This window comes from Streptomyces sp. NPDC041814 (assembly GCF_055590565.1).
The window spans coordinates 1-114969 of sequence record NZ_JBVJAM010000011.1 but is presented as its reverse complement, the minus strand read 5'-3'; the positions used below and the strand labels follow the sequence as shown (position 1 = coordinate 114969).

94 protein-coding genes, 11 tRNA genes, 1 other RNA gene and 1 riboswitch (1 of these 107 only partly in view) are annotated in these 114969 nt (G+C 71.9%); of the genes, 48 read left to right on the top strand and 58 right to left on the bottom strand.

Annotation, left to right across the window (positions count from 1 at the left end; all coding sequences use genetic code 11):
* Positions 1–190: the beginning of an FAD-binding oxidoreductase gene (locus tag ACZ6C6_RS26295; protein ID WP_469205879.1), read on the bottom strand. It extends 1208 nt beyond the left edge of the window; only the first 190 of its 1398 coding nucleotides appear in the window; its start codon is at positions 188–190; its stop codon lies beyond the left edge, outside the window.
* A gap of 132 nt (positions 191–322) precedes the next feature.
* On the opposite strand from ACZ6C6_RS26295, the gene ACZ6C6_RS26290 reads away from it, so the two are divergent.
* From ACZ6C6_RS26290 to ACZ6C6_RS26265, 6 genes are all read left to right on the top strand, one after another.
* On the top strand, positions 323–1207 hold the full coding sequence (locus ACZ6C6_RS26290; RefSeq protein ID WP_469205877.1) for a DUF2797 domain-containing protein: 885 nt from the start codon (positions 323–325) through the stop codon (positions 1205–1207).
* A 13-nt stretch (positions 1208–1220) separates the two neighbouring features.
* Positions 1221–2096, top strand: a complete 876-nt coding sequence (locus tag ACZ6C6_RS26285; RefSeq protein ID WP_469205875.1) for an amidohydrolase family protein — start codon at positions 1221–1223, stop codon at positions 2094–2096.
* A 78-nt stretch (positions 2097–2174) separates the two neighbouring features.
* Complete coding sequence (locus tag ACZ6C6_RS26280) at positions 2175–2918, top strand: response regulator transcription factor (RefSeq protein WP_469205873.1); 744 nt, start codon at positions 2175–2177, stop codon at positions 2916–2918.
* A gap of 4 nt (positions 2919–2922) precedes the next feature.
* Entirely contained in the window at positions 2923–4482 is a 1560-nt protein-coding gene (locus ACZ6C6_RS26275) for a sensor histidine kinase (protein ID WP_469206147.1), read from the top strand.
* Positions 4483–4508: 26 nt separating this feature from the next.
* A complete protein-coding gene (locus ACZ6C6_RS26270; protein WP_469205871.1) occupies positions 4509–5939 on the top strand; it encodes a bifunctional glycosyltransferase family 2/GtrA family protein in 1431 nt (476 codons plus the stop codon).
* Positions 5936–8071 carry an ArnT family glycosyltransferase gene (locus tag ACZ6C6_RS26265; RefSeq protein WP_469205869.1) on the top strand — a complete coding sequence of 712 codons (2136 nt, stop codon included), beginning with the start codon at positions 5936–5938 and terminating at the stop codon, positions 8069–8071. Before ACZ6C6_RS26270 ends, ACZ6C6_RS26265 begins: the two co-directional genes overlap by 4 nt.
* Positions 8072–8090: 19 nt before the next feature.
* Here the strand turns inward: ACZ6C6_RS26265 and ACZ6C6_RS26260 are convergent, their stop codons facing one another.
* On the bottom strand, positions 8091–8957 hold the full coding sequence (locus tag ACZ6C6_RS26260; protein ID WP_469205867.1) for an endonuclease/exonuclease/phosphatase family protein: 867 nt from the start codon (positions 8955–8957) through the stop codon (positions 8091–8093).
* Between the two features lie 208 nt (positions 8958–9165).
* On the opposite strand from ACZ6C6_RS26260, the gene ACZ6C6_RS26255 reads away from it, so the two are divergent.
* Positions 9166–9930 (top strand): TetR/AcrR family transcriptional regulator, encoded by a 765-nt coding sequence (locus tag ACZ6C6_RS26255; protein WP_469205865.1) that lies wholly within the window; start codon positions 9166–9168, stop codon positions 9928–9930.
* 6 nt (positions 9931–9936) lie between these two features.
* Here ACZ6C6_RS26255 and ACZ6C6_RS26250 read toward each other — a convergent pair whose 3' ends face one another.
* The 5 genes from ACZ6C6_RS26250 to ACZ6C6_RS26230 form a co-directional block, all read right to left on the bottom strand.
* The gene (locus ACZ6C6_RS26250) at positions 9937–10851 is read right to left on the bottom strand and encodes an NAD(P)-dependent oxidoreductase (protein WP_469205863.1); all 915 of its coding nucleotides are present in this window, start codon (positions 10849–10851) and stop codon (positions 9937–9939) included.
* Entirely contained in the window at positions 10848–11312 is a 465-nt protein-coding gene (locus tag ACZ6C6_RS26245; RefSeq protein WP_469205861.1) for a PPOX class F420-dependent oxidoreductase, read from the bottom strand. The genes ACZ6C6_RS26250 and ACZ6C6_RS26245 overlap by 4 nt, the downstream gene beginning before the upstream one ends.
* A 25-nt stretch (positions 11313–11337) precedes the next feature.
* On the bottom strand, positions 11338–12156 hold the full coding sequence (locus ACZ6C6_RS26240; protein WP_469205860.1) for a YceI family protein: 819 nt from the start codon (positions 12154–12156) through the stop codon (positions 11338–11340).
* A 210-nt stretch (positions 12157–12366) separates the two neighbouring features.
* Positions 12367–14790 carry an MFS transporter gene (locus ACZ6C6_RS26235; protein WP_469206145.1) on the bottom strand — a complete coding sequence of 808 codons (2424 nt, stop codon included), beginning with the start codon at positions 14788–14790 and terminating at the stop codon, positions 12367–12369.
* 101 nt (positions 14791–14891) lie between these two features.
* Complete coding sequence (locus tag ACZ6C6_RS26230) at positions 14892–15413, bottom strand: MarR family winged helix-turn-helix transcriptional regulator (protein ID WP_469205857.1); 522 nt, start codon at positions 15411–15413, stop codon at positions 14892–14894.
* A gap of 249 nt (positions 15414–15662) precedes the next feature.
* Between ACZ6C6_RS26230 and ACZ6C6_RS26225 the strand changes: the two genes are divergently transcribed.
* Positions 15663–15875, top strand: coding sequence for a hypothetical protein (locus tag ACZ6C6_RS26225; RefSeq protein ID WP_161208819.1), 213 nt, complete (start codon positions 15663–15665; stop codon positions 15873–15875).
* Positions 15876–16061: 186 nt separating this feature from the next.
* Here the strand turns inward: ACZ6C6_RS26225 and ACZ6C6_RS26220 are convergent, their stop codons facing one another.
* From ACZ6C6_RS26220 to ACZ6C6_RS26200, 5 genes are all read right to left on the bottom strand, one after another.
* On the bottom strand, positions 16062–16928 hold the full coding sequence (locus tag ACZ6C6_RS26220; protein ID WP_018101789.1) for an RNA polymerase sigma factor SigF: 867 nt from the start codon (positions 16926–16928) through the stop codon (positions 16062–16064).
* Between the two features lie 234 nt (positions 16929–17162).
* The gene (locus ACZ6C6_RS26215; RefSeq protein ID WP_469205855.1) at positions 17163–18038 is read right to left on the bottom strand and encodes an RNA polymerase sigma factor SigF; all 876 of its coding nucleotides are present in this window, start codon (positions 18036–18038) and stop codon (positions 17163–17165) included.
* A gap of 252 nt (positions 18039–18290) precedes the next feature.
* The gene (locus tag ACZ6C6_RS26210) at positions 18291–18584 is read right to left on the bottom strand and encodes a Dabb family protein (protein ID WP_018101787.1); all 294 of its coding nucleotides are present in this window, start codon (positions 18582–18584) and stop codon (positions 18291–18293) included.
* 9 nt (positions 18585–18593) lie between these two features.
* Complete coding sequence (locus ACZ6C6_RS26205) at positions 18594–18758, bottom strand: hypothetical protein (RefSeq protein WP_361028188.1); 165 nt, start codon at positions 18756–18758, stop codon at positions 18594–18596.
* Between the two features lie 335 nt (positions 18759–19093).
* Positions 19094–20233: a DUF371 domain-containing protein gene (locus ACZ6C6_RS26200; RefSeq protein ID WP_469205852.1), complete on the bottom strand. Its 1140-nt coding sequence runs from the start codon at positions 20231–20233 to the stop codon at positions 19094–19096.
* A 99-nt stretch (positions 20234–20332) separates the two neighbouring features.
* On the opposite strand from ACZ6C6_RS26200, the gene ACZ6C6_RS26195 reads away from it, so the two are divergent.
* Positions 20333–20827 carry a TrmH family RNA methyltransferase gene (locus ACZ6C6_RS26195; RefSeq protein ID WP_073966747.1) on the top strand — a complete coding sequence of 165 codons (495 nt, stop codon included), beginning with the start codon at positions 20333–20335 and terminating at the stop codon, positions 20825–20827.
* Positions 20828–20837: 10 nt separating this feature from the next.
* On the opposite strand, the gene ACZ6C6_RS26190 is transcribed toward ACZ6C6_RS26195, so the two are convergent.
* The 5 genes from ACZ6C6_RS26190 to ACZ6C6_RS26170 all read right to left on the bottom strand — a co-directional run bounded on the left by ACZ6C6_RS26190 (position 20838) and on the right by ACZ6C6_RS26170 (position 23334).
* Positions 20838–21500 (bottom strand): class I SAM-dependent methyltransferase, encoded by a 663-nt coding sequence (locus ACZ6C6_RS26190; protein ID WP_469206143.1) that lies wholly within the window; start codon positions 21498–21500, stop codon positions 20838–20840.
* 174 nt (positions 21501–21674) lie between these two features.
* Positions 21675–21762, bottom strand: a tRNA-Ser gene (locus ACZ6C6_RS26185).
* Between the two features lie 77 nt (positions 21763–21839).
* On the bottom strand, positions 21840–22337 hold the full coding sequence (gene tadA, locus ACZ6C6_RS26180) for a tRNA adenosine(34) deaminase TadA (protein ID WP_469205850.1): 498 nt from the start codon (positions 22335–22337) through the stop codon (positions 21840–21842).
* A gap of 10 nt (positions 22338–22347) precedes the next feature.
* Positions 22348–22896: a tRNA adenosine deaminase-associated protein gene (locus tag ACZ6C6_RS26175; RefSeq protein WP_469205848.1), complete on the bottom strand. Its 549-nt coding sequence runs from the start codon at positions 22894–22896 to the stop codon at positions 22348–22350.
* A 192-nt stretch (positions 22897–23088) separates the two neighbouring features.
* The gene (locus tag ACZ6C6_RS26170) at positions 23089–23334 is read right to left on the bottom strand and encodes a hypothetical protein (RefSeq protein ID WP_469205846.1); all 246 of its coding nucleotides are present in this window, start codon (positions 23332–23334) and stop codon (positions 23089–23091) included.
* A 116-nt stretch (positions 23335–23450) separates the two neighbouring features.
* Between ACZ6C6_RS26170 and upp the strand changes: the two genes are divergently transcribed.
* Complete coding sequence (upp, locus tag ACZ6C6_RS26165; protein ID WP_018521931.1) at positions 23451–24086, top strand: uracil phosphoribosyltransferase; 636 nt, start codon at positions 23451–23453, stop codon at positions 24084–24086.
* Between the two features lie 43 nt (positions 24087–24129).
* On the opposite strand, the gene ACZ6C6_RS26160 is transcribed toward upp, so the two are convergent.
* The 4 genes from ACZ6C6_RS26160 to ACZ6C6_RS26145 form a co-directional block, all read right to left on the bottom strand.
* Positions 24130–24726, bottom strand: coding sequence for a LytR C-terminal domain-containing protein (locus tag ACZ6C6_RS26160; protein ID WP_469206141.1), 597 nt, complete (start codon positions 24724–24726; stop codon positions 24130–24132).
* Between the two features lie 131 nt (positions 24727–24857).
* Positions 24858–25154: a type II toxin-antitoxin system VapB family antitoxin gene (locus ACZ6C6_RS26155; RefSeq protein WP_003955420.1), complete on the bottom strand. Its 297-nt coding sequence runs from the start codon at positions 25152–25154 to the stop codon at positions 24858–24860.
* A 69-nt stretch (positions 25155–25223) separates the two neighbouring features.
* Complete coding sequence (locus tag ACZ6C6_RS26150) at positions 25224–25844, bottom strand: HhH-GPD-type base excision DNA repair protein (protein ID WP_469205843.1); 621 nt, start codon at positions 25842–25844, stop codon at positions 25224–25226.
* A 92-nt stretch (positions 25845–25936) separates the two neighbouring features.
* Positions 25937–28036 carry a TerD family protein gene (locus tag ACZ6C6_RS26145; protein WP_469205841.1) on the bottom strand — a complete coding sequence of 700 codons (2100 nt, stop codon included), beginning with the start codon at positions 28034–28036 and terminating at the stop codon, positions 25937–25939.
* Positions 28037–28297: 261 nt separating this feature from the next.
* On the opposite strand from ACZ6C6_RS26145, the gene serS reads away from it, so the two are divergent.
* Entirely contained in the window at positions 28298–29590 is a 1293-nt protein-coding gene (gene serS / locus ACZ6C6_RS26140; protein ID WP_469205839.1) for a serine--tRNA ligase, read from the top strand.
* A 5-nt stretch (positions 29591–29595) separates the two neighbouring features.
* On the opposite strand, the gene ACZ6C6_RS26135 is transcribed toward serS, so the two are convergent.
* Positions 29596–30489: a phosphorothioated DNA-binding restriction endonuclease gene (locus ACZ6C6_RS26135; RefSeq protein ID WP_469205838.1), complete on the bottom strand. Its 894-nt coding sequence runs from the start codon at positions 30487–30489 to the stop codon at positions 29596–29598.
* A gap of 554 nt (positions 30490–31043) precedes the next feature.
* On the opposite strand from ACZ6C6_RS26135, the gene ACZ6C6_RS26130 reads away from it, so the two are divergent.
* Complete coding sequence (locus ACZ6C6_RS26130) at positions 31044–32489, top strand: hypothetical protein (RefSeq protein ID WP_469205836.1); 1446 nt, start codon at positions 31044–31046, stop codon at positions 32487–32489.
* 18 nt (positions 32490–32507) lie between these two features.
* On the opposite strand, the gene ACZ6C6_RS26125 is transcribed toward ACZ6C6_RS26130, so the two are convergent.
* The 5 genes from ACZ6C6_RS26125 to ACZ6C6_RS26105 form a co-directional block, all read right to left on the bottom strand.
* Positions 32508–32975: a Pycsar system effector family protein gene (locus ACZ6C6_RS26125; protein ID WP_469205834.1), complete on the bottom strand. Its 468-nt coding sequence runs from the start codon at positions 32973–32975 to the stop codon at positions 32508–32510.
* 50 nt (positions 32976–33025) lie between these two features.
* Positions 33026–33934, bottom strand: a complete 909-nt coding sequence (locus tag ACZ6C6_RS26120) for a hypothetical protein (RefSeq protein ID WP_469205832.1) — start codon at positions 33932–33934, stop codon at positions 33026–33028.
* Positions 33931–35979 (bottom strand): hypothetical protein, encoded by a 2049-nt coding sequence (locus ACZ6C6_RS26115; RefSeq protein WP_469205830.1) that lies wholly within the window; start codon positions 35977–35979, stop codon positions 33931–33933. The genes ACZ6C6_RS26120 and ACZ6C6_RS26115 overlap by 4 nt, the downstream gene beginning before the upstream one ends.
* Entirely contained in the window at positions 35976–36884 is a 909-nt protein-coding gene (locus ACZ6C6_RS26110) for a hypothetical protein (protein WP_469205829.1), read from the bottom strand. Before ACZ6C6_RS26110 ends, ACZ6C6_RS26115 begins: the two co-directional genes overlap by 4 nt.
* Positions 36885–36997: 113 nt before the next feature.
* A complete protein-coding gene (locus ACZ6C6_RS26105; protein ID WP_469206139.1) occupies positions 36998–37654 on the bottom strand; it encodes a Crp/Fnr family transcriptional regulator in 657 nt (218 codons plus the stop codon).
* A 277-nt stretch (positions 37655–37931) separates the two neighbouring features.
* On the opposite strand from ACZ6C6_RS26105, the gene ACZ6C6_RS26100 reads away from it, so the two are divergent.
* From ACZ6C6_RS26100 to ACZ6C6_RS26075, 6 genes are all read left to right on the top strand, one after another.
* Positions 37932–38558 carry a Crp/Fnr family transcriptional regulator gene (locus ACZ6C6_RS26100; RefSeq protein WP_469205827.1) on the top strand — a complete coding sequence of 209 codons (627 nt, stop codon included), beginning with the start codon at positions 37932–37934 and terminating at the stop codon, positions 38556–38558.
* Positions 38559–38672: 114 nt separating this feature from the next.
* A complete protein-coding gene (locus ACZ6C6_RS26095) occupies positions 38673–39503 on the top strand; it encodes a hypothetical protein (protein WP_469205825.1) in 831 nt (276 codons plus the stop codon).
* The gene (locus ACZ6C6_RS26090) at positions 39500–39868 is read left to right on the top strand and encodes a hypothetical protein (protein ID WP_469205823.1); all 369 of its coding nucleotides are present in this window, start codon (positions 39500–39502) and stop codon (positions 39866–39868) included. Before ACZ6C6_RS26095 ends, ACZ6C6_RS26090 begins: the two co-directional genes overlap by 4 nt.
* On the top strand, positions 39865–40599 hold the full coding sequence (locus tag ACZ6C6_RS26085) for a hypothetical protein (protein ID WP_469205821.1): 735 nt from the start codon (positions 39865–39867) through the stop codon (positions 40597–40599). Before ACZ6C6_RS26090 ends, ACZ6C6_RS26085 begins: the two co-directional genes overlap by 4 nt.
* A complete protein-coding gene (locus tag ACZ6C6_RS26080) occupies positions 40589–40894 on the top strand; it encodes a DNA-binding protein (RefSeq protein WP_469205820.1) in 306 nt (101 codons plus the stop codon). The genes ACZ6C6_RS26085 and ACZ6C6_RS26080 overlap by 11 nt, the downstream gene beginning before the upstream one ends.
* A complete protein-coding gene (locus ACZ6C6_RS26075) occupies positions 40891–42123 on the top strand; it encodes a hypothetical protein (protein ID WP_469205818.1) in 1233 nt (410 codons plus the stop codon). Before ACZ6C6_RS26080 ends, ACZ6C6_RS26075 begins: the two co-directional genes overlap by 4 nt.
* A gap of 72 nt (positions 42124–42195) precedes the next feature.
* Here ACZ6C6_RS26075 and ACZ6C6_RS26070 read toward each other — a convergent pair.
* Positions 42196–42283, bottom strand: a tRNA-Ser gene (locus ACZ6C6_RS26070).
* A gap of 111 nt (positions 42284–42394) precedes the next feature.
* On the opposite strand from ACZ6C6_RS26070, the gene ffs reads away from it, so the two are divergent.
* From ffs to ACZ6C6_RS26040, 6 genes are all read left to right on the top strand, one after another.
* An RNA gene (gene ffs, locus ACZ6C6_RS26065) (signal recognition particle sRNA small type) lies at positions 42395–42489 on the top strand.
* Positions 42490–42553: 64 nt separating this feature from the next.
* The gene (locus ACZ6C6_RS26060) at positions 42554–44713 is read left to right on the top strand and encodes a DNA polymerase III subunit gamma and tau (RefSeq protein ID WP_469205816.1); all 2160 of its coding nucleotides are present in this window, start codon (positions 42554–42556) and stop codon (positions 44711–44713) included.
* 71 nt (positions 44714–44784) lie between these two features.
* Complete coding sequence (gene purD, locus ACZ6C6_RS26055; protein WP_469205814.1) at positions 44785–46053, top strand: phosphoribosylamine--glycine ligase; 1269 nt, start codon at positions 44785–44787, stop codon at positions 46051–46053.
* A gap of 240 nt (positions 46054–46293) precedes the next feature.
* Positions 46294–47967, top strand: a complete 1674-nt coding sequence (locus ACZ6C6_RS26050) for a hypothetical protein (RefSeq protein ID WP_469205812.1) — start codon at positions 46294–46296, stop codon at positions 47965–47967.
* Positions 47968–48162: 195 nt separating this feature from the next.
* Positions 48163–49614: a N,N-dimethylformamidase beta subunit family domain-containing protein gene (locus ACZ6C6_RS26045; protein WP_469206136.1), complete on the top strand. Its 1452-nt coding sequence runs from the start codon at positions 48163–48165 to the stop codon at positions 49612–49614.
* A gap of 114 nt (positions 49615–49728) precedes the next feature.
* The gene (locus tag ACZ6C6_RS26040) at positions 49729–50643 is read left to right on the top strand and encodes a phosphoribosylaminoimidazolesuccinocarboxamide synthase (RefSeq protein ID WP_469205810.1); all 915 of its coding nucleotides are present in this window, start codon (positions 49729–49731) and stop codon (positions 50641–50643) included.
* Between the two features lie 51 nt (positions 50644–50694).
* Here the strand turns inward: ACZ6C6_RS26040 and ACZ6C6_RS26035 are convergent.
* From ACZ6C6_RS26035 to ACZ6C6_RS26000, 8 genes are all read right to left on the bottom strand, one after another.
* A tRNA-Gly gene (locus ACZ6C6_RS26035) sits at positions 50695–50767 on the bottom strand.
* Positions 50768–50789: 22 nt separating this feature from the next.
* Positions 50790–51401 carry a response regulator gene (locus tag ACZ6C6_RS26030; RefSeq protein ID WP_469205808.1) on the bottom strand — a complete coding sequence of 204 codons (612 nt, stop codon included), beginning with the start codon at positions 51399–51401 and terminating at the stop codon, positions 50790–50792.
* A gap of 1 nt (position 51402) precedes the next feature.
* Positions 51403–52734, bottom strand: a complete 1332-nt coding sequence (locus ACZ6C6_RS26025; protein ID WP_469206134.1) for a sensor histidine kinase — start codon at positions 52732–52734, stop codon at positions 51403–51405.
* Positions 52735–52752: 18 nt separating this feature from the next.
* Entirely contained in the window at positions 52753–53553 is an 801-nt protein-coding gene (locus tag ACZ6C6_RS26020; RefSeq protein ID WP_469205806.1) for an ABC transporter permease, read from the bottom strand.
* Positions 53550–54494: an ABC transporter ATP-binding protein gene (locus tag ACZ6C6_RS26015; RefSeq protein ID WP_469205804.1), complete on the bottom strand. Its 945-nt coding sequence runs from the start codon at positions 54492–54494 to the stop codon at positions 53550–53552. Before ACZ6C6_RS26015 ends, ACZ6C6_RS26020 begins: the two co-directional genes overlap by 4 nt.
* 172 nt (positions 54495–54666) lie before the next feature.
* Positions 54667–54739 (bottom strand) — tRNA-Gly (locus ACZ6C6_RS26010).
* A 79-nt stretch (positions 54740–54818) separates the two neighbouring features.
* Positions 54819–54890, bottom strand: a tRNA-Gly gene (locus ACZ6C6_RS26005).
* 133 nt (positions 54891–55023) lie between these two features.
* Positions 55024–55359, bottom strand: a complete 336-nt coding sequence (locus ACZ6C6_RS26000) for a histone-like nucleoid-structuring protein Lsr2 (protein ID WP_198957044.1) — start codon at positions 55357–55359, stop codon at positions 55024–55026.
* Positions 55360–55745: 386 nt separating this feature from the next.
* Here ACZ6C6_RS26000 and purS point away from each other — a divergent pair, with 386 nt between their 5' ends.
* From purS to purL, 3 genes are read left to right on the top strand one after another with little or no spacing between them, the layout of a single operon-like run.
* On the top strand, positions 55746–56006 hold the full coding sequence (purS, locus tag ACZ6C6_RS25995; protein WP_018101738.1) for a phosphoribosylformylglycinamidine synthase subunit PurS: 261 nt from the start codon (positions 55746–55748) through the stop codon (positions 56004–56006).
* Positions 56003–56683 (top strand): phosphoribosylformylglycinamidine synthase subunit PurQ, encoded by a 681-nt coding sequence (purQ, locus tag ACZ6C6_RS25990; protein WP_164402307.1) that lies wholly within the window; start codon positions 56003–56005, stop codon positions 56681–56683. The genes purS and purQ overlap by 4 nt, the downstream gene beginning before the upstream one ends.
* Complete coding sequence (gene purL / locus ACZ6C6_RS25985; RefSeq protein WP_265542848.1) at positions 56680–58929, top strand: phosphoribosylformylglycinamidine synthase subunit PurL; 2250 nt, start codon at positions 56680–56682, stop codon at positions 58927–58929. Before purQ ends, purL begins: the two co-directional genes overlap by 4 nt.
* Before the next feature lie 123 nt (positions 58930–59052).
* On the opposite strand, the gene ACZ6C6_RS25980 is transcribed toward purL, so the two are convergent.
* Positions 59053–60579 (bottom strand): MFS transporter, encoded by a 1527-nt coding sequence (locus ACZ6C6_RS25980; protein ID WP_469205801.1) that lies wholly within the window; start codon positions 60577–60579, stop codon positions 59053–59055.
* A 126-nt stretch (positions 60580–60705) separates the two neighbouring features.
* On the opposite strand from ACZ6C6_RS25980, the gene ACZ6C6_RS25975 reads away from it, so the two are divergent.
* From ACZ6C6_RS25975 to purM, 4 genes are all read left to right on the top strand, one after another.
* The gene (locus tag ACZ6C6_RS25975; RefSeq protein WP_469205799.1) at positions 60706–61344 is read left to right on the top strand and encodes a TetR/AcrR family transcriptional regulator; all 639 of its coding nucleotides are present in this window, start codon (positions 60706–60708) and stop codon (positions 61342–61344) included.
* An 83-nt stretch (positions 61345–61427) separates the two neighbouring features.
* Positions 61428–62228: a maleylpyruvate isomerase family mycothiol-dependent enzyme gene (locus ACZ6C6_RS25970; protein WP_469205797.1), complete on the top strand. Its 801-nt coding sequence runs from the start codon at positions 61428–61430 to the stop codon at positions 62226–62228.
* Between the two features lie 363 nt (positions 62229–62591).
* A complete protein-coding gene (gene purF, locus ACZ6C6_RS25965; protein WP_469205796.1) occupies positions 62592–64118 on the top strand; it encodes an amidophosphoribosyltransferase in 1527 nt (508 codons plus the stop codon).
* 60 nt (positions 64119–64178) lie between these two features.
* Positions 64179–65252, top strand: coding sequence for a phosphoribosylformylglycinamidine cyclo-ligase (gene purM / locus ACZ6C6_RS25960; RefSeq protein WP_469205794.1), 1074 nt, complete (start codon positions 64179–64181; stop codon positions 65250–65252).
* Positions 65253–65375: 123 nt separating this feature from the next.
* Here the strand turns inward: purM and ACZ6C6_RS25955 are convergent, their stop codons facing one another.
* Together ACZ6C6_RS25955 and ACZ6C6_RS25950 are read right to left on the bottom strand one after the other, a co-directional pair.
* The gene (locus tag ACZ6C6_RS25955; protein ID WP_073966783.1) at positions 65376–65633 is read right to left on the bottom strand and encodes a DUF3073 domain-containing protein; all 258 of its coding nucleotides are present in this window, start codon (positions 65631–65633) and stop codon (positions 65376–65378) included.
* A gap of 290 nt (positions 65634–65923) precedes the next feature.
* Entirely contained in the window at positions 65924–67015 is a 1092-nt protein-coding gene (locus ACZ6C6_RS25950; RefSeq protein ID WP_469205792.1) for a Leu/Phe/Val dehydrogenase, read from the bottom strand.
* A 177-nt stretch (positions 67016–67192) separates the two neighbouring features.
* Between ACZ6C6_RS25950 and ACZ6C6_RS25945 the strand changes: the two genes are divergently transcribed.
* Both ACZ6C6_RS25945 and bldC read left to right on the top strand, forming a co-directional pair.
* Positions 67193–68038: a DUF8083 family protein gene (locus ACZ6C6_RS25945; RefSeq protein WP_469205790.1), complete on the top strand. Its 846-nt coding sequence runs from the start codon at positions 67193–67195 to the stop codon at positions 68036–68038.
* A 534-nt stretch (positions 68039–68572) separates the two neighbouring features.
* Positions 68573–68779, top strand: a complete 207-nt coding sequence (gene bldC / locus ACZ6C6_RS25940; RefSeq protein WP_003949541.1) for a developmental transcriptional regulator BldC — start codon at positions 68573–68575, stop codon at positions 68777–68779.
* Between the two features lie 466 nt (positions 68780–69245).
* Here the strand turns inward: bldC and ACZ6C6_RS25935 are convergent, their stop codons facing one another.
* The 7 genes from ACZ6C6_RS25935 to ACZ6C6_RS25905 all read right to left on the bottom strand — a co-directional run bounded on the left by ACZ6C6_RS25935 (position 69246) and on the right by ACZ6C6_RS25905 (position 75829).
* Positions 69246–69545, bottom strand: coding sequence for a DUF6274 family protein (locus tag ACZ6C6_RS25935; protein ID WP_469205788.1), 300 nt, complete (start codon positions 69543–69545; stop codon positions 69246–69248).
* A 138-nt stretch (positions 69546–69683) separates the two neighbouring features.
* Positions 69684–69758, bottom strand: a tRNA-Asp gene (locus tag ACZ6C6_RS25930).
* 105 nt (positions 69759–69863) lie between these two features.
* Positions 69864–73784, bottom strand: a complete 3921-nt coding sequence (gene hrpA / locus ACZ6C6_RS25925; protein WP_469205786.1) for an ATP-dependent RNA helicase HrpA — start codon at positions 73782–73784, stop codon at positions 69864–69866.
* A gap of 148 nt (positions 73785–73932) precedes the next feature.
* Positions 73933–74009, bottom strand: a tRNA-Phe gene (locus ACZ6C6_RS25920).
* A gap of 24 nt (positions 74010–74033) precedes the next feature.
* A tRNA-Asp gene (locus tag ACZ6C6_RS25915) sits at positions 74034–74108 on the bottom strand.
* 38 nt (positions 74109–74146) lie between these two features.
* Positions 74147–74219: transfer RNA gene (locus tag ACZ6C6_RS25910), tRNA-Glu, on the bottom strand.
* An 80-nt stretch (positions 74220–74299) separates the two neighbouring features.
* A complete protein-coding gene (locus ACZ6C6_RS25905) occupies positions 74300–75829 on the bottom strand; it encodes a metallophosphoesterase family protein (RefSeq protein ID WP_469205784.1) in 1530 nt (509 codons plus the stop codon).
* 85 nt (positions 75830–75914) lie between these two features.
* On the opposite strand from ACZ6C6_RS25905, the gene ACZ6C6_RS25900 reads away from it, so the two are divergent.
* The 6 genes from ACZ6C6_RS25900 (at position 75915) to ACZ6C6_RS25875 (ending at position 84925) form a co-directional block, all read left to right on the top strand.
* Positions 75915–76265 carry a metallopeptidase family protein gene (locus ACZ6C6_RS25900; protein ID WP_469205782.1) on the top strand — a complete coding sequence of 117 codons (351 nt, stop codon included), beginning with the start codon at positions 75915–75917 and terminating at the stop codon, positions 76263–76265.
* 133 nt (positions 76266–76398) lie between these two features.
* Entirely contained in the window at positions 76399–76989 is a 591-nt protein-coding gene (locus tag ACZ6C6_RS25895; protein WP_469205780.1) for a hypothetical protein, read from the top strand.
* A 241-nt stretch (positions 76990–77230) separates the two neighbouring features.
* A complete protein-coding gene (locus ACZ6C6_RS25890; RefSeq protein ID WP_469205778.1) occupies positions 77231–79294 on the top strand; it encodes a DEAD/DEAH box helicase in 2064 nt (687 codons plus the stop codon).
* A 260-nt stretch (positions 79295–79554) separates the two neighbouring features.
* Positions 79555–82575, top strand: a complete 3021-nt coding sequence (locus ACZ6C6_RS25885) for an FG-GAP repeat domain-containing protein (RefSeq protein WP_469205776.1) — start codon at positions 79555–79557, stop codon at positions 82573–82575.
* Between the two features lie 48 nt (positions 82576–82623).
* On the top strand, positions 82624–84753 hold the full coding sequence (locus ACZ6C6_RS25880; protein ID WP_469206133.1) for an FG-GAP-like repeat-containing protein: 2130 nt from the start codon (positions 82624–82626) through the stop codon (positions 84751–84753).
* A gap of 98 nt (positions 84754–84851) precedes the next feature.
* Positions 84852–84925 (top strand) — tRNA-Lys (locus tag ACZ6C6_RS25875).
* Between the two features lie 208 nt (positions 84926–85133).
* Here ACZ6C6_RS25875 and ACZ6C6_RS25870 read toward each other — a convergent pair.
* The 5 genes from ACZ6C6_RS25870 to ACZ6C6_RS25850 form a co-directional block, all read right to left on the bottom strand.
* Entirely contained in the window at positions 85134–85688 is a 555-nt protein-coding gene (locus ACZ6C6_RS25870; protein ID WP_469205774.1) for a peptidoglycan-binding domain-containing protein, read from the bottom strand.
* Positions 85689–85797: 109 nt separating this feature from the next.
* A complete protein-coding gene (locus ACZ6C6_RS25865; RefSeq protein ID WP_469205772.1) occupies positions 85798–87186 on the bottom strand; it encodes a protein kinase domain-containing protein in 1389 nt (462 codons plus the stop codon).
* Complete coding sequence (locus tag ACZ6C6_RS25860; RefSeq protein WP_469205771.1) at positions 87183–87926, bottom strand: FHA domain-containing protein; 744 nt, start codon at positions 87924–87926, stop codon at positions 87183–87185. The genes ACZ6C6_RS25865 and ACZ6C6_RS25860 overlap by 4 nt, the downstream gene beginning before the upstream one ends.
* 158 nt (positions 87927–88084) lie before the next feature.
* Positions 88085–88495, bottom strand: coding sequence for an SHOCT domain-containing protein (locus ACZ6C6_RS25855; RefSeq protein WP_469205769.1), 411 nt, complete (start codon positions 88493–88495; stop codon positions 88085–88087).
* A 113-nt stretch (positions 88496–88608) separates the two neighbouring features.
* Positions 88609–88905: a hypothetical protein gene (locus ACZ6C6_RS25850; RefSeq protein WP_469205767.1), complete on the bottom strand. Its 297-nt coding sequence runs from the start codon at positions 88903–88905 to the stop codon at positions 88609–88611.
* 270 nt (positions 88906–89175) lie between these two features.
* Between ACZ6C6_RS25850 and ACZ6C6_RS25845 the strand changes: the two genes are divergently transcribed.
* The 4 genes from ACZ6C6_RS25845 to ACZ6C6_RS25830 all read left to right on the top strand — a co-directional run bounded on the left by ACZ6C6_RS25845 (position 89176) and on the right by ACZ6C6_RS25830 (position 93243).
* A tRNA-Met gene (locus ACZ6C6_RS25845) sits at positions 89176–89249 on the top strand.
* A gap of 166 nt (positions 89250–89415) precedes the next feature.
* Positions 89416–90579 carry a PP2C family protein-serine/threonine phosphatase gene (locus ACZ6C6_RS25840; RefSeq protein ID WP_469205765.1) on the top strand — a complete coding sequence of 388 codons (1164 nt, stop codon included), beginning with the start codon at positions 89416–89418 and terminating at the stop codon, positions 90577–90579.
* A gap of 209 nt (positions 90580–90788) precedes the next feature.
* A riboswitch (cyclic di-AMP (ydaO/yuaA leader) is annotated at positions 90789–90942 on the top strand.
* An 11-nt stretch (positions 90943–90953) separates the two neighbouring features.
* Entirely contained in the window at positions 90954–92117 is a 1164-nt protein-coding gene (locus ACZ6C6_RS25835; RefSeq protein WP_469205763.1) for a M23 family metallopeptidase, read from the top strand.
* 181 nt (positions 92118–92298) lie between these two features.
* Positions 92299–93243: an aldo/keto reductase gene (locus ACZ6C6_RS25830; RefSeq protein WP_469205761.1), complete on the top strand. Its 945-nt coding sequence runs from the start codon at positions 92299–92301 to the stop codon at positions 93241–93243.
* A 3-nt stretch (positions 93244–93246) separates the two neighbouring features.
* Here the strand turns inward: ACZ6C6_RS25830 and ACZ6C6_RS25825 are convergent, their stop codons facing one another.
* The 4 genes from ACZ6C6_RS25825 to ACZ6C6_RS25810 form a co-directional block, all read right to left on the bottom strand.
* A complete protein-coding gene (locus ACZ6C6_RS25825) occupies positions 93247–94818 on the bottom strand; it encodes a PrsW family intramembrane metalloprotease (protein WP_469205759.1) in 1572 nt (523 codons plus the stop codon).
* A 50-nt stretch (positions 94819–94868) separates the two neighbouring features.
* On the bottom strand, positions 94869–95705 hold the full coding sequence (gene trmB / locus ACZ6C6_RS25820; protein WP_469205757.1) for a tRNA (guanosine(46)-N7)-methyltransferase TrmB: 837 nt from the start codon (positions 95703–95705) through the stop codon (positions 94869–94871).
* Positions 95706–95785: 80 nt separating this feature from the next.
* On the bottom strand, positions 95786–97036 hold the full coding sequence (lhgO, locus tag ACZ6C6_RS25815; protein ID WP_469205755.1) for an L-2-hydroxyglutarate oxidase: 1251 nt from the start codon (positions 97034–97036) through the stop codon (positions 95786–95788).
* A 112-nt stretch (positions 97037–97148) separates the two neighbouring features.
* A complete protein-coding gene (locus ACZ6C6_RS25810; RefSeq protein ID WP_469205754.1) occupies positions 97149–98726 on the bottom strand; it encodes a sporulation protein in 1578 nt (525 codons plus the stop codon).
* A gap of 1254 nt (positions 98727–99980) precedes the next feature.
* On the opposite strand from ACZ6C6_RS25810, the gene ACZ6C6_RS25805 reads away from it, so the two are divergent.
* Both ACZ6C6_RS25805 and ACZ6C6_RS25800 read left to right on the top strand, forming a co-directional pair.
* Complete coding sequence (locus ACZ6C6_RS25805) at positions 99981–102092, top strand: asparagine synthase-related protein (RefSeq protein WP_469205752.1); 2112 nt, start codon at positions 99981–99983, stop codon at positions 102090–102092.
* 180 nt (positions 102093–102272) lie between these two features.
* Positions 102273–105803 (top strand): AfsR/SARP family transcriptional regulator, encoded by a 3531-nt coding sequence (locus ACZ6C6_RS25800; protein WP_469205750.1) that lies wholly within the window; start codon positions 102273–102275, stop codon positions 105801–105803.
* 109 nt (positions 105804–105912) lie between these two features.
* On the opposite strand, the gene ACZ6C6_RS25795 is transcribed toward ACZ6C6_RS25800, so the two are convergent.
* Together ACZ6C6_RS25795 and ACZ6C6_RS25790 are read right to left on the bottom strand one after the other, a co-directional pair.
* Positions 105913–107961, bottom strand: coding sequence for a sigma-70 family RNA polymerase sigma factor (locus ACZ6C6_RS25795; protein WP_469206131.1), 2049 nt, complete (start codon positions 107959–107961; stop codon positions 105913–105915).
* A 235-nt stretch (positions 107962–108196) separates the two neighbouring features.
* The gene (locus ACZ6C6_RS25790) at positions 108197–109072 is read right to left on the bottom strand and encodes a TetR/AcrR family transcriptional regulator (protein WP_469205748.1); all 876 of its coding nucleotides are present in this window, start codon (positions 109070–109072) and stop codon (positions 108197–108199) included.
* A gap of 418 nt (positions 109073–109490) precedes the next feature.
* Here ACZ6C6_RS25790 and ACZ6C6_RS25785 point away from each other — a divergent pair, with 418 nt between their 5' ends.
* Together ACZ6C6_RS25785 and ACZ6C6_RS25780 are read left to right on the top strand one after the other, a co-directional pair.
* Complete coding sequence (locus ACZ6C6_RS25785) at positions 109491–110807, top strand: NAD(P)/FAD-dependent oxidoreductase (protein WP_469206129.1); 1317 nt, start codon at positions 109491–109493, stop codon at positions 110805–110807.
* 179 nt (positions 110808–110986) lie between these two features.
* Complete coding sequence (locus ACZ6C6_RS25780; protein ID WP_469205747.1) at positions 110987–112633, top strand: ATP-binding SpoIIE family protein phosphatase; 1647 nt, start codon at positions 110987–110989, stop codon at positions 112631–112633.
* 10 nt (positions 112634–112643) lie between these two features.
* Here ACZ6C6_RS25780 and ACZ6C6_RS25775 read toward each other — a convergent pair whose 3' ends face one another.
* Positions 112644–113939, bottom strand: a complete 1296-nt coding sequence (locus tag ACZ6C6_RS25775) for an MFS transporter (protein ID WP_469206127.1) — start codon at positions 113937–113939, stop codon at positions 112644–112646.
* A 156-nt stretch (positions 113940–114095) separates the two neighbouring features.
* Here ACZ6C6_RS25775 and ACZ6C6_RS25770 point away from each other — a divergent pair, with 156 nt between their 5' ends.
* Positions 114096–114650, top strand: a complete 555-nt coding sequence (locus ACZ6C6_RS25770) for a MarR family winged helix-turn-helix transcriptional regulator (RefSeq protein ID WP_018101704.1) — start codon at positions 114096–114098, stop codon at positions 114648–114650.
* The last annotated feature ends 319 nt before the right edge of the window (positions 114651–114969 follow it).

Genomic DNA, 114969 nt, shown 5'->3' with positions numbered 1-114969 from the left:
CCTGGGCGAACGCGAGGGTGGCTCGTACGTCCGCCACGTCGGCGCACCGGGCGATGGCGGCGGGGCGGCGGTCGATCATGGCGTTGTACAGGCTGCGGCTCTCGTCGTAGTCCGCATCCGCCGGAGTGGTGACGGTACCGCGCAGAGTGGTGCGAAGGCCGTCGAAAGCAGTGCTGTCGATGCTGGTCATGGGGGAACACCTCTGAGGGGTGCAGGTCGCGCACCCGCTGCTTCAAGTGTGACCCAGATCACGCGCCACACCTATGTGTGGGACCGTTGCGGGGTTCGCAATCGTCCGTCCGCAGGAGCCCGGGAGTCCGTAATGGAATGGCAGTGCACCGGCCTCCGTTGGCCCGAGGGCTCCGACGGCCCCGCGCTGGGCTGGCGCAAGGGGACGCGAACGCGGGCGAGTGCCCTGGCCTACGGAGCGGAGTTCGGCTTCCGGGCGTCCGGTGAGCGGCGCTGTTCCGGGGCCCGGGGCAACGCGTGCCCGCTGGGTGCCGTCGTCCCGGCGGGTTCCACGGGTGGGCGCTGCCCGGAGTGCGGGCGGCTCGACCGGGCGCACTCGGTGGCCGCCGACACGATCCCGGACGACCCCCGCACGTACCGGGTGTACCTCGCGTGGTTCGGGCCCGGCATGGTGAAGGTCGGGATCACCGCGGAGGAGCGGGGCGCGGCGCGGCTGCGGGAGCAGGGCGCTGTGGTCTTCAGCTGGCTGGGCCGGGGGCCGCTCATGGCGGCGCGCCGGGCCGAGGAGGTGCTGCGGGCGGCCCTCGGGGTCCCGGACCGCATTCCGTACGCCCGCAAGCGGGAGGCACGCCGGGCCCTCCCGGACGCGGCGGACCGGGCCGCCGAGGTCGCCGGGCTGTACGGGAAGGCGGCGGCCCTGGAGGGTGCGGGCCTGCCGGAGGCACTGGAACCGCTGCCGTTCGCGGCCGTGGACCACGCGGAGGTGTTCGGGCTGGGGGAGGTGTCCGGTCCGGTCCGCGCGGTGACCGGACTGGTGGACGGGGGCGCGGTGGCGGGGAGGCTCGTCGCGGCGGCCGGTCCCGACCTGCATCTGGACGCGGGTCCGCAGGGCCTCGTGATCGTGGACACCCGGCTGATGACCGGCTGGGCGCTGACGGCGGCCGGGGCGGGCGCGGCCGGGGCCGGGACGCCGACCGTGGTGGTGGGGGGCGGGGCGGCGCAGGACGGGCTGTTCTGAGAGGGTCGGCCGTATGGGTGACGATCGCGACGACGTGGTGCGGTTCCGGCAGCGGCTCGGACTGCCCGGACTCATCGACGTACACACGCATTTCATGCCGGAGCGGGTGCTGCGCAAGGTGTGGGCGTACTTCGACATGGTGGGCCCGCTGACCGGGACGGAGTGGCCGATCGCCTACCGGCACGAGGAGGCGGAACGGCTGGCCCTGCTCCGCTCGTTCGGGGTGCTCCGCTTCACGTCGATGCTGTACCCGCACAAGCCGGGGATGGCCGCCTGGCTGAACGACTGGGCGGCCGGTTTCGCCGCGCGGACGCCGGACTGCCTGCACACCGCGACGTTCTTCCCCGAACCGGACGCCGGGCGCTATGTGCGAGAGGCCGTGGAGGCGGGGGCCCGGGTCTTCAAGGCGCACCTCCAGGTCGGCGCGTACGACCCGAACGACCCCCTGCTCGACCCGGTGTGGGGTCTGCTCGCGGAGGCGGGCATCCCGGTCGTGGCGCACTGCGGCTCGGGCCCGGCTCCCGGCGAGCACACCGGCCCCGGACCCATCGGTCGCGTCCTCGCTCGGCATCCCCGGCTGCCGCTGATCGTGGCGCACATGGGGATGCCTGAGTACGCGGAGTTCCTGACGCTCGCGGAGACGTACCCGGAGGTCCGGCTGGACACGACGATGGCGTTCACCGACTTCGTCGAGGACGCCAGCCCGTTCCCCCCGGCGGAGCTCGGCCGTCTCGCGGCTCTCGGCGACCGCGTCCTGCTGGGCACGGACTTCCCGAACATCCCGTACCCGTACGCCCACCAGCTGCACGCGCTGGAACGCCTGGGGCTGGGCGACGACTGGCTCCGGGCGGTCTGCCACGACAACGCGAAGGCGCTGTTCGGCGTCTGAGGCCCGCGCCGCGGCTTTCTCAGGGAATTCACAGAAACGGAAAAGGACTCTCTCAGAGCCGTCTCACAGGCTGGCGTCATGACGACGACGACCTCGCCCCAGGGGCGTACCGAACTGCTCAGGCCGGACCGCACCCCCGTGCGGGTGCTGGTCGTGGACGACGAGGCCTCGCTCACGGAGCTGCTGTCGATGGCGCTCCGTTACGAGGGCTGGGAGGTGCGCAGCGCGGGGGACGGCGCGGCCGCCGTGCGCACCGCCCGCTCGTTCCGGCCCGATGTGGTCATCCTCGACGTGATGCTGCCCGACATGGACGGCCTCGCCGTCCTCGGCAGGCTGCGGCGGGAGCTCTCCGACGTGCCGGTGCTGTTCCTGACCGCGCGGGACTCCGTGGAGGACCGGATCGCCGGGCTCACGGCGGGGGGCGACGACTACGTCACCAAGCCGTTCAGCCTGGAGGAGGTCGTGGCCCGGCTGCGCGGCCTGATCCGGCGGTCGGGGACGGCGGCGGCGGCGCGCGGCGAGTCGCAACTCGTCGTGGGCGACCTGATGCTGGACGAGGACAGCCACGAGGTGAGCCGGGGCGGGAAGAACATCCACCTGACGGCGACGGAGTTCGAGCTGCTGCGGTTCCTGATGCGCAATCCGCGCCGGGTGCTCAGCAAGGCGCAGATCCTGGACCGGGTCTGGAACTACGACTTCGGCGGCCAGGCCAACGTGGTCGAGCTGTACATCTCCTACCTGCGCAAGAAGATCGACGCGGGCCGCGCGCCCATGATCCACACCCGGCGCGGGGCGGGATATCTGATCAAGCCCGGTGAGTAGCGGAGTGCGGCGGCCGTGGACCCTGCGCACCCGCCTCGTGGTCTCGGCGGTGACGCTGATCGCCGTGGTCGCCGCCGTGATCGGCTCGGTGACCGCGATCGCCTTCCACAGTTACATGTACGGGAAACTCGACGACCAGCTGCGGGACATCACGGTCCGGGCGCAGCGGGCGCCCGGTCTTCCCGCGCCCGGGGGCCCCAAAACGTCCCCGGAGCGTGATCCGCTCGGCTTCATCGGCATGGGCGGTCAGCCGCTGCAGACCTTCGGCGCCCTGGTCGAGCGGGGGGAGATCACGGACTCGGCCGTCGTGAAGGACGGCGGGTTCGAGGCCGGCGAGAACACCGAACCGCTGACCGCAGCCCAGCGGGACGCCGTGTCGGCGGCCGGTGTCACGGCGGACGACCGGGCGCACGACGTCGAGCTGCCCGGCCTGGGCGGCTACCGGGTGCGGGCGGTGCCCGTGAGCGGCGGCGGAACGGTCCTCGTGGGCATCCCCACCACCGAGGTGAGCCGTGCGCTGGGCACCCTGATCCTGGTGGAGGTCTGCGTGACCGGTGCCGGGCTCGTCGCGGCGGGCATCGCGGGCGCGGCGATGGTCGGGGTGGCGCTCCGCCCGTTGCGCCGGGTGGCGGCGACGGCGACCCGGGTCTCCGAACTACCGCTGCACAGCGGCGAGGTGGCCCTCCTCGAACGCGTCCCGGACGCGGAGGCGGACCCGCGGACCGAGGTCGGCCAGGTCGGCGCGGCGCTGAACCGGATGCTGGGGCATGTGGGTTCGGCCCTGGACGCGCGGCAGCGCAGCGAGACGCGGGTGCGCCGGTTCGTCGCGGACGCCAGCCACGAGCTGCGGACGCCGCTGGCCTCGATACGCGGCTACGCCGAACTCACCCGGCGCGGCCGGGAGAACCCCGGTCCGGACACCCGGCACGCGCTCGGCCGCATCGAGTCGGAGGCGCAGCGGATGACGGGCATGGTCGAGGACCTGCTCCTGCTCGCCCGGCTGGACGCGGGCCGCCCGCTCGCGTACGAGAGCACCGATCTCTCGCCGCTCGTCGTGGACGCGGTGAGCGACGCCCGGGCGGCGGACCGTGCCGAGCCCGCCCGCCACTGGCGCCTCGACCTGCCGGACGCCCCCGCGACGGTCCGCGCCGACCCCACCCGCATCCACCAGGTCCTGGTCAACCTCCTGGCCAACGCCCGTACCCACACCCCGCCCGGCACCACGGTCACCGCCCGTGTCCTGGCCGCCCCCGACGCCCCCTGGGTCGCCCTGGAGGTCCAGGACGACGGGCCCGGCATCCCCCCGGACCTCCTCCCCCACGTCTTCGAACGCTTCGCCCGGGGTGACGCCTCCCGCTCCCGCCACGCCGGATCGACGGGCCTCGGCCTGGCGATCGTCCAGGCGGTGGTGTCGGCCCACGGCGGCGCGGTGGAGGTGCGGTCGGTGCCGGGGGAGACGGTGTTCGCCGTACGGCTGCCGGTGGAGCGGGACCCGTCCGGTGTGCCCGCACGGCGTCACGAGGACCACTCACAGAGGGACCACAGCCTCAGCACACGCCTGTGACAGCGCCGTTGGCGACCGTCGACGGCATGCGAACAGAGACCCCTTGGAGCACCTTGCCGGCCCGGGACCACCTCCTCGCCGGCGTGGGCGGTGCGGCGGGCGCGCCCGTGCTCGATGTGGTGGTGCCCGTCTACAACGAGGAGGAGGACCTCGAACCGTGTGTGCTGCGGCTGCACGAGCACCTGGCCCGCACCTTCCCGTACGCCTTCCGGATCACCGTCGCCGACAACGCCAGCACCGACCGGACGCCCGAGGTGGCGGAGCGGCTGGCGCGGTCGCTGCCGGGGGTGCGGTCCTTCCGGCTGGAGGAGAAGGGGCGCGGGAGGGCGCTGCGTACCGTCTGGACCCTCTCGGACGCGCCGGTGCTCGCGTACATGGACGTCGACCTGTCCACCGACCTCAACGCCCTGCTTCCGCTGGTGGCGCCGCTCATCTCCGGGCACTCCGACCTCGCCATCGGGTCGCGGCTCGCGCGCAGTTCGCGCGTGGTGCGGGGGACGAAGCGGGAGTTCATCTCCCGGGCGTACAACATCATCCTGCGTTCGTCGCTGGCCGCGCGGTTCAGTGACGCCCAGTGCGGGTTCAAGGCGATCCGCCGCGAGGTCGCGCAACGGCTGCTGCCGATGGTGGAGGACACCGGCTGGTTCTTCGACACCGAGATGCTGGTGCTCGCCGAACGGGCCGGGCTGCGCATCCACGAGGTGCCCGTCGACTGGGTGGACGACCCCGACTCCACGGTCCACATCGTCCGGACCGCCACCGAGGACCTGAAGGGCGTGTGGCGGGTGGGGCGGGCGCTGGCCGTCGGCGCGCTGCCGCTGGACCGGCTGGCGCGGCCCTTCGGGGACGATCCGCGCGACCGGGCGATCGGCGGGGTGCCGGGCGGGCTCGCCCGTCAGCTCGTCGGGTTCTGCGTCGTGGGCGCCCTGTCCACGCTGTTCTACCTGGCGCTGTACTCGCTCTTCCGGCTCGGCTCCGGGCCCCAGCTCGCCAACGGCGCCGCGCTGCTGGTCTCGGCCGTCGCGAACACCGCCGCCAACCGGAGGCTCACCTTCGGGGTACGTGGCCGGGGCGGCGCGGTCCGCCACCAGGCGCAGGGCCTCGTGGTGTTCGCCATCGGGCTCGCCCTGACCAGCGGTTCGCTGGCCGCCCTGGGCGCTGCCTCCGGCTCGCCCTCCCACGGCACCGAACTCGCGGTGCTCATCGCGGCGAACCTGGCGGCGACCGTGCTGCGCTTCCTGCTGTTCCGCGCGTGGGTCTTCCCGGACCGGGAGCGGGGAAACGCGGTAACGGCTCCGGCCACGACGTTCCCCGGCGCCGGCCCGGCAAACCCCGTCCCGGCACCCGTTCCGGCCGCGCCCTTCCCGGCCGCGGACCCGGCAAACCCCGTGCGCGATGCCGCCGTTCCCGCACCCTCCGCCGCCGAAGCCACCCCCGACCTGAGGAACGCCCGATGACCACGCTCGACCCCGCCTACGCTCCGGCCGCCCGGCCGGACACGCCCCCGGGGCACGCACGGGCCGGTGCCTCCCTGCCCCGCCGGATCTGGCGCGGCCGGGCCGAGGACGCGCCCTGGGTGCGTCCCGCCTTCCTGGCCCTGCTGCTCGTCATCACGCTGGCGTACCTCTGGAACCTCAGCGCCTCCGGCTACGCCAACTCCTTCTACTCCGCCGCCGTGCAGGCCGGCAGCAGCAGCTGGAAGGCGTTCTTCTTCGGTTCGCTCGACGCGGCCAACGCCATCACCGTCGACAAGCCGCCGGCCACCCTGTGGCCCATGGCCCTGTCGGTGCGGGTCTTCGGGCTCAGCTCCTGGGCGATCCTCGCCCCGCAGGTGGTGATGGCCGCCGCGACGGCCGGGGTGCTCTACGCGACCGTGCGCCGCCGGTTCAGTGCCGCCGCCGGGCTCATCACCATGGCGGTGTTCGCGCTGACGCCGGTCGCCGCGCTGATGTTCCGCTTCAACAACCCGGACGCGCTGCTCGCGCTGCTGATGACGGTCACCGTCCACTGCGTGCTGCGCGCGATGGAGAAGGGCCGCACGAAGTGGCTGGTGTGGGCGGGTGCCGCGGTGGGAGTGGCGTTCCTGTCGAAGACCCTCCAGGCGTTTTTGATCCTGCCGCCGCTGGCCGTGCTGTACGCGGTGTGCGCGCCGGTCCCCGTACGCAGGAGGTTCGGGCAGCTCGGTCTGTCGGCGCTCACCATGGTCGTCGCGGGCGGCTGGTGGGTGGCGGCCGTCGAGCTGTGGCCCGCCTCCTCACGCCCGTACATCGGGGGCTCGCAGAACAACTCGTTCCTTGAGCTGACCTTCGGCTACAACGGGCTCGGCCGGATCAACGGCGAGGAGACCGGCAGCGTCGGCGGCGGAGGCGGCCCGGGCGGCGGCGGTCAGTGGGGCGAGACCGGCCTCGGCAGGATGTTCAACTCCGAGGTGGGCGCGCAGATCTCCTGGCTGCTGCCCGCCGCCCTGATCCTGCTCGCCGCCGGGATCTGGCTGACCTGGCGCGCGAAGAGGACGGACACCGCGCGGGCGGCGTTCCTCGCGTGGGGCGGTTCGCTGCTGATGACGGCCGCCGTGTTCAGCTTCATGGCCGGGATCTTCCACCAGTACTACACGGTGGCGCTGGCCCCCTATCTGGCCGCGCTGGTCGGCATGGGCGTCACGGTCCTGTGGGAGGAGCGGGCCCATTGGTGGGCGTGCGCCGCGCTCGCGGCGACCGTCGCGGTGACGGCGTACTGGGCGTACGTCCTCCTCGGCCGCACCCCGGACTACCTGCCGTGGCTGAGGACGGCCGTCCTCATCACCGGCCTCGTCGCGGCGGTGGGCCTGCTGCTCGTGGCCCGGCTCGGCCGCCGACTGGCCCTCGTCGCGGTGGTCCTGGGCCTCGCCGCGTCGCTCGCAGGGCCGGCCGCGTACACCGTGAGCACCCTGAACACGGGCCACCAGGGCTCCATCGTCACCGCCGGACCGGCTTCGGGCGGCATGGGCGGCGGCCCAGGCGGCGGGGGCGGCCGAGGCGGCCCGGGCGGCGGTCCCGGCGGCACGCCCCCGGGGCAGGGCGGCACCCACCAGCGGGGTACCGGCATGGGCACCCCGCCCGGCCCGGGGACGGGTCAGAACCAGGCCCAGCCCCCCACGCAGACCGGCGGAAACACCCGGACCGGCGGACGAGGCACCCCACCCACCCTGGGCGAACGCGGAGCCGGCGGCATGGGCGGCCTCCTCAACGGCGCGTCCGTCGGCTCCGGGGCGAAGGCGCTCCTGGAGAAGAACGCCGACGACTACACCTGGGCCGCCGCGGCCATCGGCTCCCAGAACGCCGCGAACTACCAACTCGCCACCGAAGAACCCGTCATGGCGATCGGCGGCTTCAACGGAAGCGACCCGTCCCCGACACTCGCGCAGTTCAAGAAGTACGTCGAGGACGGCCGCGTCCACTACTTCGTCTCGGGCGGCGGCATGGGTGGCGGCGGCATGGGCGGCAGTGGCACCGCCTCGCAGATCTCCGCCTGGGTGGAGAAGAACTTCAAGGAGGTGACAGCGGGCAGCGCCACCTTCTACGACCTCACCCGGCCGACGACGAACAGCTGACGGCGCTCCGGGGCCGGGCTCAGCGCCGCAGCAACAGGTCGGCGACGACAGGGCGGTGGTCCGAGGCGATCGCTTCCTCGGCCACCGCCGCGCCGCGCACCCGTACGGTGTCCTTCGAAACGGCCACGTAGTCGATCCGCTGCACCGGATTCAGCGCCGGGTACGTCGGCCCGCCCGGCTCGATGTCGGTCAGCTCCTTCCACAGCGGTGCCAGCTCCGGCGCGGTCGGCGGCGCGTTGAAGTCGCCGAGCAGGATCTGCCGCACGGGGCGAGGCCCCCGGTCCTCCGCCATGATCCGCCGGGTGTCCGCGACCTGGGCGATCCGGACGGACGGGTCGCCCCGGTAGTCGAGATGCGTCGCGTACACGTGGACGGGCAGCCCGCGCACCTTCAGCACCACCTCACCGAAGCCGGGCGCGGGCGCCGGGACCGGGTTCGGGTCCTGCGTCGAGAGCCGGGTCAGATCGTGGTTCTCGGCGCTCACGATCCGGTACCGGGACAGCACGGCGACGCCGAACTCCCGCCGCGCACCGCCCTCCTCCACCGGGTCGAGGCTGTAGATCGGCGCGAAGGAGACGTGCATCCCCAGCCGTCCGCCCAGCTCCGCCGCCAGGTCCCGCCACTCGCTCCGGTCGCCCCAGCGGACGTCCACCTCCTGGAGCCCGATCACATCCGCGTCCAGGGCGCGCAGCGCGGCCACCTGCCGGTCGAGATCGAAGACGTTGTCCATGCCGGCCCCGGCATGGATGTTGTACGTGGCGACGCGCAGCGGGACCGACTGCCCGGGCGCCCGCCCGTGCCCCGCCGCCGTCGCGGGAGGCGCGAGCGCGGCCCCCAACAACCCTGCGGCCACCAGGACTTCCACCGTACGACGACGCAGTGACATATCACTCCAGCTTCCGGGGCAGGTCGTATCCGACGCGGCGACCGGCACCGTACCCACGAGAAGACACTTGTACGCCCCAACGACCGCGATCCCCGGCCGCCGGGCCGTGACAGCGGCATAGCATCGGGCGGGACCCGCCGGACCGTAAGCCTCCGTTTCGCGGGTACGCGGCCGGTCCGTCCGCCCGCCGCCGAGACGAGGGAGAGCCATGGTGTCCGCGGCCGACCGCGTGAAGAACCCCGTCCGGTCCAGCGTGTGGCTGGAGACCCGGCAGCCCGCGCGTTCCCGCCGGACGGCCCAGCCTGCCGGGCTCGACCGGGAGCGGATCACCGCGGCCTCGGTGCGGCTGCTGGACGCCGAGGGGCTGGCGAAGTTCTCCATGCGACGACTGGCCGCCGAGCTGAACGTCACGGCCATGTCCCTGTACTGGTACGTGGACACCAAGGACGACCTGCTGGAACTGGCCCTCGACGCGGTCTACAGCGAGATCGCGCCGCCGCCCGCCGACGCCCCGTGGCAGGACCGGCTGCGCGCGGTGGCGGCGGCGTACCGGGGGCTGCTGGTGCGGCACGTGTGGGTGTCGCCGCTGGCGGGCCGCTTCCTCAACCTCGGCCCGCACGCGCTGCTGGTGACCCGCACCGTGCGGGACGTCATCCGGGCGACGGGGCTGCCCCCGGAGAGCCGCGGCGGGGCGCTGTCGGCGGTCTTCCAGTTCGTGTACGGATTCGGCACGGCCGAGGGCCGGTTCGCGCGGCGCAGCGCGGAGGCGGGGCTCAGCCAGGACGAGTACGTCCGGCAGGCGATGGCGGCGATCCAGGAGCAGCCCCGGCTCGACGGCTTCGTGGAGGAGTCGCCGGGCCTGATGGCGGCGCGCGGCGGGGCCACCGTGGAGGAGACCCTTGAGCGCGACTTCGCCTTCGCGCTGGACCTGCTGATCGCGGGGATCGACGCGATGCGGGACCGCGCGCGGTAGGGCTGCTCAGTAGCCGCGCGCGGTGTCCACCGTGAGCGCCGGGACCCGGCCCTCCGACAGCTCCCGCAGGCACGCCGAGAAGTCCGTGACGATGTCCTCGTCCGCCGTGATCCCCGCGGAGTGCGAGGTGACGACCGTACGCGGCAGCCGCCAGCACGCGTCCCCGGGCGCCGCCGGCTCGTCGGCCAGCACGTCGAGCACCGCCCGCCCCACCGACCCGGCGCGCAACGCCGCCTCCAGCGCCCCCAGATCCACCGTCGCGCCCCGCCCCACATTGAGGAACGTCGCCCCGCCCATCGCCGCGAACCGGTCCGCCCCGAAGTAGCCGGTGGTCGCCCCGGTCAGCGGAAGCGCCGCGACCACCCAGCGGGCGGCCACCGGTTCGTCGCCCACGACCACCGCGTCGAAGCCGGGCGGCACCGGGCGCGGGGTGCGGGCGGCGGCCACGGTCCGGATGCCGCAGGCCCGGAGCAGCGTGGCGACGGCGGAGCCGATGCGGCCGATGCCGTGCACCACGGCGGTCTGTCCGGCGACGAGTTCGGAGTCGATGCGGCGCCACTCGGCGCGGGCGTGCTGCGCGGCGAACTCCGGAACGGACTGGCACTCCGCGAGCACCCAGCCCAGCACGTACTGCGCGATCCGCTCGCCCATGCGCCCCACGGTCCGGGTCAGCAGTACGCCGTCCGGCCAGGGGCCGCCGCGCAGCAGGGCGTCCGTGCCCGCGTTGACGCTGTGGAACCAGACCAGGTCCGCCCGGCGCACCGCGTCGGGCAGCGAGGCACCCACGTACACGAAGGGGCCCTCACCGGGCTCGCGTGCGATGGTGCGCCCGGTGGCCGCCGCCAGTCCGCGCACGGCGGCCTCGCCGGCCTCGGGCCCGGCGACGATCCGGGCCCGGTCGAGCACGGCGGGGGAGATCACGGGGCGAGGTGGGCCGGGAAGCCACCGGTGGCGATGGGGCCCCAGCGCTCCGGGGTGATCCGGATGATCGACTTCCCCTGCTTCACCATCGCCGCCCGGTACTCGTCCCAGTCCGGGTGCTCGCCGGAGATGTTCCGGAAGTACTCGACGAGCGGCTCGACCGAGTCCGGCGCGTCGATGACCTCGGCGGTCCCGTCGATCTGGACCCAGGGCCCGTTCCAGTCGTCGGACAGGACGATGACGCTGACCCGTGCGTCGCGCTTGGCGTTACGGGTCTTGGCGCGTTCGGGGTACGTGGAGACCACGATCCGGCCCGCGTCGTCCACGCCGCAGGTGAGCGGGGAGCCCTGGGGACGGCCGTCGGCCCGGGTGGTCAGCAGGATCGCCCGGTGCCGGGGCCGTACGAAGTCCAGCAGGGCGTCGAGTTCCACGGCGGTGTTCGTTGCGATGTTGGGTGCCATGGAACGACCCTACGGCGGAGGGCTGTCAGACGGCGGGCAGGGAATCGCCCTGCACGGCCTGGATGTCGAGCTCGACGCGGAGTGTGGTGCCGATCGCCGCGATGCCGGCCTGGACCACCTGGTTGTAGTTCATGGCGAAGTCCTCGCGGCGCAGTTCGGCGGTGGCGCTGAACGCCGCGCGCACCCCGCCCCACGGGTCGGGACCGGTGCCGAGGTAGCTCAGGTCGAGGTCGACGGGGCGCGTCACGCCGCGCATGGTCAGCTCGCCGCGCACGGTCCAGCGGTCGGGCCCGGCCGGGGTCAGCCCGGTGGAGCGGTAGGTGATCTCCGGGAAGCGGTCGGCGTCCAGGAAGTCGGGGGAGCGCAGGTGCTTGTCCCGCATGCCGTTGCCGGTGTCGATGCTCGCCGCGTCGATGACCGCGTCGACCCGGGAGCTCTGCAGGTCCTCGGAGATCTCGACGCGCCCGCCGAACGCGGTGAACCGGCCGTGCACGCTGGAGATCCCGAGGTGCTGGGCGACCGCGCCCACCGAGGAGTGCGCCGGGTCCAGCGACCAGGTGCCCGGCGGCGGCAGCTCCACGCCGCCCTGGCGGTTGAGCACGACCGTGCCCGCCTCGACCGTGCCGCTCGCCGTGACGAGGGCGGTGGAGGCGGCGGGGGCGTACCCGACCGCCGTCACGATCACCGTGTACGCGCCCGCGGACAGCGGGGTGTCGGCCCGTACCGCTCCGGCCTCGTCGGCGGCGGCGCGCAGCACCTGGGTGCCGGTCATGTCGGTGACCGTCACGACCGCGTGCTGCACGGCCCAGCCGTCCCGCGTCCGTACCTGTGCGCGAAGTCCCATCCCGTTCTCTCTCCTTGCTCATGACCCGCCCGTCCACCGGACCGGGTCATTCAATGAGTCGGGCCCCGGGGCGGGGACGGCAGGCCGTCCCCTGCCTGCCGTCCCCGCCGCCGGGGCCCATTTCCACCGGCCGGTGCCGCGCATCCGCTCGAAACGCCGCCCCGCCAGGGGTTCTGTACGGGTCCGGGGTCTACCCCCGGACCGCGTGGGTCACTCGCCCGGGTGGACGAGCTCGATGTCGTGGCCGTCGACCCCGTGACCGGCCACCGTCAGGGCACCGGCCACCGGCGGGTAGCCGGTCGCGATGACTGTGTACTCGCCCGCGTCCAGGTCGGCGAAGGCGTACGCCCCGTCCTCCCCGGTGGTCGAGTTGGCGATCACGTTGCCGGCCGCGTCGACCAGCGTGACCCGGGCGTCGGGCAGCGGGCGGCGGCTCGCACCGGCCCGCACGACACCCTGGACCAGCGCACCGGCCTGGAGCGCGGCGTCGACCCGGGTGACACCCTGGCCGCCGATCTCGACCGGCAGGGCCAGCGGGCGGAAGCCGGCCGCGTTGACCGCGACGGTGACCGCGCCGGGGACCAGCTCGCCGAAGGCGAAGTCGCCCGTCTCGGCGGACTTGCCGGTGGCCAGGACGTCGCCGCGCACATCGGTCACGATGACCATGGCGTCCGCGATCGGGGTGCCGCCCTCGGCGGCGCGCACGGTGCCGGCCAGGCCGCTCGTACCCGAGAGGAGGATGTCGTACGCCAGCGGCTCGTCGCCGACGACCACGGTGGACGCCTGCGGCTGGAAACCGTCGGCGGACGCGATCAGGACGTACGAACCGGCGCCCGGGGCGGCCAGCGCGTAGCTCCCGTCGGCCTGCGCCGCGGCGATGCCCAGCTGACGGCCGCCGAGCGAGATCAGCGTGACGGCCGCCTGTGCCACGGGCGCGCCCTCGGCACCCCGGACCACACCGCGGACGGGGGTGCCGCCCTTGGCGAAGTCCACGGGGGCCTCGGCCCCGGCGACGGGGGCCGCCTCGGCGGTGTCGACGGCGGTGACCCCGGCGGCGCCCTCGGCGACCGCCTCGGTGACGGTGTCGGCGGGGGCCTCGGCGGGCGCGTCGGCCTGCGCCGGGGCGTCGCCCACGGCCCGCGTCCTGAGCGCGACCTCCTTGATGAACAGCGTGATCAGGAAGGCGAGCAGCGCGGCCGGAGCGGCGTACAGGAAGACGTCGCCGACGCCGTGCCCGTAGGCGGCCTCCATGACCGTGCGGAACGGGGTGGGCAGCTTGTCCAGGTCGGGGATGCCCCCGCCGCCGGTGCCGCCGTGGCCCAGGGCGGCGCCCTGCGGGCCGAGGTCCGCGAGGCCGTCCTTGACGTAGTGGGTGACGCGGTTCGCCATGACGGCGCCCAGCGCCGAGACGCCGATCGCACCACCGAGGGAACGGAAGAAGGTGACGACGGAGCTGGCCGAACCGAGGTCCTTCGGGTCCACCTGGTTCTGCGTGGCGAGCACCAGGTTCTGCATCATCATGCCGATGCCGAGACCCATCACGAACATGAAGACCGCGATGTGCCAGTACGTCGTGTCGTAGCGGATCGTGCCGAGCAGGCCGAGACCGGCGGTGACCAGGAAGCCACCGCTGACCAGCCATGCCTTCCAGCGGCCGGTCTTGGTGATGACCTGGCCCGAGATGGTCGAGGAGAGGAACAGACCCCCGATCATCGGGATGGTCATCACACCGGACATCGTCGGCGACTTGCCGCGCGCCAGCTGGAAGTACTGGCTGAAGAAGACGGTGCCGGCGAACATCGCGATGCCGACGAACAGCGAGGCGAGCGAGGCGAGCGTGATGGTCCGGTTGCGGAAGAGCCGCAGCGGGATGATCGGCTCGCTGGCACGGGACTCGGTGAAGACGAAGAGCAGCGCGAGGACCAGGGAGCCCGCGAGCATCACGCCGGTCTGCCAGGACATCCAGTCGTACTTGTCGCCCGCGAACGTGACCCACAGGAGCAGCAGCGAGACGGCGGCGCTGATGAAGAAGGCGCCGGTCCAGTCGACCTTGACCTCGCGCTTGACGACCGGGAGCTTCAGGGTCTTCTGGAGCACGATGAGGGCGATGACCGCGAACGGCACACCCACGTAGAAGCACCAGCGCCAGCCCATCCAGCTGGTGTCGGTGATGACGCCGCCGAGCAGCGGGCCGCCGACGGTGGCGACGGCGAAGACCGCGCCGATGTAGCCGCTGTAACGGCCGCGCTCGCGCGGGGCGATCATGGCGGCCATGACGATCTGGGCGAGGGCGGAGAGACCGCCGACGCCGATGCCCTGCACCACACGGCAGGCGATCAGCATGCCCGAGCTCGTCGAGAGACCGGCGACGACCGAGCCCGCGACGTAGATGATCAGGGCTATCTGGACCAGCAGCTTCTTGCTGAACAGGTCGGACAGCTTGCCCCACAGGGGGGTGGTCGCGGTCATCGCCAGCAGCGAGGCGGTGACGACCCAGGTGTAGGCGCTCTGCCCGCCGCCCAGGTCGGAGATGATCTCCGGCAGGGCGTTGGAGACGACGGTGGACGACAGGATCGCGACGAACATGCCGAGCAGCAGCCCGGCAAGTGCCTCCATGATCTGCCGGTGTGTCATCGGCGTGCCGTCGGAGGCGTCGTGGCCCCCGTGCTTGGCGTGGCCGCCCCGCACACCGGTTGGTGTGGTCGTAGCCATGTAAGTCCTTGTCTTTGCTTCTGTTACGCGGGTGTACGGGTGTACGAGCCGTCATGGCTGTCGTCCCGGCGGGAGCGGCAGTCGCCGCTGTGCTTTCCGGAGGTGCACCCTCCGGTGCCGCGACAGGAGAAGCTGTCGCGCAGCCGGGCCAGCAACGTGTTGAGCTGTCCGACCTCGTCGTCGGACCAATCCTGAAGATGGCAGGCGAACATCTCGGTCGACCGGCGGGAGAGGTCCTCCAGCACGCCTTCCCCCGCGGGGGTCAGCCGCAGGATCCGGGAGCGTTTGTCCGCCGGGTCCGGGAACCGTTCGATCCAGCCCCGTTCCGCCACGTGGGCGACGTGTCGGCTGGTCACCGACATGTCGACCGCGAGGAGCTCGGCCAGCCGGCTGATCCGCATCTCCCCGTGCCGGCTCAGCAGAGTCAGCACGGCGGCGGAACCACCGGGGCATTCGGCGGGCAGGATGCGGGCGAGACCCCTCTTGACGGCCCCGATGGCGCTCAGCTGCCGGGCCAGTTCTTCGTACTGACTCCGTGCGGCCACGGGACCCCCAGACAATCTCACCGGTCATCTTGTTGCTTAGGGCAACCATAGAAGCCGTTGGTTGCTGCAGGCAAACGAAAAGGGGCTTGCGGAAGTAAAGGAACGCAAAAGGGTACGCCGGGTGCTGGTCAAACCCGCAGTGTGTGCGGTAGAGGAGGGGTCGGTGTGGTCTGTGCCACAGCGGTGGTGGATCGGCGGGCGGCGCCCGGGGGTTGGGCCGTTCGCCCGAGTTCGCTAGGGTCCTGCGACATGGCACACAATCCCCACGCACCGCAGGGTCCCGAGGGCTCCTACGACCCGGCCGGCAGCACCCAGATGTTCCGCGCCTTCGTCGACGAGGGCGAACCGCAGCGCGCGCAGCAGCCCGCCGCCGTCTCCTCCGGGCCGAGGACCGGACTGATCGCCGGAATCGTCGCGGTGGTCATCGTGCTCGGCGCGGTCGCCTGGCTCGCGCTCGGCTGACCTTCCGCTCCGCGGGCGCGACGGGGCGCTGTACCCGCCACGCGTCCCGCCCGACCGCATCCGTCTCCGCGCCGCTCCCTCGCTGATCCGCGAGGGAGCGGCGCTCCGGTTTGCGGCCGCCTTCGTACGGGAACGCGCACCGGCCGCCGAGGGGACCCGGCGGCCGGCGGTGAAGCGCGTCCGGACTCAGTCCGCGATGAGCCCTTCCCTGAGCTGGGCGAGCGTACGGGTCAGCAGACGGGAGACGTGCATCTGCGAGATGCCCACCTCCTCGCCGATCTGCGACTGGGTCATGTTGGCGAAGAACCGCAGCATGATGATCTGGCGCTCGCGCGGCGGGAGCTTGGCCAGCAGCGGCTTGAGCGATTCGCGGTACTCGACGCCTTCCAGCGCCGTGTCCTCGTAACCCAGCCGGTCGGCCAGCGAGCCCTCGCCGCCGTCGTCCTCGGGCGCGGGCGAGTCCAGCGACGAGGCGGTGTAGGCGTTGCCCACGGCCAGACCGTCGACCACCTCCTCCTCGGAGACCCCGAGCGCCCGGGCCAGCTCCGGGACGGTCGGTGAGCGGTCCAGCTTCTGCGCGAGCTCGTCGCTGGTCCGGGTGAGGGCGAGCCGGAGCTCCTGGAGCCTGCGCGGCACCCGCACCGACCACGAGGTGTCGCGGAAGAACCGCTTGATCTCGCCCACCACGGTCGGCATCGCGAACGTCGGGAACTCCACGCCCCGTTCGCAGTCGAAGCGGTCGATCGCCTTGATCAGGCCGATGGTGCCGACCTGGACGATGTCCTCCATGGGTTCGTTACGGCTCCGGAACCGCGCCGCCGCGTACCGCACGAGGGGCAGGTTGAGCTCGATGAGTGTGTCCCGCACATAGGCACGCTCCGGGCTGTCGGTCCCGCCGGGGCCCGGAGCGGGACCCAGCGCGGCGAGCCGCAGGAACAGGGAGCGGGAGAGCGTGCGGGTGTCGATGGCTTCCGGCGAGCTGGTGAGCGCAACAGGTGCGGGCTCGCTCTTTTCGAGCGTGAGCACCTTCGAGCTGCCCTGTTCTTCGGACATGCCACCCCCTTGAGGTCGCGGACGGTCGCGGTGGCCACGACCATCGGAGGAACGCAGCCTCCACCTGAATACCGGAGGTGGGGCTGCGGCAAACTCACTTCCCGCAGAATGTCACATGTCGGCAACACGCTGTAGTGACTTGTCGACAAGTCAAGGGGGAGTCTGCGCAGTTAACAAGGGGTGTGGGGCTTTTGGACCCCGGGAAACGCCCCGGGAACGGTCTACCCGTTTCGGTTACGCCTCGATCCTGTTTGCGGATCGGAGTCTGGCGAAACTCCGGGCGAGGAGCCTTGACACGTGCATCTGAGAGACCCCCAGCTCGGCGCTGATCTGGGACTGCGTCAGGTTGCTGTAGTACCGCAGCAGCAGGATCCGCTGCTCCCGCTCGGGCAGTTGTACGAGGAGGTGCCGGACGAGGTCCCGGTGCTCGACGCCCGCGAGGGCCGGATCCTCGTAGCCGAGCCGGTCGAGGAGGCCGGGGAGCCCGTCGCCCTCCTGGGCGGCCTCCAGCGAGGTCGCGTGGTACGAACGCCCGGCCTCGATGCAGGCCAGCACCTCGTCCTCGGAGATCTTCAGCCGCTCGGCGATCTCCGCGGTGGTGGGTGAGCGGCCGTGCGCGGTGGTCAGGTCCTCGGTGGCGCCGGTGACCTGTACCCAGAGCTCGTGCAGCCGGCGGGGCACGTGGACGGTGCGCACGTTGTCCCGGAAGTACCGCTTGATCTCGCCGACCACGGTGGGCATCGCGAACGTCGGGAACTGGACGCCGCGTTCGGGGTCGAAGCGGTCGATCGCGTTGATCAGCCCGATGGTGCCGACCTGGACGACGTCCTCCATCGGCTCGTTCCGGCTGCGGAACCGCGCGGCGGCGTACCGCACGAGCGGGAGGTTGGCCTCGATCAGCGCGGTGCGCACCCGGTCGTGCTCCGCGGTGCCCGGCTCCAGGTTCTTGAGCTGCCCGAAGAGGACCTGGGTGAGCGCCCTGGTGTCGGCGGTCCGGGAGCGGGCGGGGGCGGCCGTCTCGTCGGGCGTCTCGTGGACCGTCGTCTGCACCTGGCCCGGCGGCGGGGCGGGCGGGGCGGCCGGTGCCGCCTGGTGGACCTGGGGAGGCACTTGAGGCGCAGTACTGGCCGGCACGATGACGCCACCCCTTCGCGGTCAACAACTACGGCTTGCGGTCAACTTCGGTCAATCCATCCGTCAAAAGCGGTCATAGCATCACAAGACATGACCACTATGTGCAAGCACCCCATAGCGCCGTGTTGACCTCGCCCGGGTTTAAAACGTGCGCCGGGTGTCCATCGGGCCCCTGGACAAAGAAAAGCCCCTCACCGTCGCGGTGAGGGGCTCGCAGGGCCGAAGGCGTCAGAACGGGTAGTCGGCGATCACCCAGGTGGCGAATTCACGCCACTGACCGGCGGCCGCCTGATGGTCCGGGTGCTCGATGTAACGCTTCAGCGCGGCCTCGTCCGCGACCGCCGAGTTGATGGCGAAGTCGTACGCGATCGGCCGGTCGGTGATGTTCCAGGCGCACTCCCAGAACTCCAGCTCCGGGATGGTCCCTTCCAGCGCCCGGAAGGCCTCCGCACCCGCGACGACCCTCGGGTCGTCCCGCTCGACGCCGTCGTTCAGCTTGAACAGGACCAGATGGCGGATCACGCGGTACCCCTAGTTGACGAGCTCGGACATGAAGTCGCCGACGCCCTGCGCGGCGTCCGCGATGCCCTCGAACCCTACTTGCACCAGGTCCGCGGCCCGGGCGGGGGAGTTGATGATCGTGTAGAGCACGAAGACGACGATCACGTAGAGAGCTATCTTCTTCGCTTGCGCCATCGGCCCCTGACTCCCCTTCGATCCCCTGCGGTTTCGATCCCCTGTGCGGTCGGGCGAGTCTATCCACACGCGTGCTCGGATCCGTCGGCCGTTTCCGTCACGAGCCGTGGCCGCGGCCCAGGGACCAACGTCCCGCGGATCGGGGTCCTTGGTCCGCCCGCGAAGGGGTGCCGGCGAGGCACGATGGAAGGTGAGCCCCTCGGACTCCGAGGGGCCGGGTACGGGACCCCTGCCGGGGACCCATGCCGTGGCCTCCCCCCGACCGCGGCAAGGAGCGGCAGGCCCCGTGACCGGGGGAAGCGGCACATCCCCCCGATGCCGCTTCCCCCTATCCTCTACTTCTCCTCGCGCCCCTTGTCACGCGAGCCCCGCGCATCGCCCAGCGCGTCGTACAGGTCCCGTCGGCTGATCCCGAACGGACGGAGCACCGTGCTCAGGGTGCGTGCGGTGACCCCCTGCTCCACCAGCAGCGGGACCAGGGGCCGCAGGTCCACGTTCCAGGCGGCGCGCTCCGGGGGGGCCAGGACGAACACGCACTCCTCCTCGCCCGTGACGGCCGCGACCGCCTCGGGGAGCGGCAGCCATCTCACCCCGTGCCCGAGGTCGGCATGCCCGTCCGGCACGGCGATCCGGCGGTCCTCGGCGGACCCGGCCAGCACCTCCGCGAGGACGGTGAGAGCGGCAGCGGGCGCCCGGAACACCACGGGGGCCGGTGCCGTCCGCAGCAGCTCCGCGTGCGGCGGGGCGGCCAGCGCCCGGTGGTCGGCCCGGCCCAGGTGGACCGCCGGTGCGACCGGCAGGCCCGCCGCGAGCAGCGCGGGCACGGTCCCGGTCGCGTCGCCCGTCACCTCGAACCGGGCCCCCTGAGCCGCCGCGTCGGCCAGCCATGCCCCGGCCGCCTGCGAGACGCCCTCCAGCGGGCCGGAGACGGACGCGGCGATCACCCCGCCGTCCGCGAGGGCCGCGCGCGCCTCGTCCGGGACGCGCGCCGCCTCCAGGTCCACCGAGGCGTCCGCCGTGCGCCACAGCAGTCCCGGGCGCCCCTCCGGTTCCGGCAGGCCGCGGCGGTGGACGAGGACCAGCGGCCGGCGGGGCCCGGTCTCGGTGAGCGTCAGGGTCACCTCGGTCGCCGGGTCTCCCAGCGCGGCCACGAAGTCCGGGTCGAGGTCGCTCGCCACCAGGGTGCTGCGGAAGGCGAAGGTGTCCGGTGAGGCGTGGTCGCTGCGCCGGAGCACCAGGCGGTCGGTCACCTCGTGGTGCGGGTTGACCACGGCGGTGCCGGTGGCGACGTGCGGCCCGGCCGCGAGGCGGACGGCGACAGGGCCGCGCAGGAGGGCCAGACCCTCCTGGTCGAAGGCGGCGCCCACTCCCACGACGCAGGTCGCCCGGGGCGTGATGTCCTGCTCGCCGGTGAATTCCAGGGTCTTCGCGTGGGTCGCGCGGACGTGTCCGTGGCCCCTGGCGTGGATCTTCATTGCCTTCTCCAGGGCCTAGGTGTTTTGTCCGGACCGGTCATGGTAGTCCGCGCCCGCATGCGCGGAGCGGGTCGGCGGGGGGCCAGTAGACTTCCCGGCATGTTCGAACACCTCCGCCATAAGCCGGGCACCCCTCTGCTCCGCAACCGCGAGCTCGTCATCGCGTGCTCGGCGTTCCGCAGCCGCGTGAATCTGTCCAGCGTGGTGCGGACGGCGGGGTGCTGCGGAGTCGAGCGGATCATCGCCTGCGGCAATGTGAAACTCGACCCGAAGATCGCACGCGACGGTGCCGACAACGTCGAGATCGAAATGCGCCGGAGCCTTCCGCCGGTGCTGAAGAAGATGCGCGAGGACGGCTACACGATCATCGCGCTCGAACAGGCCACGAATTCGAAGAGCCTGCACGAGATCAGCTTCCCCCGTAAGTCGGTCATCGTCCTCGGGAACGAGCGGACCGGCCTCAAGGAGGACGAGCTCGCCTGCGTGGACGAGTGCGTGGAAATCCCGGTCTGGGGCTCCCCGCACAGCTACAACGTCGCCACGGCTGGCGCGATGGCCATGTACGAGTACTGCAGGCAGTTCCCGACGGGCTGACCCGCCGCGCTCACTCCTCCGGTCCGGCCGTGACCGCCGTCAGGGTCGCGATGACCTCGGTGCTGTCCGAGTCCAGCCTGCGCGCCCACGACGAGGACACGGCGGCGGCCTCCTCGGCCTTCGTGAGCTGGAAACCGGTGATCTTCCAGCCGGCGGCGAGCGCCTTCCCGGTGAGCACCTCTCCGACGTACGAAGGGGTCAGCTCCGGGAGCCCCTGGATGTCCCGCGGCACGGGCTCCCGCCAAATGCTGGTGCCGACCGTGGCCGTGAGCGGCGCATCCGGCTTGGCGACGGTACGAAGACCGCTCCAGATGTCCTCGTCGCCGCGCACGAGACCGTGGAGCAATTTCCCCCACGGCATCAGGACCAGCAATGCGTCGGCGGCCCCCCGCAGCTCCTCAGGGGCATTCTCGATCGACGCGTTCACGAGCAGCAGATTGGGTACGCCGCCCTTGGCGGGTTTGCGGCGGCTGCGAATGCTCGTCTGCGTCATCCGCTGCCAGGCCGGGTCCAATCCCACGACCAGCCAGTCCGGATTCTCCTTGGCGATGCGATAGGACGCCCGGGCGTCCCCCGTACCGACATCGACAACGACCCGGGAACTCTCCTGGACCAGCCGCTCGAATTCGCCCTCGGCGGCCTTTTCGAGCTTCTTGCCCCGCACGATCTGCATCACGGCCAGTGCTTTCTTCTCTCGGCTCCCCGGACGGCGGTGGCCGGCCCCGGCGGGCGTCCCGCCGCCCCCGGCATGATCCCCCAGCACGGGCCCGGTGACCAACCGGCGCCGGGCGCGGGCACACGCAGAACCGCCCCCGATCCGTTCACACGGTTCGGGGGCGGTTCTGGCTGGCGGTAGCGGAGGGATTTGAACCCTCGGTGAGTTTCCCCACACTCGCTTTCGAGGCGAGCTCCTTCGGCCGCTCGGACACGCTACCGAGAGAGAGCTTAGACCATGTTGGCCGTACGCCGAAATCCGTTACGGGACGATCCCCAGCCCCCCGGCCCGGGCAGGTCAGCGGTCCCGGAAGAAGGCCGTCAGCGGGGCCGCGCACTCGGCCTCCAGCACCCCGGCGACCACCTCGGGGCGGTGGTTGAGGCGGCGGTCGCGTACGACGTCCCAGAGCGAGCCGGCGGCACCGGCCTTCTCGTCCCGGGCGCCGTAGACCACCCGGTCCACCCGGGCCTGCACCAGGGCGCCCGCGCACATCGTGCAGGGCTCCAGGGTGACCACCAGGGTGCAGCCGGTCAGGCGCCACTCGCCGAGTGCGGCGGCGGCCCGGCGCAGCGCCAGGACCTCGGCGTGCGCGGTCGGGTCGCCGGTCGCCTCGCGCTCGTTGTGCCCGGCGGCCAGCGGTGCCCCGTCCGGGCCGAGGACGACGGCGCCGACCGGTACGTCACCGGTCGCCGCCGCACGGTCGGCCTCGGCCAGGGCGCGGCGCATCACCGCCCGCCACGGGTCCCTGACGGGATCGGGCGGGTCCGAAATGTGCGGACGGGATGCTTCGGTCACCCGCGGGACCCTAGCGGACGGTCTCCAGCACCTCGGCCGCCCCCAGGGCGTCCGCGATCTCCGACAGGGCGTCCGTCCGCAGCATCAGCAGCTCGGCCTCGGGGAGCCCGAGGTCGGAGAGGACCCCGGAGTCGCCGATCGGGCCGGCCGGGACGACGCCCGCGGAGGGCCCGTCCTCGTCATCGTCGTCGTTGGCGGTGGTCTCGGGCTCGCCGTCCTCCGAGCCGTCGAGACCGACGAGCTCCTCCAGGGCGGCGATCGTGTCCTCGGCGCCTGGTTCGCGGCCGAGCAGTTCGTCGGTGAGCAGGATCTCCCCGTACGAGGAGCGGGCGGCGGCGGAGGCGTCCGAGACGTAGATCCGGGGGTCCTCCTCACCGTCCACCCGGACGACGCCGAACCAGGCGTCCTCCTGCTCGATGAATACGAGCACCGTGTCCTCGTCAACCGAGGCGTCACGGGCCAGATCCGTCAGGTCGGACAGGGTCTCCACATCGTCGAGCTCCGTGTCGCTCGCTTCCCACCCGTCTTCGGTGCGCGCGAGCAGTGCGGCGAAGTACACCGTGACTCTCCCACTGGTCTCGGGGCCAAGGGCCGGTCCGGGCGGGGAGCAGTCGGTGCTCCGGCTGCCCTGCGTCCCGCCCATTCGGCATCGTGACAGAAACCGGCGCTTCGCGAGAGCAGTTCGACGGTTGAGTCGGCCATCAGTTCTCTCCACCACCGTCACCAGCGGCTTTTCCGCAGGCCGGAGGGGCTACCAGCGGAACGTGCGCATCCGCATGGCCTGGCGCATTCGGGCGGCTTTCACCCGCCGCGGCTGGACCCGGTCGCGCAGCGCCTTCGCCTCGTGGAGCTCGCGGAGGAACTGGGCCCGCCGCCGACGGCGCTGTGCGTCGGTCTCGGGAGCGTCGGGGGAGTCCGGTGCGTCGGGGGTGTCCGGTGTGCTCCGAGGGTTCCGCGCCCGCCCCGGGTCCTCGGCGCTCTGTGCCCCGTCGGCCATCGGCTCTTCACCCCCAAGGCTGGCTGCGTCGCTGGGTCCGTATGCCACCACCTTCCCCCCGAACGTGTGGATGATGCCAGCGCACGGGTGCGGGAGGCGCGGCTACGCTGGGAGACATGCGGATCCACGTCGTCGACCACCCGCTGGTCGCGCACAAACTCACCACCCTGCGCGACAAGCGCACCGACTCCCCGACCTTCCGGCGCCTCGCCGACGAGCTGGTGACCCTGCTCGCGTACGAGGCCACCCGCGATGTGCGCACCGAACAGGTCGACATCGAGACCCCGGTGACACCCACCACCGGAGTGAAGCTGTCGCACCCCCGTCCCCTGGTCGTCCCGATCCTGCGGGCCGGTCTCGGCATGCTCGACGGCATGGTCCGGCTGCTGCCGACCGCCGAGGTGGGCTTCCTGGGCATGATCCGCGACGAGGAGACGCTCAAGGCGTCCACGTACGCGAGCCGGATGCCCGACGACCTCTCGGGCCGCCAGGTCTATGTGCTCGACCCGATGCTGGCCACCGGCGGCACGCTCGTCGCGGCGATCCAGGAGCTGATCAGGCGCGGCGCCGACGACGTCACTGCGGTCGTGCTCCTCGCCGCGCCCGAGGGCGTCGAGGTCATGGAGCGCGAGCTGGCCGGCACGCCGGTCACCGTGGTCACCGCCTCGGTCGACGAACGGCTCAACGAGAACGGCTACATCGTCCCGGGCCTCGGCGACGCGGGCGACCGCATGTACGGCACCGTCGACTAGGCCCTAGGCACTCCTGCGCGAACGCCCCCGCTCGGCGCCGTCCTCAGCAGGAGGAGGGCGCCGGGGCGGGCTTCGTCAGCGCGGACAGCGCGGCGGCGGCCGTCTGCGGCTTGCTGAACGCCGTGAACTTCTTGCCGATGATCAGATCGACCTCGCCGTTCTTGCGGGCGTCGGTCTTCGTCACGGCCCCGGGGAGCTGGGCGCCCAGCACCGAAAACGTGCCGTCGGCGGCGGCCGGGGCGCCGAGCAGGATGCCCGTACCCGGCACCTTCTTGTCGTACGCGGCGGTGGCGTTCCCCACCTTGCCGATCTTGAACCCGCGCTTCTTCAGCTCGTCGGCGGCGGACTTCGCGAGACCGCCGTGCGTGGTCGCGTTGTAGACGTTGACCGTGATCTTCGCGGGCTGCGGCAGCACCTTGGCGGGTTTCGACGCCTTCGGGGACGGGCAGCGCTCGGTCCGGTCGGCGGCGCTGGCCGTCTTGTCGCCGCCGGTGAAGACATCGATGAGCTGCAGCGTGCCCCATCCGGCCAGCCCGAGGGCGACCACGGAGGCGACGGTCGCGAGGACCACTTTGCTGCGGCGGCGGGGGCGTCGCATGCGGGGGTACTTGTCACCCGTGATGCGGTACTTTCCGCCCATGCCGGGGGGAGTGAGCATGCTCATGGGCGCAGCGTAGTGCGACCCGGTGGTGATGCCTACTAAATGATCAATGGATCGCACCCGTCCGGGTGGGAAAACACCCGAACGAACCCCGTGCGGGCTCCGAGGCGTCAGCCGAGTTCGAGCACGCGGGCGTGCAGCACCTGACGCTGCTGGAGCGCGGCACGGACCGCGCGGTGCAGCCCGTCCTCCAGGTAGAGGTCGCCCTGCCACTTCACGACGTGCGCGAACAGGTCGCCGTAGAACGTGGAGTCCTCGGCGAGCAGGGTTTCGAGGTCCAGCTGGCCCTTGGTGGTGACGAGCTGGTCGAGGCGGACCGGGCGCGGCGCGACGTCCGCCCACTGCCGGGTGCTTTCCCGGCCGTGGTCGGGATAAGGCCGCCCATTTCCGATGCGCTTGAAGATCACACGGAAAGCCTACCGGTCAAGAGCCACCGGGCGCAGCCACGATTGCCACCATGCCGCTTACAAGAAGGGTCACTTGCCCTTTGCCGCGGCTTTCGCGGCCTTCGCCGCCTGCTTGGCCTCCTGCTTGTACGCGCGCACCTCCGCCAGTGACTCGGGTCCTGTGATGTCCGCGACGGACCGGTGCGAGCCCTCCTCCCCGTACGGCCCCGCCGCCTCCCGCCAGCCCGGCGGCCGGACCCCGAACTGCTTGCCGAGGAGCGCGAGGAAGATCTGCGCCTTCTGCGTACCGAACCCGGGCAGGGCGTTGAGCCGTCGGCGCAGCTCCGCCCCGGTCGCGGCATCGCGCCATACGGCGGCCGCCTCACCGTCGTACTGCGCCACCAGGAACTGGCACAGTTGCTGCACCCGCTTCGCCATCGAGCCCGGATAGCGGTGCAGCGCGGGTTTGGCGGTGAACAGTCCGGTGAAGGCCTCCGGGTCGTACGAGGCGATCTCATGGGCGTCCAGATCGTCCTTGCCCATGCGCTGCGCCAGGGCGTGCGGGCCGGCGAAGGCCCACTCCATGGGCACCTGCTGGTCGAGCAGCATGCCCACCAGGGCGGCGAGCGGACTACGTGCGAGAAGCTCGTCCGCCGCCGGCTCCTGGGCGATCCGGAGGGTGATGTCTGGGCCATCGTCGCTCTTGGTCATGGGCGGCATCATGGCGAGCGGCGGGGGCGACGGCCAGTACAACCACCGCCGACCGACCGGTTTGCAGCCGTTTGCCGCTCAGCGGGGGCCGCTCAGGCCCCCGCTGACGCCGGTACCGGGACACTTTCCGGCTCCGCGGCCGGTGTGCGGCGGGTGCGGCGCTCCGCCTGCGCGAGATGGACGATCACGTGCGAGTGAAAGCGGTCCACGGCGTTGTCGACGCTGCGGATGAACCCGGTCTCGGCGTTGCCCCGCGTGGCGCCCATGCTCTTGAAGAGGGAGAGCCGGAACCCGGTGATCCGGCTGCCGTCGCGGGGAAGCACGTCACCCGGCTCCGGTCGGAGGCGCTCCAGGGTGCCGCGCGGGCCGCTCTGCCCCTCGACCAGCGTCTCGACGTGCAGATCGGCGGGTGCCTCGGCGAGCTGCCGCATCAGGCGCTTGGCGGACGTCAGCGGGTAACCCCCCTCGGGCGCCGGGATCTCCACCGAGGTGCGCAGCTTCCCGGTCCGCAGGTCGGCGACGATCGTGATGGTGCCGGGCGAGCCGTCCACCCGCAGTTCGGCGGCGAGCCGCCCCTCCTGGCAGAGCCGGTCGGCGTGCGCCGCGCGCCGCGACAGGGCGGTGGTGCCGCGCTGGGTGCGCTGGACGGGCAGGGCCTTCTGTCCCAGCTCGCCGCCGATCCGCAGGCACACCTGGCGGATGAGCCGTTCCCAGCTCTCCACGACCTCGACGGCGCGCGGGTCGCCCTGGCTGAGCGTCTCCTCGTCGATGCCGTTGCGCACGGGCACCCACGAGGGGCCCATGTTCTGGAAGCCGTGGCAGCCGGAGTTCTCGTGCTGGAGGTAGTGCAGCAGCTCCTGGAGGAGCCACGCGTGGGCGGCGTTGCCCACGCCCTCGTGCCGGATGAGCATCTGGGCCTGGTGCGCCACCTCCGCCCACGACAGGTGCCACAGGGCCACCTTGTGCTTGCGCCGCCCGTCGGTCTTGACCTCGACCAGCGGGCTGCCCTCCAGCGCCACGTCGTTGGAGAGCGTGATCACCGCCTCGTAGCCGCGGCGGGCGGCGATGTCCATGTAGTTCTGGACCTGCTCCGACCTCAGCTCGTTGCCGTTGGTCTTCGTTTCCACGAGCGCCGTCCACAGCTTCCCCGCCCGCTCGACCCGGATCACCCCGTCGGGACGCTTCGGGGTCTCGCCGTGCGGGAGGGAGACCTCGGTGAAGGTCTGCATGCGCCCCGCGGGGGCCCCGAAGGCGGCGGTCAGGCGGCGCCCGAACTCCGGCACCTGCGCCATCACGGACAGCAGCACGGAGGTCGCCCGGACCTCGCGCTCCTTGTCGCTCTTGAGGTTCGAGGCGGGGAAGAGCCGGGCGGCCCGCCAGGAGTCGTTCTCGGCGAGCGACTTCGTGGCGACGGCGGGCAGGGTCACCTTCTTCTTCGCCGTACGGGCACGGGGCCGCTTGGGCGCCGGGGCGGCCGGCCGCTCCTCGACCGCCGCGGTTCGCGGGCCGGGCTGCGCGGGAACGGCGGGGAGCGGCTGGGAGGCATCCGGGGGCAGCGGCTGGGAGGGGCCGGCGGACTCGACGGCGGGCGCCGTGCCTTCCCCGTCGCCCGGGTCCGCGATCCCGTCCGCGCCCTCGTTCTCGCCCTCGTCGTCCACGTCGATGCCGAAGTCGGTGGCGAGCCCGGCGAGCCCGGTCTCGTAGCCCTGGCCGATGGCCCGGTACTTCCACTCCGTGCCGCGCCGGTACAGCTCGCCGAAGATGAAGGCGCTCTCCACGGACGCGTCGCCGATCGAGAACCCGAGCAGCACCTCGCCGGACCGGTCGGCGACGGTCATCCGCAGGTCGTCCAGGTCGCCGAAGCGGGAGCCGCCGTACCGGCTCGCGGCGACGACCAGGCGCTCGACGTCCTCGGGGACGGCGGTCAGGTCGAGGCTGATGCGGTCCTCGCTGCCGCCGTCCGTCGGCGTCTTCCCCAGCAGCTGCACGCTGCCGTCGGCCGCCGAGGGGTTGTTGTAGTAGAAGAAGTCGGCGTCGCTGCGGACCTTGCCGCCCGCGTCCAGCAGGAGCACGGACACGTCCGCGTCACCGTCCCCGGCGGTGCTGCTCCAGCTCAGGCTCGCGATGACCGTGCCGGCATCGTCGCTGAGGTCCGCCAGCCCGACGTTGGCACCCTTGGTCATCTCACGCATGCAGTCCCCCAGACGCGCGGCCGCGTCGGGGCGCGCCCTGGCGACGGCAGCAGGTTGTTCCGTGACACAGCGCAACTCGCCGCACACGGGAGAACCGTATCCCCCAGATGGACTACACGTGAAGGAATCGTGAACTCCGTATGCGGCCGACGCCGAACCGCCGGGACCGCACCGCCGGTAAACCGGATCGCGCGAGGTCCGCTGATTGCTACCGTCGGTGCCACACGCACCGATCCACCCGCCGGACCAGAAGGACCCCTCATGCATGATGCCCGCGCCCTGATCGACATGGGTGCCGAAGCGGTACGCCGGCTCGCTCGTCGCGGTTACACGCTGGACCTGCCCGCACTGGAGGACCTCCAGTCCCGGCGCAACCAGAACATCCGCACGGCCGACGAGCTGCGGGCGGAGTCCAAGCGGGTGGCGAGCGAGGTCCAGCAGACGGCACGTCAGGGCGGTGACATCACCAAGCTGAAGGAGCGGGCCCGCGAGCTGAAGGAAGAGATCCGGAACATCGACGCGGACCAGGAGCGGGTCCAGGAGGAGCTGAACGACCTCCTCCTCAGCATTCCCAACCTCCCGTCCGACGAGGCCCCGGACGGCGACAGCGACGCGGACGCGGTCGAGATCCGGCGGGTGGGCACACCGCCGGTGTTCTCCTTCGAGCCGAAGGACCACGTCGACCTCGGCGAGGCGACGGGCATCCTCGACTTCGCCCGGGCGACCAAGCTCTCGGGCCCCCGTTTCGCGGTCACGCGCGGCGCGGGCGCGGCTCTGGAACGCGCCCTGGCGACCCTCTTCCTCGACCTGCACACCCGCCGCCACGGCTACGTCGAGCACGCAGTCCCGTACCTGGTCACCCGTAAGACCATGACCGGCACCGGACAGCTCCCGAAGTTCGAGGAGGACCTGTTCAAGACGGGGGTGGCCGACCGCGAGCTGTTCCTCATCCCGACGGCCGAGGTCCCGCTGACCAACCTGTACGCGGACGAGATCATCCCGCCCGCCGAGCTTCCCCTCGCCCTGACCGCCCAGACCCCGTGCTTCCGGTCCGAGGCGGGTTCGTACGGCCGGGACACCCGCGGCCTGATCCGCCAGCACCAGTTCTCCAAGGTGGAGATGGTCCGCATCGTCGACCCCGCGGAGGCCGGCACGGAGCTGGAGCGGATGGTCGGCCACGCCGAGGCGTGCCTGAAGGAGCTCGGCCTCGCCTACCGCGTGGTCAAACTCGCCGCCGGCGACACGGGCTTCTCGGCGCAGCTCACGTACGACATCGAGGTCTGGATCCCGAGCCAGAACACGTACCGCGAGATCTCCTCGGTCTCCGACTTCGGTACGTTCCAGGCCCGTCGCGCCCACATCCGCACCCGCGACGAGAACGGCAAGCCCAAGCTGGTCGCCACGCTCAACGGCTCCGGCCTCCCCATCGGCCGCACCCTGGCCGCCCTCCTCGAACAGTGCCAGCAGGAGGACGGCTCCCTCGTCCTGCCGGAGGCCCTGACCCCGTATCTCGGCTTCCGCCGGATCGCGGCGGACGGAACACCGGACGCGTAGGGAGCTCAGACGGCCGCCGCGCGCGGCACGCCGTGGAACACCTCGCGCGCGTGCCAGGCGCGGTGGGCCGGGGCGACCGGTTCGGCGGAGGGCTGCGGCCCGATGAGCGGGCGGCCGGCGAGCGCCGTGACGTGCGCGCCGGCCGCCGCGCTGTGGCCGACGAAGCTCTGCGACACGAGGATGCGGTCGTCGGAACCGAGGCCGAGGACCCCCTTGTCGAACAGCTTGTGGTGCAGGGAGCAGAGGCAGAGCCCGTTCTCGACCACGTCCGGCCCGTCGAAGGCCCACCACCGCACATGGGCGGCCTCAAGCCCGACAGGCACCGCGCCGATGCGCCCGTCATACCCGCAGAACGCGCACCGGTACTCGTACGCCGTCAACACCCTCTCCCGCATCCGCGGATCCCGCCCCCGAGGCCCGGCCCGGCCCGCCTCGGCTGTCTCGGCCGGCTGGAGCTCCAGCCCGACCGCCTCGCACAACTCCTCGTGCAGGGAGGGCGGGAAGTTGAGATCGAGCAGCACCCGCGCCATCCGCCCGAGCAACGACGGCTCCCGCCGCAACGCGTCCCGCAACTCGGGCACCAGCCGCCCGGTCGCCCCCGTCGCCCGCAACTCCCGTACGCCGGTGCCGGGGCTTCCCGCCCCGCGGTCGGTGCGCACCTCCCACACCCCGTCGCTCACGAGGTGGTGGAACGGGTACGCGGGCGTCGTCGGACGCCCCGGCCCGTACTCATCGAGCAGCCGCTTCAGGTCCGCCTCCACGGAGCTGTAGCGCAGTTCCCCCGCGGCGTCCTGCTGAAACCGGGCAAGCGCGTACAACACCAACAACGGCTTGTGCGGCGCCCGGACCCCACTCCGGGTCCACTGCCGCAGGGTCGCGGTACGTTCCAGCCAGTCCATCCGTCAGCCGGATCTCCTCGTGAGGGCCAAGCTCTTCGAAGTTCCGCCGATCATGGCACACGCCTGTCCGGCCGCTCCCGGCGCCGGAACTCCCGCAGTCGCACATGTCCCCCAAAGCCCGCTGGCTGTTGCCGTAGCTGCCGTTGTTCCACGATTCCGTACGCCGTCCGGGATATGAAACGGTGGTTGCCCCGGCGGACTTGGGCGCTACGATCCATGTCCATGACAGATATGGCAGGCAGTGGTTACGCACCCCTCCTGCTGGTGATCCGTCGCCACGTCGACTGCTGTCGGCAGTCCAGCGCACTGTGTCGCTGACGTAACCGGCCCCGCCCTCAGCCGGGCAGCTGTTCCCCCCTCGCGGCCCTTGCCGCCGCCCTCCTCGCCGACCGCTTGCGGTCCGTACCGCGCGGACGTCGTTCCGTGCCGGGCCCGCCCCTGCCGTTCCCGGCTAGGGGAGAGACGGAGGGCGGCCGAGGGCGCCGTTTCTCCGGCTCCGTATGCCGGCCTCTTCCCGGCCGGCCCGCGCGTCACTCGCCCGATTGGACATCGCCATGCCGCGTCTTCCCTTGTTCCCGCGCGCCGCCGTGCTCGGTGCCGCCGCCCTGCTCGCGGTGGGGTCCGCGTTCCCGGCGCAGGCCGCCACCGCCTTCGATCCGCTCCCGCCGCACAACCCGTACGCCGGGCCCCAGGGCACCGCGACCATGCACGGCGACACCGGCTCGTCCGACGCCACGCCGCTGGCGGGCCCGGACGCGGGACCGCTGACCTCCCAGCGCGTCGCCCTGCAGTCGGCCTGCCCGACCGTCCTGGTCGGCGCCGACGGATACCCGGTGGCGCTGTGCACGCCGATCCTCGGCCAGGTCCCCACCGTGCACCTGCTCGACCCCGCGACCGGCGACTCGCTGGCCCAGCTGAAGATCGCGAAGGGCTCGCTGCTCGGCGGGGTCTACGCGTACCTCGACCACCAGGACCGGCTGGTCGCGGTGGACGGCGACCGCACCCTGCTGCGCATCGCCCACCGCCGGACCGCCTCCGGCGGCTGGGAGTTGTACGTCGCCGGTTCGCTCCCGCTGACCTCCGCCGTACCGGAGGGGGACGCGGTCACCGGCATCTCGCCGGACTGGCGGGGCCGCGTCTGGTTCGCCACCGGCAGCGGCGTCGTGGGCACCGCCGACGACCGCACGGGCGCCGTCCACGCCCTGACGCTTCCCGCGGGGGAACGCGTCGACAACTCCATCTCGACGGCCCCCGCCGGCACGGCCGTCGCGACCACCCAGGCCACCTACCTGCTCACGGCCGGGGATGACGGCGTCCCCCTCGTCGCCTGGCGGCGACCCTACGACCGCGGGCCCGCGCGCAAGCCCGGCCAGCTCAGCTGGGGCACCGGCTCCACCCCGACGTTCTTCGGCCCCCGCACCGGCACCGACTACCTCACCGTCGTGGACAACGCCGCCCCCACCGAGAACCTGCTCGTCTACCGCACGGACACCGGTGCCCAGGTGTGCTCCGTCCCCGTCCTCCGGTCCGGCGGCAGCGGCAGCGAGAACTCCCCGGTCGGCGCGGGCAACTCCGTCTTCGTCGCCAGCACCTACGGATACCCCTACCCCGCGCTCCCCGACGACGCGGGCCCGTCCACCCCGGCCTCCGCAGGCTTCGAGGGCGGCCTCAGCCGCGTCGACGTGCGCGCGGACGGCTCCGGCTGCGACCTGAAGTGGGACACCGAGGTCCGCTCGGCGGCGGTACCCCGGCTGTCCACCTCGGACGGCCTGCTCCGCACCGTCGTCCGCGCCCCCGCCCTCCCCTTCACGGACACCACCTCGATCCTCGACTCGTTCTTCTACGCCGAGATCGACCCCGCGACCGGCAAGACCGTCCGCACCCACTACCTCGGCACGAGCGCCCTCTACGACACCCTCCAGATGGTCGGCTCCATCGCCCCCGGCGGCGTGATCTACCAGGGCACGATCACGGGCGTCCTGCGCATCAGCAACGGGTGAGGGCCAGGGTGGCTTCCCTCAGGCACGGGAGAGCAGCGCCGCGCTCACGCATACGACGGCCGGCAGCAGCATGAGTACGGCGCCGTGCACGCATCGGTTCTTTGTGTGGGCGATACGGCTGGTCCCCGTCAGGGCGCGGAAGAGACGAGGGTGTGGATCCGTGCTGGTCCGGAAGAGCCGGGACGGCAGTTCCGCGTATCTTTCGGCGCGGACCACATCGTCGTAGTAGGCGAGGGAGCGGGAGTTCCTTGCACTCCTCCGGCCGTGGCGGGGGAGCAGGGCCGTCAGCACCAGAAGCAGGGCTGCGGTCGTGCTGACCGTCGCGGCCCACCACAGCGGCAGGGGGCCGAAGGTGCCGGGCGTGCGGCAGACCAGAAGCAGGCCGAGCAGTGACCCTCCGGTGGCGAGCAGGACAGCGGCCTTGCCGTCCGCCCGCCCTATCTCGATGTGGTTCTGGGCGATCAGTTCACGCGACAGCTCCAACACGTCTTCCGGCCCGGACGAGCCGCGTCGGAAAACGTGTTGGCGCCGGCCGGTCACCGGAAGTCCTCGTACAGATCGCCCGCGTCGTCCGGCCTTTGGGGGGCGCTGATCCGACGCAGTACCTCGTCTCCCTGCGGCACTCCCACGTCACTGAGGACACGGGCCAGGTTGACGCCGACGAAGCCTCGATCCTCGGGGGTCAGCGCCCGAAGCGTCGTGGCGAGGGTGTGCTCCCAGCTGTTCGGGTCGGACAGGAGGTTGCGGTGGTCCACCGTCCAGTCCAGCACCTCGCGCGCCTGTTCCGGCTGGTGCAGGAGCCAGAGGGCCGCGAGCCCAACGGGGCCGCCGGCGACCACCTCCCGGTAGAAGCGGTACGCCTCGCGGTGCGCCTCGCCGAAGCCTGCGGGGAGGAGGGGATCGCCGTCGCTGCCAGGGGTGGGCCGGAGCGCGGCCGGCGGGTCCAGGAGCCAGTAGGTGAGGCCCCAGTCGTCGATCACCCGGGCCTGACCGGGCGGAACGACCTCGGTCGTGCCGAGGTGGGGTGGTGGCTTGCGCAAGGGGTCGGGGGCGCCGGGCAGGGTCGCGTTGGCGCTGATGTGATCGGCCACCAGTTGGCGGGCGTGTTCCTTGGTGAGCCGGTTCCGTGCCGCGAGGACCGGGTTGCTGATCCTCCAGGCGATCCCGTAGCGGGCGGGGGACTTCGGGGGACGTCGCGGGATGTCGACCGACATACGCTGCTCGGCGAGCGAGACCCAGACGATCTCGTAGAAGTCGCCCTGCCGCACTGCCCGCACAGTCGGGCGCGGGTATCCCCAGTAGTCGCCGCTCCGGGGTGGCACCATCCTGTCCTCCCCGTCGTCCGAGAGGAAGACCAGGGCCCTGTCGTCCGAGGCCCCGAGCCGGTGACGGATCACCTGCCAGGCGGGCGAGGAGTCGAGAGGTGTGATGAGACGGCCGGTCATGAGGCGAACCCTTCTGCCGACGGGTACGTTCGTGCGCGGTGGCGGCGCAGGAAGAAGCGGAGTACGCCGCGGTGGCTCCGAGCAACGTCGGAGAGTGTCCTGAGCAGGCGGGGAAAGGCGGTCCGCTGACGCAGGGCCGGGTCGTCCTCGATCAGGAACAGGCCCGCCACGACGGCTTCGTGAGTGGCCGGGTCGTCCAGCGCGGTGACGACGAGATCGACGGTCCGCCCGAAATGCTCGGTGAGCAGATCAGCGAGACGGAGCCGGTGATGGCCGGGCGCGCCGGCCACAGGGAAGGTCGTACGACTCATCGAGTTGATGATGTGTACGGCCATCGTGTGCTGCTGGGTGCCCGGCCCCGCCATCTGCCATGACCGCAGACGGTCGAGGACTGGAGGCTGGCCGGCCTTCTCGGACACAAGGACGCTGAGGGCGAAGGAGACCGAGGCGCGCAGTCCGGCGTGCTCGGTCTCCGTGTCCGGCCTGCTGAGGACCGTGTCCAGGAGTTTCAGGGCGAAGGCGGGGCGGGCCAGACCGTACTTGCCGGCGCAGGTCTCGGCCACGGTGCAGCGGAGCGGGACGGAGGCGGACCGGCTCCACCGGCCCAATTGCTCCCTGACCGCGCCGGTCAGGGGCGGGTGCTCGACCATCTCTCCGAGCGCATAGGCCACCAAACGGCGGCGCCAGCGCCTCTCCGACTCGGCGAAGGGTTTCAGCTGGCGCAGAGTGCTCGGGCCCGTCGCGTGTGTCAGGGCTCTCCCGATCGCCCGACCCGCCGCGAGTTCGATGCCGGGGCGGTGAGGAGTCTCGTCCAGGGCTTTCCAGAGCAGCGGATACATGCCCTCGTACTCCAGCCACAAGCAGCGGAGCAGAGCCTCGGACCGGTGTCGGCCGGAGAAGACGACGGGCTGGACAGTGCAGAGCGGCGCCGCCCCGAACCGTGGCGGGGCGAGCCGGGCACCGACGGCTTCCAGCCGATCACTCAGAGCCGGGCCGAGCAGGTCACGTTGTCCGTGCGGTTCTGGCGCGCCCGACAGCGGTGGCCCGGCGCGTTCGGTGATGAGAGGGCGCAGAACGCCGCTGAACTCCTCGACGACTGTCCGGTCCTGCCCGTCCAGCAGCGAGATCGCCGCCATCAGAGAGATCCGGTCCGCCTGGTGACGGGATTCCGAGAGTGCCTTGTGCGCTGCGGCGGAGCTGCCGGCCTGCAGTTCGGTGAGCACGGATGCGACCGGTCTGTCCGCTGCGACAAGGTCCCGCAGCCCGTCGGCCACGTCGACGGCTTCTCCGGGCAGTGGGTGAGCATGGAGATGCCCGGTGAAAGCTGCCGAAGCGAGGTGAACCAGGGCTTCGGCGAGAAGTTCCTCGGTGAGGTCGCCTGCCCGAGCCATGGTTTGGAGGCGCTCGGCGGCCACGTCTGCTGCCGGTGGCGGGTAATGGGTGACTTGCCAGGGCGAGGTGTCGTGAGGGAGTGGCACCTCGGCCCGTACTGTGATGACCAGATGCGCGTTCGCCCGGAGCAGCAGACCGGCCAGCCCGGTGAGCACGACCTCGCCGAGCACACTCGTCAGTTCGGGCGCCAGCCCCTGGAGCAGGTAGCCGCGCGGCTCCTTGGGGCGCCAGCGGGAGAGGTCGTCCGAGGCGTCCAGACCGGTGATGCCCCCGGCCCCGTGGCGTTCCGCCAGCAGTGCGAACGCGGTGGTGCTCGCACCGGTGCCACGACCGGCCCGCAGCACGAGGATGCGGTTGTCGAGTGCCTTCCGGCAGCGAGCGTACGCCGGAGGCTCGACGAATCCACGTAAGCGCTCCAGGACATCGTGCGCGGGATACGGGCCCTCTCTCAGCCGGGGGGTGAAGATCTCGTTCGTGGCTGCGTCGTCGAACCGGCCGCCGTTGATCACGGTGAAGTGGTCGCCGACGGTGCCCATGACAGCCACACCCTGCTCCACCTGCTGCTGGTTGTCGCGGTAGACCCCGGCCGAGCCCGGCCGGCTGCCGGCGTCCGGTTCCTCCGGACCGGCAGGGGTTCCGGCGTCAGCGCTCACCGGTCGCCCCCGGATGTTCCGGTTCGCTTGTCGCCCGCCACGTTGTCGCCGCTGCCCCAGTGCTGATTGGTGCCGCGGTACGAGGTGGAGGGGCCGGTGTAGGTGAAGTCTCCGCCGATGTTCCCCATGACGGCGGCTCCTTCGCTCACCCGCTGTGTGTTTCCGCTGTAGTGCGTGTGCGGACCGGTCTCCCGGCCGCTGTCCGGATCTGCCGATGCCTCGGCCCGCTCCCCGAACTCCTCCCGGGGCCGTACACCGGCATCCAGGAGGTTCCCGGACGGCGACGGGACGTAGAGCCACGCCCGCTGCGCGAAGTTCTTCCCCTCGACCGTGGCCGGGACCTCCACACAACGGTCGGGGTGCAGCCCCGTGTACGCACCGAGGACCGCGTCCTCGTAGACGCGCTGCGAGATGATCGCAACCACGTGAGTGATCTCTTCGCTGGCTGCTGCCAGGATGGCCTTGACCGGCCTGGAGTCCAACAGCCGGTGCGTGTCGTTGCGGGCCGTGCCATTGCCGTCGTCGGGAAGCCCCGCGTCCGGCAACGGCCCTACGTGGACGCTGGCCCGGAGCCTGATCCGCGGACCGACGCTCTGCCTGTTGTACGCGCCGAGAGTCTCGTCGAGCACGCCCAGGAACGGCCAGAGGACGAAGGGCAGCAACGCCGGGTCGAAGCCGAACACCACTCCGTCCCCCGTGTTGGCCGGAAATCGCTTGGAGTCACGCAGCTCCTGGAGATCGGCGCGCTCCAGCGCCTGGTCCACGAGTTCGGGAATCAGCTGGCTCACCGGGCCGTGCTGCAAGGCGGGAAGTCCGGTGAAGTCCTTCGCGTCGACGGCGAACAGTGCCTGATAGGGCGGCAACCGCCGACTCTTGGCGTACGGGGTGGGCAGGGTCGTGGACATCCGTGATCTCCTCGCTGACGGTCGGACGGGGAGCCGTTCTCCGGCTGATTCGAGCTTCTGCCGGTCGGGTCCGTCCGACTGCACAGCGCAGGGCGTTCAGGAGGTGGCGCCCGTCACAGGGATGTCTGCGGGGTGCTCAGCGCCCAATCCCTCAGCACCTGCATGTTCTTGATGACGATCACTCTCCGGGATGTCTCCACCGCGCCGGCCTCGCGTAGCCGCTGCAACCCTGTGATCACCGCGTTGCGGGTCACGCCGATGGCCTGGGCGATCTCCTCCTGGCTCAGGCCCGTCAGCCGTACGGCGTCGGCGGCGGTGTCGAACGCGCTGAGTTCGACCAGCCGCAGAAGGGAGCGCGCGAGCCTGACGACCAGCGGCAGGGTCAGCAGTTCGGTGCGGTGTATGTCGGACTCGCGCAGCCGGGAGAGGGCCTGCCGCATCAGGTCCATGACGAGCCCGCGCTCCTCGACGAACCGGCGAAACCGCTCCGCCTCAAGGACGACGGCTGTGCAGGGCGTGAGCGCGACCACTTCGGCGGTCCGCAGGGTGCGGTGGAAGACGGAGACCTCACCGAGCAGGTCTCCTGGCCCCCGGAAGGCCAGCCAGGTCACCACCCCGTTCGGCTCTCTTCGCACGACCTTGCTCAGGCCTCCGGTGAGGGCGAGTAGATGGGTGCCCACCGATCCCTGCCTCAGCATCACACTGCGCTCCCGGAACGTATGGGGCGTCCCCTGACTCCGCAGCTCGTGCCATGCCTCCGCCGACAACACCGGTTCCCCCTCCCGGACGGCTTCCTCGTTCCGTCCCACGAGTTCTACGTGGCTAAGGTCTGCCCTCGCCGGAAGTCCGTTGATTCTGGCCGGTATTGATTCCATTGCCTTCGCAATCCGAGGGCTCGCGGGGGCACTTGGACGTCGCGAGATGTGCGTGTGCCGGGATAACCGCGCCTGTGCGCCCTGTTGGAAGTGGCGAGGAGGTCCCATCATTCTGCGGGGCGACGGACCGGCCACTTCGGTCCATCGCAATGCAGACTTCGGAGGTGAACCGATGGATGTTGACCGCCACTGGGAGAGCGTATTCGCGGCAGGGATAGCCCGTACCTACGAGGCGGGGCAGCCCATGATCCTTAAGGGCAATCAGAAGGGAAAGGTTTTGCGGGTGTTCGAGGGGTGGGCTCTGGTCACCGATCCGCACGCGGACGGTTCGAGTACGTTCCTCGAACTCCGTGGACGCGGACAGCTTCTCGGGGAGACCTCGGTCCTCTCCGGTGAGCCGTGCAACGCCAACGTGACTGCCGTCTGCCGAACCGTCGTGCGTTCCGTCGCGGGCGACCGGTTTCTCGCTGCGGCCACGGCGCACCGGGACGTCCAGATCGGCATGATCCTGCATGCCCAGGAACGGCATCGGACCGCCAATATGCGGGCGGGCCTGCGCCGCTTCGGTGTGGTGTGCGGGCTCAGTCGGCTCCTCCTCGACCTAGCCCGCACGGCCGGCGCACCGCTGGTGGCCGGCATCCCGCAGAAGGTTCTGGCCGAGGCCCTGGGCGTCACGCCCCGGACACTGCACGACGCGGTCGCCGACCTGGTGGGGCGAGGTGCCCTGTCGGCGCGCTGGCCGGTCATCGACATCAAGGCAGAGGCCGTGCTGAGGGAGCTGGCCCGCAGCGAGGAGTGAAAGGCATGACCCGCTCCCGGCACAGCGGAAATTTTTCCGCACGCAAGGGCTGCCGACTGTCGATAGTGGTTCTGCCGCACACCATTCGGACGCATCCTGGAGAGGAACTCCGCCATGCCCGAACCGTTTCGGTCACCCCTGCCCGAAAGTCATCCTCTGCCGCCGTTCCACGGCCTGATGGCGGTGGACGTCAAGGATTCGACGCGCCTGCCGTCCCGCGAGCATGCCCGGCTCAGCAGGACCCTCACGGAAATCGTTCACCAGGGTCTCGAACTGGCCGGGCTGAAGGAAATGCCCCGCGAGTTCGAGAACCATTCGGGGGACGGCCTTGCTTTCGGGTTCGACCCGTCCCGGGTCCCGCATGTCATCAGCCCGTTCGCCGACGTACTGAATACGCTTCTGCAGGAACACAACGCCGGCTCCGGCCCGCGCCTCAGGCTGCGGATGAGCCTGCACATCGGCCCGGTGCCCCGCAGCCCGGGGCTGCCCGGTGACGGCAACGCCGCCCCTCTCAGCGAGACTCACCGCCTCCTGGATTCCGTGCCCGCTCGGGAATGGCTCGCCCGCGCGAACGCGGACGCCACGCCCCTTGTCCTGATCGTCTCGGACACCGTCTACCGCAGGGTGGTGGTCGACGGGTACTGCGCTCTTCCGGCCGCCCGTTTCGCCGAGGTCCATGCCGAGGTCCCGGGGAAGGGCTTCGCCCAGACGGCGTGGATCTACGTGCCGTCGCCGTCCGGGGACCTGTTGGCGCGCTCGGACGCGGGGGCGCGCCCGGATCACGAGGAGGCTGCCGGGAAGACCCCCGAACCCGCACCGGCTTCGCCGCGACAGGGCGGAACGCGCCTGCAGTTCGTGGAGTCCGGCGTCGCCGTCATGGACTGCACCATGGGCGACTTCCACCATCAGGCGGAGTCCCGGCACAGTCCGGACCGCCGTTCGTGAGCACCCCATCGGACCGTCCCGGGAACACCCACTCGCCTGGCCCCGGGGGACAGTACGTGGGCTGGGGCGCCGCTCTCTACGGAACGACGGCCCAGCACATCTGGATCAGCAACACGTCCTTCCATCCGTCCGAGCCGCACCTGTGCGCTTCTCCCGCAGAGCCTGGGTCGCAGGACCTCCGCCTGCTCAAGGTCCTGATGCGGCTGGAGAGCCTGCTCATCCGCCTCGCCGTACTCGCCGAGAGCGCTCACACCACTGCTGACCACCTCGCGGCCCTCCTGCGGTCCGATGGGGGCGCGCCGACACCGTCCGGCCGTCGCTCCTCCGGCGAGCCGGGCCTCGAACGACCCAGGAGGGGCGCGTGACCCTGTTGCCGTACAACAGCCTGTTCGACAACGTCGATGTCCACGTCGAGACCCACATGGACCCCGACGGCGCCCGTACGGGGGGCCCCGGCACGGCCCGCACGTTGCGGGAACTGCGGGCGCTGGTGCATGGCCCGTTGCGTCACGACGAGGAGGCCCGGAGGGTCTGGGGGGACGTCATGAGGGGGGCGGCCAAGGATCCGGACTCCGGTGGCTCCTCGGTCCTCCTGCTCATCTGGTTCGCGGCCCCGAGGCTCCGTCGTGCCGTGCGCCGTATTTCCTGGCGCCTCTCCGCCAACAGGTCCGATCTCGAAGCCGAGTCCGTGCTGGGTCTGCTCGAAGCCGTGCACGTGGTGGACCCGCTGGCCGCCGACGCCGGCGAGACGCTGATGCGTGCCGCCGCCCGGCGTGCGTGGGCGTTTGCCCGCACGCCCCTTCCGGGGCGCCCCGCCCCGGACCTCGAAGCTCTGCCGCGGCTTCCCGTGTTGCCCTCCGACAGCAGCTTCGAACCCTCCTACGTCGTGCACCTCACGCCTCCGGACCGCGCCGAAGGGCTTGCCGCACCGATCCGCTTCTCCGCTTCCAAAGAGCGGATCGAGGGAGAGCGTCTCGGCGCACTGGCGGAAGGACTGGGGCTGCGGGATGTGGTACTCCGCGCCCGTCGCCCTCGCCCCGGACGTCGTATCGGCACCCTGGCCCTTCACCCCACAGGAGCCCGCAATGAGCTATAGCCCTGACCGAGCCCTCACCTTCGCGGAGGCGTTCAACCTTCCGCTGAGCGTTGACCTGCGGACCGCGGCCCGGGCCTTCGCCGTGTGCCCCGCCACCGCGTACCGGCTGATCCACCTGGACGACTTCCCCTGCCGCGTACTGCGCCTAGGGCACCAGTACCGCATTCCGACCGCCTCGCTCATGCGGGCTCTGGGTGTGGAGAACCTGCCTGTCTACGCCGCGGACATCGAGGCCGGCGCCGAGGCGGCCGCCTCGGCGGGCCATGACCCTTACGAGTGGGAGGACGGCCAGTGAGCACAGCGACCGACGCAGTCTCGGACGACCTGCAGGGGCCCGATGTGCCCCGGTGCTTCGTCATCGGCCCCATCGGTGACAAGTTCGCGGAGCGCGGCACCGAGGCCCGGCGCGTGTACGAGGAGTCGCTGCGCGTGTACGACGAGGTCGTCCGCGCGGCCTGCCAGGAGCACCAGTTGGTCCCGCTGCGCGCCGACGCCATCGCGGACACCGGAGAGATCACCGACCAGATCCACAAACGGCTCGAGACGGACGACATCGTGATCGCCGATGTCAGCGCCGGCAACGCCAATGTGATGTACGAACTGGGCTATCGCAACGGGACGGGAAAGCCGGTGATCCTCATCGGCGAAAGCGGACGCCTGCCCTTCGACATCGCCCAGATGAGGACCATCCGCTTCCGGCGTACAGAGTCCAGCCTGCACGAGGCCCGGGACCAGCTCAGCCGCGTTCTCGGCGAGGGGCTTGCCCGAGGATTCCGCGCCGTTGCCCGCACCGGGGCGGCGGTCGTCCGTCAGGCGGCGATCGAGGGCGAGGGCGAGGGGGAGGACGAGGACGACGCGCCGGGCGTCGTCGACCGCCTGGCGCAGGCAGAGGAGGAGATGGAGCACGTCGTCCGGGACATCGAAGCCATGGGTGAGGCGCTCCACAGGATGGCGGCGGTGGCAGAGGAGCACACATCCGAGATGATCGGCGCTACGGAGGGCCAGGTCCCTGCGAGTGTGCGTCTCGCGGCCATCGGAAGACTCGCGAAGGCCGTCGCGGAGCCAGCGGCTGCCTTGAGGTCGAGCAGCGAGGCATTCTCCAAGCGGATGCTGGTCGTCGAGGGCGGCATGCACGCACTGCTGGACATGGTCGAGTCCACGCCCTCGGCGGAACGTGACGAGGACAGTGCCCACTTCTTCCGGCAGATCATCGAATTGGCGGAGACCACCAGGGAGAGCACCACCCATGTCGTCGGCTTCGGAACAGTGATGAAGACGGTCACCGGCTATTCGCGCCTGCTCCGCGACCCGGGCCGAGACGTCGCCGCGGCGGTGCGCACGGTCACGTCGGTCGTCCCCCGGATCGAGGCCCTGGAAAGCCGCGCCAAGGCCCTTCTCGCGGACGCCCCCACCTTTTCGATCAAGGGTGAGGGCACGACGGAGGTCTCTTCACCTCCCCCGCCGTCACTCACCCCTGACGGCTTCGTGACCCACCGGCCGTCGAGGGATCAGGCATCCGCCTGAGCGAGACGACGAACGTCGAAGGCCCCCGCAGCGAACTGCGGGGGCCTTCGACGTATTGCCCGGTGAGAGCAATGGCGGAGGATACGAGATTCGAACTCGTGAGGGGTTGCCCCCAACACGCTTTCCAAGCGTGCGCCCTAGGCCACTAGGCGAATCCTCCGCCGCAAACAATACAAGACGTTGAGGAGTGCTCGCGAACCCGTTCCCCGGGGAGGGGTCGAGGCGGGGGACGAGGTGGACTTGTGGGGGTGGGGATCGGCTAAGGTGGGCGTCAGCCCCTCACGTGGCGCTATCTGACTGAACTCCCCCAGGGCCGGAAGGCAGCAAGGGTAGGTTGGCTCTGGCGGGTGCGTGGGGGGCCCTTGCGTTTCCGGGTGGTGCGGGTCACGGGCGGGGCCGGTTGTCAGTGCGCCCCGATAACCTCGTAGGTGTGTCGTCCCTTGCGCTGTACCGCCGCTACCGCCCCGAGTCGTTCGCCGAGGTCATCGGTCAGGAGCATGTCACTGACCCGCTCCAGCAGGCCCTGCGGAACAACCGGGTCAATCACGCGTACCTGTTCAGCGGCCCGCGAGGCTGCGGCAAGACGACGAGTGCGCGCATCCTGGCCCGCTGCCTGAACTGCGAGCAGGGGCCCACGCCGACGCCCTGCGGGGAGTGCCAGTCCTGCCGTGACCTGGCGCGCAACGGGCCGGGGTCCATCGATGTGATCGAGATCGACGCCGCTTCGCACGGTGGCGTGGACGACGCCCGTGATCTGCGGGAGAAGGCGTTCTTCGGACCGGCGTCCAGTCGTTACAAGATCTACATCATCGACGAGGCGCACATGGTGACGTCGGCGGGGTTCAACGCCCTGCTGAAGGTGGTGGAGGAGCCACCGGAGCACCTGAAGTTCATCTTCGCGACCACGGAGCCCGAGAAGGTCATCGGGACCATTCGGTCGCGTACGCACCACTATCCGTTCCGCCTCGTCCCCCCCGGGACCCTGCGCGACTACCTCGCCGAGGTCTGCGGCCGGGAGAACAGCCACGTGGACGACGGTGTCCTGCCGCTCGTCGTGCGCGCGGGGGCCGGGTCCGTGCGTGACTCGATGTCCGTCATGGACCAGCTCCTCGCCGGTGCGGGCGACGAGGGTGTGACGTACGCCATGGCGACGGCACTGCTCGGTTATACGGACGGCTCGCTGCTCGACTCGATCGTGGACGCCTTCGCGGCGGGCGACGGGGCCGCGGCCTTCGAGGTCGTGGACCGGGTCGTCGAGGGCGGCAACGACCCGCGCCGGTTCGTCGCCGACCTGCTGGAGCGGCTGCGCGACCTGGTGATCCTGGCCGCCGTGCCGGACGCCGGCGAGAAGGGGCTGATCGACGCGCCCGACGATGTCGTGGAGCGGATGCAGGCCCAGGCGTCCGTGTTCGGGGCCGCCGAGCTGAGCCGCGCCGCCGACCTGGTCAACGAGGGGCTCACGGAGATGCGCGGCGCCACCTCGCCTCGCCTCCAGGTCGAGCTCATCTGCGCCCGGGTCCTGCTGCCCGCGGCCTTCGACGACGAGCGCTCCATGCAGGCCCGGCTGGACCGGCTGGAGCGGGGCGCCTCCTTCGCCACCACCGGCCCCGGCCCCGCCATGGGCTACGTGCCCGGCCCCGAGGCCCTCGCCCACGCACCGGTCCCGCCCGCCCCCCAGCCGGACGCCGGTCCCGCCGCCACCCGCGCCGCCGTCCGGGGAGACGCGCAGCCCCCGGCCGCGCCCCAGACCCCGCCCCCCGCCCCCGTACAGGCGCCGCCGCCCGCGGAGGCCCCCGCCGCCGGACAGCGGCCCGGTGCCTGGCCCGCCGCGGCCGCCCCGGACCAGGGGCGCCGCCCCGGTGGCTGGCCCACCGCAGCGGCACCCGGCCGGACCCCGGTCCCGGCTGCGGCGCCGCAGCCGAGCGCCCCGGCCGCGCCCCCAGGGCCCGGGGCGCCCGAGACCGCTCCGGGCATGGCGCAGGGCGCCGGCCAGGTGCGCAACATGTGGCCCGACATCCTGGAGGCGGTGAAGAACCGCCGACGTTTCACGTGGATCCTTCTCAGCCAGAACGCCCAGGTGACCGGGTTCGACGGCAGCACGCTGCAAATCGGCTTCCTCAACGCGGGCGCGCGGGACAACTTCACGAGCAGCGGCAGTGAGGACGTGCTGCGGCAGGCGCTGGCGGAGCAGTTCAACGCCCAGTGGAAGATCGAGGCGATCGTCGACCCGTCGGGCGGCGCCGGACAGCCCCCGCAGCCCCCGTCCGGCGGCGGCCAGCGCCCGTACAGCCCGCCGCCCGCCGCGCCGCGCCCCGCCGCTCCCGCACCGCAGCCGTACGAGCGGCCCGCCGCGCCCGAACCGGCACCGGCCCCCGCGCCCGCTCCGCAGCAGCAGGGCCCCGGCTCCGGCTCCCCGGCAGGGCCGCCGTCCGCCTCCTACGCGGCTCCCGAGGCGCCGAAGCCGGTCGCCCCCGAGGACGACATCCCGGAGGCCGACGACCCCGACCTGGTCGACTCCGCCCTCTCCGGGCACGAGCTGATCGTCCGCGAGCTGGGCGCCACGGTGGTCGAGGAGTTCAACAACGAGTAAGCGGGCCGCCCCCCTGTCCACGGACCGGCGGCCGTCAAGGGCGCCGCGCCCCGGCGGCTAGGCTGCACCCCGTGAAGGTCCTCGTCATCGGCGGCGGCGCCCGCGAACACGCCCTGTGCCGCTCTCTGTCCCTCGACCCCGACGTCACCGATCTGTACTGCGCCCCCGGCAACGCCGGCATCGCAGAGGTGGCCGAACTGCACCCCGTCGACGCCCTCGACGGTGCCGCCGTCGCGCGCCTCGCCGCAACGCTGGGCGCCGGGCTGGTGGTCGTCGGCCCGGAGGCGCCGCTCGTCGCCGGTGTCGCCGACTCGGTGCGCGCCGCAGGCATTCCGTGCTTCGGCCCGTCCGGTGCCGCCGCGCAGCTGGAGGGCTCGAAGGCGTTCGCCAAGGACGTCATGGCCGGGGCGGGCGTGCCCACCGCCCGCAGCTACGTGTGCACCACGCCCGCCGAGATCGACAGCGCCCTCGACGCGTTCGGCGCCCCGTACGTGGTCAAGGACGACGGTCTGGCCGCGGGCAAGGGCGTCGTCGTGACCGAGGACGTCGAGGTGGCCCGCGCCCACGCGCTGGCCTGCGACCGGGTGGTCATCGAGGAGTTCCTGGACGGCCCCGAGGTGAGCCTCTTCGCGATCACCGACGGCACCACCGTGCTGCCGCTCCAGCCCGCCCAGGACTTCAAGCGCGCCCTCGACGGCGACGAGGGCCCGAACACCGGCGGCATGGGCGCGTACTCCCCCCTGCCGTGGGCCGACCCCAAGCTGGTCGACGAGGTCATGGAAACGGTGCTCCAGCCGACCGTGGACGAGCTGCGCAGGCGCGGTACGCCCTTCTCGGGGCTGCTGTACGCGGGCCTCGCGATCACCTCGCGCGGGGTGCGGGTCATCGAGTTCAACGCCCGGTTCGGCGACCCGGAGACCCAGGTCGTCCTGGCGCGCCTGAGGACACCGCTCGCCGGTGTGCTGCTCGGAGCCGCCGAAGGCACCCTGGACCAGCTGCCGCCCCTGGCATGGCGCGACGAGGCGGCCGTCACCGTGGTCATCGCCTCGCACAACTACCCGGGCACCCCGCGCACGGGCGACCCGATCGAAGGGCTGGACGAGGTCGCGGCGCAGGACGCGCCGCACGCGTACGTGCTGCACGCCGGGACCAAGCGCGAGGGCGAAGCGATCGTCAGCGCGGGCGGCCGCGTGCTGTCCGTGACGGCGACGGCCGACGACCTCGCGGGCGCCCGCGAGCGCGCCTACGCGGCGGCGGCGCGGATCCGGCTCGACGGCTCCCAGCTCCGTACGGACATCGCCAAGAAGGCCGCGGAGGACGCGGCGGCCGCCGGAGCCTGAGCCGGACGCGCGATGGGCTCCGCCCGTACCCCGCTGACCCTCCGCACCTCAACACCTTTGACCAAAGCCATTCCATCGAGTGACGGCTGAGCCATCCGGATGACGCCCGCCGCACCCCCAACTAGGGTGCGGCGCAAGCGTTCCGGCACTTGGCCCACCGGCATTGCGATGTCGGTGGCGGGTGCCACAGTGGGGGAGTGAGCAACACCGCTGTGGGGGCAGAGGGGGTGAGGTCCAGCCGTGTCCGGTACCGGTACGGGTGAGGAGCCGGGTGCGCGGGCAGCGCGGGCCCGGGCGCTCGACCTGCTGCGCATTCGCGGCAGGGCGACGGCGGTCGCGCTGCTGCCCGCCGCGCTGGCCGTGGTGCTGTTCGCCGCGGGCGCGCGTGGATTCGCGGACGGCGGCGGCTGGGACGCGGCGCGCTGGGCCGTGGCGGTCTGCGCGGTCGTGGTGCTGCTGGTCGCGGGCGCCGTCGCGCTCGCGGTCGTACGGGCGAAGCCGGCGGTCAGTCCGACCGTCCCGCTGAGCGAATCGGCGGCGCCCGACCTCTACCGCCTGGTCCGCGAGCTGGCGGACCGGCTCGATGTGCCCGCGCCCTCGGCCATAGCCCTCACTCCCGACTGCGACAGCTGGCTGGAGGACCGCTCCCACCCGGCAGCCGGAGGCCCGGCCCGGCAGACGGAGACGGCCCCCGTGCTGGTCATCGGGTCGCCCTTCCTGTGGTGGATGCGGGTCGCCGAGCTGCGGGCCCTGCTCGCCCCGGTCGTGGCGGGCACCAGCGCGTCCGCCCAGCCCGACATAGCCGCCGCCCGGCGCTTCGTCCGGGGCCTGGACGGGGCGGTCGCCGACGCCGCCGTCCCCGCCCGGGGGCCGGTGCGCCGGGCCCTTCGGCTGCCGCGCCGCTTCGTCGGGCGGATCGCCCGGATACTGCTGCGCAGCTGTCGCGGTCACGCCGCGGAGATGGAGCGGGGGGTCGCCGCCGCCGCGTCGTCGCGCGCCCGGGACGTGGACTACGGGCTGCGGATCGTCGCGCAGGAGCAGGTGGGCCTCGCCTACGCCGGCTGGGACCGGCTGCTGACCCGGGTCGCGCTGCCCGCCTGGCGGATGGGCCGCTGGCCCGTGCGGCTGGACGCGGGCGTCGTCGCCGCGCTCACCGAGCTCTCCCGCCGCGACCGGCTGGCCGAGGGGTACGCCTCCCGGCTCGGCGAGCGGCCCGCCTGCGACCTCCTGGAGCAGCCGGGGGCGGCCGACGAGGCGGCGTCCCTGCTGGCGGCCCGGCTCTTCCACGGCGGGCCCGCCGAGACCGGCCCGGACTGGTCCCCGGTGGACTGGCAGCAGTATCCGGACGAGGTGGTCGACCGGAAGTGGCGCTCGGAGGCGGCCCGGCTGCACCGTGTCCTGGACGCCATGGGTGTCCCGGCCGCCGTCGTCGTCGGCGGGGTGCCCACGCTGGACCGCGTGGTCGAGCACCTGGAGGCGGGGGAGACCGGCGGCGAGGAGCTGGCGGCCGGGATCAGCGCCGCCGTGGCCCGCGAGGAGGCGGAGGCGGAGGAGCGGGCGCGGGCGGCGGCGCCCGGCGACCTGGCCGCCCCCGGTCCCGTCGCCGGTGACGACCTCCTCGCTCTCTGGGGCCCCGACCCGCTGCCGCTCTTCCCGCTCCAGCCGCCCCGTACAGGCACCGAGCTGCTCGCCGACCACGTCGCGGCCATGGTCTGCTGCGCCGCCGTGGACACAGCGGGCGCCGCGCCCGGCCTCGACTGGCTCGACGGACCCACGCTGCTGGTCGACGGCGAGCGCCGCGCGGACCTCGGCAGCCCCGTCCTCAGCCTGATCGAGGACGGCGACGCCGGACCGCTGCGGTCCTGGCTCGCTTCGGTCGGCGTACGCACCGACAAGCCCGTCCGTCTCGTCTGAAACAGGGCCCCCGCCGACGCGGGAGGCAGCGGACGGGATGGCCGAGAACAACCGCATAACCGGAGCAGCAGCTTCCGTTAACGTCAATTCACGACGAACGGTGACGGAGTGCGTGCGTTATGTGATGTGCTGGGGAACGGCGCTGACTGACGGCGCACCACTGTTGATCCGGGGGCCTGAGGGAGGGGGAGCGTGATGGGGGCGGAACAGATCCGTCGGTGGGAATCGGGTGCCCTGGCGCATGCCGTGACCGACCCTTTCGGCCAGGGCCCGCTGCCCTGGCTGCGCGGCAGCGAGAACTACTTCGACGACACCGGCCAGGTCGTGCCCTGGTACGCGGACCCGACCCTGTCCGGCGGCGGCACGCGCACCGCCGACGATGTGCGTCGGCAGATCAAGGGCTTCACCTCCACAGGCGCCGCGGCCCCCGGTGAGGCGATCGACTTCCACATCACGGTGGACCCGCCGCAGCAGTTCTCCGTGGACGTCTACCGGATCGGCCACTACGGGGGCGACGGCGCCTCCAAGATCACCACGAGCCCCCGTCTCTCGGGCATCGTCCAGCCGGCCCCCCTCACCGCCGACCGCACGGTCTCCTGCCACCACTGGTGGCTGTCCTGGCGGCTGCAGATCCCCAGCTACTGGTCGCTCGGGGCGTATGTCGCCGTGCTCACCACGCTCGACGGCTACCGCTCCCACATCCCGTTCACGATCCGCGACAACCACCCGGCGGACCTGCTGCTCGTCCTCCCGGACGTCACCTGGCAGGCGTACAACCTCTATCCGGAGGACGGCCGGACCGGCGCGAGCCTCTACCACGCCTGGGACGAGGAGGGCGGGCTGCTGGGGGAGGAGGACGCCGCGGTCACCGTCTCCTTCGACCGCCCCTACGCGGGCGCGGGACTCCCGCTGCACGTCGGGCACGCGTACGACTTCATCCGCTGGGCCGAGCGCTACGGCTACGACCTCGCCTACGCCGACACCCGCGACCTGCACGCGGGCCGGATCGACCCCACGCGCTACCGGGGCCTGGTCTTCCCGGGCCACGACGAGTACTGGTCGGTGCCGATGCGCCGCGCCGCCGAGCGCGCCCGCGAGCACGGCACCTCCCTGGTCTACCTCTCCGCCAACACCATGTACTGGCAGGTCAGCCTGGGGCCTTCCGCATCCGGGGTGCCCGACCGGCTGCTCACCTGCCGCAAGCGCCGAGGGCCCGGCAAGCCCGCGCTCTGGCGCGAGATCGACCGCCCGGAGCAGCAGTTGCTCGGCATCCAGTACGCGGGCCGGGTCCCCGAGCCCCACCCCCTGGTCGTGCGGAACGCGGAGCACTGGCTGTGGGACGCGACGGGCGCCGGGGAGGGCGACGAGATCGAGGGCCTGGTGGCGGGCGAGGCCGACCGCTACTTCCCGCGCACCACGCTGCCGGAGCACGACAACCGCATCCTGCTCGCCCACTCCCCGTACCAGGACAGCGAGGGCGTGATGCGGCACCAGGAGACCTCGTTGTACCGGGCCCCTTCCGGCGCGCTGGTCTTCGCCTCGGGCACCTTCGCCTGGTCCCCGGCCCTGGACCGCCCCGGCCATGTGGACCCCCGCATCCAGAAGGCGACCGCCAACCTCCTCGACCGGATCTGCAAGCGCGCCTGACCTGAGGACGCCCCCCCGCTTCCCCACCCACCCGGACGGCACCCCTCCGCAGCCGGGCGTTCCCGGATACGGGACAATCGGAACGGTTCTTGGAACAACGTACGCGGAGGCAGCGTGTCCGGATTCGTAGAAAAGCCCGAGCCGGTGCAGGTGCCGGGGCTGACCCACCTGCACACCGGCAAGGTGCGCGACCTGTACCGGAACGAGGCCGGTGACCTCGTCATGGTCGCCAGCGACCGGATGTCCGCGTACGACTGGGTGCTGCCGACCGAGATCCCGGACAAGGGCCGCGTCCTGACCCGCCTCTCGATGTGGTGGTTCGACCAGCTCGCCGACCTCGTGCCGAACCACGTCCTGTCGACCGAGGTGCCCGCCGGGGCCCCCGCCGACTGGGAGGGCCGCACGATGATCTGCAAGTCGCTGCGCATGGTCCCGGTCGAGTGCGTCGCCCGTGGCTACCTGGCGGGCTCCGGCCTGGTCGAGTACAACGCCTCGCGCACCGTCTGCGGCATCGGGCTCCCCGACGGCCTGGTCGACGGCTCCGAGCTGCCGGGCGCGATCTTCACCCCCGCCACCAAGGCCGCCGTCGGTGACCACGACGAGAACGTGAGTTACGAGGAGGTGGCCCGCCAGGTCGGCACGGAGACCGCCGTCGCGCTGCGCCGGACCACCCTGGACGTCTACGGCCGGGCCCGCGACATCGCCCGCGAGCGCGGGATCATCCTCGCGGACACGAAGTTCGAGTTCGGCTACGCGCCCACCGCCGACGGCGGCGAGGAACTGATCATCGCCGACGAGGTCCTGACCCCGGACTCCTCCCGCTTCTGGCCGGCCGCCTCCTGGGAGCCGGGCCACGCCCAGCCGTCGTACGACAAGCAGTTCGTGCGCGACTGGCTGACCTCCGCCGCCTCCGGCTGGGACCGCAAGAGCGAGCAGCCTCCGCCGCCGCTGCCCCAGGAGATCGTGGACGCGACCCGCGCCAAGTACATCGAGGCGTACGAACTCCTCACAGGCACGCCCTGGCAGTAGCGCCACACGAAGAAGCCCCCGGCCGAAAGGCCGGGGGCTTCTTCTCATCGGAGCGGACGACCAGGTTCGAACTGGCGACCTCAACCTTGGCAAGGTTGCGCTCTACCAACTGAGCTACGTCCGCAAGCGCCGAAGCGCGACACCCACTATACCCAACCCCGCTCGCGTGCGAGACGCACTGCCGCGTGGCGGTTGTCCGCACCCAGCTTCGACGCGGCCGCCGAGAGGTAGTTCCGTACGGTGCCCTGCGAGAGCGAGGCCCGCTCGGCGATCTCCGAGACCGGCGCCCCGTCGACGGCGAGCTCCAGCACCTCGGTCTCGCGCACGGTCAGCGGCGAGTCCCCGGCGGCGATGGCATCGGCAGCCAACTCCGGGTCCACGTAACGGTTTCCCGCCTGCACGGTACGGATGATGCCTGCCAGCTGGCGGGCGCTCACGGTCTTGGGCACGAAGCCCCGCACGCCCGCCGCGAGGGCCCGCTTGAGATGGCCGGGCCGACCGTGGCTGGTCACGATCATGGTCCGGCAGTCCGGCAGCTCGGCCCGCAGCGATGTGGCCACGCTCACACCGTCGGCCCCGGGCATCTCCAGGTCGAGCACCGCGACATCCGGGCGGTGGGCGCGTGCCATGGCAAGCGCCTCCGGACCCGTCGCCGCCTCCGCGACCACCACCAGGTCCTCTTCCAGCGCCAGGAGGGCGGCGAGCGCGCCCCGGATCAGATGCTCGTCATCGGCGAGCAGCACCCGTACCGCGGTCATCTCATTCCTCCACGAGGCCGGATCCCGGCCGCACTGTCAGGCCCGGGGCCACCATGGCCGCGGGACGCAGGACCAAGGGCGCGTGGCGTGCCGCCGGGACCGCCGCCAGCGGGATCGTCGCCGTCAGCCGGAACAGGCCGCCCTTCGCCGGGCCCGCCTCCAGCGAGCCGTCCAGTGCGGCGAGCCGTTCCCGGAGGCCGGCCAGTCCGGAGCCCGGCCCGTCCGAGGCGGGCGGGGGCGCGGCCCCGGTGGGCGTCGCGCCGTCGTTCTCCACGTGGAGCACCACGGAGTCGGCGGCGACCTCCACCCGGACCAGGCAGTGGCGCGGGTCGCCGTGGCGCAGCACGTTGGTGGCCGCCTCCCGGACGACCCAGCCGAGCGCCGACTGCACGGGCGCCGGCAGCTGCTCGCCGCTGTCGCCGGTCACCGCGCACTCGATACCGGCGGCGCTCAACACGCCCTGCGCACCGGCCAGTTCCGTGCTCAGATTCGCTTCGCGGTAGCCGCGCACGACATCGCGTACTTCCTGTTGCGAGGCGCGCGCTATCCGCTGCACCTCGACCATCTGGTCCACCGCCTCCGGCCTGCCGCGCTGGGCGAGCTCCACCGCCAGCTCGCTCTTGAGCGCGATCACCGCGAGGTTGCGGCCGAGCACGTCATGCATGTCCCGGCCGAACCGCAGCCGTTCCTCCGCCACGGCGAGCCTGGCCTGTATGCCCCGGGCCCGGTCGGCCTGCCACATGACGCTCATGCTCCAGGCGCTGGGCCGGACCGAGATCAGGACCAGCACGCAGCCGAAGAGGCTGCAGGGCACCACTCCGGCCAGGGTGCCGCCCCGGACGCCGGCCACCGCGAGGGCGCTGGTGACCACGGCCGTGAGGCAGAGCGACTCGATCAGGAAGCGGCGGACCGGCACCAGGAGCACCCGCGTGATCACAAGAGCCATCGGCGCGTTCAGCGTCATGAGGAGCAGCCCCGAACCCTTGACGCCGTCCACTCCGGCCAGAGCCGCCAACAGCCCGACGGTCACGACGAGAAGCGCCAAGGGGACCAGCAGGCGCCGCCCCGGGAAGACGGAGAGGCCCAGGTAGTGCTCGTAGGAAGCGTGCAGGTTGCGGTTGCTCAGCAGGCACTGCGCGAGGCTCATCAGGAGCAGTGCCAGACCGAGGGCCAGCGGAAGCGGTTCGTGGCGGATGTCCTGGTGGAAGGGCGCCCCCTGCCAGGCCAGGGCGAAGAGCCAGGGGATGCAGGAGATGGTGAACCGCGAATACAGGTCGATCCGCTCCATCTTGCTGCGCTCCTGCCAGCTGCGGCGCCAGCTCCGTACGCGCATCACGGCCCAATCTCCTTGTCAGCGGCGGGGGTCCCAGCGGAACCACCGCTGCACAGCAAACACGCCCAGTGCCGTCCAGGCCAGCCCGGTCAATGCGGCGCCGAGCAGGTCGGTGCCCTCGGGGCCGCCGAACCAGCCGGCCCGGACCAGGGTCATCACACCGGTCAGCGGCAGGTACGCGCAGACCGCCGCGAGCCGGTCGGGGAATATGTCCAGGGGGATGAAGAGGCCCGAGCCCATCATCGAGACGAGGAAGAGCGGCAGCGTCGTCAGCTGGGCGGTCTGCACGGTGCGGGTGATCACGGAGGTGACCGCGGCCAGGCCCGTCAGCAGCACCACTCCCAACAGCAGCCCCGCCACCAGCAGTTCCGGACGCTTCGGTGCGCCGAGGTCGAAGAAGGCCGTACCGGCGCCGATGATCACCGCGCTCTGCGCCAGGGCGAGGGCGCCGGCCGGAAGGGCGGTCCCGGCCAGGATCTCCCCGTCGGTGACCTCGCCGGTGCGCAGCCGCTTCAGGACCAGCTCCTCGCGCCGGGCGACGTAGGCGGCGACCAGGTTCATGTAGACGGCCTGGACGAGCACCGTCCCGACGCCGCCCATCAGGGCCGCTCCGGCGACGGTGAGGCCGGTCCCGTCGAGGTCGACCTTCTCGAACGCCGACTTCATCGCCATGATCATGGCTACCGGCATGAGGAGGGCGACGAAGACCGCCGCCCTGTTCCGGGCGAGCAGTGACAACTCGGCCCGGCCGAGGGCCGCCAGTCGGCTCACGGCCGTCGTGCGGGCGGGGCCGGCGGCGGGGGTGGTCGCGGTGGTCATGGGACGGGCACCTCTTCGGTTTCGGCGGCGGACTTCGCGATGTCGAGGAACGCCTCTTCGAGCGAGGCGGAGCGGGCGTCGAGCCCGTGGAGCCGGACGTCCGCGTCGGCGGCCCAGCGGAGCAGTTCGGCCAGGGTGTCCTGGAGCTGGTGCGTCCGTATCTCGATCCTGGGGCCCTCGGCGGCGGCGCGGAGCTCCAGGGGCAGCCGCGCCGCAGGAACGCCTTCGGGCAGTTCGAAGCGGATGCGGGCGGGGCGGGCGGCCGTCACCTCGGCCGTGGTGCCGGCGGTCACGATGCGGCCGCGGTGCATGATCGCCAGCCGGTCCGCGAGGGCTTCCGCCTCCTCCAGGTAGTGCGTGGTGAGCAGCACGGTGGTGCCGTCCTCCCGGAGCCGGCGCACCAGCGCCCAGGTGTCGCGGCGGCCCTCCGCGTCGAGACCGGTGGTCGGCTCGTCGAGGAAGAGCACCTCGGGCCGGCCGAGCAGCGCCAGCGCCAGGTCGAGCCGCCGCCGCTCACCGCCGGAGAGCTGCTTGACCCGGACACGGGCGCGGTGGCCGAGCCCGACCAGCTCCAGGGCCTCGCCGGTGGGCCGGGCGCCGCTGGTGCAGCCCGCCCACATCCGGACCGTCTCGGTGACCGACAAATCGGATGGGAAGCCGCCCTCCTGGAGCATCACGCCTATCCGCGGGCGGACCCGCGCGCGCTCGCCGAAGGGGTCGTGGCCCAGCACCCGGACCGTGCCGCCGTCGGGCCGGGCCAGGCCCTCCAGGAGCTCGACGGTGGAGGTCTTGCCGGCCCCGTTCGTACCGAGGAGGGCGAAGAGTTCGCCGCGGGCCACGGAGAAGGAGACGCCGGACACGGCCTCGAAGCCGCCGGCGTAGCTGCGCCGGACGTCTTCCGCCCGGATCACGCACTCACGGGACATGTCGTCGCTGGTCATGTCTTCAGGTTTCCGTCCGCGCCGGACCGGGGGCAGTGCGGACTGTCACCACCACTCATGACAAACGTCATGGGTGGTGATGCAGGGGGTGGGAAGACACTTGGTGCCGACTGGAAGGGACGGGAACACGACGAAGTCCCCGGTCGGAATCGACCGGGGACTTCATATTCTGAGCGGACGACCAGGTTCGAACTGGCGACCTCAACCTTGGCAAGGTTGCGCTCTACCAACTGAGCTACGTCCGCATTGCAACCACTCGGCTTTCACCGGTGGAGCGAGCACTACTCTACCTGATCCACCGGAGTGGTCCTGCAAGTCGTGCAGAGCGGGTGACAGGAATTGCACACTGCGCCTTCCCCCTGGAAGGGGGATGTTCTGCTACTGAACTACACCCGCACGCTGCGTGGGGTTCGGCCTTTCCGGCCTCGCCCCTCGGCGTGTTCCAGACTCTATCCGACCTGCGGGGGTGTAGCGCAAGTCGGCTCCCCCGCAGGTCCTCCGGCGGTGTCCCACCGGACCTGTCGCCGGGTCAACTCGCTTCCTGGAACGCCTCGTACACACTCTTCGGGATGCGGCCCCGGGCGGGGACGTCCATGCGGTGCGAGCGTGCCCAGGCGCGGACCGCCGCCGGGTCGGGCGCGAGCGAGGTGTGCCGGTACGGAACGGGAGTCTTGCCGTGCTTGCCGGCATTTGTCTGCTTGCGGCCGGCCGCCATGTACGGGGCCAGGGCGTTCCGCAGTTTCTTTGCGTTGGACGGATTGAGGTCGATCTCGTACGACTTCCCGTCCAGGGCGAAGGTGACCGTTTCCGCCGCTGTGCCCCCGTCGATGTCGTCGGAGAGTGTGACCACTACGCGCTGCGCCACGGATATCGGTCCTTTCCTACGGCATCGACGCGTCTGACATGCGCCGATGCCGGCCTTCCGGCTGTGAGCGCGGATGCGGGCCGACTGTTGTCGGTGCCCCGGGGCAATGCTGCATTCCCCGGTAATCATTTGTACAGCGAGTGGTGCCGCATTGTGAAGCCCGTCCAATTACTTCCGCGTGTCCGCCCGCTATGTGTGCTGCTCGTGAGCATTTGTTTCGCGGCTTTTCCGCCGTCCGGCGATCGGCCGATATCTGGGCGTGATCTATCCCGATTGATATCTACCCGCGTAGAATTTCCGGCCAGGTACGCTGAGTGGACCCGCGGGGGTCCGGGGTACCCCCTCCGGAGAAACAGCCGCACCACACCACCACACCGGGAGTGCCAGTGGCACGCGTCGTAGTCGACGTCATGCTCAAGCCCGAGATCCTCGACCCGCAGGGACAGGCGGTGCAGCGCGCACTGCCCCGTCTCGGCTTCGAGGGAATCGCGGACGTACGTCAGGGAAAGCGTTTCGAGCTGCAGGTCGAAGGGCCGGTCGATGACGCCGCCCTCGCCCGTATTCACGAGATGGCGGAGACGTTCCTCGCCAACACCGTGATCGAGGACTTCACCGTCAAGGTGGAGAACGCCGAGGAGTCGAAGTGACTGCTCGTATCGGAGTCGTCACCTTTCCGGGCACGCTCGATGACCAGGACGCCCTGCGGGCCGTTCGCGTCGCGGGCGCGGAGCCCGTATCGCTGTGGCACCGCGACAAGGACCTGCACCAGGTCGACGCGGTGATCCTGGCGGGCGGTTTCTCGTACGGCGACTATCTGCGCGCCGGAGCCATCTCCCGGTTCTCGCCGGTCATGGAGACGGTGATCGAGCAGGCGAAGGCAGGCATGCCGGTCCTCGGCATCTGCAACGGCTTCCAGATCCTGACCGAGGCGCACCTGCTGCCCGGCGCGATGCTGCGCAACAACCACCTGCACTTCATCTGCCGCGACCAGACCCTGCGCGTCGAGAACGCGGAGACCGCCTGGACCTCGGACTACTCCGCGGGCCAGGAGATCTCCGTACCGCTCAAGAACATGGACGGCCGCTACACCGCCGACGAGCACACGCTCGACGCGCTGGAGGCCGAGGGCCGCGTCGCCTTCCGCTACGTGGGCCACAACCCGAACGGCTCGCTGCGCGACATCGCCGGCATCACCAACGCCGCGGGCAACGTCGTCGGCCTGATGCCGCACCCGGAGCACGCCGTGGAGCCGCTGATCGGCACCGGTCGCACCGACGGTCTCGGTTTCTTCACCTCGATCATCAAGAAGCTGGTCAACGCATGAGCCTGGACACGGTCAAGCACGCGGCCGAAACCCCGGACACCGCGCAGCCCTGGAAGGAGCTCGGCCTCAAGGAGGACGAGTACGCCCGCATCCGCGAGATCCTGGGCCGCCGTCCCACCGGCGCCGAGCTCGCCATGTACTCCGTGATGTGGTCCGAGCACTGCTCGTACAAGAGCAGCAAGGTCCACCTCAAGCAGTTCGGCGAGAAGGTCCCGGCCAACGACGCCATGCTCGTCGGCATCGGTGAGAACGCCGGTGTGGTCGACGTCGGACAGGGATACGCGGTCACCTTCAAGGTCGAGTCGCACAACCACCCCTCGTACATCGAGCCCTACCAGGGCGCGGCGACCGGCGTCGGCGGCATCGTCCGCGACATCCTCGCCATGGGCGCCCGCCCCGTCGCCGTCGTGGACCCGCTGCGCTTCGGTGCGGCCGACCACCCGGACACCAAGCGGGTCCTGCCGGGTGTGGTCGCGGGCATCGGCGGGTACGGCAACTGCCTCGGCCTGCCGAACATCGGCGGCGAGGTCGTTTTCGACGCCTGTTATCAGGGAAACCCGCTCGTCAACGCCGGCTGCATCGGTGTGATGAAGCACGAGGACATCCACCTCGCGAAGGCTTCCGGGCCCGGCAACAAGGTCATCCTGTACGGCGCCCGCACCGGCGGCGACGGCATCGGCGGCGTCTCCGTGCTGGCCTCGGAGACCTTCGAGTCGACCGGCCCGGCCAAGCGCCCGGCCGTCCAGGTCGGCGACCCGTTCCAGGAGAAGCTCCTCATCGAGTGCACCCTGGAGATCTTCAAGGAGAAGCTCGTCGCGGGCATCCAGGACCTCGGCGGTGCCGGGCTCTCCTGCGCCACGTCCGAGCTGGCCTCCGCGGGCTCCGGCGGCATGCGCGTCGAGCTGGACACCGTGCCGCTGCGCGACTCCTCCCTCTCGCCCGAGGAAATCCTCATGAGCGAGTCGCAGGAGCGCATGTGCGCCATCGTCGAGCCGCAGCACGTCGACCGCTTCCTGGAGATCTGCGAGAAGTGGGACGTCATCGCCACCGTCATCGGTGAGGTGACCGAGGGTTCGCAGCTGGAGATCTTCTGGCACGGCGAGCAGATCGTGGATGTGCCGCCGCGGTCCGTCGCCCACGAGGGCCCGACCTACCACCGCCCGTTCGCCCGCCCGTCGTGGCAGGACGCGCTCCAGGCGGACGACGCGGGCAAGCTGGCCCGCCCGGCGAACGGCGCGGAGCTGCGCGAGCAGGTCCTCAAGCTGGTCGCCTCGCCGAACCAGGCGTCGAAGTCCTGGATCACGGACCAGTACGACCGGTTCGTGCAGGGCAACACCGTGCTCGCGATGCCCGAGGACGCCGGCATGGTCCGCATCGACGAGGAGTCCAACCTCGGCGTGGCCATGGCGACCGACGGCAACGGTCGGTACGCGAAGCTCGACCCGTACACCGGTGCGCAGCTCGCGCTGGCGGAGTCGTACCGGAACGTGGCCGCTACGGGTGCCAAGCCGCTCGCGATCTCGGACTGCCTGAACTTCGGTTCGCCCGAGGACCCGGACGTCATGTGGCAGTTCGCCGAGGCCACCCGCGGTCTCGCGGACGGCTGTCTGGAGCTGGGCACTCCGGTCACCGGCGGCAACGTCTCGCTGTACAACCAGACCGGTGAGACGGCGATCCACCCGACGCCGGTCGTGGCCGTGCTCGGTGTGATCGACGACGTGACGCGGCGTACGCCGGTCGCCTTCGGGGAAGAGGGCCAGCTCCTCTACCTGCTGGGTGACACGCGCGAGGAGTTCGGCGGCTCGGCCTGGTCCGAGGTCGTCCACAACCACCTCGGCGGGATGCCGCCCAAGGTGGACCTGGGCCGCGAGAAGCTGCTCGCCGAGATCCTGATCTCCGCCTCCCGCGACGGCATGATCGACGCTGCGCACGACCTGTCGGACGGCGGCCTGATCCAGGCGGTCACCGAGTCCTGCCTGCGTGGCGGGAAGGGCGCCCGGCTGGTCGTGCCGGACGGCCTCGACGCGTTCACGCTGCTGTTCTCCGAGTCCGCGGGCCGCGCGGTCGTCTCGGTTCCGCGCAGCGAGGAGCTGCGGTTCAACGACATGTGCGGGGCGCGCGGTCTGCCCGTGACGCGCATCGGTGTCGTGGACGGCGACGCGATCGAGATCCAGGGCGAGTTCAGCATCCCGCTGAGCGAGCTGCGCACGGCGCACGAGGAGACGATCCCGGCGCTGCTCGCGTAGTTCCCGGACCGCACCCGACGAAACCCCCGACCGGTTCCGCCCGGTCGGGGGTTTTCGCGTGGTGCGTACGGGGAAGTGCCGGGTCTCGGCGGGTGGTTCGGCCGTTGCCGGTACGGGGAAGAGTCAGGCCCTCGTACGGGTGCCGGGCAGCCGGATCGCCAGGATCAGGGCGAGGACCATCACGCCGGTGGCGCAGGCGAAGACCACGTCCGTCGAGGAGGCGAAGGCTTCCAGGGCCTGGTGGCGGGCGCTCCCGGTGAGGTGGCCGATGTCGCTGGTCGTTCCGCCGGGGCCCTTGGCGGCGTAGACCCTGCTGAGCACTGCTCCGAAGAGGGAGGCGCCCAGGGCGGTGCCGAGGGTCTGGAAGAAGCGGATGCCGGTGGTGGCGACGCCCAGCTGGGCGGGCGGGGCGGTGTCCTGGACGAGCTCGATCAGCTGGCCGATGAGCTGTCCGAAGCCGATTCCCATGAGCAGCAGCGCGCCGCGCACGGCCCACAGGCCGGTGTCCGTGTCGAGCGTGGTCAGCAGGGCGAGGGCGGCCGAGGCGAAGACCGTGCCGCTGACGACGAAGGTCTTCTGCGACCAGCCGGCCGCGACCAGGCGCCCCGAGACGAGCCCGACGACGGTCATCCCGATCGCCATCGGGACCAGGAAGAGACCGGCCGAGGTCGCGGCGACCCCGCGGACCACCTGGAGGTAGATCATCACGTAGACGATCGACCCCATCATCGCGACGCCGACCAGGCCCTGGACCGCGAAGCCGTACCGCATGAGCCGCAGCCGGAAGAGCGAGAGCGGCAGGATCGGTTCGGCGGCCGTGGCCTGGCGCCACAGGAACAGGCCGAGGGCGACGACGGCGGCGACGGCGAGGCCGACGACGACCGGCGAGGTCCACGCGTAGTCCTCGCCGCCCCACTCGGTGACCAGGAGCAGCGCGGTGGAGAAGATCGCCGCGAGACCGGCGCCGAGGAAGTCGATGCGGTGGCGGGTGGTGCTGACCGGGAGCTTCACCACGAAGACCGCGGCGACCAGGACGGCGACGCCGACGGGCAGGTTGACGTAGAAGATCCAGCGCCAGCCCGCGTGGTCGGCCAGGGCGCCGCCCAGCCAGGGGCCGAGCGCCATGCCCGCACCGGCGATGATCCCGCCGATGCTGCCCTTTCTGTCGCCGCCCTTGGCCTTCGCGCCGGCACCCGCTTCGGGGCCCGCCGTGCCGAGTTGGCGGAGGACGACCATGGTGACGCTCATCAGGCCGCCGCCGCCGATGCCCTGGAAGGCGCGTGCGGCGATCAGCTCGCCCATGGACTGGGCCATTCCGCACAGCGCGGACCCGGCGAGGAAGGTGGCGAGCGCTCCGATGAAGACCTTCTTCGAGCCGAGGGTGTCGCAGAGCTTGCCGTACAGGGGCAGCGCGGCGGTCGCGGCGAGCTGGTAGGCGGCGATCAGCCACGGGATCCGGTCGACGCCGTGCACCGGGTCGAGGTCGCGGACGATCGGGACGGTCGCCGAGGACACGATGTTCGAGTCCAGTACCGCCAGCAGGATCGTGACGATGCAGAGCGCCACGGCGATCATGACGCTCCTGCCGCCGGCCGGCTGTCCGTCCGTCGCCGTCCGCTGTGGCGGGGGTGCTGTGGCTGTTCCGGGCATGACTGGGATCCCCCCTCATGGGCGGTGCTGACGCGCACCGCTGTGGTCGGTCCCACTGTTCACTGAATTTGTGTACTGGGTCAAGTTTTCATCCGAGATTAATTTTCATCCTGGTACAGTGAGGACATGACCGAGGGGATGGGACTGCGCGAGCGCAAGAAGAGGGAAACCCGGCGGCGGCTGCTGGAAACGGCCACCAAGCTCTTCTCCGAGCGCGGGTTCGACCAGGTCTCCGTCGCGGAGATCGCCGATGCCGCCGATGTGTCGAAGATGACCGTCTTCAACTACTTCGACAGCAAGGAGGACCTGGTCTTCGCGCCGTTGGAGGAGCACGTCGGAGACGCCGCCCGGATCGTGCGGGAGCGCGCGCCCGGTGAATCGGCGGTGGCGGCGTTGCGCCGGCAGTTCGTGGCGGCGATCGAGCGTCACGACCCCTCGGTGGGGATGGGCGACCACCCGTTGGCGCTGGGCATCGTGCGGCTCATCCTGGAGACGCCCGCCCTGCTCACCCGCGCCCACTCCTTCTTCGTGCGGACGCAGGACCAGCTCACCGACGCCCTGATCGAAGAGGGCGAGGAGCCGGTCATCGCGCGCATCGTCGCCGCCCAGCTCCTCGGTACGCGAAACGCGCTGCTCACCGAGAACCGCAGGCGCCTGCTGTCCGGCGAACCGGCCGCCGCGGTCGTCCCCGACGCCGTCGCCCTCGCGCACCGCGGCTTCGACCTGCTGGAGAAGGGCCTCGGCGACTACGCGACGCGCACCTGAGCCGAGGGCTCCGCATACGCGGGGCGTCCCTCCGCGCACCAGGAGGCGCCGCCCTGTCAGTGCCGCGTCGTAGGCTCCCCGGCATGCCGCCCTCGCAGAAGCGCGCCCGTCGCTACGACCCGGCCAGGACCCGTACCGCGGTCCTCGCCCAGTTCGCCCACGTCCGGGACGGGGTGCGCGCGCTGACCCCGCAGCAGCTCGCCGCGCCGAGCGGCCTCGGTGACTGGACGGTGCGCGAGCTCGCCGCGCACATCACCATGGCCCTGTCGCACGTCAGCCGGACGCTGGAGCTTCCCGCACCGGCCCTCGCCAGACCCGAGGTGTCCCTCCTGGAGTGGCCGTTCACCACGGCGGCCCGCGCCTCGGGGATCGCGGACGACACCGCCGAACGGGCCGCGGCAGCCCCCGACCTGGACGCGCTCTACGCGGAGGTCGCCGACCGCTTCGAGGCCCTGGTGCCCGGCGCCTCCGAGGACCGCCTGCTGGCCACCCGGGTCGGGGCGATGCGCCTCGGCGACTTCCTGGTCACCCGCACCGTGGAGCTGGTCGTCCACACCTGGGACCTCAACGAGGCGACCGGGCTCTCCGTGCCGTACGACCGGCAGGCGCTCGCCGCGTGCAGCCGGCTCCTCGCCGACGCGCTGGCCGAGAGGGCGCCCGGCGGTTCGGTGGAGGTCCGGGTGCCGCCGTACGCGGTGGTGCAGTGCGTCCAGGGGCCGCGCCACACCCGGGGCACCCCGCCCAACGTCATCGAGACCGACCCGCTCACCTGGATACGGCTCGCGACCGGGCGTACGGAGTGGGCGCGGGAGGTCGAAGCGGCCAAGGTCGCGGCGAGCGGCGAGCGCGCGGATCTCTCGGGGCTGCTGCCGCTGATGGGCTGACCTCGCCCCGGACGCCCGGCGGGCGCCCCGAGATGCCACATACCGGGCGCCCGCGGTGTGAGGCTCGCCACGAAACGACCGGTCGGGCTGCTCGTCCCCGACGCCCGGGAGCCGGCTCACGCAGCGCCACGAGGGGCCCCACCGCGGGGTTCTGCGGGTGGCCGAATCCAGTCGGTGGATGGCCGGCGATCCGGGCGTCGCCTGCCCTGCGGCGGTCGCCGCGCGTAGATCGGGGAGGAGCCGTGATTACCGTACGTGACTGTTCCGAGAGGTCCGGGAGTGCGCTTCCGGGGCGCTTCGCCGGTGGTGGGGCGGGAGATCCCCAATTCGGACCAGTGGTCGATCTCCCCTACACTCGATGGCGTGCCTCGTGGTGATGGACGACTCAACCACGACCTGCTCCCCGGAGAGAAAGGCCCCCAGGACGCTTGCGGCGTCTTCGGTGTCTGGGCTCCGGGCGAAGAGGTCGCCAAGCTCACCTATTTCGGACTGTATGCCCTGCAGCACCGTGGACAGGAGTCCGCGGGCATCGCAGTGAGCAACGGGTCCCAGATCCTGGTCTTCAAGGACATGGGACTGGTCTCGCAGGTCTTCGACGAAACCTCCCTGGGATCGCTCCAGGGCCATATCGCGGTCGGTCATGCCCGCTACTCCACCACCGGTGCCTCGGTGTGGGAGAACGCGCAGCCGACGTTCCGTGCGACCGCGCACGGCTCGATCGCCCTCGGTCACAACGGGAACCTGGTCAACACGGCCCAGCTCGCGGAGATGGTCGCCGACCTTCCGCGCAAGGACGGCCGCGCCACCCAGGTCGCCGCGACCAACGACACCGACCTGGTGACCGCGCTGCTCGCCGGCCAGACCGACGACGACGGCAAGCCGCTGACCATCGAGGAGGCCGCCGCCAAGGTGCTTCCCGAGGTGCGCGGCGCCTTCTCCCTGGTCTTCATGGACGAACACACGCTCTACGCCGCCCGTGACCCGCAGGGCATCCGCCCGCTGGTCCTCGGCCGCCTGGAGCGCGGCTGGGTCGTCGCGTCGGAGTCCGCCGCCCTCGACATCTGCGGCGCCAGCTACGTGCGCGAGATCGAGCCGGGCGAGATGGTCGCCATCGACGAGAACGGTCTGCGTACCTCTCGATTCGCGGAAGCGAAGCCCAAGGGCTGTGTCTTCGAGTACGTCTACCTGGCGCGCCCCGACACCGACATCGCGGGCCGCAACGTCTACCTCTCCCGTGTGGAGATGGGCCGGAAGCTGGCCGCGGAAGCGCCCGTCGAGGCGGATCTGGTCATAGCGACCCCGGAGTCCGGCACCCCGGCCGCCATCGGTTACGCGGAGGCCAGCGGGATCCCGTTCGGCGCCGGCCTGGTGAAGAACGCCTACGTCGGCCGGACCTTCATCCAGCCGTCCCAGACGATCCGGCAGCTGGGCATCCGCCTCAAGCTGAACCCGCTCAAGGAAGTCATCAAGGGCAAGCGCCTGGTGGTCGTGGACGACTCGATCGTCCGCGGCAACACCCAGCGCGCACTGGTCCGGATGCTCCGTGAGGCCGGCGCCGCCGAGATCCACATCCGGATCTCGTCCCCGCCGGTGAAGTGGCCCTGCTTCTTCGGCATCGACTTCGCGACCCGCGCCGAGCTGATCGCCAACGGCATGTCCGTCGAGGAGATCGGCACGTCGATGGGCGCCGACTCGCTCGCGTACATCTCGATCGACTCGATGATCGAGGCGACGACGATCGACAAGCCGAACCTGTGCCGCGCCTGCTTCGACGGCGAGTACCCGATGGAGCTCCCGGACCCGGAGCTGCTCGGCAAGCAGCTGCTGGAGACCGAGCTGGCGGCGGGCCCCGCGGCGACCGCGGCGTCCGACGCGCTGCGGCGTCCGTGACCCGGACCGTCCGGCAGCCCTTCCCCCAGCCCCGTATCTCCACACGAAAGATCCCAGGCAATGTCTGAGACAACAGGTGCTTCCTACGCGGCAGCGGGCGTCGACATCGAGGCCGGCGACCGCGCCGTCGAGCTGATGAAGGAGTGGGTGAAGAAGACGCAGCGCCCCGAGGTCGCGGGTCTCGGCGGCCTCGGCGGCTTCGCCGGCCTCTTCGACGCCTCGGCGCTCAAGCGCTACGAGCGTCCGCTCCTGGCCTCCGCGACGGACGGCGTCGGCACGAAGGTCGACCTCGCCCGTCAGATGGGCGTGTACGACACGATCGGTCACGACCTCGTCGGCATGGTCGTGGACGACCTCGTCGTCTGCGGCGCCGAGCCGCTGTTCATGACCGACTACATCTGTGTCGGCAAGGTGCATCCCGAGCGTGTCGCGGCCATCGTCAAGGGCATCGCCGAGGGCTGTGTGCTGGCCGGCTGTGCGCTGGTCGGCGGCGAGACGGCCGAGCACCCGGGTCTGCTGGGCGCGGACGACTTCGACGTGGCCGGAGCGGGTACGGGCGTGGTCGAGGCCGACCGCCTGCTGGGCCCCGACCGCATCCGCGAGGGCGACGCCGTGATCGCCATGGCGTCCTCCGGGCTTCACTCGAACGGGTACTCGCTCGTCCGCCACGTGGTGTTCGACCGGGCCGGCTGGACGCTGGACCGCCAGGTCGAGGAGTTCGGGCGGACCCTGGGCGAGGAGCTCCTGGAGCCGACCCGGATCTACTCGCTGGACTGCCTGGCCCTCACCCGTACGACCGAGGTGCACGGCTTCAGCCACGTCACCGGCGGCGGCCTGGCCAACAACCTGGCCCGGGTCATCCCGGACAACCTGCACGCCACGGTGGACCGCTCCACGTGGACCCCGGGCGCGGTCTTCGACCTCGTCGGCAAGGCCGGCCAGGTCGAGCAGCTGGAGCTGGAGAAGACGCTGAACATGGGCGTCGGCATGATCGCGGTCGTCCCCGCCGAGTCCGTGGACGCGGCCCTGACGACGCTGGCCGACCGGGGTGTCGACTCCTGGGTCGCCGGCGAGATCACCGCCCGGGGCGACCACGCGACCGGCGCCGAGCTGGTGGGTTCGTACGCACGCTGAGCGGGAACACCGGTCGGGCCGACGGGCCCGGCCGGTCACCGGCCGTCTCGCCCTCCACGTGAGCAGGCAGCACAAAACCCGGTCCGGAGGGGCTCCGGACCGGGGTGATGTGTCAGCGCGAGGTCAAGCGCCGCGGCGCTTGGACGACGGACCGGACTGGTCGTTCTCGTCCTCGTCCTCGTCGTTGTTGTACAGATCCGCGTACTGTGCGTACGGGTCATCTTCCTCGTCGTCATCCTCGAACGGCTCCGCGTTCGGTGGCTGACTCGAAGTCGATGCGCCCAGCTCACTGGCCAGACGCGACAGGTCCGTCCCGCCGGTGCTGTATTTCAGCTGGCGGGCGACCTTGGTCTGCTTGGCCTTTGCCCGGCCGCGCCCCATGGCTCGACCCCCTCGGTGACGGGGCTCGACGGCCCCAGAGTCTTGACACGCGTTCATGTTTCAGGACGGTCTCTCGGCAGAGAGACCGTGCCTGTAGAGCTTTAACGGTACCTGCTTCCGCGGCCATACGGTACGCCGCCCGCATCACGCGCCCCGGAAGAGGACCCACGAGACGCCCCGTCCTCGCTGGTCAACTGCGATTTTAACCTCTTATCGGCAGGCGACCCGCCGACCGGCGTGAGTCTTGTCTCGCCGGTCGGCGGGCCGCGGCCGTTCGGAGGGGCGCCGGATCAGCGGCGACGGGCCTCCGCCATCCGCTGTTCGGCGATCCGGTCGGCCGCGGCGGCGGGCGGAATGCCGTCTTCCTTCGCACGTGCGAATATGGCCAGCGTGGTGTCGAAGATCTTCGTGGCCTTCGCCTTGCACCGGTCGAAGTCGAAGCCGTGCAGCTCGTCGGCGACCTGGATGACGCCGCCCGCGTTCACCACGTAGTCGGGCGCGTACAGGATGGCCCGGTCGGCCAGGTCCTTCTCGACGCCCGGGTGCGCGAGCTGGTTGTTGGCCGCGCCGCACACCACCTTCGCGGTGAGCACCGGCACGGTGGCGTCGTTGAGGGCGCCGCCCAGCGCGCACGGGGCGTAGATGTCCAGGCCCTCGGTACGGATCAGCGCCTCGGTGTCCGCCGCGACGGCGACCTGGGGGTGCTTGTCGGTGATCCGGCGCACGGACTCCTCGCGCACATCGGTGATCACGACCTCGGCGCCGTCCGCGAGCAGGTGCTCGACCAGGTAGTGGCCGACCTTGCCGACTCCGGCGACCCCCACTTTCCGGCCACGCAGCGTCGGGTCGCCCCACAGGTGCTGGGCCGAGGCCCGCATGCCCTGGAAGACGCCGAACGCGGTGAGCACCGACGAGTCGCCGGCGCCGCCGTTCTCGGGGGAGCGGCCGGTGGTCCAGCGGCACTCGCGGGCCACGACGTCCATGTCGGCGACGTAGGTGCCGACGTCGCACGCCGTCACGTACCGGCCGCCGAGCGAGGCGACGAACCGGCCGTAGGCCAGCAGCAGTTCCTCGCTCTTGATCTGCTCGGGGTCGCCGATGATGACGGCCTTGCCGCCACCGTGGTCGAGCCCGGCCAGGGCGTTCTTGTACGACATGCCGCGCGCGAGGTTCAGCGCGTCGGCGACGGCCTCGGCCTCGGAGGCGTACGGGTAGAAGCGGGTGCCGCCGAGGGCGGGGCCCAGGGCGGTGGAGTGGAGGGCGATGACGGCCTTGAGGCCGCTGGCCCGGTCCTGGCAGAGGACGACTTGTTCGTGTCCACCCTGGTCCGAGTGGAACAGGGTGTGCAGGACATCGACAGGCGCGCCGGTCACATCGGTCACTGTGGTGACTCCCAAGTACGAAGCGGCGGAAAGACCCTCCTGAAGGTGGGGAGGGCCGGCCGGACCGACCGTACGGACGGCCCGGCTGGGCAAGAGCGTAAGTCCTACCCCCACGTAGATCTGTTCCAGTGCCAAGGATCACCCCCCAGCGGGGGACAGGCGTGACACGATCACCGCATGTCGGTGGTGTCTTCGGTGCTGGTTCCCTACGCGTCCTACCTCCGGGTGTACGAGCCACTGGCGGCCTTCCCGGAGGGCGAGCGCGCCCACTGGGCCCGTTACGCGGCCCGCGACCGGGTGCCCACGGCGCAGGACGAACTCAGGCGCTCGCTGGCCGACTTGGTGGCGACCCCGCCCGCCGGTGTGCCGGCGCACGAGAGCGCCGACGCGTTCGTGGCCGAGGTGGACGGCGTGGTGTGCGTGTGCCCGTGGCGGACCCGGCTGCGCGGCTGGCTGGCGCTGGACGGGCTGGCGGAGCTGTTCCCCGGGCCGGTGCTCGACGCGGTGCTGCCGCCGGTGGTGCGCGGCCAGGCGCTGGCCGACCACGAGCGGTGGGCGGAGCGCAATCCGGACGCCCGGCCGTGGATCAGGACGGCGGTGTGGCAGGTTCCGGTGCGTTGGTTCGTGCTGTTCGCGGACGAGGAGCGGGAGCATGTGGTGGCCGGGCCGGACGGGGAGCCGCCGGTGTTCCGGTACCGGACGCCGATGGTCGAGGCGCGGCGTCGGCTGGCCAGGTCGCTGCGGACGCTGCGGGAGACGATGGACGAGGGTCCGCTGACGGCGGGGCTCGTGGACGTCGGGCGGTGGCTGGAGGAGTTCCACCCGCGCTCGCTCGTGGAGCTGGACTACGGCGGGCTGGTGCACGCGCTGCCGGAGCGGGAGCTCAGCGTGGACCGGAGCGCCGCCGATGTGGCGGAGGGGATCGCCGCGCTGCGGGCGGGGGACGCGGAGCGGGCGGCCGAGGCGTATGCGCGGCTCGCGGAGCGCTGGCGGGCCGTAAGGGACCGTCAGTTCGCCAACTGACCGCCTCGGCACCTTGTGCGGACGGCTCGTGAACCGGTGTCGGATGTGACACGTGTGGGTGAAGGGACGGAAGGGGCCCAGGGGGCGGTGGGACCTACGTCCCGAACCGGGCCTTTGCCTCAACCGTGATGGATAGCACTTACGGGGCCCTTGCGCCCTTCCCTACCCCTCGTGCCAAAATAGGACAAGGAGTCCGGTGAGGACTCCATCCGTCCGTGTATGGGCGGATCGCTCAGCATTGCACGCTATGGGGGGTCTGATGACTCCTGATCGCTCTGTGACTGATCGTCACGGTGGTGTGACTGTCCGCTATGGCATGGTCCATCGGCTTTCCGTCGCTGATGAACACCTGGGAGGGCAATTCCATCGGTTTGGCCGACCGGGCTGGACGGATGGTGTAGTTGTAGTGCCGAGGACAAGCCGTTCGTCCTATAACCGACTCGGCCCGCGTCCGCCATTTCGGGCAACGTGGGTCAAGGTGCAGAATTTAGAGGAAAGAACCGAGATGGTTCGGTTCTCCCGAGGAGGCCGCTCATGACCGCTCGCACCCCTGATGCCGAGCCGCTGCTGACCCCGGCTGAGGTTGCCACGATGTTCCGCGTGGACCCGAAGACGGTTACCCGTTGGGCGAAGGCAGGCAAGCTCACGTCCATCCGCACGCTCGGTGGGCATCGCCGGTACCGCGAGGCAGAGGTCCGCGCACTGCTTGCGGGCATTCCGCAGCAGCGCAGCGAGGCCTGACAAACCCCCTGTCACCCCATCACAACTGGGCTTTTGGGTCCCCCAACCCACTTGCTCACCCATAGCTCCATATGACGGGCGCCCGCCCCAACGGGCGCCGTACCTGTGCCGTACGGGTCATGTCATCCGATCGCGCTGGACTCCGCCGGGTCCAGCGCGATTTTTTTGCGCCCGGAACGGATCCGCTTCGTGGCTGCTCCCCGCAGGCCCGCGGTGCTCTTCGCGCAGCGCGGCCCGGCGGCCGGGGGCCTCGCCGGTGACGTCGCCCGAGGTGTCGGTGGGTGGTGCGGGGGTATCCGGAGGGCACCCCTCCGCGAGGTGCAATTGCACATATTAAATTTGCTAGTTGTAGGAAGGGTGTAAAGGCGCCCCTTCTCAAAACTGATTCAGTGACACCCGTCACAGTGCACGAGTGTTGCCAACTACGAGCCTGCCACTGTGAGGAAGCCGACGGAGGCGCCGAAGGTCATGTCGTGGGAGGACTTACGTCCCCGCTTCGCGACGGCTGTACGAGGGCCGGCCGACGCCTCGTGGGCGCCTCGGGCGGTCCGCCGGGCCGATCCGGCGTCCGGGCGGCCTGTGGGGCCGTCACGGGCTCCATGGTGAGCCTCAGCAGCCGGGCGCAGACCGCGCAGTACCGGGTGAGGTGGCGGTGGCCGGAGGCGGCGGCCAGATGCGCGCGCAGCAGTGCGCGGACGTCGTGCCGGGATGCCCGCGTGAGGCCGGGTGTCCCCTTGCGCCGGCTCTCGCCCGTGGATGCCCCCATCGCGCCACCTCCCGGTGGATGCGCGCCGCCCCGCTCCGGGAACCCGGGGGCGGCCCCTGGTTTCTGAGTACTCGTCGGCGGACACCGCAGTCAAGACGCGCGAAAGCCCGGATCGATACGATCCGGGCTTTCGTTCTGCGGTCCTGACGGGATTTGAACCCGCGGCCTCCACCTTGACAGGGTGGCGAGCACTCCTAACTGCTCCACAGGACCAGGTTTCGCTGCCTTCCTCGCGTCCGGCTGCGAAAACAGACTGTACAGGAGTTCAGCGGGTGCGGTCGAACTCACTGCGAGTGGTGGGTCCGTCACGGGCGTGCGCTACGGCGCGGCGGCGTCGATCGCCTTCACGATCCGCTTGTCCGAGACGGGGAACGCGGTGCCGAGGGCGTGCGCGAAGTAGCTCACCCGCAGCTCCTCGATCATCCACCGGATGTCCAGCACCTCCTGCGGGACGGGCCGGCCCTTCGGCATTTGCTCCAGCAGCCAGGCGTATTCGTCCTGCATCTCGTGGACCTTCTCCATGCGCGTGGTGTCGCGCTGGACGTTGGTCGGCATCTGCTGGAGCCTGCGGTCCTCCGCGACCAGGTAGCGCATCAGGTCGGGCAGCCTGCGCAGCCCGGTCGCGGTGACGAAGCCGGGCGGCATCAGGCGCGCCAAGTGGTCGCGTACGTCCGTGACGTTGTTGATCAGGACCAGGCTGTTGGTGGCCTTCAGCCGGCGCTCGCACGCCTGCCAGGCCGCCAGGATCTGCTGCACCTGGCCGATCGTGCGCACGGTGAGGTCCACGAGGTCCGCGCGGACCTTGTCGTACAGCGTCCGGAACGACGCCTCGTCCCAGGCCGGGCCGCCGTGCGCCGCGATCAGCCGGTCGGCGGCCGCCGTGGCGCAGTCGTCGAACAGGGCCTGGATCGAGCCGTGCGGATTGCGGGACAGGGCCAGCTTCTGCTGGTTCGTCAGCTTGTCCGACGCGAACTTCGCCGGGTTCACCGGGATGTTCAGCAGGATCAGCCTGCGGGTGCCGCGCCACATCGCCTGGGCCTGCTCGGCCTCCGTGTCGAAGAGGCGTACGGCTACGGTTTCGCCCTGGTCGACCAGCGCCGGGTACGCCTTGACCGGCTGGCCGGCCCGCCGGGTCTCGAAGACCTTGTCCAGCGTGCCGATCGTCCAGTCCTTCAGGCCGGAGCGCTCGATGGATTCGCCGGACGGCCCCGCGGTGGCCGCCGCGGCCTTGGAGAGGGCCTGCCGGGCCTTCGGGCGCAGCCGGAGCTTCAGCGCCTCCAGGTCCTTGTCCTCGGCGACCCTGCGGCGCCGCTCGTCCACGATCCGGAAGGTGATCTTGAGATGGTCCGGGACCCGGCTCAGGTCGAAGTCGTCCGCGGTGACCGGCACGCCGACCATCCGCTGGAGCTCACGGGCCAGCGTGGCCGGGAGGGGCTCCTGGAGGGGCACGGCCCGGTCCAGGAACTTGCCGGCGTAGTTCGGCGCGGGCACGTAGTGCCGGCGGACCGGCTTGGGCAGCGAGCGGATCAGTTCGGTGACGACCTCCTCGCGCAGGCCCGGGATCTGCCAGTCGAAGCCCTCCGACGTGACCTGGTTCAGCACCTGAAGCGGAATGTGGACGGTGACACCGTCGGCGTCCGCGCCCGGCTCGAACTGGTAGGTCACCCGGAACTTGAGCTTCCCCTGCCGCCAGGAGTCCGGGTAGTCGTCCTTGGTGACGGCCCCGGCCTTCTCGTTGATGAGCATCGAGCGCTCGAAGTCGAGCGCGTCCGGCTCGTCGCGCCGCTTGTGCTTCCACCAGGAGTCGAAGTGGGCGCCGGACACGATGTGTTCGGGGATGCGCTGGTCGTAGAAGTCGAACAGGGTCTCGTCGTCCACGAGGATGTCGCGGCGCCGGGCACGGTGCTCCAGCTCCTCGACCTCGCCGAGCAGCTTGCGGTTGTCGTGGAAGAACTGGTGGTGCGTGCGCCAGTCGCCCTCGACCAGGGCGTTGCGGATGAAGAGGTCCCGCGAGGTCTCCTGGTCGATCCGGCCGAAATTGATCTTGCGCTGGGCGACGATCGGCACGCCGTACAGCGTGACCCGCTCATACGCCATCACCGCGGCCTGGTCCTTCTCCCAGTGCGGTTCGCTGTAGGTGCGCTTCAGCAGGTGCTGGGCGAGCGGCTCGATCCACTCCGGCTCGACCTTCGCGTTGACCCGCGCCCAGAGCCGGGACGTCTCCACGAGCTCCGCCGACATCACGAACCGCGGCTGCTTCTTGAACAGTGCCGAACCGGGGAAGATCGCGAACTTGGCACTGCGAGCGCCCAGGTACTCGTTCTTCTCGGTGTCCTTCAGCCCGATGTGCGACAGCAGTCCGGCCAGCAGCGAGGTGTGCACCGACTGCTCGGGAGCGTCCTCGTCATTGAGGGTGATGCCCATTTGCTTGGCGACCGTGCGCAGCTGGGCGTAGATGTCCTGCCACTCGCGGATGCGGAGGAAGTTCAGGTACTCCTGCTTGCACATCCGGCGGAAGCTGGAGGAGCCGCGCTCCTTCTGCTGCTCCCGGATGTAGCGCCACAGGTTCAGGAACGCCAGGAAGTCGGACGTCTCGTCCTTGAACCGGGCGTGCTGCTGGTCGGCCTGCGTCTGCTTGTCGGAGGGCCGCTCGCGCGGGTCCTGGATGGAGAGCGCGGCGGCGATGACCATGACCTCGCGGACGCAGCCGTTGCGGTCGGCCTCCACGACCATACGGGCCAGGCGCGGGTCCACCGGCAGTTGCGAGAGCTTGCGGCCGAGCGGGGTGAGCCGCTTCTTCGGATCCTTCTCCGCGGGGTCGAGCGCCCCCAGCTCCTGGAGGAGCTGTACGCCGTCGCGGATGTTGCGGTGGTCCGGCGGGTCGATGAAGGGGAACTTCTCGATGTCGCCGAGGCCGGCGGCGGTCATCTGGAGGATGACGGAGGCCAGGTTCGTCCGCAGGATTTCCGCGTCGGTGAACTCCGGACGGGTCAGGAAGTCGTCCTCGGAGTACAGCCGGATGCAGATGCCGTCCGAGGTACGGCCGCAGCGGCCCTTGCGCTGGTTGGCGCTGGCCTGCGAGATCCGCTCGATCGGCAGCCGCTGCACCTTGGTGCGGTGGCTGTAGCGGGAGATGCGGGCGTTGCCCGGGTCGATCACGTACTTGATGCCGGGGACGGTCAGCGAGGTCTCGGCGACGTTGGTGGCCAGCACGATCCTGCGGCCGGTGTGGCGCTGGAACACCCGGTGCTGCTCGGCGTGCGACAGGCGTGCGTAGAGGGGGAGCACCTCGGTGTTGCGCAGGTTCCGTTTGCCGAGCGCGTCGGCGGTGTCGCGGATCTCGCGCTCGCCGGAGAGGAAGACCAGGACGTCTCCGGGGCCCTCGCCCTGGAGTTCGTCCACGGCCTCGCAGATCGCCGTGATCTGGTCGCGGTCGGCGTCGTCGCCGTCCTCCTCCAGGAGGGGGCGGTAGCGCACCTCCACCGGATACGTACGCCCGCTGACCTCGATGATCGGGGCGTCGCCGAAGTGGCGCGAGAAGCGTTCCGGGTCGATGGTCGCGGAGGTGACGACGACCTTGAGATCGGGGCGCCGTGGCAGCAGCCGGGCCAGATAGCCGAGCAGGAAGTCGATGTTCAGCGACCGCTCGTGGGCCTCGTCGATGATGATCGTGTCGTACGCCAGCAGCTCGCGGTCCGTCTGGATCTCGGCGAGCAGGATGCCGTCCGTCATCAGCTTGACGAAGGTCGCGTCCGGGTTCACCTGATCGGTGAAGCGGACCTTCCAGCCGACGGTCTCGCCGAGCGGCGTCTTCAACTCGTCGGCGATCCGCTCGGCCACCGTGCGGGCGGCGATCCGGCGCGGCTGGGTGTGCCCGATCATGCCCCGGAGGCCCCGGCCCAGCTCCATGCAGATCTTGGGGATCTGGGTGGTCTTGCCGGAGCCGGTCTCACCGGCGACGATCACGACCTGGTGGTCGCGTATCGCCTCCAGGATCTCGTTCTTCTTCTGGCTGACCGGGAGCTGTTCGGGGTACGTGATGGCGGGCATCCGGTCGGCCCGCTGCGTGAGCCGCCCGGCTGCCTTGTCCGCCTGGGCGGCGATCTCGTCCAGCACGGCCCGCTGGGCCTCGGGCTTGCGGATGCGGCGGGCGCCTTCGAGGCGGCGGCCGAGCCGGTTCGCGTCGCGGAGCGAGAGCTGCGCGAGCCGGGACTGGAGATCGGCGAAGGAAGTAGACATACGGATCCCAGGATCTCACCCGGGCCGGAGGAAGGGCGAACCCATTTCGGGCGGTACCCCGCGAGGGCGCCGGGGCCCGGAGCCCATCCGGCACTCGGGGGACTGTCGCACATGACGAAGGCCCCGTCCTGCGGACGGGGCCTTCGGGTGGTGGCTGGGGCCGGGATCGAACCGGCGACCTATCGCTTTTCAGGCGATCGCTCGTACCAACTGAGCTACCCAGCCACAAGGTTTCACGTGAAACCTCAGCGGTCCTGACGGGATTTGAACCCGCGGCCTCCACCTTGACAGGGTGGCGAGCACTCCTAACTGCTCCACAGGACCAAGCAATGTGCGAGACGAGTCTCGCACACGTTCAAGCGTGCCCCCAACGGGATTCGAACCCGTGCTACCGCCTTGAAAGGGCGGCGTCCTGGGCCACTAGACGATGAGGGCTAAGGGCCCACCTGCGCGCCTTGCAGCGCGTCGGGGACGTGAGAAGCATATGGGATGCCGGCGGCGTTCGCCAAAACGGTTTACGGGGAGGGGGTCGGGCCGGTCGGGGACGGGCTCGTGAGGGCGGGCTTCTGCTCCGGAAGATGGCGGCTGACCTCGGCCGTCGTCAGCCCGAGGCCACCCAGGGTGATCTCGTCCCAGGCTTGCAGGCGGCGGGTGGAGCGGTCCAGGTAGAGCACCGACGCGAGCACCTGTTCCGGCTTCTTGTTCTGGACGGCCCGCAGCCCGCCGCCGCCCGTGGAGCCCTCGACCATCAGCCGGGTGCCGCCCTTCAGGACCTCGTTCTGCCGGTGGTGTACGTGGCCCGCCAGCGCCAGCGGGACCTCCCCGTCCGTCTCCTTCACCGCCTCGGGCTCGTGCGCGACGGCGATGTCGACGGGGGTGCCGGACCGCCGCTGCTCGCGCAGGGCGGCGGTGAGCGTGCGGCCGGCCACCCTCTCGACGTCCTCCGCCTGCTCGGGGCCCGTCCGGTCCGGGGTGAACTGCGGGTCCCCGGTCCCGGCGACCCGCAGCCCGCCGACGGTCACGGCACGGCCCTGGTCCAGGACGTGGACGTTCGGGAAGCGCTTCTTGTCGGACAGGTACTTCTGCGTCACCGCCGAGTCGTGGTTCCCGCGCACCCAGACGTAGGGGGCGCCGAGATCGGCGACGGGGTCCAGGAAGCTGTTCTCGACCGCGGTGCCGTGGTCCATCGTGTCGCCGGAGTCGATGATCACGTCGATGTCGTACTGCTCCACGAGTGAGCCGATGATGTGCCACGCGGCCGGGTTCAGATGCACGTCCGAGACATGCAGGACCCGCAGGGTCGCCGGGTCCGGGCTGTAGACGGGGAGCGTCGAGGTGGCGTCGTACAGCTTGGTGACGTTGGTGACCAGGCGGGCCAGCTCCTGCTGGTAGACGTCGAAGTCGCTGACGATCGAGCGGGCGTCGCCGACGACCGAAGGGGCGCTGGAGAGCAGCCCGGAGAACCGGGGCTCCAGGACCGACTTCGGGTTCCAGGTGGCGTACGCGCCGACGCCGGACGCGGCCAGCAGTGCGAGGGCCAGGCCCCCGGCGGCCAGGGCCCGGCGCGGCCGGCGGTAGACCGCGAGGCCCAGCGCGGTCGCCCCGGTCACCACCGCCACGCACGAGCGCAGCGCCAGCTCGCGGGTGCCCGCCGCGACGTCCGACGTGACCTCGTCCTCCAGCCCGGCCAGCCGCTCGGGGTGCTGCACCAGGGCCTGCGAGCGGACCGGATCGAGCCGGTCCACGTCGACGTCGAGGCGGACCGGGGCGTGGTGCGAGTCCAGCTCCAGTGCGCCGAGAGGGGAGACGTTGATCTTGGTGCCGCCGCTGAGCGAGGGCCGCAGGGTCATCGTCGTGTCCATCGGCCCCACGGTCGTCCGGACGCTGCCCACCGCGAGCAGCCCGAGCCAGGCGCCGAACAGCACCACGACGACCAGCCCGAGGGCCCGGACGAACGGGCGGGGCGCGGCGAAGGGCCTGCGGGCGGCGCGGCGTGGCGTGCGGCGGGGTATCGGGCGGCGGAAGGGGACTCGGGCGCGGGCCATTGGGTGCCCCTGCCCCAGTCGCGGTGGGGGTATGCCCGGGTCCGGGCCCTGGGCGGGCCGGGTGGGCGTACGGGACAATGGCCGGGTGCTGGAGATGACGCGGGAAGCGTTCGAGGAACTGGTCGCCGAGGCACTGGACCGGATTCCGCCGGAGCTGACCCGGCTGATGGACAACGTCGCGGTCTTTGTCGAGGACGAGCCGGAGCCCGATGACCCGGAACTGCTCGGGTTGTACGAGGGCACGCCGCTGACCGAGCGCGGCGAGTGGTACGCGGGCGTGCTGCCGGACCGGATCACCATCTACCGGGGGCCGACGCTGCGGATGTGCGAGACGCGCGAGGACGTGGTGGCCGAGACGGAGATCACCGTCGTCCACGAGATCGCCCACCACTTCGGCATCGATGACGAGAGGCTGCACGCGCTCGGCTACGGGTGAGCCGCGCGTAGGGCCCGTTGTGAAGGAGCCGCGCCGCCGGGCGTGTCCCGGGCGGGGTCACGGGAGTTGGGCACAGCGCACCCGGCTCGTTCATGTCAGGCCCGTCCTTCTTCGCGTCCCCGGAGGTGCCCCCGTGCGCCAGTTCTCCGTTCCCGTCCGCTGGGCAGCGGTCACCGCTGTCACGCTCGCCACGTCCACCGGATGTATGAGCGTCGGCTCCGACGGGGCGGAACCGGCGCCCTCGCGGTCCGCCGAGCCGAAGGGTGCCGCGGTCGAGCCGAACGGGTCCACGGTGACGGGGAGCGGGCACGCCCGGTTCGGCGGCACCGGTGCGCGGTCGGAGCGCCGGGGCGCCGGGGCGAGCGCCTCCGCCTCGCCCTCCGGGAGCGCCCCGGCCGCCGACGGGCCCGGGGGCGGGCCGGAGAAGGGCGCGGGCGACGACCGGGCCGCCCGTCCCTCCGTACCGGCGGGCCCGGCGGAGTCCGCGCCGCCGGAGGAGCCCCCGGCGTCGGCCGGCCCCGGCCCGGTGACCGGCCCGGGGGATCCGGCGGACACGCCTGCGCCGCCGGACCCGGAGGAGCCCGGTCCGGAGCCCTCGGAGTCCGCGCAGCCGGCGCCCTCGACGTCTCCGGCCGCCCAGTTCCGTACCGATGCCCTGGGGTGGCCGGACGGGGTGGCGGAACTGCGTACGCCTGAGGCATCACCGCAGGTGGGACCGGCCTGAGGGGGTGGGCGAGGGGAGGCGGCTTGCGCGATGTGGGTGAGAGTGCGTATGGTGGTAGATCGTTTGATCCCATTGCCCGGCGCCGACACAGAAGAGCGCCGTGTGGCGCGTACTCTCCCTTGCCGTGGCTGGACCGCATTGAGGCGGTCGACATTGCGAAATCACGGAGTTATGGGCGCGTGCCGAGACTCCGGAAGGTTTCGCATTTCGCATGTCAATTTCCAGTTCTGACCACACCGTCATGCCCGAGAACGTCGAGAACGACGAGCTCACCGCTGCCGCCGAGGCCGTCGTCGCCGACGCCGCCGAGGCCGCCGAGCCCACCGTCACCTTCGCCGACCTGGGCCTGCCCGAGGGCATCGTCCGCAAGCTCGCGCAGAACGGTGTGACCACGCCCTTCCCGATCCAGGCGGCGACCATCCCGGACGCCCTGGCCGGCAAGGACATCCTCGGCCGCGGCCGTACCGGCTCCGGCAAGACCCTCTCCTTCGGCCTGCCGACCCTGTCGGCGCTGGCGGACGGCCACACCGAGAAGAAGAAGCCCCGCGCGATCATCCTCACCCCGACCCGTGAGCTCGCGATGCAGGTCGCGGACGCGCTGCAGCCGTACGGCGACGTGCTGGGCCTGAAGATGAAGGTCGTCTGCGGCGGTACGTCGATGGGCAACCAGATCTACGCCCTGGAGCGTGGCGTCGACATTCTCGTCGCCACCCCGGGCCGGCTGCGCGACATCATCAACCGCGGCGCGTGCTCGCTGGAGAACGTCCAGGTCGCCGTCCTCGACGAGGCCGACCAGATGTCCGACCTGGGCTTCCTGCCCGAGGTCACCGAGCTGCTGGACCAGATCCCCGGGGGCGGCCAGCGCATGCTCTTCTCCGCCACCATGGAGAACGAGATCGGCACGCTGGTCAAGCGCTACCTGAGCAACCCGGTCACCCACGAGGTCGACTCCGCCCAGGGCAACGTCTCGACCATGTCGCACCACGTCCTCGTCGTGAAGCCGAAGGACAAGGCGCCGGTCACCTCCGCGATCGCCGCCCGCAAGGGCCGCACGATCATCTTCGTCCGCACCCAGCTGGGCGCCGACCGCATCGCCGAGCAGCTCGTCGACGCGGGCGTCAAGGCGGACGCGCTGCACGGCGGCATGACGCAGGGCGCGCGCACCCGGGTCCTGGAGGACTTCAAGAAGGGTTACGTCAACGCGCTCGTCGCGACCGACGTGGCCGCGCGCGGTATCCACGTCGACGGCATCGACCTGGTCCTGAACGTGGACCCGGCCGGTGACCACAAGGACTACCTGCACCGCTCGGGCCGTACCGCCCGTGCCGGCAAGTCCGGTGTGGTCGTCTCGCTGGCGCTGCCGCACCAGCGCCGCCAGATCTTCCGCCTGATGGAGGACGCGGGCGTCGACGCCTCGCGCCACATCGTGCAGGGCGCGGGCGTCTTCGAGCCGGAGGTCGCCGAGATCACCGGCGCCCGTTCGCTCACCGAGGTCCAGGCCGACTCCGCGAACAACGCCGCGAAGCAGGCCGAGCGCGAGGCCGCCGAGCTGACCAAGCAGCTGGAGCGCGCCCAGCGCCGCGCCGTCGAGCTCCGCGAGGAGGCCGACCGCCTGGTGGCGCGTGCCGCCCGTGAGCGCGGGGACGACCCCGAGGCCGCCGTGGCCGAGGTCACCGCCGAGGCCGAGGCCGCCCTCGCGGCTGCCGCCGCCTCCGTGCCGGAGCAGCCGGCCGTGCGCGAGGACCGCCGCGACGACCGGGGCAACTACGAGCGCCGCGACAACCGCGGTGGCTACCGGGGCAACGACCGCCGCGACGACCGTGGCGACCGGGGCGACCGTCCGTTCCGCCGCGACGACCGGCCGTCCGGTGGCTACCGGGGCAACGACCGGCGCGACGACCGTCCGTCGTTCAACCGGGACCGTCGTGACGACCGCCCGTCGGGCGGCTTCCGCTCCGGCGGCGGTGACCGTCCGTTCAACCGGGACCGTCGTGACGACCGCCCCTCCGGTGGCTTCCGCTCCGGCGGCGGCGACCGCCGGGACGACCGCGGCGGCCGCTCCTTCGAGCGCCGCGACGACCGTCCGTCGTTCAACCGCGACCGTCGTGACGACCGCCCGTCCGGTGGCTTCCGCTCCGGCGGCGGTGACCGTCCGTTCAACCGCGACCGTCGTGACGACCGCCCCTCCGGCGGCTTCCGCTCGGACCGTCCGAACGGCCGCCGCGACGACCACCGTTCGACCGGTACCAGCACCGGCTCGTTCGGCCGTCGCGACGACAAGCCGCGCTGGAAGCGCAACGGCTGATCGTCCGTAGGTCTCCGACCTGATGAAGCGGGCCCGTCCTTCGAGGACGGGCCCGCTTCCGTTTGTTCGCGGCATCGTTCTTTGAACGAGTTCGAATCCGGCTACCGGTGGATGCGCGGCTGCTGTTAATGTCACCTGAATCGCATGGGGGGTAGGGGCCGGGGGGCTTTCACTTCGCACAGACCGCGGCACATGCTGCCGCGTCCTCCTCATGCTCTTGAAGCACCCGGGAGGGGCTCGTCTTGAGACGCCGTACGGCCGTGAGAAGTGCTGTCGCGATGATCGCGGCGCTGGGGATCGGGGCAGCGTTCGTGCCTCCCTCCGCCGGCGCGGAGGCTTCGCCGCCCGCCGGGCTCGTCATCCCCGCGGAGCAGAACCAGAACCCCAACGCGGCCCGCCTGGTGGGCGCCGGGGCGACCGGGTATCTGTGGGGGCAGGCAGGAGAGGGCTACAACTGGACCTCGTACGCCGACGGGTCCACGCGAGCCGTCCCGGTGCCGGACAAGCAGCGGGTCGCCACAGTGGCAGGCACGGACGTCGTGACCTTCACCGGTTTGGCGTCGCCCGTCCAGCGGGACATGCGGACCGGGCAGGAGTGGTCCCTGCCGATCCCCTCGGGGTGGCGCTACGCCGGCACCTACGGCGGCACGGTCGTCACGACCGCCACCCCGGACGGCAAGCCGGGACTGCGTCAGCTGTCCTGGCAGAACGGCCAGGTGGTGGAGACCCCGGTGGCCGGACTGCCGGACGGGGCCAGGTCGCTGTACGTCCAGGAGCACGGCAGCGCGGACGGCGTGTTCGTCGAGGCGACTGTGAACAGCCGACGGGTCGTGTACCGGCTGGACGGTTCGGGACTGCACCCGACGGCCCTCCTCGACAGCTGGGTGAAGCCCGGAGGACAACGGGTGGTCCAGCGGTTCGGCGACACGGGCACCTACCGCGTGTGGGACCTGACGGACCTCTCGAAGCCCGCCTACGAGATCACCCTCACAGATGTGGGTGACGAGAAACTGCTCGGCGTGGTCGGCGACGAGGTCCTGTACACCCGGCAGTCCGCGACCGGCGGGGACACCGCGACCGACCACACCGTCCTCGCGGTCCCGGTGACCGGCGGCCCGGAGCGCGTGGTCCTCGACCGTGCCGCGGCGATACCGGTGGTCGAGCCCGACGGCACGATGCTGCTGGGCAGGGCGAGCGGGAGTCAGGACGCGACCAGTTCCGTGTACGAGCTGCGGGCGGGCGCGGAAGGCAGGGTCACCACGGCGAAGGTGGCCGACGTCGCCGCGATCGCCACCGTCGTCGAAGGCATGAGCATGGCTCAGGGGCGCCTGCACACCGTCGACAGGATCCCGTTCGGCCAGGCGCGGCTGCGCCGGACCGACGTCTCGACGAGCGGCGGTCCGACGGCCGGACCGCGCGTGGACCGGGGGCTGTTCAACCAGTACGCGGGCTGTGACTGGGACTGGTGCGAGGAGATCCAGTCCACCGGTGACGGCCGGCTGGCGTACCAGGGCATCAACGGCGAGGGGCTGAGCGTCCTCGACGAGTCGGCGTCCCTGCCGGCCAGGAAGGTCAACGACCAGCTCACGTACCAGCAGCCGCACGACACGATGCAGGCTTCCGGCCGCTACACCGTGGCAAGGATTCCCGGACCGGCTTCGGAGGACTACAACCCGCGCCTGCAGGTCATCGACCTGGACACCGGGAAGCCGGTCTACACGGGCCCCGCCCAGAACGCGTACATGCCGGCGTTCGCGATCGACGGATCCACGCTGTGGGTGGAGGGTGCCTCGCAGGGCGTCGTCCAAGCGCTCGACGTACGCACCGGAAAGAACATCCGCAGCGTCGACGTCGGCGACTGCGACCTCACGGATCTTCGCGCCAACGGCACCGACCTCTACTGGGAGTGCGCGACCGGCACCTCCGGCGTCTACGGCACCGTCACGAAGAAGTCGGTCCGCCTCCCCGCCCACGGGGACGCGATGCTCGGTGACGGCTACGTCGTTTGGGAGAAGGACGGGGTCCTCTCCGTCACCGATGTGCGGGGCACGACGGGCACCCACGTCGTCGGCCGACCGGCCAATCCCGCGCAGGGCGAGGGGTGGACCGTCGACCGGTTCGGCGGCCCGCTCGCCTTCGCCGACACGGACGGCAGGGTGCACGTGGTCCCGTCCGGTGTGACGGCCTCCGCACTGTCCGTCCGCGACGTCGCCGCCGCGGCATCGGTGAACGTCGCGAGCGCTCCCTGGTCACCCCGCTGGTGGCTGTCGAAGCCCGCGTCGTCCTGGCAGCTGACGCTGCGGAACGCCGCGACGGGGGCCACGGTCCGCACGCTGGCCGGTGGTGAGGTGCGGGGCCTGGTGAAGACCGGGTGGGACGGCAAGGACGCGGGTGGCCGGTTCGCGGCCAATGGCGCGTACAGCTGGACGCTGACCGCGAAGCCCGCCGACGGCCGGGGTGCCGCCCTGACCGCTTCCGGGACGGTGAAGGTCTCCGGAGCGGCAGCCGTGGCACGGGACTTCGTGGGGAACGACGGCTTCGGGGACCTGCTCGCGTTCACCTCGGCGGGCACGGCCGACTGGCGTGCCGGTACCGGGACCGGGGCCGGGCGGGTCGAGAACAAGGTGTCGGCCACCGGCTGGACGGGCGCCGACACCGTGACCGCCGCCGTGCCGTTCGAGGACATCAGCGGCGACCGGTGCAACGACGTCCTGGTCCGTACGAAGGCGGGCGAGCTGCGCGCGTACACGCCGGGCTGCGGGGCCGCGCTCAAGCCCACCACGCCGTACCGGAAGATCGGCACCGGCTGGAACATGTTCGACGCCCTGACCTCACCCGGCGACATGTCGGGCGACGGGCGCGCCGATCTGCTCGGCCGGACGCCCGCGGGCGAGCTGTACTTCTACCGGGGCAAGGGCAACGGCCTCTTCGAGCCCCGGGTGAAGATCGGCTACGGCTGGCAGAAGTACCTCCTCGCCGGCATGGGCGACATGGACGGCGACGGCAGGGCCGACCTGGTGGCCCGCGACCGCTCGGGCAACGTCTGGCGCTACCCCGCCACCGGCAAGGGCACACTCGGTACCCGTACCAAGATCGGTTACGGCTGGACCATGTACGACACGATGGTCGGCTCCGGCGATCTGAACGGCGACGGCCGCGCGGACCTGCTCGCCCGCGACACGTCCGGCGTGCTGTGGAGCTACCGCGGCGACGGCAGGGGCGCGCTGGCGGCGCGTACCAAGGTCGGCGGCGGCTGGCAGATGTACAAGAATCTCTTCTGATCATTCGCTCGGCATCCGGGCTTCCCGGAAAGGAACTTCCCTTTGACCGTGTTCATACGCGGGCGCGCCGCGCTCGTGGGCGCCGTGGCCGGAGCGACCGTGCTCGCCACGGCCGCCGTACCGGCGAGTGCCGCCGACCCCGCCCCGGCCACCGTGGCGACGACCGGTGTGTACGGCCTCGACTTCGCGGGCGGGCGGCTGGTGACGGCGGAGCGGAGCGCCTCCGGCGACCGCATGGTGTACGACCGCCGGGTGTCCGCCGACGCCACGACCGCGGGGGCGCGCGAGAGCCTTGCCTTCGCCGGGACGTACGCCAATGGCGCGCACCTCAGGACGGTGCCGTGCGACAACGTCGGCTGCGTCGAGCTGGTCGCTTCGGGCCACGGAGACGTCGGCTCGGTGTCCGTCGACGGCGACGACGCCGGCACCGAGACCGTGAAGTTCTGGGCTCCCGGAAACTCGTACCACGGTGGTGACGTCAAGTACCCCGTGGGCACGGCCGAGGTCGTGGACCTGACCGGCCGGGCCTATGTCGTCAACGGAGGCTCCCCCGCCAAGCAGCGGGCGGGGATGTACCCGAGCTACACCTCGACCGCCGACCCCATCGTCCGCACCGCGGGCGCCGCCTCCGTCTGGGGCACAACGCTCTGGGCGGCGACCAGCACCACCGGGGCGCTCTCCGGGACCGACCTGAAGACGAAGAAGGTCGTCCTGACGGTGGCCACCGGCGCACCCTGCGTGATCAAGGAAGTGCGCACGGTCGGCCGCTGGGTCTACTGGAACTGCGGGACGACCGGTGCGGCGGGCGTGTACGACCGTACGGCGAAGAAGTCGTTCACCGTGCCGTCCGGGCCCGCCCTCGTCGGCGACGGCTACCTCGTCCGGCACGACCGGACGGCGGGCAAGCTGCTGCTCACCGACTTCCACACGGGCAAGGCGGCCGCTCCGCGCGCGGTTGCGGACCTCCCGGCCGGGAAGACCGCCGACCAGCGGCGGCTGACCTGGGCGGTGGACAAGTTCGGCGGCGACATCGTGTATCTCGACGCCGCGCAGACCCTGCACATCGTGCCCAGCGGGGTGCCCGCGCAGCCTCTCGCGAGGATCGCGTCCGACCTGGGGTCCGACTACCTGGACATCAAGGGCGTCGACGGTCTGGAGAGCTGGAACAGCACCATGCAGTTCAACAAGCCCGTCTCCTGGACGTACACCGTCAAGGACTGGACGGGCCGTACGGTGCGGACCCTCAAGGGTGCTGACGGGACCGAGGCGGACGTCACCTGGGACGGCATGACGGACGCGGGCGCGTACGCGGGCAACGGCAAGCACACCTGGACGCTGAAGGCGACGGCAGAGGACGGCGCGGGGACGTACTCCACCAGCGGGAGCCTGTCCGTGTCCGGCGGCCGACAGGGCTTCCACGACCAGGGCCAGTACAGCAGCGGCGACCTCGTCACGCTCAACTCCTACGGGGACCTGACCATCCAGTTCGGCCAGACCTCGGGTGTCTTCAGCGGCAAGAGGTCCGGGGCCGGCTGGCCGGCCGGCACCGTCGCCGTGCCCTTCGTGGACACCAGCGGCGACCGCTGCTCCGAACTGCTGGTCCGGATGCCCGGCGGGGAGCTGCGCCGGTACAACGGCAGTTGCGGCACCTCCGGCTACCGGCCGACCAGCAAGCACACCGTGATCGGCGGCGGCTGGCAGCAGTACGACGTGCTGACCGCGCCCGGTGACCTGAACGGCGACGGGCGGGCCGACCTCGTCGCCCGTCAGAAGTCCACCGGTGACATCTACTTCTACGCCGGAACGGCCGCCGGGGCGTTCCTCCCGAAGACCCGGATCAACACCGACTGGCGGACGTACGCCCAGCTCACCGGCGTCGGCGACATCACCGGTGACGGTATCCCCGACCTGCTCGGCCACGACCGCAACGGCGGCCTGTGGCGCTACAACGGCCTGGGCAACGGCCGCTTCGCCGCCCGTGTGAAGGTGTTCACCGACTGGGGCCGCTCGTACAACACCCTGGTCGGCGTCGGCGACCTGAACGGTGACGGCCGGAACGACATCGTCGTACGCGACTCGGCGGGCAAGCTGTTCCGCAACAACGGCAACGGCAAGGGCTCCTTCGGAGCCCGTACGCAGATCGCCACTGGCTGGCAGACGTACAAGGGAATCTTCTGAGCGCCTGAGCCCGCCTCCGCTCCGATGACGGGGCCGCGCGGCCGATACCCGATCGGCTGCGCGGCCGGGGCGGGCTATGCTCGGGGGTGATCTGCCGAGGGCCGTTAGCTCAATTGGTCAGAGCAGCGGACTTTTAATCCGTTGGTTGTGGGTTCGAGTCCCACACGGCCTACCGACAGCAGGGCGAGGGGAACCCCCTCTGACCTGCAGCGGAGCGCCCCGTCCGGTTCTCACCGGGCGGGGCGCTCCGCTGTTCGTGCGTGCTTGCGTGAGCTGAGGCGACTTCGTGGCCGGAGTCCGGTCCCCGGCGGCACGGCCGCGGCCCGCCCCGCGGCCCCGGGTCGGCGCGTGCGCGACCCGGGGCCCTTGCATGTGCGGGGTCAGTCGCAGGAGTTGAGGGTGTAGGACGCGTAGACCGCGCCGCCCTGGTCGCGGTCGCCGTTCTTGAAGATGATGTAGCGGCCGTTGGTGGTGCGGAGAAGGTCGAGGTCGTGGGCCGCGCCGTTGTAGCGGAGGCGGAGGTACTCGCCGGAGGCGGTGCTGCCCGAGACGTAGCGGAGCTTGCCGTCCGCGTGGCCGAACGTGTTGGCGCCGACCTGGCCGTCGGCGGTCAGGCCCCAGGTGGCCTGGAGCTTCTTGGTGGCGTAGGTGGTGTTGGAGCCGAAGTGCCCGTCGATGTCCGAGAGGTCGAAGTCGGAGCCGTTCGACTCGTTGGCACCCTCGGCCCACAGGATCTGCTGCCAGAGGCACGCGGCCGACGAGCTGGAGTAGGAGGAGCTGGACAGCTCGCCCTCGTCGCCGAAGTCGTCGGAGTAGGCGTCGCCGCCGTTGACGTAGCCACTGGCCGCCGATGCGGAGGCGGGCGAGGCGGTCACCGCCAGGGCGGTGGCGGCGAGCGTGGCCACGACGGTGGAGCCGAGGCGGGTGCGTGTCATGCGGAGGTTCATCGGTCTGTTCCCCGTTCGTCCGGTTCTGCGGGCGTCTGTGGGTCCATCGTGCGGGCGGCGGCGGGGCGCGGGTACCTGAAAAGTTGCAGGGTCGGGTTCAGGAGGCGTCCGGGCCCTTGCGCAGCGCGCGCCAGGTCGCGGGGCCGACCATGCCGTCGGCGTCCATGCCCGCCCGCTTCTGGAAAGTGAGGACGGCCTGGTGGGTCATGGGGCCGAAGTCGCCGTCCGCCTCCCCGACCTCCGTGACGCCGTGCAGGTACCGCAGGAGGCATTGCAGTTCGCGGACCTGGCTGCCGCCGTCGCCGCGCTGGATGGTGAAGTCCCAGGTGCCGCTGTGGCCCGCCGTGTAGCCGGTGCGGTGCGAGGCGTCCTCGTACAGCACCGGCCGTTCGCAGGTCGGGGGAGCGGTGGCGGCCGCTCGCGGGTCCCAGGGGGAGGCCAGGAGCAGCGCCGCCGTTCCCGCGACCACCGCCGCGAGGCCCGTGACGAGGGCGGGCCGGGTCCACCGCCGGGGGCGCAGCCTCGGCAGCCGGGCCGAGCGAGCGGTGCCGGCGGCGGCCTCGACCCGGCGGAGCAGGTCCTCGGTGCCGGTGGCGCGGGCGCGGTGGTCCGGTGCGAGGCAGTCGTGCAGGATCTCGCGCCACGCGTCGGGGAGGGCGGGCGAGAGGCGCAGCCCCTCGGTGCCGCGCGCGTACCGGGTCGCGGCGTCGGCGCGGGCCTCGGCGGAGGCGCCGGGAAGCGGGAACTCGCCGGTCAGGACGACGTGGGCGAGGACGCCGAAGGCCCAGACGTCGGCGGAGGGGCGGATGCGGGTGCCGCGCTCGTCGACGACGGGCCACAACAGTTCCGGCGGGGTGTAGTCGGGGGTGGCGAAGGCCGGGGTGTAGGCGTGGGTGCCCTGCATCTCGGCCGCCATGTTGAAGTCGGCGAGCCGGGCGGAGCCGTCCGCCATGAGCAGTACGTTGGCGGGTTTCAGGTCGCCGTGCACCCAGCCCGCGTGGTGCAGCTGGTGCAGCCCCTCGCAGACCTGGGCCAGCAGGGCGGGCCCGGAGCGGGGGGCGGCGGTACGGGCGAGCAGGGCGTCCAGGGAGCCCTCGGCGCGTTCCAGGACGAGGACGGTGGCGCCGTCCAGCTCGGGGTGGTCCGGGTCGTCGACGATCAGGGTGTCGTACATCCGGATCAGCCGGGGTGAGCGCAGTCGCCGCAGCAGCTGCACCTCGCGCTCGGCGAGGTCGCGCAGGTGCTCCAGCTGGCGCGGGGTGCGGGTGCCGGTGGGCAGGAACTTCAGCGCGGCCCGGTGCGGCAGCTCGTCGTGCGCGTCCCCGGCCTTCCCCCCGCTCCGTGCGCCCTGCCCGCCCTTCGCGTCCCGGTCGCGCGTCGCTTCGTACACCGTGGCGAACGCACCCGACGCGATCGGCTCGCGTACCTCCCACGGCCCGACCCGGTAGCCCTTGGGCACGGGCACCGCGTACGGCCGCGCGGTCACCGCGCGGCCTCGGCGCGAGCGGATCCGAGCACCACGAGGTCGTCCTCGCGCACCAGGTCGAAGCGCAGGGCGAGGGAGGCCAGGGACTCCTTCTTGCCGTGGGTGCGGCGGCCCGGCCCGGCGGTGTGCGCGTCGGGCCGAAGCCGCAGCTTGAGGGCCAGGTAGTCGATGTTCCAGTACACCGCCGAGCGGCTGGCCCTGGGCCAGCCGGGGCGCAGCCGTTCCACGATCTCCTCGACGGCGGGCAGCGGGGCGTTCGGCTCACCGCGCAGCCGGCGTTCGCACAGGGCGACCAGGACGGCGAAGTACCGTTTGGTGCGGTCCAGGGTGAACGCCGGCAGCGTACCGACGCCGTCGAGGCCCTGGCGGCGCACGCTGCGGAAGGCGTGCCGGGGCGCCCAGACGTCGAAGCTGAGCAGATCGCTGGCGGCGGGCAGGGCCACCCGCGACAGCTCGAACGGAACGGGTGCTTCCACTCGGCCCGGCGGGACCTTGATGTGTTCGCCGGCACCCTCCGGGTTCTCCACGACGTAGGTCTGGTCCTCGCTGAGGTTGCTCAGCAGCCAGAACGTCCGGTGGGCCGTGATCTCACCCGCGTTGCGCGGGACGCCCGCGTGGTCGATGAGGAGGTCGCCGGGTCCGTCGCAGGCCCGGCCGAAGGCGATGCGCTCCCCCGAGCCGATCCTGAGCTGGTCGGCGACGCTGCCGCACGAGGGCGGCACGATGATGACGCTGTACATGGAGCGGTCCCCCCTTTCCCGGATGTCCGGGATAGATCTCTCCAGTCAACTTCCCGGCAGAGTAGGGGAGTTGCAGGGGGAGGGGCCACGCATTCGGGCGGCCCGGCGCGTCACCCGGCGGGGTGCCGGGGGCACCCGCCGGGCCGCCGGGGCGGACGTCAGACCAGGAGCTTCGACTTCGCCCGCTGGTACTCCTCCTCGGTGATCGCGCCCTTGTCCTTGAGGTCGGCGAGCTTCGACAGGTCCTCGACGTGACCGCCGCCCCTGTGGCTGCCGCCGCCCTCCGAGCCGGCCGCGTCCCGGATGTACGCCTTGAAGGCGGCGTCGCGCTGCTTCGCCTCCTGGACGTCGCGCTTGCCCATGGACTTGCCGCGGGCGATCACGTAGATCAGCACGCCCAGATAGGGCAGCACCAGCGCCAGGATCAGCCAGCCGGCCTTGGCCCAGCCGCCGAGGTCATCGCTGCGGAAGATGTCCATGATGACTCGGAAGAGGAGGAACAGCCACATGATCCAGAGGAAGAACCAGAGCATCGTCCAGAACAGGTTGAGCAGGGGATAGTCGTCCATCGTCCACTCCCGGAGCCGTCGAAATGGCTGAGTCTGAAATCAGTCATATCGCCATATGGGTCCGTGCGCCCGTTGGAGCGGCGGCCGGGAGGGTGCGCCGTGAGGTGCGGAGGCTACTTCTCCGGCTCGGAGGCGCCGGCCGGAGTGCGGTCGGCCGCGGCCGTCTTCCTGCTGTGGACCATGATGCCGATGAAACCGGCGAGGAACCCGCTGATCAGGCCCGATATCGCGTGGTTGGCCGCGTTGGCCGCCGCGCTGCCCGGGAGGCCGATCGCCAGGTAGTTCACCACCGCGCTCATCACCGCGCCCATCACGCCGCCGATGAGTCCGCCCGTGGCGGCGGCGCGTACGGGTGACGAGGGGGCGGCCGAGGGAGCGGGGGTGTGATCCGGGGCGAGCGGTGCGGCCATGGTCGAAAGCCCTCCAGACAGGCTGCGAGCAGAGACCGGGAGCGGCTCTCCGCGCGCGGGCATGCGCGGTCGGGGGCCTGCTCACACGGGCAGCCCACCGAGCCGGGGGGTGCAGCAGATACCTTGCGACAGAACACATGTTCCTCGCAATACCTTCTCGATTCCAGCACGTTGACGTTCCGCCAGAGGTGGCCGCGGTCCGGGTCGCCGGTGCGCGCGGGGCGGGTGGTCAGGAGAGGGCCGAACATGCCGTAGAGTTGGGTTCAACGACGCGGGGTGGAGCAGCTCGGTAGCTCGCTGGGCTCATAACCCAGAGGTCGCAGGTTCAAATCCTGTCCCCGCTACTGAAGGATCAGGCCCGGCACGCTAGCAGCGTGCCGGGCCTGATGCGTTGTCGGTGCCCGTGTTTCGCCCCATCGGAGGCCGAGGATTCGCCTGGTGGCCGGGCGGGCGCGAGGCTGGGGGAGGCGCGCGGTACCGGCCGCGGCCGCACCGGGCAGGAGACCGCAGGTGGGGAAGTGGGCGCGACGGTGGCGAGGGCGCGGCGGCGCGGGGACCCGTCGCTTCGTCCGGGTGCTGCCTTTGGCGATGATCGTCATCGGGGTGGTGTTCGACCTCCTCACGCCGCCCTCCTTCACCGCCGTCCCGATATTCGCGGCCGCCCCGTTGATCGCCGCGCCCTTCTTCGGCCTGGGCACCACGATCCGGATCGGGATCCTCGCGGTGCTGGCCGTCGCCGGAATCCGGCTCTACACCGGCGATCTGATCGAGGTGGTCTCGTTCATCGAGATCGTCACCGTGCTCACGGTCGCCTTCCAGGCGTGCTTGATCAACCAGGTCGTGCGGCGGGGGAGCGAGCAGCTGGCGTCCGCCCGGATCATCGCCGAGACGGCCATGCGGGCCGTGGTCCCCGAACCGCCCGACCGGCTCGGCGGACTCCAGGTGGCCGCGCGGTACGAGGCGGCGCAGGCGGACGAGTTCGTCGGGGGCGACCTCTTCGCGGCCGCTGACACCCCGTACGGCGTACGGCTCGTGCTGGGCGACGTGCGCGGGAAGGGGCTGGAGGCGGTCGGCGCGGTGGCGGTGGTGATCGGGGCGTTCCGGGAGGCGGCGGAGCAGGAGGAGTCGCTGGAGGGCGTGGCGGGGCGGCTGGAGCACGCGCTGGCACGTGAGTCGGTGCGGCGGAGCAATCTGGACGCGTTCGAGGGGTTCGTGACCGCCGTGTTCGCGGAGGTCCCGCCGGGATCGGCGCGCGTACGACTGGTGAACCGCGGCCATCCGGACCCGTTGCTGCTGTACGGGGACGGCGTGGTGGAGGCGCTGACGCCCTCGGAGCCCGCGTTGCCGCTCGGCATGGACCTGGGGGTGCGGCCGGACCGCTCGGACGAGTGGGAGCTGCCGTCCGGCGGGACGCTGCTGTTCTACACGGACGGCCTGTCGGAGGCCCGTGACGTCGGTGGCGTCTTCTACGACCCGGTGGAGCGGCTGCGCGGGCGGCTCTTCCCGGGCCCCGAGGAGCTGCTGTCCGCGCTGACCGACGATGTACGGCTGCACACGGGGGGCGAGTCGACCGACGACATGGCGCTGCTCGCGGTGGCGCGGCCGGCGGAGGGGCAGCCCGACCGGAGGAGGACGGTGAAGATCGTCAAGAAGGGTGACACGCTGCGTGACTGAGGGGCGCCGCTCTGCATAACATTTGACGCAACGTCAGAAAACACGTAGTGGCTGAACGCCGATCAACTCGCCCGATTCCCCCCGGTTGTGTCCCGTAAGTCCCGGCCGCGCACGTGAACGATCAGTGGGAACAGCTTGGAATCGGACCCGTCTGTCTATTAACGTTCGATAACGCAGCGCGGTTGTCCCAGCCGTCGTCAGGACGGCGCCGCGCGCGTGCGCCGAATCCCGCAAGGGAACCGGGGAACCACCTACATGGGGTGAATCGGGCGTCTTCGTCTTCACAAGAGGCGGAGGGACCCGTAGGAGACCTTCCTGCTCCGAACCCGTCAGCTAACCCGGTAGGCGAGAAGGAAGGAAAGGAGTGCGCCCGCGTGGCGTCCAACAAGCCTGCCCCCGAATCACCCTCCCGGTTCGTGCCCGAGTACGGCGCCGACTACGTGTCCGGCCCCGGCACCGCGTACATCCCGGAACAGGGGAGCGACTACGCGACCGATCGGGGCAACGGCTTCGCCACCGGCGCCGGTCCCGGCTTCCGGGCCGACGACGCCGACTCCGAGCGGACCTGGGAGGAATGGAACCCCACCGAGGAGTCCGTCCGTCCCGTCCGCGGCAAGCACCGCGTCGCCAAGCAGCGCAATGGTCTGGCCCGTAGCTCCACCGTCCTCGGCGTCGGTGTCATCGCGGCCGTCGGCGCGGGCGGCATGGCCACCGCGCAGAGCAAACCGCCGGTCTCCATCTCTCTTCCCGATTCCATCGCGGACAATCTCCCCGACGCCAAGTCCCTTCCCGGCGTGGGCGCGTTGTTCTCCGACAACAGCGAGGCCGAAACCCCCGCCGCCGCTACGGCCGCCGCTCCGCTGACCACCGCCGGTATCACCACGGCCGAGGCCGAGCAGGGCACCACGGACGCCGGCGAGGCGCTGCGTGCCCGCATCCTCCAGCAGGCCGAGCAGCAGCAGGGCGCCGCCGACGCCGAGGCGAAGGCGGCCGAGGAGAAGGCAGCCGCCGAGAAGGCGGCCGCCGACGCGAAGAAGCAGCAGGACGAGGCCGAGGCCAAGGCCGCCGCCGAGAAGAAGAAGGCGGAGGAGGAGGCGAAGAAGAAGGCCGAGGCCCTGCGCCTGGCCAAGCTCGCCGCCAGCTACGCCATCCCCACCTCCTCGTACACGATCACCTCGACGTTCGGCGAGGCCGGCTCGATGTGGTCCTCCGGCTACCACACGGGCCTCGACTTCGCGGCCCCGACCGGAACCCCGATCAAGGCCATCCACACCGGCACCATCAAGTCGGCCGGCTGGTCCGGCGCCTACGGCTACCGCACGGTGCTGGAGCTGGAGGACGGCACCGAGCTGTGGTTCTGCCACCAGTCCTCGATCGGCGTCACGGTCGGCCAGAAGGTCACCACCGGCGACACCATCGGCCGCGTCGGCGCCACCGGCAACGTGACCGGCCCGCACCTCCACCTGGAGGTCCACACCCCGGACGGCACCGGCATCGACCCGATGGCCTGGCTGCGCGCCCGCGGTCTGACGGTCTGAGTCCGCGCAGTACTTTCCGCGGTTGCGGGGCGGCCTTCGCCGTTCCCGGTCCGCGGCCTTCCGAACCCCGGCAGCCCTGACGCACACCCCCCGACGTCAGGGCTGCCGGTCTGCGTGGCCGCCGCCCACCCGGTGTATGCAGCACGGAATAGCGGCCGGGCCGGAAGCCGTTGTTCCTCCTATGACTACACTGCGCGAACTCGGCCCGTCGGGCCTCCAGGTCTTCCCGCTCTGCCTCGGTGGAAACGTCTTCGGCTGGACCGCGGACGAGGACGAGTCCTTCGCCGTCCTCGACGCGTACGCGGCGGCCGGCGGCAACTTCGTCGACACCGCGGACGCCTACTCGCACTGGGTTCCCGGCAACGAGGGCGGCGAGTCGGAGACGGTCATCGGCAAGTGGCTCGCGTCGCGCGGCAACCGGTCCGACGTCGTGGTGGCCACCAAGGTCGGTGCGCTTCCCGGCTACAAGGGCCTCTCGGCGCCGACGATCAAGGCGGCCGCCGAGGAGTCGCTGCGCCGGCTGGGCACGGACCACATCGACCTGTACTACACGCACTTCGATGACGAGACCGTCCCGGTCGAGGAGATCATCACCGCCCTCGACGAGCTGGTGAAGGAGGGCAAGGTCCGCGAGATCGCCGCCTCCAACATCAGCGCCGCGCGGCTGCGCGCCTCCCTCGAATTCTCCGAACGCGAGGGCCTGGCCCGCTATGTGGCGCTCCAGCCGCACTACAACCTCGTCTCCCGGGACACCTACGAGGGCGAGCTCCAGGACACCGCGGCCGACGCCGGGCTCGCGGCCGTCCCGTACTACGCGCTGGCCTCGGGCTTCCTCACCGGCAAGTACCGCCCGGGGACGACCGTGGACAGTGCCCGCGCCGGGAGCGCGGCCGGTCACCTGGAGTCGGAGCGCGGACAGCGGGTGCTCGCCGCGCTCGACGCGGTGGCGCGGGACCGGGACGCCGAGATCGCGACGGTGGCCCTGGCCTGGCTCGCGGCGCGCCCGACGGTCGCCGCGCCGATCGCCTCCGCCCGCACGGTCGGCCAGCTGCCCGCCCTGCTGGCGGTGGCCGGGCTTCAGCTGACGGACGAGGAGCTGTCGACGCTGACGGCGGCGTCGGCGTAGGGATCAGGCCGGCGGCCCGCCGGCGCGGGGCTGCCGGCCGTAGGGCTGCGTCGGATACGGGGGCTGCGGGCTGCCGTACGGGGACGGGCCGCCGTACGGGGACGGGCCGCCGCTGTACGGATTAGGGCTGCCGCCGTACGGGGCCGGGCTGCCGTACGCGTACGGCGCGGGCCCGCCCATGGGCGGCTGGCGGGGCGGCCAGGCGGCCGTGTAGCCGGGCGGCCGCCGGTGGGTGGCCCGGGCCGCGTACGCGAGGGCAGGCCCCGCGATCTCGCGGCGCTGCCACAGGTGGTGCAGCAGCTCCAGCTCGCGTGCGGCGAAGTCCGGATCCGCCCTGCCCCGCCCGGCCTGCCGGCGCAGGGAGGCCAGGGACGTCGCGAACGCCTCGTACTCGGCGACCGAGCGCGCCGCCGCCCTGCCGCGCTCCTTCGCCTCCTTGGCGCGGAGCCTCGCGTAGTCCGGGTGGTACGGATGGCCGGTGGCGCTCACCGCGTACCGTCGGCGTGCCGCGTTCCTGGCCAGGGCGCGGGCCCGCATCGAGGCGAGGGCGCGGGGCTCGTCGGGGGTGAGCCAGCCGGCTTCGGCGTACGCGGGGAGCTCGACGGCCAGGGAGCGGAGCTCCTTGCGGCGGGCCCTGACCACCTGCCAGGTCACCAGGCCGAACACCGGGACCATGAACGCCCCGTACACGATGTAGAAGCCGTACCGGCCGAAGGTCGCCGAGCCGTTCCACAGGGCGTGCATGCCCATGGCGAGGATCAGGCCGAGCAGGGGGACGGCGATGCGCCGCACCCGGCGGCCGGGTGCGGCGCTCGCGGCTATCCCGAGACCGATGCCGGTCAGGACGGTGAAGAGCGGGTGGGCGAAGGGGGTCATGACGGCCCGTACCAGGAACGTCACCACGGTCACCGACGCGAAGCCGGAGTCCAGCTGCTGGTCCTCACCGAAGGCGTTGCCCAGGTAGAGGATGTTCTCGGTGAAGGCGAACCCCGTCGCGGTGAAGCCCGCGGCGACGACGCCGTCCACGATCCCGGTGAACTCCCGTCGGCGGAAGAGGAGGAGCAGCAGGACGGCCGCAGCCTTGGCGCTCTCCTCGACCACCGGTGCGATGACCGTGGCGCCGAGGGTGTCGGCGTTCCCCGGATCGCTGTCGGCTATCCACCGGGTCGCGAACGAGTTGGCGAGGATGGCGACCAGCGCTGCCGCGCACGCGCCCCAGGCGAAGGCGAACAGCAGATTCCGCCACGGGGTCGGGTCGACCCGGTCCAGCCAGCGGAAGGCTGTCATCAGCACGGGGACCGGCAGGACGGCCAGGCCCAGGCCGACGAGGAATCCCTCGGTGCCGGTCTGGTCGCGGACCAGGGCGAGGATCACCACCCCGCAGAGCGCCAGCAGCGTGAAGACGGCGACCACTCGGAACGTCCGATTCCGCCAGAGCAGGCCGACGCGGCGCGGCCGGTATCGCCACTGGCCCCGCGCCGGAACGGCGGCCAGGATCTCGCCGACCCGCTGCTCCTGGAGCACCGGGACGGCCGGCTGATCCCGCCGTTGTCGCTGAACAGACCCGTCGGACACCCCTCGACCCTAACGAGCGGGTCCGACAACGGCCATGGTGCCCGTCGGGCTCAGACGCGTGCGAAGAGCAGGTCGTGCACGACGTGGCCCTTCCCCAGACCCTGGCCCTCGAACCGGGTCCGCGGGCGGAACGCGGGGCGCGGGGCGTAACCGCCGTCGGCCACCGTGTTCTCGAAGAGGGGATGCGCGGTGAGCACGTCGAGCATCTGCTCGGCGTACGGCTCCCAGTCGGTCGCGCAGTGCACGATCGCCCCCGACTTCAGCGGGCCCGCCACCAGGTCCAGGAACTCCGGCTGGATCAGGCGGCGCTTGTGGTGGCGGGACTTGGGCCACGGGTCGGGGAAGTAGACCCGCAGCCCGTCCAGCGAATCCGGCTCCAGCATCTCGCGCAGCAGGATGATCGCGTCACCGTTGGCGACCCGGACGTTGGTCGAGCCGTTCCGGTCGGCGAGGCCGAGCAGATTGCCCTGGCCGGGCGTGTGCACGTCGACGGCGAGGATGCCGGTCCCGGGGTCGTCGGCCGCCATCTGCGCGGTGGCCTCGCCCATGCCGAAGCCGATCTCCAGGACCACCGGGAGGCCGTCGAACATGGCGGGCAGGTCGAGGACGCTCAGCCCGTCGATGTCCAGGCCCCACTTGGGCCAGAGCCGTTCCAGGGCGTTCTGCTGGCCGGGCGTGACGCGGCTGCGGCGCGGCTGGAAGCTGCGGATCCGGCGCTCGTGGTGCGAGCCGGCCGGGTCGGCCGCCGGACCCCCGGGGAATCGGGGCTGCTGGCGCATCCGGCGCGCGCGCTCCAGGGACGCGGCCCGCACGTCGTCGGGGATTCCGGCGGTGGTGGGCACGGTGCCGTCGGGCGTCGGGCGGGAGGGGTTCTTGGGCTCAGACACAATGCCCTGATTCTACGGGGCCGGGCGACGGCGGGTCGCTCGGCGACCGCGCGGGCCGGGGTGCTCCGGGGGCGCGCCCGTCACCCCGCGGGTGCCGGTGTCGGCGGCTTCCAGCCGGCTGTCCGGGCCCGGAGCAGGGCGCGGCGGGCCACCTCGCGGCCGATGGGCAGCGAGGCGGTGGCGGCGGGCGACGGGGCGTTCAGCACGTGCACCGTGTGCGGGGCCTCGCGGATCAGGAAGTCGTCCACCAGCGTGCCGTCGCGGAGCACGGCCTGGGCGCGGACCCCGGCCGGCGAGGGGCGCAGGTCCTCCTCCGTGACGTCGGGCAGGAGGCGGCGGACCGCCTCCGTGAACGCGCGCTTCGAGAGGGAGCGGTGCACCTCGCCCGCCCCGTACCGCCAGTGTCTGCGGGCGATGCGCCACGAGCCCGGCCAGCTGAGCGTGTCCATCAGCTCGCGGGGCCGGACGACGGGCCAGCCGTAACCCTCGCGGGCGGCGGCGGGCACGGCGTTGGGGCCGACGTGGACGGAGCCGTCGAAGCCCCGGGTCAGGTGGACGCCGAGGAACGGGAACGCCGGGTCGGGCACCGGATAGACGAGCCCGCGCACCAGCTCGGGCCGCGCCAGCTCGTAGTACTCCCCCCGGAAGGGCACGATCCGCATCCCCGGGTCGTCGCCGGCCAGCCTGGCGATCCGGTCGCAGTGCAACCCCGCGCAGTTGACCAGCACCCTGGCCCGGACCACGAGTCCGTCGGCCGTGCGCACGGCCACGCCCCAGGGGCGGCGGTCGATCGCCGTGACCTCGGCGCCGAAGCGGATCACGCCGCCCGCGCCGCGTACCTCCTCGGCGAGGCGCCCGGCGACCGCCCGGAAGTCGCACACGCCGGTCGTGCCGACCCGGATCGCGGCGAGTCCCCGCACCTTCGGCTCGTACTCGGCGATCTGCGCGGGCCCCAGCTCGCGCACCGGCAGCCCGTGCTCGCGGCCGCGCTGGACCAGGGCGTGGAGCCGGGGCAGCTCGGTGCGGTCCGTCGCGACGATCAGCTTGCCGGTCACCGCGTGGGCGATGGAGTGCTCCCGGCAGAAGTCGGTCATCTCGGCGCTGCCGCGCAGGGCGTACCGCGCCTTGAGCGAGCCCGGCGGGTAGTAGATGCCGCTGTGGATCACCCCGCTGTTGCGCCCCGTCTGGTGGTGCGCCGGGCCCTTCTCCTTCTCCAGCACGGTCACGCGGGTGCCCGGCGCGGTGCGCGTGAGCGCGTACGCGGCCGACAGGCCGACGATCCCGCCGCCGATCACCAGCACATCGCAGTCGTACGCCGCGTGCGTCATCATCACGCCACCTCCCACCCCGATAGTGCACTGACCCACTGACAACGCACTCAAACCCGTGCGGCCAGCGTGGCGCTTCCCAGGAAGCGGGATTTCTATGCCGATGCCGGTACTTCTATGCCGGGGCGACCAGAAGGGGGCGGGCGCGCTCGCGCAGTTCCACGACGCGCGGCTCGTCCCCGTACGGTTCCAGCCGGTGCAGCAGGTCGCGTACGTACTCCGTGGTCCGCGCCGACGAGATGCGGCCCGCCACCTCCACGGCCCGGGTGCCCGCCGCGCAGGCGGCGTCCAGATTCCCCGACTCCAGCTCGGCGACCGCCGACACCACGAGCCGCAGCCCGTGCGAGCGGACGAACTCCTCGGTGGGCCGGGACAGCGCCTGCTCGGTGAAGCGCCGGACCTGGCGGGGTGCCTTCAGGTCGAGATGGCACTCGGCGGCGTCGGCCGCGAACCGGTCGTACGAGTAGAAGCCGAGCCATGCCGGGTCGGCGTCGCCCTCCCGGGAGCGTTCGAGCCAGCTCTCGGATGCCTTGAGCGCGGCCCCCGCGGCCGGCGCGTCGTTCGCCTTCGCGTGCGCGCGGGCCTCGACCAGGCGGAAGAAGCTCATCGTGCGGGCGGTGGCGAGGCCCCGGTTGCGCTCGACGGCGGCCTGCGCGAGGTCGACCCCCTCGTCGGCGAAGCCGCGATAGGTCGCCTGGAGCGACATCGACGCCAGGACATAACCGCCGAGCGGTACGTCGGCCGCGGCCCGTGCGAGGCGCAGCGCCTGGATGTAGTACCGCTGGGCCGCCTCCTGCTGGCCGGTGTCGAAGGCCATCCAGCCGGCGAGCCGGGTCAGCTCGGCCGCCGCCCCGAACAGCGCACGGCCGACGTCGTCGCTGTACGAGCCGAGAAGGAGCGGGGCCGCGTCCACACGTAAGCACTCCGGGACCATCGAGGAGCGCCAGTCCCCGCCGCCGTACTTGGAGTCCCAGCGGCGCGCGTCCTGGGCGGCCTCGCGGAGCTTGGAGACGTCGCTGTGGCCGACGCGCAGCGCGGAGGCGTCACCTCCGGATTCGGGGCCGGGCTGTGCCGGGATCAGGAGACTGTGGCCGGTGGCCGTGCCGGTCGCCTGGGCGGGCGACGCGGGTGCCCCCGGCTGGGCGGATGCCCCGGCGGGGCCGTGCGCCCCCGGTGCGCCGTGTGCGCCGGGCGGCTGCCCCGCGACCGTGGCCGGGGTCCGCGCGACCGAGGGGTCGGCGGGGGATATCAGCCAGCGGGACGCGGGGGTGGCGTACGCGCTCACCGAGAACGAGCCCGCGAGCGACTGCCAGATCCCGCCGCTGCCCGCACGCCGCCCGGCCAGATCCAGCCGGTACAACTCCGTCGCGGACCGGACGGCCGCGTCCACGTCTCGCGGGAACGCCAGACCGACCTCCGGCGCCGGATCGGCGTCGGCGAGACCGATCTCGTGCAGGGGGACGGGCCGGCCCAGCTTGGCGCCGATCGCCGCGGCGATGAGATGGGGCGCGGCGCCCTGGGGCACCATGCCCTTGGAGACCCAGCGGGCGACCGACGTCTTGTCGTAGCGGAGGGTCAGTCCCCGCTGCGCCCCGAGGTCGTTGACCCGCCGGGCGAGCCCGGCATTACTGATTCCCGCGAGGGCGAGAACGGTGCCGAGCTTCTCGTTCGGTCCTCGTTGCTCCCTGGACATGGCCACCCCTCGACACACAGACGGCAGCCGCGTCACCGTCTCGGCGCGCGGCATTCGTACCGTGTTCTCCCCAGGGACGAACCCTGTCACTCCGCCCGCACACGCATTTGGCCGTGCCCCGGGGAATATGCCGCCCTGCAGAGAACATCAGTGCACCCAGCGTAGTTCGTCGCATCCCTACCGTTAAGGGCCGGACGTCCGTATGGCGGGATTGTTGTCCGTCCCGGCCACGCGCGGAGTGCTGTGGGGCGGGAGGTGACGCGAGGGGCGTACGGGGCGGTGGAGGCGAACACGGGGAGGAGGAAGGGAAAAGGAAGGGCGGGGGAATGACGGGGGTGCGGGGGAGGGGGAGTGGAGAGCGCCGGGGCGGGGTGCGGGCCGGTGTGCGAGGGAGTGCGATTCCGCTTCGCGGCGGCGGTGTCCGGGCTCCGTCGCGCCGCTCCCTCCGCGCGCCGACCAGCGCGGACCGGCGCGCGGGGCGTACGTGGCCGCTGTCGTCCCGCTCGCCTCCGGCAGGTCCGGACGGGTCCCCCGAGGGCTCCGCGCGTGCACCCCGGTGTGTGGCCGTGCGCCCGCACGTGCGCTCTGGCCCGGTCCCGGAGGCGACGCTTGCATGGGTCCTGCGTGGATCGGCCCGCTGCGTCCGACGCAGAGGGCTGGGGGATATCGCCGCCTCATTCCCCGCAGGCGGTGGACCGGTCCGGGGGGCGAGGCCCGCCTCCCGGACCGTGAGTTCCCGGGCCCCAGGGGGTGGACCGGTGGCGCGGCGGGTGGGTTGCCGAGTGGACACGTCGACCGGGGCAGCATTGGCCAAATGCGGGTAAACAATAATGATTCGGTCAGTTGATCATGTGATCAACGGTTCCCCTCAGTAGTGAGATTGGCCGGATGTCGACGGTCGGATGAGGTCGGGCCGGGGGAGGTGCGGGCCGTCCCGCCGTCGCGATATCAGGGTGCGCGGATTGGCCGGAAGCGGGCCGTTCGCATGGGGCCGGACCGGGGAACACAACGCCCGGAATTTTCAATTCCGTTGTTCTGCCGGGCGACGCGCGCGAACCCTGCGCGGAACGCGCGTCCCGGAGTCCGCCTCGCGGCCTTTGCCAGGGGCGCATGCGCTCACGACGTGCGCCGTCCGTAGCCACTCCTGCGCGCCGTTGTCGTGGCAGCATGTCCGCAACGGCGCCGATCGTCACCGGAGTTCTCCGGGTGCTTGCCTGCCGCGCCGTTTTTTGTCCACAGCCTGTGGAGGCGGCGATGCGTTGGTTGGTGGGTTGGAGCAGTATCGCCGCGAGCTTCGGCACGGCCGGGGCGGTCGGCGACGCCGACGACGGGCGCACGATGCACCCCGTGGGCTCCCAACTCCTGTGGGGCGACCCCGATCCGCTCTGGGCGGTCGGTGACTGGCGGCCCGACGAGATCCGCACCGTCCGGGCGGACACCGCCGAGGGCGCACCCCTGGTCCGCCTCGCCGTCCTCGGCTGCTGCGGGGCCACCGACGAGCAGCTGCGCGTCGGCCTGCTGGCCGCCCGGGGCGGCGCCCTGCGCCACCTCACCGCGTGGACCGGCAGCTACACGGTCGTCGTCCAGATCGGCCGCCGGATCACCGTCGTCGGTGACCTCGCCGGGGCCCGCCCGGTCTTCTACACGCCGTGGGCCGGCGGCACGGCGTACGCCACCGCCGCGCTGCCGCTCGCCGACCTCATCGAGGCCCAGCTCGACATCGGCCACCTGGCCGCGCTGCTGGCCTGCCCCGAGACCCCGGAGGCGCTGCGCGACGGCACGCCGTACGCGGGCGTGAAGCGCATTCCGCCCGGACACGCCCTGATCCTCCGCGAGGGCTCGCGGGAGATCACCGGCTACGAGGCGGTGGCCTCCCTCGCCGTCGCGGCGCCCGAGCTCGACCCGGTGAGCGCCGTCGACGGGGTGCGCGACGCCCTGGTCGAAGCGGTACGCGCCCGGCTCCTGGCCCCGCGCCACGCGCCGGAGACCCTGCCTCCCGACCCCGGCCCGGTCCCCGGCATGGGCCCGGCCGAACGACGGGCCGCCCGGGGCGCGCCCGTGCCCGGCATCGGCGCCGACCTCTCCGGGGGCAGCGCATCGGCGACCCTCGCCCTGCTCGCCGCCGGTCTCCCCGGGCTGCCCGGCACGATCCTGGGCCATGGCACCGGGGCGGGGGAGCGGCTGCTCGCCGTCACCTTCAACGACCTGACGACCCGCGCCCACGAACCCGAGCTCGAACGGGCCCGCGCCATCGCGGCCAACCCCCGGCTGCACCATGTCGTCGTCGCGGCGGGCGAAGAGGCCCTGCCCTACGCCGAGCTGGGGGCCGGACCGCTCACAGACGAGCCGGCGCCCTCCCTCGTCCTCGCCGAACGGCACCGGCGCCGGCTCTCCGCGGGCAGCGCCGACCACTTCGTGGGCGCCGGCGCCCGGCAGGTGCTCGACGCCCACCCGGCCCGCCTCGCCGACCTGCTGATGGACCGGCGCCGCCGCCACCTGTTGCGCCCGGTCGCCGCCCTCGCCAAGGCCGAAGGCCCCTCGGCGCACTCGCTGTTCGTGCCCCTGACCGTCTACCGGGCGGCCCGCAAGCTGGCCCGTACGTCCTACCGCACCGGCCTCGAAACGGCTGCCGGACGGCTGCCCGACGCCAGCCGCCTCACGCCCGGCCTCGACACCCCGGCCGATGCCTCGCTCGCCGCACTCGCCTGGTCGAGGCCGGGGCCGGCCGCCCGGTGGCTGACCGGAGAGGCGCTGGCAGAAGTATCGGTTCGCCTTCAGGAGGCGGCGATCCGTCCCTCCTCGGTCCAGCGCCCCGGCGAGGCCCGGGCGAGGGCAGCCCTCGCCCGCAGCGCCGCAGACCACCGCATCCTGGAGCAGGCCGCCGAGATCCGCAGCCAGCGGCTGCACGCCCCCTTCCTGGACAACCAGGTCGTACGCGCGGCCCGCGCGCTTCCCGAGTCGCTGCGGGTCCAGCCGGGCGCCCGCGCGGCGATCCTGCGCCGCGTGCTGGCCGGTGCGGGCATCCACGAGCTGCCGCCCGGCTGGGGTGCCCCCTCGCAGCACACCTCGACGGCGGTGACCCGGACCGGGCTGCGCGCCGCTCTGCCCGAGCTGATCGCGCTCTTCGACGCCCCGCTGCTCGCCGACGCCGGTCTGGTGGAGGCGCGCGTCGTGCGCAAGGCACTGCGCGCGGCCTCCGAGGGGGAACCGCTGCCCCTGGACGGCCTCGCCGAGCTCGCCTCCACGGAACTGTGGCTGCGCCGCCTCGTCTCCCGGCGCGGAACCTGCTGGACCGGTACCGCGGCCCCCCGACAGCGCGCGGTGGCGGGGGGTGTGGTCCCGACCCGGCGCTCGCTTCAGGGGTGAGCGGTGGCGGGGGCGCGCCGGGGCGGGTTCGTCCTCCGGCGTTGCGAGGGCAGGGCGCCACCGGGTCGGTTCGTCCTCAGGCGTCGCGAGGGCAGGGCCCCACCGGGTCGGTTCGTCCTCCGGCGTCCCGGTCCGTCCGACCGCTGCTCGCCGGCACTTTCGCCGGGACACAATGGTGCCGTGCGGTATCTGATCCTGGGCGCCACCGAGGCGCGAGACGAGAACGGTGGCCCGCTGCCCCTCGGCGGCAGCAGGCTGCGTGCGCTTCTCGCCGCCCTCGCGCTGCGGCCGGGACGCCCCGTGCCGGTGGCCGACCTCGTGGACGACGTCTGGGCGGACGATCCCCCCGCCGACGCCCCCGCCGCGCTCCAGGCCCTCGTCGGGCGGCTCCGCAGGGTGCTGGGCCGGGAGGCGCTGGCCAGTACGCCGGGTGGTTACCGCCTGACGGCAGGCCCGGACGACGTCGACCTCTACGTGTTCGAGCGGCTGGCCCGGCAGGGCGGGGTCGAGCTGGAGGCGGGCGCGCCGGGCGAGGCCGCCCGCACGCTGCGGGCCGCCCTCGCCCTCTGGCGCGGCCCTGCCCTGGCCGACCTGCCCCACGGAGACCGGGGCCACGCGCTGCGCCCCGAGGCCCACCGTCTCGCCGCACTGGAACGCCGCATCGAGGCGGATCTGCGCCGCGCGACGGCAGGCGCGGGGGGTTACGGGGGTGCGGCGCACCCGGCCCGGGGGGCGGGGCCCACCGCGGCCACCGCTGCGGCCCGGGGCCCGGGGGCAAGCTCCGCCGAGGCGCCGGGCCTCGCGGGCGTCACGGGGCCGGGGGAGGCCACCGGCTCCGCCGTCCCCGAGTCGGCCGCCCTCGCAGACCCCTTTCCCGTCGACCCTTCCGCCGCCGGGCCCCACGAGGCCCCCGCTCTGCCCGCCGCCGCCCTGGTCGCCGAGCTGACCGAGCTGACCGCCGCCCACCCGTACGACGAGCGCTTCCGGGCCCAGCTGATACGTGCCCTGCGTGCCGACGGGCGGCAAGCCGACGCGCTCGCCGCGTACGAGGACGCGCGCCGGTCCCTCGCCGACGGGCTCGGCACCGACCCCGGTCCCGAACTGACGGCCCTGCACCGCGAACTACTCGCCCCGGCGCCCGCGCCCGCCGAAACCGGGTTGTTTCACGTGAAACCCGGTCGGAGCAATCTGCGCCCCCGGCTGACCTCCTTCGTGGGGCGCGAGCCCGAACTGCGCGCCATCCGCGCAGACCTGACCCGGTCGAGGCTGGTCACCCTCACCGGCCCCGGAGGCTCCGGGAAGACCCGCCTCGCCGAGGAGTCCGCCGCGCACCTGGCCCCCGGCCCGGGCGCCGCTCCGCCGGACGTCTGGATCGCCGAACTCGCTCCCGTCGAGGACCCCGAAGCCGTCCCGGGTGCTGTGCTCTCCGCGCTCGGACTGCGCGAGACCGCCCTGCTGCGGGACACCTCCCTCGATGCCGCGCCCCCGCGCACGGACCCGGTCGATCTGCTGGTCGACCGCCTCGGCCACGGCGCCCGCCCCGCACCCGTTCTCCTCGTTCTCGACAACTGCGAGCACGTCATCGGCGCCGCCGCCGCGCTGGCCGAGACCTTGCTGACCCGCTGCCCGCAGCTGCGCATCCTCGCCACCAGCCGCGAACCGCTGGCGGTCCCCGGTGAGTCCGTACGACCGGTCGGCCCTCTCCCCGCCGACCCTGCGCACCGCCTGTTCACGGAGCGCGCCAGGGCCGTGCGCCCCGGCTTCGACCCCGGTCAGGGGCCCGCGCACGACGCGGACGCCGTCGCGGAGATCTGCCGCCGGCTGGACGGGCTGCCGCTCGCGATCGAGCTGGCCGCCGCCCGGTTGCGCCTGCTCGGACCGCGTCAGATCGCGGACCGGCTCGACGACAGGTTCCGTCTGCTGACGGGCGGCAGCCGGACCGTACTGCCCCGCCAGCAGACGCTGCGAGCGGTGGTCGACTGGTCCTGGGACCTTCTGGACGAGGACGAACGCACCGCCCTGCGCCAGGTTTCCGTCTTCGCCGGAGGCTGGGACCTGGCCGCCGCCGAAGCGGTCATCCGGACACCGGCGGCACCGGGCCGGCCCGCCGCCGATACCGCCGACCTGCTCGGTGCGCTGGTCGACAAGTCCCTGGTGGTGGCCGCCCCGGGCGGTGACGGCGCGATGCGCTACCGCCTCCTGGAGACGATCCACGAGTACGCCACCGAGCGGTGCGCCGAGGCCCCGGAGGTGCGTGCCGCCGCCGAGAGCGCGCACACCGCGTACTTCCTCGCGCTGGTCGAGGAGGCCGATCCGCTCCTGCGTTCCGGCGATCAGCTGCCGTGGATCCAGCGGCTGGAGACCGACCTCGACAACATCCGGGCCGCCCTCCAGCGGACGACCTCGCCCTCCGCTTCCTCCGAGGCGGAGGCAGCCCGCCTGGTGCTCGGCATGGGCTGGTTCTGGTGGCTGCGCAACTACCGTTCCGAGGGTCTGTCCTGGACCCGGAAGGCCTGTGCACTCGGTCCCGAGCCCACCGACGAGTCGGACCCCCGGTACTGGCCCCGGATGAACCTGCACATGCTGTGGTTCTTCTTCGCGGCGGAGAGCGGTCAGGCCGCGATGGCGTACGACGACGCCGCACTCCACGGACTCGTGGTCCGGGTGGCCGACGCGTTCGCCGCCTCGCTCACCCACAGCGTCCGGTTCCCGGGACTGCTCTGGCCGATGACCGCGTATCTCACCGGTACGCCGGAGAACGCCCGGGAGAAGATCGACGCCGCGGTGGACAACGCCCGCGAGCACGGCGGCCCATGGGAGTACGGCGTCATCCTGATGTTCCGCGCGCACATGGTGGTCGACATGCCGGGCGGCATGCCCGGGATCGATGACGACCTGGACGAGCTGCGCACCCTGAGCCGCCGCGTCGGCGACCGCTGGATGCGCGCGCAGGTGGCCAGCGCGGCGGCCGAGGCGGGCATGATGCGCGGACGCTACGCCGAGGCTCGTATCGCGTACGAGGAGGCGCTGCTGCTCGCCCGCGAGGTCGGCGCACACGCCGAGGCCCCGTTCCTCCTGGCCCGGCTCGCCGAACTCTCCTACCGCACCGGCGACCTGGCGGACGCCCAACAGCGGCTGGACGGCTCGGAGGCCGAGGCCGAACGCCACCAGGCGCACGACGCCACCGCGTACGTCCACTATCTGCGCGCCACGATGGCGTTCTACCGGGGCGACATCGCGGACGCCCGACGGCTGCTCACGGTCGCCCTGGACGAGGCCGGGCGCGGCGGCCCGCCGTCGCACTTCACCGTGGCGATGGCCGGCCTGTCGGCCCGGATCGCGACGCATGAGCCGGGTCCGGACGGCGGCCTCGTCGCCGGAGCGCGCGGTCTCGCCGACACCCTCGTCGCGGCCAAGGAGGCGCAGTGCGCCGAGATCGTCACGGGGCACCTGGCGGATGGCGCGGCATCGGTCCTGGCGAGGCTCGGTCACCATGCGGTGGCCGCACGCGTGTCCGCCGCCGCCGACGACTGGCGGCGGGCGTCGAGCCCGCGCACCGAGGGGGAGCTGGCCGAGACCGGTGCGGCCGAGCGCCTGTGCCGGGAGGCGCTGGGCTCCGCGCGCTACGAGGAGGAGCGCGCCGCGGGCCACGGGCTGTCCCTGGACGACGTCATCGCCCTGCTGCAGGAGATCGTCGGGGATCTGCCCTGACATCGGGCCCGGTGTGACAGGTGGCCTGCCGTGGCATGCGCGGACCGGCCACGCCGAGGTCGGGGGCCTCCGCGATGCCCAGGCTTCCGCCCTCAGACTTCCGCGATCCTCAGCGGCAGCTGATGCGGGACTCGGCCCAGTCCGCGAGGGCGACCCCGCCGAACGGCTGCTCCGGCTCGACCACCAGCCGGATCCGCTCCTGGCCCGCCACGTTCACCCCGACCGGCACGGCAGGGTCGTTGCCCCGGACCACGGGGGACTGCCACAGCCGCTTCCCGTCCCCGCCGAACACCGAAAACCGCACCGCGCCGAGTCCCAGAGTGAGGTCGTCCACCCCTGCCATGGCCTCGTACCGGGTGCACTGGCGGTTCAGCTGGATGACCACCGAGGAGCGGCTGTTGACGGTCACTCCGTGCGCGTACCGCGTACCGCCGACCGAGACGCCGTAGCGCTGCCAGACCCAGCCGCTCTCCCCGAGCACCACCTCGGGTGCGGTGTGGTCGCCGAAGACGCTGTAGTCCAACTCGCTGACCTGGTAGACGTCCGGCGCTGGAGCGGGAGGCGGCGGAGTCGGGGCGGACGTGGTGGGGTCCGGTTCCGGTGGTGTGGTCGTCGGTGTCGGCGTGGGGGTCGGCGTCGGTGTGGGGCTAGGCGTCGGCGTGGGTGTCGGGGTGGGCGTGGCCGTCGGCGTCGGCGTCGGCGGGGTGGGGGCCGGCGGTGCGGGCTTCGGGGGTGGCGTCGGTTCCGGCGGCGTCGGCTTCGGCGGGGTCGGCGAGGGCACCGCGGGCGCCACGGCCGGGGGCTTGGGAACCGGCTTCGCCTCGGGCCGGGGGCTGTCGTCGCCCACCAGGGCCCAGACGAGCCCCGCCGCCGCGGCGACGGCCACCGCCGCGGCGATGCCGGCCTTCGCGGGTGCGCCGAGCCCTTCGGAGGCCGCCGCACCCCCCGCCGAGCCCGCGGACGAGCCGCCCCCGGTCGCCGCCGCGGCGGCACTCGCCCCGGCGGCACCGACCGCGCCGCCCGCCACGATCCCGGCGGCCTTGAGCGTGTACCCGGCGGCGAACCAGCCGATGACCGCGACAGGCAGCAGCGCGGGGATACCGGCGTTGACCTGGGCCAGCTCGCCCGCCGCGACGCGGCACTTCGCGCACTCGTCCAGATGCCCCCGCAGCCCGCGCTCCGCCCGCATCCGCAACCCGCCCCGGGCATACGCGCCGAGCCGGTCGGCATACCGCGCGCAGTCGCCGCCGGAGGTGAGCGCCTGGCTCACATGGGCCTGCAGATACGCCTGCTTGAGCCCCTCACGCGCCCTGCTGGCGAGCACCGATGTGGCGTTGGCGGTCAGTCCGAACAGGGGCGCGATGTCGCTGGGCGACTCCTCCTCGACGGTGGTGTGCCACAGGACCGCCTGCCAGCGCTCCGGGAGGCTGCGGAACGCCTGCATGGCCATCGACTGCTCGGCCTCGTGCATCGCGAGCACGTCCGCGCCGAGGTCCAGGGTGTCGTCGTCGGACACCTCGGACGACCGGGCGGCCTGGGCGGCGAACGCGGCGAAGTCGTCCACCAGTTGTTCGCGCTTCGCGGTCTTCGTCCAGGCGGCGGCCACGTGCCGGACCGCCGTCATCAGGTAGGCGCGCACCGCCTCCTCGGGCCCCTTGCCGCCCCGTACCGCCTGCAGCGTCCGGGCGAAGACCTCGGCGGTCAGGTCGTCGGCGGTGTGCGCGTCCCGGCAGCAGGTGCGGGCGTAGCGGCGCACGGCCTGGGAGTGGCGCCGGAACAGCTCGTCGTAGGCGAGGTTGTCGCCCTCCCGCATGCGCTGGATCAACTGCGCGTCCGACGGACCCGCCGCCGCACCCTCCGCCCCGCCCGAGCCCCGTCCCGCCCGCTGCATCGGCACGGCGGGAACCGCTTCGGCGGGACCCGCGCCGGGTCCCTCGGAAGCGCCCTCCGCGCCGCTGTCATCGGCCGGTGCGGGCGGCCAGGGGCCCGGCAGGACCGTTCCGCCTGAGGCGTCCGCCTCCGCCTCCGCGTCGACGTCGTGGCGGCCGGGGACGGCCTGGCTCGGCACCTGGTGCCCGGGTGAGCCGGCCGGCTCCGTGCCGTCGCCGTCGGTGGACACACCGTCGTACGACTCTTCCCTCTGCCCGTCACCGCTCATCGCGGACGCCCCCGTATGCGCCATCGGACCCGAATACCGGGCAAGCGTGCCACAGAGCGCCGATGCGGCGTGCCCTCGGTCCCACCAACCACTCATCCGGGGTCTCCTCGCCGAATACGAGCCCTAAAGGGCACTCATTCGGGGAGGATGCGAGGAGTTGGGTTGACGGAGGGCTGTGTCCCCGTAACAGCGGGCGGAGGCACGGCATCGTGGCCCCGCCCCGCGCCCGAAACCGTCACTCGGGGCGCGAGCGCAGGCCCTCCAGCAGGATGTCCAGCAGCCGGGAAGAGGCCGCCGCCTGCTGGGCCGCGTCCGGCAGCGAAGGGGCGGCCGTCGCGATGACCAGCAGGACGTCCGACACCGTCACGTCGTGGCGCAGCTCGCCCGAGGTCCGCGCCCGGTCGACCAGCCGCCCCACGACCTCCAGCAGCTCGGCCGCACCGGCGCCCAGGTCTTCCTCGCCGGTCTCCGGGGCGGTCCGCTGCCGGGACACCGGCCGGGGTGCGCCCGCGCCCGTTTCCTGCCGTTGCTGGGGCACTCGGGGCTCGTCCCCGGACTCGACGGCCTCACCGACCACGGTCGAGTCCTCGGCCTCCACACCGACCCGCAGTATCTGCGGGGGCAGGAGCCGCCCCGCCCCCGAGGCCACGGAGGTCCGCAGGAAGCGCGAGAGCGCCGACCACGGCTCGTCCTCCTGCCCGAGCGCGGAACGCGCCTGGTCGGTCAGCCGGGAGGTCTCCTCCTCGGCTATCCGGCGCACCAGTACGTCCTTGCTGGGAAAGCGCCGGTAGACCGTGCCGACGCCGACCCTGGCCCGGCGGGCCACGTCTTCCATCGGGGCCCCGTACCCGAGCTCCCCGAACACCTCGCGCGCGGCGCGCAGTACGTGTTCGAGATTGCGCTGCGCGTCCACCCGGAGAGGGGCCGACCGAGCGTGCGCCGACGCACCACCGGGCTGGGCGGCGAGTCCGCTGCCCAGTGCGTTCACCGCTGCCGGAGGCGTGGTCGTCGTGGTGCCACCCGTTCCGTTGAGGGTGCCAACTGCCCCGATGTGTCCGCTTTCTTCAGGCACGACAGCAGTGGTCGGCCAATGCGATTCCTGAATGTCCATAACTGTTCCCCCGGTTATGACGTCTCCCCCCGGAGACTCCCGCCGTGTCTGTCGGGGTGGACCGATCGTCACTGTCCGATACCCCGACGACATACGAACATAGTTGAGCCCGGGTCAATTCAGAAGGGGGCAGTTCCGCCCGGAGCGCCCCCCGATCGGCGCAAGGACCGGTTGGTCACCACTTGATCCCCGCCCCGGCCCCTCGCCGCAATGCCTGACCTGCGGGGCTTGCGTACCAGCGGTCCCTCCGGCAGCACCGGCCCGTCCACGCGCTCCGGTCACACAATTTGCCGGGGCTGTGGACAAACTCCGGTGCACGTTGCGTCATGGGGTGGTGATGGCTTCAGCTTCCGGGGGCACGCCCCCCGGCCCCCCGCCGGGTACGCGCATCCTCGTCGTCGGCGGAGGCTACGTCGGGATGTACACAGCGCTGCGTCTCCAGCGGAAGCTGAAGCAGAGACTGAGAAACGGCGGCACCGAGATCGTGGTGGTCGCGCCGGAGCCCTATATGACGTATCAGCCGTTCCTCCCCGAGGCCGCCGCCGGCTCGATCTCGCCGCGCCATGTCGTCGTACCGCTGCGCCGGGTCCTGCCCCACTGCACCATCGTCATCGGCGAGGCCCGGGCCATCGACCACACCAAGCGCACCGCGACGGTCACCACCCTCGCCAGTGGCGAGGACGGCACCGGTGCGCTGGAGATCGAGTACGACGAACTCGTCCTCGCCCCCGGGTCCGTCTCGCGCACCCTCCCCGTCCCCGGCCTCGCCGACCACGGTGTGGGCTTCAAGACGATCGAGGAGGCCATCGGGCTGCGCAACCACGTCATCGAGCAGATGGACATCGCGTCCGCCACCCGCGACCCCGCCGTCCGTGACGCCGCCCTGACCTTCGTCTTCGTGGGCGGCGGCTATGCGGGCGTGGAGGCGCTCGCGGAGCTGGAGGACATGGCCCGCTACACCTCGCGGTACTACCACAACATCAAGGCCGAGGACCTGAAGTGGATCCTCGTGGAAGCCACCGGCCGCATCCTGCCCGAGGTCGGCGAATCCCTCGGCCGGTATGCCGTACGGGAATTGCGGGGGCGCAACATCGACGTACGCCTCGACACCCGGCTGGACTCCTGCGAGGACCGCGTCGCCGTCCTCAGTGACGGCTCCCGCTTCCCCACCCGCACCCTCGTGTGGACGGCCGGTGTCAAACCCGCACCGGTCCTCGCCGCCACCGGCCTCCCCCTGGACGAACGCGGCAGGCTCGTGTGCACCGCGAAGCTCACCGTGGAGGGCACCGAGCACGCCTGGTCAGCGGGCGACGCCGCCGCCGTACCCGACCTCACCGCCGCCGAAACCGGTCGCACGACCGCCCCCAACGCCCAGCACGCCGTACGCCAGGCGAAGGTCCTTGCGGACAACATCGTCGCCTCGCTCGACCGGGCACCCCTCACCGAATACCGCCACAGCTACGCGGGCTCCGTCGCCTCGCTCGGACTCCACAAGGGCGTCGCGCACATCTACGGGCGCCGCCTGAAGGGCTATCCGGCCTGGCTGATACACCGCATTTACCACCTGAGCCGGGTGCCCACCTTCAACCGGAAGGCACGCGTCCTGGCCGAATGGACGCTTGCCGGCCTCTTCAAACGCGAGATCGTCTCCCTGGGCTCCCTGGAGCATCCCCGAGCGGAGTTCGAACTCGCCGCCGGACGCCGGCCGCGGCCCGACGGGGACGACTGTCAGTAGGGTCCGACACACTGGACGTGTGACCATGGGTGGGCCCACATCTGCACAGAGTGACCCGGCCGGCAGCAACCGACAGTGACCAGCGAAGACCGCCCCAGGAGCGACGAACGCGCCCGAAGCCCTGGCAGAGGAAGCACCCGTCCGAGCGGACCAGACCGACACACGAGGCCAGAAATTCCGTGAACTTCACGCGTTGGAGTGCCCGCCTCCCCGGAACGCAGCGTCGCGCCGCCCGGGAGGACCACAGCTCCGTACCGGCGGCCCGCGCCGAACCGGGCGCCGCCCCGTCGCAGGGCGGGACCGCCGGCGTCCCCCTGCCCTCGGCGCCCGACCTGGAGGACCTCTCCGCCCGCGACATCCTGGGCCGGCTGCCCGCCCTCGTCGCCCTGGTGCACGGCCCCCACCACCACGTCGCCTACGTCAACGACGCGTACGCCGCCGCCTTCGGCCCTCGCCCCTGCGGCGCCCCGGCCGCCGAGGTGATGCCCGAGCTGACCGAGATCGGCCTGCTCCCCCTCATGGACCAGGTCCTGCGCAGCGGCACCCCGCGCACGGTCAAGTCCCGCAAGGCCGCTGACGGCCGCTCGTACACCGTGACCTGCACTCCTGTGCGCCCCGACCAGGAGAAGGGCCGCGACAGCGGAGTCCTCGTGTACGCCGCCGACGTCACCGATCACGCCGAGGCCGCCGAGCGGCTGCGCGCCAGCGAGGGCCGCCACCGCGAAACCGCCGTCACGCTCCAGCGCTCGCTGCTGCCGCAGGAGCTGGAACAGCCCGACGACCTGCGGATCGCCGCCACCTACCAGCCGGGCGGCACGGACGCCGCGGTCGGCGGCGACTGGTACGACGTCATCACCCTCGGCGCGGGCCGCACCGCGCTGGTCATCGGGGACGTGATGGGGCGCGGGGTGCGCGCCGCCGCCGTCATGGGCCAGCTCCGCACCGCCGTACGGGCCTACGCCCGCCTGGACCTCCCGCCGCACGAGGTCCTTCAGCTGCTCGACGGGCTCGCCGCCGAGATCGACGCCAGCCAGATCGCCACGTGCGCCTACGCCGTGCACGATCCCAACGAGGGGCTGCTCGTCTACTCCTCGGCCGGCCATCTGCCGATCCTGGTGCGCGACGAGGACGGCGCGGTCCGCCGCGCGGAGGACCCGATCGGCCCGCCTCTCGGCACAGGCGGCTGGATCCACACTTCGGGAACGATCCCGCTGCCGCCCGGTTCCACCGCCGTCCTCTACACGGACGGGTTGGTCGAGCGCCGCAGCGAGGACATCGACGAGGGCGTGGGCGCGCTGGAGCGTGCGCTCTCCGGGGCGACGGGCGCGCCGCAGGTCGTCTGCGACCGGCTGATCCGTTCCCTCAACGTCACGGCGGAGCACGACGACGACGTGGCGGTCCTGGTCGTGCAGCACCCGGCGCGCACGGGCGCGGCCGCCGAGCTGTTCCACAACGCCTCGCTCGAACTGCTCGGCGGCGTCGAAGCGGCGCCTCGCGCCCGCGCCTTCGCGACGGGCGTGCTCGCCTCGTGGCGTTTCCCGGTGGAGCTGTGCGATCTCGGGGTCCTCGCCGCCGGGGAGCTCGTCGCGAACTCCCTCCAGCACGGCACCCCGCCGATGCGTCTCGGCCTGCGCCGCACCGACCGCCGCCTGATCATCGAGGTGACGGACGGCGACGACCACCTGCCGCGCCGCCGCCGCGCCGAACCGGCGGACGAGGCGGGCCGGGGCATCTCGATCGTGGCGTCGATCGCCACATCGTGGGGGAGCCGCCGCACGCCGGGCGGCGGCAAGGCGGTGTGGTGCGAGTTCGTCCTGCCGCGGTAGCCGGCCGCGCTCAGCGCGCGGCGGCGACGGGCTCCGGCGCACTCTCCGGCACGGAGACGGCCACCACCCGAGACGGCACGTGCGCGAGCGAGGGCTGGTCCTGCACGGGGGTGAGCCGTCGGCCGAGCCGCAGTGCGAGCGCGGTGATGCCCAGCGAGAACAGCACGAACGTCACGATGTACGGGCCGTGCAGCGACGCCCCCATCGGGCCGCCCACGGCCGGGCCGACGGCCAGCGCGAGCTGCTTGCAGAGCGCGAACGCCGAGTTGTACTGGCCCACCATCGACTCCGGCGCCAGGTCCGCGACCAGGGGCGCGACGGTCGGCGACAGCATGGACTCGCCGAGCCCGAACAGCGCGTACGTGGAGATCATCGCGGCCGTCGCCATGGTCTGACTGCCGTGCCCGAGGCCCGCGTATCCGGCCACGATCCAGGCGAAGGCCCAGATCAGTCCGACCGCCGCGATGACCCGGGTGCGCCGCCGGCGCTCCACGAGCCGCAGCACCACGAACTGGGCGACGACGATCACGGCGGTGTTGGCGGCCAGCGCGATCCCGAGCGTGGAGGGCTCGATGCCGGCGGCCTCGGTGCCGTACGCCGCGAGCCCGGACTCGAACTGTCCGTAGCACGCGAAGAACAGCACGAAGCCCAGCACGCACAGCTGCACCATCGCGCGGTGCGAGAGCAGCGCCCGCAGCCCGCCGCGCGGGGCGGGCGCCCCGGCCACCGTCTCCGGCGCGCCGACGGGGGCGTTCGGCATCCGCACGGTCGCCGCGATGACGCCGAGCACGAGGAACATCACCGCTTCGATCAGGAACAGCAGCGTGAACGACGCCGGGCTGCTCGTGTCGACAATCTGCCCGCCGACCAGACCGCCGATCCCCAGGCCCAGGTTCTGCAGGAAGAACTGCATCGCGAAGGCCCGAGTGCGGGTGGCGGTGCCGGTGCACCGGACGAGCATGGTGGCGAGCGCGGGTTGCATGACGGCGGTGCCCGCGCCGAGCACGGCTGCCGCGAGGACGGCGGCGGTGACCTGCGAGGACACTCCGAGCGCGACGGCGCCCAGGGAAGCGACGGCCGAGGCGGCGATCAGCACGGGCAGCGGGCCGCGACGGTCGATCGCCCGGCCGGTGAACGGCAGGACGGCGAGCGCCGCCATGGCGAAGACCGCCAGCACGATCCCGGCCGTACCGGCGCCCAGATCCCGTACCTGCGCCACATAGACGTACAGATACGGAACGGTGAACCCGAGTCCGAACGCACTCAGCGCGCTCCCCAGCTGGATCCGCCGCAGTGCTGCGCCCATTTCCCTGGTCACACTCACCTACCTCAAGCTCTCGAAACCTCTGAGTCGTACCGATCGAACGACTCGAACCCGAAGACTTTATCATTAAAGTTAGAGGTTGAACACTACGACTCGAAGGACTTCGACGGCTGTGGGTGGCGTGCCATACTGCGCGCCATGTCCGACACCACCGAGCCCGGACTCGATGAGCCGAGCCTCGACGAGCAGATCGCTGCCTACCAGCGCGAGTACCGCGACCTGGACCCCCAGGTCGAACAGGTCGTCTCCGCCCTCGGCCGGCTGAACCGCCGGATGAACGTCGCGTACGGGAGACAGCTCGCCGCGCTCGGCATCAGCAACGCGGAGTGGGAGGTCCTGAAGACTCTCGTCCTGGGCGGTGAGCCCTACCGCCTCGGCCCCGGCGAACTCGCCAAGCGGCTCGGGCTCACTCCGGCCGCGATGACGCACCGGATCGACCGCATGGCCGGTGAGGGCCTCGTGACCCGCGACCGCGACGAGAACAATCGCGTCCGCGTCATCGTGGAACTGACGGACGAGGGTCGTACGAAGTGGCTGGAGGCGATGCGGATGGCCACGGACTTCGAGGCGGACCTGCTCCAGGACCTCGACGGCGAGGAGCGCGGGGTGCTCGGCGCGATGCTGACCCGCCTGCTGCGAAGGGTGGAGCACGCCCAGCCGGACGCCGGAGGCCGGCTCACCGACCTGGACTGAGAGGCCCTGCCGGGCACGCGGGGAGGGGGTTGACACGCCCCTCGTCGATCCGTAAGGTTCTTCGGGTTGCCACGGGGCCTGAACGGTTCTGCGGCAGCCGATCCCGCCGCGGACGCGGCACACCAAACTCAGCACGACCTCCCGTTCGGGGAAATTTCGGCATGCCGAAATTCATTTCGAAGGCCCGATTATGAGCCGCCGGGAAAATCCGCTAGAGTTTTGGACGTCGGAAGGGCCCAACAGCCCGGAAGACAAGCCCCGCTGACTGGGAATCAGGCCCGAAAGGATCTGATAGAGTCGGACTCGCCGGAAAGGGAAA

Excerpts from the sequence above, each read along its gene's own strand:
- upp (WP_018521931.1), top strand. The coding sequence starts at position 23,451 with ATGCGGATCCACGTCGTCGACCACCCGCTGGTCGCGCACAAACTCACC.
- ACZ6C6_RS26120 (WP_469205832.1), bottom strand. The coding sequence starts at position 33,934 with ATGACCGGCCGTCTCATCACACCTCTCGACTCCTCGCCCGCCTGGCAG.
- ACZ6C6_RS25830 (WP_469205761.1), top strand. The coding sequence starts at position 92,299 with ATGACTACACTGCGCGAACTCGGCCCGTCGGGCCTCCAGGTCTTCCCG.
- ACZ6C6_RS25855 (WP_469205769.1), bottom strand. The coding sequence starts at position 88,495 with ATGGACGACTATCCCCTGCTCAACCTGTTCTGGACGATGCTCTGGTTC.
- ACZ6C6_RS26025 (WP_469206134.1), bottom strand. The coding sequence starts at position 52,734 with ATGCGCGTACGGAGCTGGCGCCGCAGCTGGCAGGAGCGCAGCAAGATG.
- ACZ6C6_RS25890 (WP_469205778.1), top strand. The coding sequence starts at position 77,231 with ATGCCCGAGAACGTCGAGAACGACGAGCTCACCGCTGCCGCCGAGGCC.
- lhgO (WP_469205755.1), bottom strand. The coding sequence starts at position 97,036 with ATGATGACGCACGCGGCGTACGACTGCGATGTGCTGGTGATCGGCGGC.
- bldC (WP_003949541.1), top strand. The coding sequence starts at position 68,573 with ATGACCGCTCGCACCCCTGATGCCGAGCCGCTGCTGACCCCGGCTGAG.
- ACZ6C6_RS25870 (WP_469205774.1), bottom strand. The coding sequence starts at position 85,688 with ATGACACGCACCCGCCTCGGCTCCACCGTCGTGGCCACGCTCGCCGCC.
- ACZ6C6_RS25905 (WP_469205784.1), bottom strand. The coding sequence starts at position 75,829 with ATGGCCCGCGCCCGAGTCCCCTTCCGCCGCCCGATACCCCGCCGCACG.
- hrpA (WP_469205786.1), bottom strand. The coding sequence starts at position 73,784 with ATGTCTACTTCCTTCGCCGATCTCCAGTCCCGGCTCGCGCAGCTCTCG.
- ACZ6C6_RS26030 (WP_469205808.1), bottom strand. The coding sequence starts at position 51,401 with ATGACCGCGGTACGGGTGCTGCTCGCCGATGACGAGCATCTGATCCGG.
- ACZ6C6_RS25770 (WP_018101704.1), top strand. The coding sequence starts at position 114,096 with ATGTCCGACACCACCGAGCCCGGACTCGATGAGCCGAGCCTCGACGAG.
- ACZ6C6_RS26290 (WP_469205877.1), top strand. The coding sequence starts at position 323 with ATGGAATGGCAGTGCACCGGCCTCCGTTGGCCCGAGGGCTCCGACGGC.
- ACZ6C6_RS26130 (WP_469205836.1), top strand. The coding sequence starts at position 31,044 with ATGCCGCGTCTTCCCTTGTTCCCGCGCGCCGCCGTGCTCGGTGCCGCC.
- ACZ6C6_RS25795 (WP_469206131.1), bottom strand. The coding sequence starts at position 107,961 with ATGAGCGGTGACGGGCAGAGGGAAGAGTCGTACGACGGTGTGTCCACC.
- ACZ6C6_RS26220 (WP_018101789.1), bottom strand. The coding sequence starts at position 16,928 with ATGTCCGAAGAACAGGGCAGCTCGAAGGTGCTCACGCTCGAAAAGAGC.
- ACZ6C6_RS26235 (WP_469206145.1), bottom strand. The coding sequence starts at position 14,790 with ATGACACACCGGCAGATCATGGAGGCACTTGCCGGGCTGCTGCTCGGC.
- ACZ6C6_RS26195 (WP_073966747.1), top strand. The coding sequence starts at position 20,333 with ATGTTCGAACACCTCCGCCATAAGCCGGGCACCCCTCTGCTCCGCAAC.
- ACZ6C6_RS25980 (WP_469205801.1), bottom strand. The coding sequence starts at position 60,579 with ATGCCCGGAACAGCCACAGCACCCCCGCCACAGCGGACGGCGACGGAC.
- ACZ6C6_RS26160 (WP_469206141.1), bottom strand. The coding sequence starts at position 24,726 with ATGGGCGGAAAGTACCGCATCACGGGTGACAAGTACCCCCGCATGCGA.
- ACZ6C6_RS25860 (WP_469205771.1), bottom strand. The coding sequence starts at position 87,926 with ATGTACAGCGTCATCATCGTGCCGCCCTCGTGCGGCAGCGTCGCCGAC.
- ACZ6C6_RS26080 (WP_469205820.1), top strand. The coding sequence starts at position 40,589 with ATGAGCTATAGCCCTGACCGAGCCCTCACCTTCGCGGAGGCGTTCAAC.
- ACZ6C6_RS25810 (WP_469205754.1), bottom strand. The coding sequence starts at position 98,726 with ATGTCCAGGGAGCAACGAGGACCGAACGAGAAGCTCGGCACCGTTCTC.
- ACZ6C6_RS26200 (WP_469205852.1), bottom strand. The coding sequence starts at position 20,233 with ATGAAGATCCACGCCAGGGGCCACGGACACGTCCGCGCGACCCACGCG.
- ACZ6C6_RS25805 (WP_469205752.1), top strand. The coding sequence starts at position 99,981 with ATGCGTTGGTTGGTGGGTTGGAGCAGTATCGCCGCGAGCTTCGGCACG.
- ACZ6C6_RS25785 (WP_469206129.1), top strand. The coding sequence starts at position 109,491 with ATGTACACAGCGCTGCGTCTCCAGCGGAAGCTGAAGCAGAGACTGAGA.
- ACZ6C6_RS25790 (WP_469205748.1), bottom strand. The coding sequence starts at position 109,072 with ATGGACATTCAGGAATCGCATTGGCCGACCACTGCTGTCGTGCCTGAA.
- ACZ6C6_RS26110 (WP_469205829.1), bottom strand. The coding sequence starts at position 36,884 with ATGTCCACGACCCTGCCCACCCCGTACGCCAAGAGTCGGCGGTTGCCG.
- ACZ6C6_RS26135 (WP_469205838.1), bottom strand. The coding sequence starts at position 30,489 with ATGGACTGGCTGGAACGTACCGCGACCCTGCGGCAGTGGACCCGGAGT.
- ACZ6C6_RS26265 (WP_469205869.1), top strand. The coding sequence starts at position 5,936 with ATGACCACGCTCGACCCCGCCTACGCTCCGGCCGCCCGGCCGGACACG.
- ACZ6C6_RS26170 (WP_469205846.1), bottom strand. The coding sequence starts at position 23,334 with ATGGCCGACGGGGCACAGAGCGCCGAGGACCCGGGGCGGGCGCGGAAC.
- ACZ6C6_RS26280 (WP_469205873.1), top strand. The coding sequence starts at position 2,175 with ATGACGACGACGACCTCGCCCCAGGGGCGTACCGAACTGCTCAGGCCG.
- ACZ6C6_RS25975 (WP_469205799.1), top strand. The coding sequence starts at position 60,706 with ATGACCGAGGGGATGGGACTGCGCGAGCGCAAGAAGAGGGAAACCCGG.
- ACZ6C6_RS26260 (WP_469205867.1), bottom strand. The coding sequence starts at position 8,957 with ATGTCACTGCGTCGTCGTACGGTGGAAGTCCTGGTGGCCGCAGGGTTG.
- ACZ6C6_RS25955 (WP_073966783.1), bottom strand. The coding sequence starts at position 65,633 with ATGGGGCGCGGCCGGGCAAAGGCCAAGCAGACCAAGGTCGCCCGCCAG.
- ACZ6C6_RS26245 (WP_469205861.1), bottom strand. The coding sequence starts at position 11,312 with ATGGCACCCAACATCGCAACGAACACCGCCGTGGAACTCGACGCCCTG.
- ACZ6C6_RS26225 (WP_161208819.1), top strand. The coding sequence starts at position 15,663 with ATGGCACACAATCCCCACGCACCGCAGGGTCCCGAGGGCTCCTACGAC.
- ACZ6C6_RS26020 (WP_469205806.1), bottom strand. The coding sequence starts at position 53,553 with ATGACCACCGCGACCACCCCCGCCGCCGGCCCCGCCCGCACGACGGCC.
- ACZ6C6_RS25970 (WP_469205797.1), top strand. The coding sequence starts at position 61,428 with ATGCCGCCCTCGCAGAAGCGCGCCCGTCGCTACGACCCGGCCAGGACC.
- ACZ6C6_RS26015 (WP_469205804.1), bottom strand. The coding sequence starts at position 54,494 with ATGACCAGCGACGACATGTCCCGTGAGTGCGTGATCCGGGCGGAAGAC.
- ACZ6C6_RS25775 (WP_469206127.1), bottom strand. The coding sequence starts at position 113,939 with ATGGGCGCAGCACTGCGGCGGATCCAGCTGGGGAGCGCGCTGAGTGCG.
- ACZ6C6_RS26095 (WP_469205825.1), top strand. The coding sequence starts at position 38,673 with ATGCCCGAACCGTTTCGGTCACCCCTGCCCGAAAGTCATCCTCTGCCG.
- purL (WP_265542848.1), top strand. The coding sequence starts at position 56,680 with ATGAGCCTGGACACGGTCAAGCACGCGGCCGAAACCCCGGACACCGCG.
- ACZ6C6_RS26190 (WP_469206143.1), bottom strand. The coding sequence starts at position 21,500 with ATGCAGATCGTGCGGGGCAAGAAGCTCGAAAAGGCCGCCGAGGGCGAA.
- ACZ6C6_RS26255 (WP_469205865.1), top strand. The coding sequence starts at position 9,166 with ATGGTGTCCGCGGCCGACCGCGTGAAGAACCCCGTCCGGTCCAGCGTG.
- serS (WP_469205839.1), top strand. The coding sequence starts at position 28,298 with ATGCATGATGCCCGCGCCCTGATCGACATGGGTGCCGAAGCGGTACGC.
- ACZ6C6_RS26270 (WP_469205871.1), top strand. The coding sequence starts at position 4,509 with ATGCGAACAGAGACCCCTTGGAGCACCTTGCCGGCCCGGGACCACCTC.
- ACZ6C6_RS26145 (WP_469205841.1), bottom strand. The coding sequence starts at position 28,036 with ATGCGTGAGATGACCAAGGGTGCCAACGTCGGGCTGGCGGACCTCAGC.
- ACZ6C6_RS26100 (WP_469205827.1), top strand. The coding sequence starts at position 37,932 with ATGGATGTTGACCGCCACTGGGAGAGCGTATTCGCGGCAGGGATAGCC.
- ACZ6C6_RS25945 (WP_469205790.1), top strand. The coding sequence starts at position 67,193 with ATGTCGGTGGTGTCTTCGGTGCTGGTTCCCTACGCGTCCTACCTCCGG.
- ACZ6C6_RS26150 (WP_469205843.1), bottom strand. The coding sequence starts at position 25,844 with ATGACCAAGAGCGACGATGGCCCAGACATCACCCTCCGGATCGCCCAG.
- ACZ6C6_RS26205 (WP_361028188.1), bottom strand. The coding sequence starts at position 18,758 with ATGGCGCAAGCGAAGAAGATAGCTCTCTACGTGATCGTCGTCTTCGTG.
- purM (WP_469205794.1), top strand. The coding sequence starts at position 64,179 with ATGTCTGAGACAACAGGTGCTTCCTACGCGGCAGCGGGCGTCGACATC.
- ACZ6C6_RS25935 (WP_469205788.1), bottom strand. The coding sequence starts at position 69,545 with ATGGGGGCATCCACGGGCGAGAGCCGGCGCAAGGGGACACCCGGCCTC.
- ACZ6C6_RS25850 (WP_469205767.1), bottom strand. The coding sequence starts at position 88,905 with ATGGCCGCACCGCTCGCCCCGGATCACACCCCCGCTCCCTCGGCCGCC.
- ACZ6C6_RS26285 (WP_469205875.1), top strand. The coding sequence starts at position 1,221 with ATGGGTGACGATCGCGACGACGTGGTGCGGTTCCGGCAGCGGCTCGGA.
- ACZ6C6_RS26240 (WP_469205860.1), bottom strand. The coding sequence starts at position 12,156 with ATGGGACTTCGCGCACAGGTACGGACGCGGGACGGCTGGGCCGTGCAG.
- ACZ6C6_RS26045 (WP_469206136.1), top strand. The coding sequence starts at position 48,163 with ATGGGGGCGGAACAGATCCGTCGGTGGGAATCGGGTGCCCTGGCGCAT.